The sequence below is a fragment of the Nostoc sp. ChiQUE02 genome (genome assembly GCF_034531305.2).
In the GTDB taxonomy this organism is placed as follows: domain Bacteria; phylum Cyanobacteriota; class Cyanobacteriia; order Cyanobacteriales; family Nostocaceae; genus Nostoc.
In genome coordinates, this window is sequence record NZ_JAVRBN020000016.1 from 57,672 (window position 1) to 153,584 (window position 95,913).

The following is a 95,913-nucleotide window of genomic DNA, read 5'->3' on the forward strand; positions in this document are numbered from 1 at the left end:
TTAAACTCTCTTAACATTTCTTCTCTAATCAAAGCAGAGTTTAAGTAGGTAGACAAGAAAAGACCAAAGTGTGTGAGGATAAGCAAGTAGATTGGCACAATAAAACTAAATTATCTTAATAAAGATGAAGTAGGCTAAAACCCTCTAGCCTCTTGCCTTCGGCATAGCTGCTTACTGCCTGATTTAAAGGACAAATATTTACGCTGACCTACTTTGGGTGTGGGATAATATTATCCCGCAGAGGAAATTATTCCTAAGTATAGTTTCTATGGATGTTAAATTTCAGGATACACAAGCGAATACCACCGAACAATTAAACTCAAATAAACAGCTATTTGATGGCAAGCCATCCCTAACTTTTTCGGTAGCAGAGGCAGTGGTAAAAATCCTGAGAGATATGGGAGTGCAATATGCCTTTGGTGTTTCGGGAGGCGCGATCGCCCCAGTGTGGGCTGCATTACATCAAAGTCCCATCCAGGTGCTGCACTTTCGCCACGAAGCTGGAGCAGCTTTTGCAGCCATTGAGGCACATTTTGCTAGCGATCGCCCGGTTGTGGTATTCACTACTACAGGGCCGGGGATCACCAACGCTTTAACCGGGTTATTTGCTGCCCGTTGGGAGGGTGCTAAGGTCATTTTTGTGTCAGCTTCGACCTCAGCACCACAGCGTGGACGGTGGGCTTGCCAAGAAACTAGCACCTACACAATGCCTAGCACAGGTATTTTTACTTCCGGGCAAATATTCCATTATGCAACCACTCTCGAATCTAGCGATGAGCTCCCAGAAGTTTCTCGAAGGCTTTCCCTTGGGCTAGGACAACCAGGAGGATTCGTAGCTCATATAAGTATTCCTACAAATATCCAAACAAGTTTACTAAAGACATCATTACCACGAGTAAATCTGTCTCACGGCGTGGCAACACCAAGTGAGGAAACAATTGCCGAATGTGTCCGGTTACTATCTGAGGGACGCTTTGCCATCTGGGTCGGTTTCGGGGCACGGGGTGCTGCAAAAGAGATTCACCACCTTGCTGAGAGAACAGGGGCTGCTGTAATGTGCTCACCACGGGGTAAGGGCATCTTTCCTGAAGACCATCGTCAGTTTGTAGGAGTCACTGGCTTTGGCGGACATGAGTCGGTTTTGAGGTATATGCAGGAGCAGCGTCCTTCGTACATCCTGGTACTAGGAACGCGTCTTGGTGAATTTACCTCATTCTGGAACCCCGTAATGATTCCCAGGCGCGGCTTTTTGCATGTTGACATAGACCCGAAGATGCCAGGAACTGCATATCCATCTATTGAGACGTTTGCCGTCCAATCCGATGTGAGACTTTTTGTCAAGGGGCTGCTGAGATACTTTCCAGAGGCTCTTAGTCTATCAACAGCCCTGTCACTACCGAGACCCGTACATAATATCGTTCATCCAAGCACGGCTGATCGAGTTCTACCCAATATATTGATGAATGTGATTCAACAGGTAATTGTTGAAGGAAGTGATGCTTTAGTGATGGCTGAGGGTGGAAACTCATTTGCTTGGGCAATTAATCTACTGCAATTTACAAAACCAGGACGTTTTCGTGCTAGTACAGGGTTTGCGGCTATGGGTCATACCGCTACTGGTGTCGTTGGTGCTGCGCTAGCACGCCGAGGTAAAGCCGTCGCTATTGTTGGAGATGGTGCCATGCTCATGCTTAATGAGGTAAACACTGCGGTCAAATATCAAGCTCCCGCCGTCTGGATTGTACTCAACGACGGGCGCTACAATATGTGCGAACAGGGAATGATGTGTTTGGGTTTCAATGCTGTGGATGCAGCGATTCCCCAAGCGGATTTCGTCAAAATTGCCCAAGGAATGGGAGCTAATGGTATCCGTGTTCAAAGGGAGTGCGACATCCAGGGTGCGCTAGAGAAAGCTATGGCATCGCCTAGTCCATTTATTGTTGATGTACTCATCGAACCTAGCAGGCTTGCACCAATAGGAAGCCGTCTCGAAAGTCTGATTTGGCAAGGTGCTACGAATTACTGAGAGGAGATTAGTTATGGTGGATTACCCAGTAGGTATTCGGGCGATCGCAGTGAGCTTTCCCAGTATTAGACGTACTAATGATTACTACAGACAAAAATACCCTGAGTTAATTGCTCAGGCAGAGCAGAAAAGTTTGGCGAGGATTTTTTCGCTCGCAGGCTCCACCCCCAGCAACGAGTTTGACTTAGAAATGATGCCATATCTGTCAGACCCATTTCGTGGTACTGTTGAGCGATGGGTACTTGGTACTGGCGAATCATCATTGACGTTAGAGGAGCGTGCTGCAAGGGATGCCCTCGAAGCGGCTAGGCTTTCCCCCAAAGACGTTGATCTAATGATTGTCGCTTCTGTATGGCCTGAACAAATCGGGCTAGGCGATGCAGCTTTCCTTGCCCGTCAACTTAGCCTGGGGGGTGCTGCATGGAATCTTGATGCAACATGCGGCAGTACACCTATTGCGCTTCAAACCGGCTGTGCCTTGGTACGAGCAGGAGAATACCGCAACGTCTTGGTAGTTATCTCATGCACATACTCTCGCTTTTTCGACGAAGATGACACCATGTCATGGTTCCTTAGTGATGGTGCCGGAGCTTTCGTGGTTGGTTCATTAGAATCGAATCAGGGAATCCTTGGCACAAAGACCATTCATGCTGGTGAGTTATGTAATGTAGTTTTTCCTCAACTTACGACGGACGCGCAAGGCAATCCACAGCTTCGCATGAAGCTATGCAAGGAAGCCAACAAGGTGACTCGCGAAACAGCCGTGGGGTTTCTCCGTACATGCTGTGAGGGTGCGATCACCGCAGCCGGTGTAACACTCGATCAAATCGACTTTTTTATTTTCAATACATCTACTGCTTGGTTTGCCAGCTTCTGCACGCGCGTACTGGGCATTGACCCAGAACGGACGATCGATCTCTATTCTCAATATGCAAACATTGGACCAGTACTTACTGTCGCCAATATGTACTATGCTGCAAAATTGGGCAAGATTCGCGAAAATGATCTGGTTCTCGTCTATGGCTTCGGTGCAGCCGGTGCTATTGCTGCGAACGTGATGCGCTGGGGCAATGTAGCGCTAAGTCCTGACCCTCTTGAAAGCTCTAAATCAGCAAAATAAAGCTCTCAACAAAAAAGCGAAGTTTCTTTTTAAGGACATTTTTACAAGGTTGAAACTAGATTAAGGAATTAACTGTGCAAAGACAAATTATAACAACAGGATTTTTGCTATTATCTTTGATATTTCCACTCAAAGTATTAGCAAAGGATTATGACAATATTTACGTCTTTGGAGACAGTTTTTCTGATAGTGGTAATGTATTTAATGCCACTAACGGAATCATTCCTCCAAGTTCAACCTACTCTAATGGGCGTTTTTCTAATGGCCCAATTTGGGTTGATTATCTTGCCTCCGATCTAGGATTAACATTAAATCTGAAAAATAACTTTGCTTTTGGTGGTGCGACTACAGGAACTGAGAATATTGGTTTACCTGGCTTACCAGGATTGCAGCAACAGATAAATAGTTTTGTATCAGCACAAACTGCCGATCCTAATGCTCTATATATTATTTGGGCTGGTACTAATGACTATCTAAGTTACTTTTTCGGTGGTGATCCCAACCCTAACAATACAGTGGGAAATTTATCAGCAGCGTTGACATCGCTTGTTACTGATGGCGCTAGAGATATCATGGTGGTCAACTTGCCAGATTTGGGAAAATTGCCTTTTGCAAATTTCGATAGTCAACGTTCCAACTTATTCAACACATTCAGCAGCACACATAACTCTAGCTTAGACACGACACTCAAATCTTTGAGGCAACAATTAAGTCCTGATATCAACATTATAGAACTGAATGTTAATTCCCTCTTTGATAGGATTATTGTAGCTCCAGATGAATTCGGTTTTACAAACGTGACCAACTCTTGTATTAGCAAAGACTTATCAGTAGTGCCCATAGATTTTCCCACACAACAAGTTTTATGTAACCCTGAAAAATTTGTGTTTTGGGACGAAGTTCATCCTACAACTACTACTCATAAACTAATTGGAGAATTAGCATTTTCAGCACTTAAGTCAGTACCCGAACCATCTGCTGGATTAGGGATATTAGCATACAGCGTTTTAGGTGCAGTTTCGCTACTGAAACGCAAAATCACCAACTGATTGATTTTAACTTCTGAATTCTTCTTCAATTAATACTCAACTGCTCCTAAAGCTTTTAAAGTATCCTTCTGAGACTCAGTTAACCCAGTTATGCTAGTGATATTCATTCCCTCATAAGGGTTTTTGCTTCTCAAAGTTTTCAAGCATTCACCTGTTTCTACATCCCAAATCTTAATTGTCTGATCTTCACTGCAACTGACTACAGTTTGACCATCGGGACTAAAGCCAACTGACCAAACCCACCTAGTATGTCCTGATAAAGTCCTTAAGCAGCTACCTGTGTCAACATCCCAAAGCTTCACTGTTTGGTCGCCACTACCACTAGCTAGTATGCAACCATCTACACTGAAAGCAACTGAATATACGCTATTAGTATGCCCTTGCAAAGTTCCAAGGCAGCCACCAGTGGTGACATCCCACAGTTTTATAGTTTGGTCTCCGCTACCGCTAGCTAGTATACGACCATCTAAACTGAAGCCAACTGCCCAAACCCACTCTGTATGACCCTGTAAAGTCTTCAAGCATTGATTTAAGGTAGCATCCCAGAGTCTCACTGTTAGGTCGTGACTTCCACTAGCTAGTATATCACCGTCAGGGCTGAAGGCGACTGACCATGTTCTACCACTATGTCCCCGTAGAGTATTGAGGCATTGACCAGTGCTGATATCCCAGAGTTTTATAGTTTGGTCATCGCTACCACTGGCAAGAAAATGGCTATCGGCACTAAAAGTAACTGATGTAACTCGATTACTATGTCCTTTCAAGATTTTTAGAGATTGGCCAGTACTAAGATCCCATAACCTCAAGGTTTGGTCTTCGCTACCACTAGCAAGAATTTGACTATCAGCACTGAAAGTCACTGATGTAACTCGATTAGTATGTCCCCTCAAAGTTTTTAGACACTTACCAGTAGTAGCATCCCACAGTGTCACAGTTTGATCGTAACTACCACTAGCAATAATCTTACCGTCTGGGCTGACAACGACTGACCATATCCCATTGTTGAAACTCTGCAAAGTTTTAATACATCTACCAGTACTGATATTCCATAACTTTACCGTTTGGTCATCACTGCTACTGGCACAAACGTTTTGATTTATACATATTGCTAAAGACCATACCCTACTTCTGTGTCCTTGTAGAGTTTTAAGACATTGACCAGTAACGAAATCCCATACCTTAACTGTTTGGTCATCACCGCAACTAACAAGAGCGCTACCATCTACACTGAAGGTAACTGAATGTACTAAGTCAGTATGCCCCCGCAAAGTTTTAAAACATTGAGTATTACTGATGTCCCAAAGTTTCACTGTTTGGTCATGGCTCCCACTAGCTAGTGTATTACCATCAGGGCTGAAACTGACTGAGTATACCCGCTGAGTATGACCCTCTAAGGTGTGAATACATGAACTGCTGTTAATATCCCATAGCCTTACCGTATAGTCATCATTTCCACTTGCTAACATGTAATCTTTTGGACTGAAGGCAACTGACCATACACTACAACCAACTTCCTGTAAGGTTTTTAGACATTTGCCTGTACTGATATTCCACAGCTTCACTGTTTGGTCATCACTGCCACTAGCAAGAACCTGACTGTCGGGACTAAAAGTGACTGAACGAACCCCACCACTATGACCTTCTAAAGTTTTGAAACACTGACCAGTATTGATATCCCACAACTTTATTGTTTGGTCATTACTGCCACTAGCAAGAACCTGACCGTCGGGACTAAAGGAGACTGACCAAACCCAACCAGTATGACCCTTACAAGTCAGAAGTTGCTGACTATTCGCAACTTCGTACAAGCGAATTTCTCCATTGGTATCACCAGTAGCTAAAAGTTTACCATTAGGGCTGAAAGCTACCGAAAAAATACCACCAAAGGTTTCAACAAAAACAGACTTAGCAAGATGGGCATGAGCAAAATTTGTATTATGTAACTTGACGTTTTGCAGGTCGGCTTGCCAAATAGTTAGATAAGAAAAATCATAACCGCTGAGATCAGTTTCTAAATGACAAAGCAGATTAAAGACATTTCCTGCCGTATAACTTTGTTCTAGAGGGGATATTTCTCGTAGGGTTACTAAAATTTGAGCTAAGTGATTTTCTAAAAGTTTTTTACTTCTAAAAGCAGTAAGCAGCCCATCTATAACGGGTTTGATGATCAGGCGGATTTGAGTATCCTTAACATATTCTTTTGCGGTCGCTTTTATCAAAGCTTTGTTAGTGAATAAATCAATATTCTGAGTGAGAATCTCTTCACAAACATGTTCTATCAAGCTACTAGTGACATACTCCATAACCACAGGCTGGAGCATAAAAAGTGATCCAGTTTTTTCAATGAGCGATCGCCTTCCTAAAGATTCCACAGCCTCAAGTAATTTTGCTGGTGGTACTGGTGATATAATATCATCTCGCAGTTCTGAGAGTGTAATTGACTCCCGATTAATCGCTAGCCAGTACATTATGTCCTTTTCTAAGTCTGGCAAGCGCTCAAACTGCTGCTCTAAAATATCGCGAATATCTCCAAAAACAGCCGTATCTTGTCGCAAAAAGTCGGTCATATTACCATCAAAAATATCTTGAATGGTGGTGGCGACTATCTTCAAAGCTAATGGATTGCCTGCATAACGTTCAATTATTACTTTCCATTCATCCTCTGCTGCCGATAGCCCCTTGAGTTTTAAGATTTCTTGCCCTTCCGCCACCTTCAATCCACTCAGTGGCAATGAGCGAACAGGTAGTGCTTGTCCTTCCAATAATGCGACTTCTCTAGGTTTTTCACGGCTAGTCAGCACTAAGCAGCTTTGGTGAGATGCTTCTCCTACGCGTCTTAAAAGCTCACCATATTCCTCATATCCTTCTCGATAAAGTCCGGCGCGGCTACCACTGCGGAGAATTGACTCTGCATTATCAAGGATCACTAAACAGCGATGATTTTGCAAATAATAGAGTAGCCGCGATACTCTATCGCTAAAGCTTTCTGGTAAGTTACCTTCTGTTTCCTGTTCGTCAGATAGAAATTGGATTAAATTACCTAGAATAATTTTAACAGGTGGAGCTTCTCGTAGCGATCGCCAGATCACATACTCAAAGTTGTCCTGAATTTTTTGAGCAAGCTTTACAGACAGTGTCGTTTTACCAATGCCTCCTATTCCCAAGAGTGCCACCAATTGGCAGTGCTCATTGAGAATCCATTCCTCTAGTGTAATAAGTTCTTCTGTACGTCCATAAAACACTGAGTTAAAGATAGCTTCTCCCCAATCTAGACGAGTATTTGAGCTTGAATAGTCACTTTTATCTATTTTTAATTGAAAAGCTGAAAAAAGCTTCTCAATAGTCTGTTTGTCAACTCCACCTTCCCGATTCAAGACTTTCGAGATGGTAGCAGAATACAATCCTGAGCGTGCACTCATTTCTTCAAGAGTGTACCTGTTTCCAAAGTTTTCCTTTGCTTCTGACTGATGCTTTGCTTCCTTAATTTTTTGTAAACCCTTGGTAGTAAGTGCAACGCCACGCTTGCGTCTCCAATTCTGTAAAGTCATGTATTAACTCACTGTTCGTGTAATCACCTTTGACTAAAAGGAATTATCTATTAGGTTGCTATAGATATGAGGTGATAGCCATAACAAACGAATAATCTCATGTTGCAAAGGATTTAAAACAGGTATATTACCAAAATATTCACTGATGAAAACTACCTTTGGCAATCCACTTGTCTCAGTAATTCAACACCCCTTGCTCAACAAATAATCTGGTCTGTGGGGGCATTGCTGACATCATCTCTTTAGCTGCAAGCTTCTTGCACTTGCGTAATAGCAGATTCCTTGCGTAATTGTTATTGATTTTATACTTACAAAATTCAGTAATATATTTTGGGCGTAAAGCTTAAGTTCAATCTCAAAATCTCGATTTTCACTGGTAAAGACAGTTCTGAATTGGCAATCTTGATAAGGAAAGTTTGTATATATCTAGCTTATCAATCAATGAATAAAACTGCTGCACTTAAATTCCCCCGTTTGGCAACCTCCAGTAAAAAAAGGGCGCTTAAGCGAATTACCTTAAACTTGACATCAGATGAAGCTCAGAACCTTGAAAAGTATTGTGAACAGACAGGCAGACTAGCAATAGATGTGATTCGGGAACTTATTCAAGCCTTGCCTTGACCTGACTTTTCACGCCAAGTCTAAAAAGTCCCAGTCCAGAAGACTCATAGCTCAAATGAAAGGTGTTGCAGATTGGGCAAAGTTTTTCAACTTTACTCTGAACGAGAGTAATCCAAGAGCGGTAATCATAGATTAAACTCTATAGATTAGACCCTCATGACTGGATATTTGCTATTTCAATACTGTTACTTGTTGCGAAAATAAAAAACAAAGGTTAGAGATTATTCTCTGACAAAGGTGACGACAGAATCAGGATAGTCGCCAAGCTGGAGAAACAGTTTCTCACTCTTAATTGTGCAACTCAATAATAGTTATCAGGTTATATTGTTTTCGGCGTGCTGCGCTCGTTTACAGCGGGCGTAGCACGCCTTCACTCAATTTTTACGTATCTCTCAATTCTTACAAAAAATTACCACTCGTTAATTTAACACCTCCAATTCAACTAAATTCTAATGCTTGTATCTTGAGAATGAACCAAGGTGAAATGGTTCGCAAATCTACTTTTATTTTGTCAGTGGCAAGGCTCGAATGAGTTCTCGAATTACATCCGTTGCTGGTCTGCCTGTCTGTTCACAATACTTTTCAAGGTTCTTGGCTTCATTTAATGCCAGGTTTATAGTGATTCGCTTGACCGCCCATTTTTTGTTCATGCTGAAACAGATAAATCGTGTAATCATAGCTTCAAACCCTGATTTTACCTTCCAACTGGAAAGTAATCTAAATTTGGGATGTGCCAAGATATCTTTTCAATCGGACACGTTGTAAATAAATATTGCAGGTGTGCTTTAATGATTTACTAACTTGTCTATCAATGATATATGAACAATCAAGATTTGCTACTCTAAAATCCAATACCTTAGGTTAGTGATAATCTGACCCCGAAGCTACCCCCAGTCCACGCCACTTGCTTCCCATGTTCAAAGACGCTTCTCTACGTTCGGGTAGGGTGTCGGAGACAGAGGCTCCGCCAAGACGTAGCTTGCTTCGACCTAGGAGTACAAGTCGGTAACGCGACGTCACTCCCTTTAAGCCTCTTAACCCGTCCAACGCAGTGGCTCCCCTTTAAAAGTGGAGCTTAATTTCCTCATTTTTAAGGAGGGTTAGAGAGGATCAAGCCTTAACCCAAGTGTATTTTCTCTAAAATCAACTTTTCACCCCTTTGAGCTTAATTAGGTAGAAGCCTTACAGCTACTTGAAGGGAGATATAGGAATTTCACTAGTATTAAACGCTAAGTTGAAATTTATAGGTTAAGACGAGGACACGAGAAATATTCATTCTCCGCGTCACTGTGTGTTTCTCTGATTGCGTCGCTCCCTACCCATGATTTATTGATTGATAGCCGACTATTATGGCATCTATTTAATTCTAGATCCTCAAATTTTGCCACCTCTCAATTTAATTGTAAACCTACTTTATTCACCTCCATAACTTAGGTTGTGTTGGCAGAATGCCTATTTCTATAGTTCTGATTAGATTCATAATAGAAGCTTGATTGCAATCAATTTATAATTAACAATTTTGAAGAAAGTCTTAACCTAAATTTGTACTAATTTTAACTCAACCTTTGCTTACGCTGTATGCCTTAGTAAGAAGATTGTGTAGTAACTATGGTAAAATACTGTATTCCCATCGGGTTTTAGATGTATTGCTACCATTAACCCAGAGCTAGAAGTCAAGTTGGAGGTTCTTACAAGTTGCTGTTTACTGCATTAAGGATCGGAGATTCATGAAACTGCAACTAACCCAATTACATATACTCTGAGCAAAATTAACTGGAGCGTAGACCTATGAGAAACACAGGTGCTGCTTGCATAGCGCAAAACAGGTGTCTACGTCGACAGCATGACATTTGCATATTTTCTGTGGAGTTTTCTTAACTATTCTTGAGGAGTACAAATGCTTGAGGCTATCGCTGTTGCTTGGTTATTACTGTTTTTTGGTGATTTTCTATCTACATTCTTTTACCACGTACCCGAGCACGTTTTTGGTAGCCTTCATTTAAAAACGCACCACTCTTGGAAGAAGGACTTCCGCCACTACGCTATTTTGACTTTTAATTCCCAGGTTCTTTTAGATGGTATCTTGGGAGCTTTGCCTTATGTACTTATAGCAGTAGTCCTGTGGTCTTTTTCTCCCATTGGCGTGATCTCTGGATTACTGCTTGGTCAGTTTCATGTATGGTGGAGACACATAAGTGTACTGGGTTGGCAAACTTCAAAGCCTGTAAATATTTTATGCCAAATTCTATTTATTACTACTCCTGAGAGACACTGGTTACATCATCACAAAACTAATTTGGGTTTCGGTGATATTTTCACTTTCTTTGAACAACCTGCACAAATGTGGTTACGCTGGCTTCGGCTACTCAGACTTCGTTTTCGCTACTCTCGGATCTAACTGAAGCTACTGCTTAACCAAATATTTTTTAAAATTACCAAAAGAAGCTGCGATCGCAGCTTCTTTTTGTACATTAGAGGAGATTATTCCAGTCTCATAAATGCGCTCACCTACATACTCAAAAAGCTGATTCCTAATTATTTAAGAGTAGTAGCAACAAGAGATATCAATTGACTATAGATTTAAATCTATGCTTTTTTATAATTATGAAAGCTTTTTTTATAGTTTTTTAGGGCGTGTCATCAGAAAGCAAGGGAGTGACACAGACGGAAGGATGCCTCTAATAAGAAGTTTAAAGGTATTTACTACCGCTCAACTTCACTGTTATATCACCAATCTTTTTGGGAAAGCTAGTCTTAATTAGTAAATTATTATATCCCTAGATTTTTATGAAAATTCCTCTCTTTTCTGGAGATGCTGGGCGTAGCTTGCTTATCCGAAGGGGTATGGATAGCTACAGTGAACAAGGCAGGAGGCAAATCGCTTTTAGCGTCTCCCCTTGGGATAAGGCAGAAGGCAGAAGGTTGCAATACAGTTTAGGCTTCTCTTTGAGACGCTACGCGAACAGACCTACACTGAATGCGGTTAATTTGCAACCTGCTTTAGATGAGGTGTTTCATGTCCGCAGTTAGCCTCAGAAAGATGCTCAACCAAAAAGAGTTGCCATCTCTACTTCATAACTTAGTCTACCAGTTCAACATCGCTATTGATGTTGAACTGGTAGATGGCACGAAACTGATTAGCATTGGGGAGCAAACTACAAAAAACCGATATCCAATCGAGGTTTCAGGAGAAATCATCGGTTGGGTTGTTGGCAAAGAACAGGCAACTCTACTTGCGACTTTGCTCTCGTTTCTGGCAAAGCAGGAAGCTGAGAAGAAAATACTTGCCAAAGAATTGCTGGAGCGGTACCAGGAAATTGATTTGTTTGACGATATCTCGACTCAACTGACAACAAGTTTAGATACGCGACAGATTGGCCAACTCGTGCTTCAAGAATTGAGTCAATTAATTGAATCATCTGCGGGGATGATTCTGCTTTTGAGTCCAGATGCAACTGCGTTTGAAATCATTGCCGAATTTGGAGTGTTTTTTGACCACAATCAGCCAGAACCCGGTAAGGGAATTATCGGCAACATTGTGCAATCCAACCGGGCCGAACTCGTCAATGATGTGCAAGCCGATCCGCGATTAGAGGGGCAAAAAAACGTTGCTGCAATGATTTGTGTACCGTTACGAGCCAAAGAGCGGGTACTGGGAGCGATCGCTATTGGAACCTCCAAAACTGACTCATACATGGCTGAACACCTGAAACTTGTGAGTATCTTTGCCTCTCAAACAGCGATCGCCATTGACAAAGCTGTGCTTTACGAGCAAAGCACTCAAGCAGCCCTCCAGGCAAAAGCCCAGACACAGAAACTTCAGCAAGCTCTTCATGAATTGCAATTGGCCCAAACTAAGTTGATCCAAAGCGAAAAAATGTCCAGTCTAGGGCAACTCATTGCCGGAGTTGCCCACGAAATCAACAACCCGGTTAACTTTATTTACGGCAATTTAAGGTATGTTGCCGAATACGCCCAAGACTTGTTGCACTTATTGGAAAAGTATCAGAAATTCCTACCTGTTGCTCCTCCAGAACTAGAATCAGAGTTAGACAATATAGACCTGGAATTTATCATGGAGGATCTCCCCAAACTGCTAGATTCGATGAAACTGGGCACAGGTCGCATCGTAGAAATTGTCCAATCTCTGAAAAACTTTTCCCGCCATGACGAAGCAGAAATGAAAGCCGTCAACATCCACGATGGCATCGATGGGACGCTGATGATTCTTCACCATCGCCTAAAAGCGGCTATTCGCCGACCGAAAATTGAAATAGTTAAAGACTATGCCAAACTTCCCTTGATTGAATGCTACCCCGGAAAGTTGAATCAAGTATTTATGAACATCCTGGCAAATGCCATTGATGCTCTAGAGGAGGGAATGGGCAATGAAGAAATACCCCCCCCTACGGGACAAATCACCATTCGCACTGAAGTCCTTGACAACCAGTGGGTTGTGATTCGCATTGCCGACAACGGCCCAGGCATGAAGGAGGAAGTAATCCGCCGCATTTACGATCCCTTTTTCACCACGAAAGATGTTGGTAAGGGAACCGGGTTAGGCATGGCAATCAGCTACCAAATTGTTGTAGACAAACATGGGGGAATGCTCAAGTGTCGTTCTCAACCAGGTGAAGGCACAGAATTCTGGATTCAGATTCCAATAAATTGTGCATTGGCAGACGCTGCTGAAGAACAAAATAGCACCTCTGCCTCGCCAACTCCCACAACCGAATCATCCCCCACTCCCGATGCTGACGGCTTCATTCCATCAACAGCTCCAATGCTCAAACCGACGGATTTGCTGATCCGCCATACTCAACTGATCCAGCGACTTTCACAGCATAGTCCAGATGTAGAAGGTGCATCACCCGATCAAATTTACCAGATGTTCCAACGCCACCCAATTTCGTTAAAGCTTTACGCCACTTTGTTGTCTTGGTTCTGTTGTTCTAACCCTACCCAAATACGCCGCTAAAGAAACCTCAACCATGTTTAAACAACTTGATGAATACAATAGTCAGCTATTTGAACTATGTCCTGTTGGGCTAGTACTATGCCGAACAGATGGGACACTAATTAACATCAACCCCGCCTATGCTGCAATTTTGGGGCGCACTGTTCCAGAAACCCTGAATCTCAACTACTGGCAAATTACTCCGGAAAACTATGCGATCGCCGACCAAGCTACGCTAGAGAACCTAGAACAAACTGGTCGCTACGGTCCCTATGAGAAGGAGTTAATCCACAAAGAGGGGCATCTGGTTCCGGTCAGGATCTCTGGACTGATGATTGAGAAAGATGGGGAGCAACTGATCTGGTCTAGTGTGGAGGATATCAGCGACCTTCGACGCGTTCAGCAGGAACGCCAACATACTGAACAAATCCTGAAACAGAGTGAAGCCCGATACCGCTCTCTTGTAACTGCTAATACACAAATTATCTGGGTAAGTACACCACAAGGAATTTGCTTTGAACTGGCAAGCTGGATAGCCTATACAGGTCAAAGTCTAGCTGAAGCGCAAAATGGGGGCTGGATTGATGCCGTTCATCCTGACGATCGCGCCTACACCGGAGAAGTCTGGAGTGCTGCCGTGGCAAACCTGAGTATGTATCAAATTGAATACCGAATTCGTGGCAAGGATGGCAACTATCGCTACTTTTGGGTCTGGGGTGCGCCCGTTATAGAAGAAGATGGCAGGGTCCGGGAGTGGATTGGCACCTGCACCGATATTCACGATCGCAAACAGGCAGAAGCTGAAAATCAGCGTCTTCAAGAACGATATCGCTCCTTAGTAACTGCTACTTCACAGATTATCTGGGGGGCTACCCCGGAAGGACTGGGAATCAGCAGGGAAATGCTCACCTGGATGGCCTATACGGGGCAAAGCGAGGCTGAAGTTGAGGGTTGGGGCTGGCTCGATCCGATTCACCCCGATGACCGTGCCAGTTCCACAGAAGCTTGGAATGCTGCTGTAGCAAAGCGAGGTATCTACCAAACCGAATATCGGCTGCATGGCAAGGATGGCAACTATCGCTACTTCTCTGTCTGTGGTGCCCCCGTCCTCGAAGAAGACGGCAGTATTCGGGAATGGATTGGCACCTGTACTGATATTCACGATCGCAAGCTGGCAGAAGCTGAAAATCAACGTTTATTGGATATGTTGAATCATTCCAGCGATGCCATCATCGTCCGTGATATGAGCGACAAAATCTCTCACTGGAATCAGGGTGCCGAGAGACTCTACGGTTGGACGCGTGAAGAAGTAAAAGGCCAATGCATTCAGGCTTTTATCAAAAAAACCTTTCTAAAACCAAAGGAAGAAATTATAGCAGAGTTATTAGAGCAAGGAAATTGGGAAGGAGAAGTGCAACACCTCACCCATGATGGCAAACTGATTACTGTGGAGAGCCGATGGACGTTGCAACGGGACATCTCTGGTCAGCCCTGCGCGGTGCTGGAAATCAATACCGACATCACTGCTCGCAAACAAGCAGAAATGGCTCTACGACAACTGAATCAAGAACTGGAAGCCAGAGTTGTCGAGCGGACGGCTGCCCTGCAAAATACCCTAGCAGAAGCGCAGGGATTAAATGCTATTTTAGATAACTTAGCAGATGGTTTGTTAGTGGCAGATACCACAGGACAAATCACCCACTTCAATCCTGCCTTTTTAGCCATGTATGGATTGACGGCTACCGCCCTCAACGGTCACTACCGAGAATTACCGATATCTGGTTTAGCAGACCTGGTTGCACGAACTCAGTCCCATCCTGGAGAGGTGTTCTCTGCCGAAGTTGCACTGACCAAGGAACGCATTGGTCAAGCAGTGGCAACCGCCATTTTCAAAAAGACGGCAGATCGAGAACCCGCTGCCTGCTTCGGTTCAGCGCTGCTAATTCGGGATGTGACGGTAGAAAAGGAAATCGACCAGATGAAGACCGACTTCATCTCAACGGTTTCCCACGAACTGCGGACGCCACTGACTTCTGTCCTCGGTTTTGCGTCCATCATTCAAGAAAAGCTGGAAACCGATGTGTTCCCAATGATTTCTACCGAAGACCGCAAGCTTCAGAAAACAATTAAGCGGGTGGCTGACAATCTCAACATTATTGTGTCGGAAGCAGAACGACTCACATCTTTGATTAATGATGTCTTGGACATCGCTAAGATGGAAGCAGGTAAGGTGGAATGGCAGATGCAGCCCCTCGATCCCAGCGAATTACTGGATTGGGCAACCAATTCTACCGCCGGGTTATTTGAAACCAATGGCTTGCAATTGGTCAGCGAGATTGAACCTGGACTGCCTCAGATAATAGGCGATCGCAACCGTCTACTGCAAGTTTTAATCAACCTGATTTCCAATGCCGTTAAGTTTACCGAATCTGGTTGTGTCATCTGCCGCGTCAAACAAGGAAACGACGGTGTTTGCATCAGCGTCATCGACACAGGCATTGGTATTGCACCTGAAGACCAGCCAAAAGTATTCGAGAAATTCCGCCAAGTTGGCGATACCCTCACCGACAAACCCAAAGGCACAGGGTTAGGACTGCCCATCTGTAAACAAATCGTCGATCATCACGGCGGTAGAATCTGGGTTGAGAGTGAAGCAGGTAAAGGCAGCGTATTCTCGTTCATCATTCCCACCTACGCCAGCGATCAAAAAACCACTGCTAATCTGAATTTGGATACGTTAGTCAAACAACTCAAAGAACACGTCATCACCAAAAATGCTGTGCTGAACCAAAACCGTAAAACCATTTTGGTTGTAGATGATGACGCTAACATTCGGGAACTACTCCGTCAACAATTGGAAAACGAAGGCTACAACGTTCGGGAAGGAAAGGACGGCGTGGATGCAATTCATCAAATCAAAATAGCCCGTCCCGATTTGATTCTTTTGGACGTGATGATGCCCCAAATCAACGGGTTCGATGTGGCAGCCGTTCTCAAAAACGATCCCCAGACCGCAGACATTCCAATCATTATTCTGTCAATTATTGAAAATAAAGAACGGGGCTACCATATTGGCATCGATCGCTATCTCACCAAGCCCATTGACACAGAGAAACTCCTCAACGAAATTGGCTCACTGCTTTACCAAGGTACTTCTAGTAAAAAGGTATTGGTTGTAGATAAAAATGCATCAGCCTTAAAAACTCTATCAGATGTACTGCAAACTCAGGGATACAGCGTGATTGAAGCCTCCGATCCACAAGAATGCATTTATAAAGCCCTGTCAGCCAAACCTGACATGATCATCATCGATTCTATCTTCTCTCAAGAAGCCGATTTGGTGAAAACCCTCCGGTTTGAGAAGGAGTTGGAAAATGTATTTTTTATTATGCTATCAGAACAGTAATCGCTGCGACTGGAGGCTGGGGATTAGGAAGGAATTCTTCTAATCTCCAATCCTTAATTCCCAATTCCCAATCCCCAATCCTCAATCCCTATGACCCAGAAAATTCTAATTGTTGACGATGAACCCAATATCTTGATTTTGATGGAACAAGCCTTAGAAGCATTAGAAGACGAGGGTGTTGAACTTCTAACTGCTAGAAATGGAGAAGAAGCTCTCGAAACTATTAAAACTGAAAAACCAAATCTAGTTTTTCTTGATGTGATGATGCCGAAAATGAATGGTCTACAAGTGTGCCATATTGTAAAACACGACCTGCAAATGGTTGATATCTACATTGTGATTTTGACAGCTAAAGGACAGGAATTTGATAAACAAAAAGGAATTGAGGTAGGTGCAGATTTATATCTAACTAAACCATTTCGCCCCAAAGAAGTACTTGAAAAATCAATGCAGGTATTGGGTTTTTCAGGAAAGGTCTGAATGCTTTTCAACTGCGATCGCTTCCAGTCTATCGTAGGCGATCGCAGTACTTGGTAATGCTAATTCATCTGCAATGGGCGTAGCTTGCTTATGATATTATGCTATTTCAACTTTTAGGTGTCAGGTTCTTTTAGATAGAATTGAATATTTTTTAAAAGTATCAAAAGCAGATGCGATCGTAGCTGATTTTGTCAGCTATTTAGTTGGACTAGATTCAAGATATTTGATTGACGCTGGGTCTTTCCCGCAATCAATACAACTCTAAAATTTCTAATTCTGGTGAGAGTGGAAAACCAAATTTTTCATGATCATGAAAAAACTTCAGTAAGAATAGGCATAAAGGTTTATTTCTATAAAAAGCTTGTAGCTTAAATGTGCGAACTTCAAAACCCTCCTTTTGTGCTTCTTGTGATTCAGAAAAGCTTCCAGGGAAAATTTCATCAAAGTGGAAACGCTAAAAGCAAACAAGTCGGGAAACCCGCTGTTAGCGCCTGGCTTGACTTTTCGCTGCGGCGGGCTGCGCCAACGGATAGCGAGTCAGACGCTTCTAGGTCGCTATCGAGCGTTGGAAGCCTCTGCTCAGACAGCTTTTTGCTTGTTCAATCAGAAGCTATTTCTGGGAAACCTTAATTTGTGAGAGCGAGAGGCTTTTGCCAGAAGGAACTAGAATTAGGAAACACCTAGCTGGGTTCTTCTGACTTTTGAAATTAGGAGTGCATGTGTGCCAAAATCCCCTAAATATTTGCTGATTGGATCAACCGAGACTTACAGCGGTAAATCTGCAACTGTTCTGGGTTTGTCTCATCAGCTACAGCAAAAAGGACTGGATATTTCCTACGGTAAACCGCTCGGTACTTGTTTGAATTCGTCTAGTGGAACCGTAATTGAGGAAGATGTCCAGTTCATCGCTCTTAGCCTCAATTTGCCGGAAAACCGCGTTGTACCTACAATGCTGGCTTTGGATGAACCAAATGTGCAAAAGCGCCTGCGGGGGGAAGACAAAACCGATTATCAGCAGTCCCTAATACAGCAATATTTGCAAATGTCCCAAGGCGATTTGGTGTTACTGGAGGGCCCTGGTGATTTGTCCGAAGGCAATTTGTTTGACTTGTCTTTGCTGCAAATGGCTGAAGTATTGGATGCTGGTGTGCTGTTAGTAGCCCGCTATAAATCATTGCTTTCGGTTGAAGCACTATTGGCTGCTAAAGGGCGTGTGGGCGATCGCTTGATTGGAGTTGTGATCAATGATATCCCTGTCACCCAACTAGAAGCGGTTGACACTCTCTTGCGCCCATTTTTGGAACAGCAGGGTATTCCGGTGCTAGCAATGCTACCAAACAGCGATTTGCTCCGCAGCGTGAGTGTTGGCGAACTAGTCAAGCAGTTAAAGGCTGATGTTCTTTGTCGCAACGATCGCATGGATTTGTTGGTCGAAAGTTTAGCAATTGGAGCGATGAATGTCAACTCCGCTGTGAAGTATTTCCGCAAACGCCGGAATATGGCAGTGGTAACAGGAGGCGATCGGGTGGAAATTCAGCAAGCTGCTTTGGAAACTTCTACCCAATGTTTAATTCTCACCGGGCAACTACCACCCCCACCGTTCATTCTCAGTCGCGCTGAAGAACTAGAAATCCCCATTTTATCTGTTGACTTAGACACCCTCACCACTGTAGAAATTGTTGACCGCACTTTTGGGCAAGTCCGCCTGCACGAACCGATTAAGGTTCAGTATATTCGCCAGTTGATGTCAGAGCATTTTGACATTGATCGCTTGTTAACTAAATTGGGTTTAACTCCCGCAGCGGCATTGTCTTAGATTCATCAACTTCAAAAATTAAGAGCATCTATGCTCAGTTATCAGTTAGGAGGCTGTATTGCTGGTGAGGGTACAGCTGGTTCGCCGTCACTTCTCAGGCGACGGCGTACTATCTTCCTTTGCCACATAGCAGATAGCTGCGACATGCTTAGTACACAATTTCGTAAATTCGTGGACAATTGAGGGTTGAAATTTAAACGCACAGAGAAGTCGGAGCGGCAGCTATCCTGCGAGTTCACCGTGGCGGTACGGTGGGAGCGCAGAGGAGCGTAAAGTTTGTTTGTGCCAAGCTTGTAGATGTGCATCAGCTTACTTGGTGCTACCAAGTAATCCAAACAATCAAAAAATTGTAGCAATGTCTAACTCAGGTTCGCCTCGCACCTACACGCTGTTTGGTAAAATATCTGGGTCGTTTAATCTGATTATCTCCATCTTTGAGCCAATCAACAGACCTTATTAACCTCGATACATTAGCGCAAGAACTGGCCACAATCCAGCAAACGGGTTCTAAAAGAATTGCCTTGCTGGGTTCTCGTCACGTCCCGATTACGCATCAGAATCTTATTGAAATGATGACTTATGCCCTAGTTTTATCGGGTAATCGAATCATCACTTCTGGTGCTACAGGTACAAATTCAGCTGCCATCAAGGGAGCAACCCGGGCTGATGCAAATTTGTTGACGGTGATTCTACCCCAAAGTCTGGAACGCCAGCCTTTGGAATCGCGCCAGCAACTAGAACAGGTGATGCATTTAGTAGAAAATCCCAGTAATGATAATCTGTCTCTCGCTGAAGCTAGTTACTTGTGCAACAAGGAGATTGTTTCCCGTTGCCAGCAACTGATCTGCTTTGCGTTTCACGACAGTCGTACCCTGTTACAAACTTGTCAAGATGCGGAAGAACAAAGAAAAGTGGTAACGCTTTTCTACTTTGATTAGTCATTTGTCATTTGTCTTTTGTCATTTGTATTTGACTAATGACTGATGACTGATGACTGATGACTAATAACCAATGACTAATAAGTAATGATAATTTTTTTGTACTCGATCGCTGCTGCTGCCGTTCTAATTTATGTGCCTTTTTTGCTAGTAGCTTATGCCCGTGCGCGTATTGGCTATGAAACGTTTTCGACTCCTCGCGCTATGTTTGATAAATTGCCACCTTATGCCCAACGAGCTACTTGGGCACATCAGAACACTTTTGAAGCGTTTATGGTGTTTGCGGCAGCAGCATTGATGGCTTATATAACTGGTGTAAATTCAACTAAGGCACAAGTGGCTGCGATCGCCTTTGTGGTGGCTCGTTTCCTATACTCAATTTTTTATATTTTGAATATACCCCTTTTGCGATCGCTCATGTTTGGCATTGGCATCCTTGGCTGTGCCACTCTTTTTTTCTTGAGTATCATCCAAACTACTAGTTAATTGGGGAGTGGGAACTGGGGACTGGGGAAGAGTTTTCCCAATACCCAATCCAAAATCGTTCGACTGAGCGAAGTCGAAGTCCAAAATCTAAAATCCAAAATGTTTTATGGCTTCTACTTTTTCCTTTGACATTGTGAGCGACTTTGACCGACAAGAGTTGGTTAACGCTGTCGATCAAGTTATACGAGACATCAAAGGTCGTTACGACCTCAAAGACACTCAAACTACTGTCGAGTTAGTCGAAGAAAGCATTAACGTTAGTACTGACAGCGAATTTACCTTAGATTCTGTACACAACATCCTGCGGGAAAAAGCCGCCAAGCGTAATCTCTCCCAAAAAATCTTTGATTTTGGGAAAGTTGAATCAGCCAGTGGTAATCGCGTGCGTCAAGAAATCAAACTCAAAAAAGGCATTAGCCAAGAAATCGCCAAACAAATTTCCAAATTGATTCGCGACGAATTCAAAAAGGTACAAGCCTCAATTCAAGGTGATGCTGTACGGGTTTCTGCCAAATCTAAAGATGACTTGCAAATTGTTATGCAGCGGTTGAAACAAGAAGACTACCCAGTTGCTTTGCAATTTACAAATTATCGTTAAAAGATTTGCATGGTGGACATTGCCTATCCAAACTACGTTTTGTGAAAATTTGTTTGTTTGGATCTAATACAGGGTAGGGGCATATAGCTGTCGCCCCTACTACAATTAAGCCCGTCCGCCAATACTTTTTTGAAATGCCGGACGCTCAGATAACTGCTTCATATAGTTCAACACTGCTGGGTAGGAACTGAGGTCTAGCTTTAGCATGATGGGAATGTAATTCAGAATAGACCCCACTGCCACATCAGCAACAGTGAACTCATCGCCAAGCAAAAAAGGTTGCTTACTGAAAATTTCATTTAACGGAGTCAACAAGCGGGGCATTTCCCGCTCCCGATTTGCTTCTATAAAAATTCCTGGCCCGAGGGTAGCATTGGCAAACAACACCCATTGGGAAAAGACACCACGTTCCTCTGGTGAAAGTGTAGTTTTACTGTACTTATCGGCAAGATACAGCAAAATTGCCCCAGATTCCCAAAGCTGAAAATCCCCATCAACAATTGCTGGAACTTTACCTACTGGGTTAATTGCCAAATATTCAGGCTTGAGGTGTTCACCCACCTGCATATCGAGCTTGACGAATTCGTAGGGAATTCCTAATTCCTCTAAATACCAGTGAACAATTGACGCTCGACTACGAGCGCCGCCGTAGAGTTTTAGCATAATTACCTAAAGAACTTTGTGAGTGTGAGAATGCTGTTTAACGTTGTCTTCTTTAGTGACAACTCTAGCGGCGTTTAACACCCGCTTGCGCTCAATGGAATACTTAAATTCAGTGTAGTTAGTACCTAAGGGAATCAGGGATTTTGCAGATTCACGACGCTTGTAGGTACGAGCGGCTGCAAATGCCCGTGGCACAAATTCCTCTCCAAACTGAGCCGACTCTGGGAAGCCATCTGGCACCAGTTGTGAATCGCCATCCAGCACAGATCCCAAAGTTGTTGCATGAGCCAGCTTATAGGAGGTAGGAATCCCCTTTAACAGCGCTTCCAAAGCCGCAGAGGGAATTGGTTCTATAACTTCTATTTGATAAACTTCTCCATCTTCTTTGACGAAGCAGGTTGCCAAACCGATAACAATGTAATCATCGGTTGCTAAATCAGGGGCATTAGGATAGGAAATTGCAGTTGTCATCGGAAAATTTCTCAAAACTTAAAAATTGAATCCAGGGAGTGGGAATTGGGGATTAGGCACAAGAGGCTGAGGGGTAGGGGAAAGGGTGCAGAAGAGAGGAATTTTCCCCCTGCTCCCTGCTCCCTGCTCCCCTGCTTCTTTCCCAGTCCCCTCTTTAAGGAACGGCTTGTTGGCATTCTATCAATTTGTAGCTCTCACTACTTGACTAGTCTTTGAGATTAACATCTGCTATTTCTGGAATTCGCCTTCGGGATGGAGTATTCATGATTAGGTTTGAGGATTAATTGTTGATTTAGGGCATAGATTCTTCTTGTGCGACTAGATTAATTTCTCTCTTGAGATAGCTTCTAAGTAGCCCTGAATACTTTAAAAATAGACGTAGTGGTAAAACCACCCGTAGGAAAAAACTAGAATTTGTTTTCACAAAGCAGGGATTTCAGGCAGGGAAAGATGAATATTTACTCATTTTTAGCTGACGGTGACCAGCAAAATAACCAATATTATGTCTTAAATAGTACAAATAAATTACCAAAACAGAGGACAAATGACACGAGCGAATCTACTTTAGGGGATAGCTATTTACGCTCTTGTGCTTTGAAATCTGCTCAACAAGGAGATTATACTGAGGCGATCGCAACTTTAAGCAAACTAATTTCCCGCCATCCCCACAATGCCGTTGATTACAACAACCGAGGACTGATTTATTTCCAAAGTGGTGAAAGGCAAAAAGCGCTTTACGACTATAATACCGCCCTCAAACATAATCCCTATTTGGCTAGTGCTTATAATAATCGGGCAAATTACTACGCGGCTTGTGGAGAATTAGCAGTAGCACTTGCCGACTACGATCAAGCGATTAATTTGAATCCTCGCCATGTCCGGGCGTGGATTAACCGAGGCATTACCTGGCGTGACTTGGGGCAATATGAGGAGGCAATTGAGAATTTTGAGGTAGCACTGCTTTTCGGTCAACTAGAAGGTCATATCTGGGCTGAACGCGGCAGGACTTACCATCTTTGGGGCGACTGGAATTGTGCGATCGCTGATTATCGTCGCGCCCTCACTCAACTGCCTTCTCTCGGCAACAGTAAAGATATTACTGGTTGTCGTTTGCGTTTACAACTCGAAAATTGGCTAAACGAGCTGCTATATGAATCAGCGTCCTAGTTGGTAGATTAGTTCTTCTGGGGGATTCAAAATTCAAAATAATTGATTAAATTTTGAATTAGAGTTTAGTGACGCTGTATCGCTAATGACTAATAGATGATAACTACATAGCTATTCAAAAATTAGCTATTAACCATTATTTATTAGCAATAATATAAATTAACACCCGGTTTATACGTAGCCTGAATCACAAGAAGCCTAAATAATCCTAAATTCGCTATTTGTCTTAGGGTAATGAGTCTGTTTGTTCATCTTCTCGGCGATCTGGATTCATCAACACCACCCGACGCTGACTGGGATCAAATCGGTATCCTTGTTGTTGTCTGATACTTTTAGCTTGTTGCGGATCAAAGTTACGGCTAAATTCCGCCTGTAAACCATTGACGTGTCCTTCCATCTGCTTGACTTCAGTACTAATTTCTCGCAATTTTCCTTGCTGTGACCAGTGATAAGGCAAAAGTTGTGCTAAGGCAGATGCTGCTACGGCTGTAATGACAAGATTAACCGCTATCTTGGCTGTGCTTTCCAGTGCCATCACTTGGTAAGAACGTTGACGAAGATACCGCTTTGGTCGAGGAATGACCCGGCGTTTTTGTATAGGTTGTGACGGTGGTCTGGAGGGTTGAATCGCGTTCATGATGCTAAAAGATAACCTCGCTTAGTGAAGGGAAGCACTGTAAAAGCGCTCTGGCGCTAATTACTGCTTGATTTAGCTGTCATATTACTTCATTTTTTTGAAATAGCTACAAGTGTTGCACCAGTTAAAAAATAACCTGGCTTACGTAAGTGCAAGGTTTCTAGCTACTTATGGCATAAAGCCACAAGGTGTAGAAATTGCACCCCGTACTGCCAGGATTATTAGCTTTTTAACTGTGTCACATCGTAGCGTTATTTGTAAAGTTCTGTGGCTAATCGCCAAGCTAGAACTCCTGGGATCAACGCCACAACTAGAGCGATGTAGACTTGAGTATCTGAGATGGAAGATATCTGAGCGATGTACAGAGTATCTAAGATAGGCATGGCTGAAAACCTCCTAACCTGAATAGATTTTGAACAGTTCGTTTACTACTTTTCCTTGTTTTGCCAAAATTGTGGAATATCTTGTTACAAGATGCAACAAAAGCAGTTATTAGTCAGTACTCGTTAGTTATTCTCCGTTAGAAAAATTTATAAAAATATGAATTTGTATTTGGGTATCGACTTCGGCACCTCTGGCGCACGCGGTGTGGTGATTGACGAGGAAGCTTCTTCTATCCAGGCTGAGGTGCGATATCCCTTCCAGGACTCAGCAGCCGCTGTTACGCCTAGTTTTTGGCAGAATGCTTTGTTTATGCTGGTGGAACAAATACCTGACCAATTGCGGCGAGAAATTAAAGCGATCGCAATTAATGGTACTTCTTCCACCGTCTTGCTGGTCGATGCCGCTGGCAATCCAATAGATGCACCACTGTTGTACAACGATGCGCGGGGATCATTGGTGCTAGAGCATTTGAGGAGTATAGCACCCCCAAATCATACCGTATTGAGTGCCACCTCCAGTCTTGCCAAACTTTTGTGGATGAGGCAATTACCCTCTTTTAGTGAAGCGAGATATTTCCTGCATCAAGCAGATTGGCTGGCGTTTCTCCTACATGGGTATTTAGGTATTAGCGATTACCATAATGCTTTAAAGCTGGGTTATGACGTGGAAGAGTTGAAATACCCAGAATGGCAAGAATTGCTGCAAATACCGATTCAGCTACCGAAAGTTTTACCTCCTGGGACTCCGATTACCCAATTACGCCCTGAAATTGCGGATAAGTTCGGTTTACGCAGTGATTGTTTGGTATGTGCTGGTACAACTGATAGTATTGCCGCTTTTCTGGCCAGTGGTGCAAAATTGCCTGGTGAAGCCGTGACTTCCCTTGGTTCAACATTGGTACTAAAGTTGTTAAGTCGTACCCGTGTAGAAGATGCGCGATACGGAATTTATAGCCATCGCCTGGGTAATTTGTGGCTGACTGGTGGTGCTTCTAATACTGGGGGTGCGGTACTTAAGCAATTTTTCACAAACGCTGAGTTAGAAAGCCTTAGCCGTGAGATTGATGCATCAAAAGCTAGCGAGTTAGATTATTATCCGCTGTTGAAGGCAGGCGATCGCTTTCCGATTAACGATCCCAATTTACCTCCACGTTTGGAACCACGCCCAGATCGTCCAGTGGAACTTCTGCATGGGTTATTAGAAAGCATTGCCCGTATAGAAGCGCGAGGGTATGAATTATTACAAAAAATGGGCGCAGACAAGGTGAGTCGTGTTTATACTGCTGGCGGCGGTGCGGCGAACGATACTTGGACTGCAATTAGGGCGCGTCATTTGCAGGTTCCTGTAGTAGCGTCAGTGTATACAGAAGCTGCTTACGGGACGGCGCTGTTGGCGATGCGAGGGGTTAAAAAAGGACATGGCGAGGGTTGTGTAATAGGAAAGTGTTCAAAAATTCTAGGAATTACGCACTGTACAAATGACTTATCCTGTGAATCAACGTAGATAAATTGTTTCGGTATAAAAGTGAATTTTCTTTTTGCTATTTGCGTAGGCGTAACCCAATCCTCACCCGATTTTCGCAGATATCTTTTAAATCCGTATGTATCCCAGTGACAATCGGCATATCTCGGCCGATACTGGGATGATTAGATACCGGACTATAGGATTCCAGGTTGATCATCTGGGCAGCTATTCGGGGATGGGTGCTTCGCCACAAGCGAATGTCATCTATCCCCTTTACTAATTGGTGTGAGTTCTAACCAGCTTAGGGTATCGGGTGTATTAAGGCGATCGCAGAAGAACGCCAAATTCTGGATTAAGGATATCCGGATGCTAGAAAAACTTTGGGTATTTTGTAGATGCGGATGAATGCCTTACGGCAGTAGGCTGCTCTAATGACAGCAAGCGTAACACGGAGATAAAAAAGTGCAAATCACTAAGCGCAATGTTGAGTTAAGAGTAGATGGCAGCTTAATGCGTGTTTATGTTGCAGCTCCCAAAGCAGCAGGAAAATACCCTGGTATTGTCTTCTACAGTGATATTTATCAGTTAGGTGATGCAATGATTCGTTTAGCTAACTACTTAGCAGGATACGGCTATGTAGTAGCAGCGCCAGAAATTTTTCACCGAATAGAGCCAGTTGGTTTAGTAATTGAGCCAGACGATCTGGGACGGATGCGGGGTAATGACGATGCTCGTCGAACATCCGTAGCTGATTATGATGCCGATTGCCTTGCTGTGATTGAATTTCTGAAAACAGAGAGTGCGGTTTCTCCAAATAAAATAGGCACTCTAGGCTTTTGTATTGGTGGACATTTAGCTTTTCGCGCAGCATTTCAAAGCGAAATTCGGGCTTGTGTCTGCTGTTACCCTACTGGGATTCCCAGTGGTAAGCTGGGTAAAGAGATAGCCGATACAATCCAGCGGGTAAGTGAAATCCAAGGCGAGATGCTAATGGTGTTCGGTACTCTTGACCCTCATATACCAGAGAGCGATCGCCAAACCATAATAAAAACAATTGAAAATGCTAACATACCTCACCAAGTTTTCTTCTATGAAGCAGAACATACCTTCATGCGCGACGACGGTTATCGTTATGATTCTAGTGCTAGCACCGCAGCTTGGTCTGAAATAGTAACTTTTTTGGGGCGCATATTTGCAGAGTAAAAACTTATATTATTGCTTTCTTCGCGTCAATTTTGAGTTGTCTGCAATGCTAGTAACCCAGCACCATAAGCAGGTTCATACTTCGGAAATATCACCTTTACATTAGGAAACTTCTTAACAAGAGACGCTGCAAATCTTTCATGGATCTTGCATCTACCCCGCCAGACACTTCCTGTTGTGACTACTTCCAAAACTGAGTCAGCACTAAAAATTGCATCAATTACTGTAGATGTAGCATTTACTAACTCTTTTACAGCATCATCAATTATGATATTCGCTACTATATCACCTGACGCTGCTGCAATATCTACAACTGGTGCTAAAGCTGCTATCTGTTTAACTCCCCATTCTCGGCGATATACTACTTCTATTAAATCTTCTATACTTTCCAAATCAAGATGCTGTTTGAAACCCTCTATCAAACTCGTTGATATTTCCCGTCCATCATAAGATTTTAATGCTGCGTTCATGCCTGCGATCGCAATTTTATAAGCGCTACCTTCATCTCCTAAAATATACCCCCAGCCGCCGACTCGCTTAGTATCTCCCTGATTATTTCGCCCGAAAACTATCGAACCAGTACCTGCTGCAACCACAATTCCTACAGGCTGACCAATTCCACCAACTAAAGCAATTAAAGCATCGTTACAAATTACAATATTCGTTGGCTGTAATGCCCAAGTAATAGGCAGAGATTTGTTATTTTGCAACTCTTGTATTAAAGTTTTTACTACTTCATTATCTGTTGGACGACCTACACCTGCTAAACCCAGGCATATCGCGTCAATATTCACAGTATTTGTATTTATTGTTGCCTCAACTGCATTGTGAATTGCAGATTGAATAGATTGTAGAGTGCCTTCAATACCTATACTCTGATAGTTAGATGGGCCTGCTTCACCACGACCTAGCACTTGACGCAAATCATCCATCAAGACACAAACAGTCTTGCTACCGCCGCCATCTATTCCCAAAACATAACTCATGAACTGTAATAATCTTAATTATTCTGATGCTTCGGTTCTTCTTTTAAAGGTATATAAAAGAGAGCAATCATCCCAGGAATAGTCAGCAAACAAACCAAGACAAAAAATAATGGATAGCCAAGTGATTTTTGCAGATAACCGCTAACTAATCCGGGTAACATCATTCCTAAAGCCATAATGCCAGTGGAGATAGCAAAATGAGAAGTTTTATATTCGCCTTGGCAAATATACATTAAATAAACACTAAAAGCGGTAAATCCAAAACCATACCCAAATTGCTCTAAGGAAACCAAAGGATACACTAATGTTAGTAAAGGTTTACTGTAAGCCATATACACATAAAATATATCAGGTAAATTCAAAGCTAAAGCCATAGGAAACAGACACTTTTTTAATCCATATTTGGAAATTAGCAAGCCTCCTAATATCCCTCCACAAATCAGGGAAATCACCCCAAATGTTCCATATACTAATCCGACATCTGATGTTGATAGCCCTAAGCCCCCTACTTCTGGTTTGTCTAATAAAAATAAAGAGGCTATCTTGACAAGCATTGCTTCACCAAGCCTGTAGAGCAAGATAAATGCTAAAATATTTATAATTTTATCCTGAGCAAAATATGAACTAATAATTGACCAAAAAGGTATCTTTTCTCTAGTTTGGATTTGTCGGCGGTTATCTGATTCAGGTAAGGGTAAAATTAGGCGATGGAAAATAAACAGGATTGCTAAAATTAAAGTTGAGAAGCCAATAGCTATAGTCCAACTTAAAGGAATGTTGTTGAGAGATACTTCAAGCTGACCTGCTAAAACTACTAATATTCCAGAGCCAAAAATGACAGCCATTCTATAAAACAGTGAGCGAATGCCGACAAAAAAGGCTTGTTGTTCTGGAGATAAAGCCAGCAGATAGAAGCCATCTGTGGCGATGTCATAAGTTGCAGAAATAAATGCTCCTATTGTTAATGTTGCGAGGGAGATGAAAAAGAAATTTGGCAGTTGTAAGGAGAAGGCTATTAAACCTAAACAACCAAACATAGCAAATTGGGTATAAAGTATCCATTTACGTTTGGTAGAGTAAATATCGACAATTGGGCCCCAAAACATTTTGATGACCCAAGGTAGATAGAGAAAACTTGTCCACAAGGCAATTTGCGTATTATCTATTCCCAGTTTTTTGTAAAAGATTACGGAAACTGTGTTGATGATGACGTAAGGGATGCCGGAGGCAAAATATAAAGTGGGGATGAAAGTCCAAGGAGAGGTTGTTTGATTTTTCATGGATTTGCTTCCAGATTCTGGCTTTTTGCCATCAGTAAAACCTTATTGCTATGCTTTCCCACTTTCCATAATGTTCCGGCATATCTCACTACGGTACTTCGGTTCTCAGTATTCAAAGGATGCCATTAAAAATCGGGCGGTGGTCATCCTAAAGGCTTGCCTATTCGTAGTTTTTGTGGTGTAGTAAAGCTTTTAACCTCTCCCACTGTTCGCATTCTTTTTTAGGATATGAAGAGTTTAAAAATACGCCCTAGCCTCGGAATTAATTCCGAGGCGGGATGACAACGAAGTGGAAGATTTAAAAGTTATTGGTAATGACAGAAAATGTCAAGCAAAGGTAGAAAAACCTAGATTCGGTGGAATATCCTGAATACGTCCAGGCCCGATCGCTCGTAATGCTTCTTTGAGTAAAATATCCCCAGTATACAAGGCACGTCCGACAATCACACCAGTCACGCCTTGAGGTTCTAACGCTAATAAACTCAACAAATCGGTAACAGAACTTACCCCACCAGAGGCAATTATCGGGATGGAAATTGCCGCCGCAAGTTCTCGCAAAGCTTCTAAATTCGGGCCTGTGAGTGTACCGTCACGGTGGATATCTGTATAAATTATGGCGGCTGCGCCCAATTCTTGCATTTGTACAGCCAGTTGGGTTGCTAAAACTTCTGAGGTTTCTAACCAACCGCGAGTTGCTACTCGGCCGTTACGGGCATCAATCCCAATGATAATCTGTTCGGGAAATTCTTCACACAGTTCTTGCACTAGCTGGGGTTGTTCTACGGCGATGGTGCCGAGAATTGCCCACTGTATACCCAGATTGAATACTTGTTGCACGCTGGTGCGATCGCGCAATCCTCCACCAATTTCAATGGGCACTGACACCGCATGTGCGATCGCTTCAATTGCCCCCAGGTTTACTACTTTACCTGCTTTGGCACCGTCTAAATCAACTATATGCAATCTAGTAGCACCTTCATCTACCCACTGTTTGGCAACATCAGCAGGATTTTCGCTAAAAACTTGTGAGCGATCGTAGTCTCCCTGATACAGTCGCACGCAGTGACCATCTAGTAAATCAATCGCTGGAATTACGTCCATTTAACTCTTCCTCATAACTCAATGCAATCAAAACGCTAGCTATAGCTGAATTGACTATTTTTCATTTTTCATTTGTAATTGCCTTACAGCTTGTCCAAAACCCAGCACAAGTAAAATATTTGAAAGCGTCAAAAATACTTCTGCACCACCGTGCAACCAATCTATATTGGCCAAAGACTCGCCATAATGCAATTGGGCGTAAATTCCTGCTGGGATGGTGATGGCAACAAAGACGAGAGTGCCGTAAAATCCATACAGCGCTAAACGCGGCATTTGCGGACTACGGCTGATAAACCACAAGAAACCCAAATAGGGAAACAGTGAAAGTGCAAACAGGGTTTCTTTAGAAATCATTGCTCTGATTTGATAGGTTTTGGTTCAACAGTGTTAGCAGATTTGGTAGAACGCCAAATCAAATACGCCGCTGCCCAAAGCGTAAAATTACCAACTAAGGTCATGGTAGCTTGAAGCGTTACCAGCCATTCCAGAGATTCGGCGTTGTCGAAATAATGCCAGGTGCAGGCACACATAGCGCTGACTAAAGCTGGTAACATGGCAAGGGATAATCCCCACCAATTGCGGTTATTAGTCAGTTCGCCGTAAGTCCAGATTAACCAAATGGCGACAATCCACTCAATAACGCTAGAAATATGAATAATCCAGGTGGGAATCGATAGGCTGTGCATAAGAAAGTTAGGATTTGGGAGAGACGCGATTAATCGCGTCTGTACAAGAGTTAGGGGAGACGCGATTAATTGCGCCTGTACAAGAGTTAGGAGTCCTTTTTATCTTCCTCTGTTGCGAAGTTTAAAAATAGAAATTGTGAATGAGTCTAATATCTGTAACAACGACAGATATTCTGTATAAAAAAAGTTGTTAATCTAAAATCCAAAATGGTCAAGATGCGGGCGTTATTGTCTGGGTATTACGGTAAAGGTAATGGTGGTGACGAGGCTTTGTTGGCAACGCTTTTGCAAATGTTACCATCTCACGTAACGCCTGTGGTGCTTTCTGGTAATCCAGAGGAAACCCGCGATCGCTACAATGTAGAAACCTACGATCGCATGGCTCCTTTAGCTGTACTGCAAGCTTTACGCTCTTGTGATGCCTTGATTTGGGGCGGCGGGAGTCTCATTCAGGATGTTACTAGTACCATCAGCCCATTTTATTATGGGGGACTGATGGCGTTGGCACAGAAAATGGGTTTGAAAACTGTTGCTTGGGCGCAGGGTATTGGCCCGTTAGTGCGTCCGCAAACTCGTTGGTTGGCACGGCAAACTTTTGGTAATTGTACCAAAATCAGTGTCCGCGATCGCGCCAGTGCGGCTTTATTATCTGATTGGCAAATTCCTTGTATTATAGCTCCTGACCCGGTTTGGGCGTTGGAATCGAAACCAGTACCGGGACTTTGGGATTTACCTGCGCCGAGAGTTGCGGTAACGTTGCGATCGCATCCCCAACTTACAGAAACACGTCTAGCAAACTTAACTCGTGCTTTGGTTGACTTTCAAAAAGCTACGCAGGCTTTTATTTTATTATTGCCATTTCAAAAAAGTGAAGATTTAAGTATTGTCGAAGCCATTCAACCCCAACTTAAAGATGTCAGCAAGATTTTATGTCTGGAAGATCCGCAACTTTTAAAAGGTGTGTTTCGCGGCGTTGAAATGGCAATTGGGATGCGCCTGCACAGCTTAATTATGGCTGCTGCTGAAGGTTGTCGCTGCTTTGCTCTTAGTTATGATCCTAAGGTAAATCGCCTCATGGAAGATTTGGAAATGCCTGGGTGGGATTTGGCGAGTTTACCAGATGACCCGAATTTAATTAGTCTGACTTGGATGGAGCACTATGCTAACGGCGATCCGCTATCACCAGAGCAAATAAAATTTTTAGTAGATAGGGCATTAATACACCGCGAGTTATTGAGCCAAGCTTTTAATAATTAACCCCAATAAACGGACGTATTACACGCAACCAAGAACCGCTACAAGTAATCTTAGAGATTGAGTATTATTGCTAACACCAAAACCTCATAAACCTAAGATCCCGGTCGAGTCTTCCCTACCTCTCCTAAAAGAAGCTACAGTCTATTCTCTTATGGTTAGAAGGGAGTAATTGTCAAAATTTTGTAAATTGATCGTGAAAATACTTAAGTATCCTTTCTTACGAATGACTTCAGCGATATTATTTAGCATATACAGAAATAATTTTTGCTGATGATAAGCTTTGGCTTTTGGAACGTACTGATAGTAATTGTTGTTGCTTTAGTTCTAAAAAATAATTGGCGATTAGATAATGAAAAGACAGTCTGGAAAAATTCTTTATTCTTAAAATCTTTTGTAATCCAACGGTTGATACAATTTTTTCGTCAACCAATTGTTAACTTTCTCGTCCAAGTAGGTGTTGTATTAGTCGTTACAAGATTTCTTTGTTATACAGGTTGGCTAGTTTATTTACTAAATCAACCAGATCCACCCTTATGGGATTTTAAGTGGTTTTATGTGGCGAGTAAATTGGCTCATCAGCATTTGAGTCCCTTTAATGTCGAAACTTTTAACCAAAGTTTCTGTACCCTAACTAAGGTGTGTGGATTTATTCCACCATTTGTCTATCCACCTAATATCATTCCTCTCATCTGGTTTCTCGGTTATTTTTCGAGCAATACTGCATTTACAATCTGGATTGGAATGCATATATTAGCAATCGGTTTGGCCTTATGGGGAGCGAATATCCTGCTGGAGTCGAAGTCACTAGCTCTAAGAACTATTTGCACAATCTCGGTTGCCTTAATTTATGGTTTAGTTCGCGATCTTCAAGTTGGTAATATTGCCATTTTCGTTGCAGTTCTGATCTTATGGATGTTTATCTTGGCTAAAAAACATCAGGATATTCCAGCAGGAATTTGCTTGGGACTTGCTGTTTGTAAACCAACATTAGCTGCATTATTCATTCTGTATTTTCTACTTAAAAGACGGTTTTCTTTAGTTTTTGTATCTGCGATCGCAGGAACTTCTCTAGTATTTTTAGGTCTAGCCTTGACAGGCACTTCTTTGACACAATTTCTACCAGATGCAGCTCGTGGATTTTCACTCTGGCTAAACGATCCATCGAATAGTCCCTATCTTTCGATTAGTCGCCTCGATTTGATGGTTGTGGGCCCAAGATTATTTCCCAATAATCCATTCTTTGCCAAGCTATTTTCAGACTTAATTGTTCTGATACTTGTTGGTTTGGTGGGTTGGTATTGGTATTTGCAACAATCTCTCACAGGCTGGTCAAAAAAAATATACCTAGCAGAAATAGTACTAGTTTCTTGCTTAAGTATTGCGATCAACTATTCACAGCAAACTAGTTCTGTGATGTTGATACCTGCTGTTGTTTTTTTGCTAAATGATTTGCTGTATCAGATTAGGCATTGTAAATTTTCTAGAACAAGAATGTCTATTTGGTTAGCAGGAGTTTGCTGCCTAGCAGTGCAAACAGGGGTAATTCATGGCTGGCTTATCGGTTCTCTCGCAAACCGCTGGAATGTGAAAGCAGGGGAATTGCCATACATTATGAAAGTAACTATCTTTGCCCTACCAAGTTATGCCATTTTAGGAATCACCGTAAGTATTTTAGTCTTAGCAATTAGTTCCCTGCATCAAAAACAGGTTCTGAAATTTGAATCCTTGAATCGGGTGTCAACTTACCGCTAACAATACCCGACCATTGAACTTTTTTCTCTTTCTCTCGGCGGTAAGAAAAGAAATGCTCTGGAGTTTGGAAAGTACAATAAGGTGCGATCGCAATTTGTTCTGCACTAATCCCCATGTTTTCCAGTTGTAAGGTATTCACTCGCCGGACATCCAACCTTACTTTTCCTGGATTAGGATCTTGCAGCAAAGGTGAATTGGGTAATTCATGCAATGCTTGGACAATTTTTTGTTCGTCATCATCTGGTATAATGCTAGCCCCGATTTCGGCAGCCACTTCGATAGAGACTTGGTAAACCTCACCAGCGATCGCTGGGCCCATCGCAATGCGTAAATCATCAAGTTTGCTGCCTTGAGATTGTAATCGAGCGATCGCTAAGGGGACAATCTTCTTGGCAGTCCCCCGCCAGCCTGCGTGTAGTGCTGCCACCCGTCCAGTTTCCACATCCCCAATCAGCACGGGTGTACAATCTGCACTAGCTACCCAAACTGCTTGTAGAGGCTGTTCGCTAACTAAACCATCTGCCGATGCTAAATCCTCCCCAACAGTGCTTAAGAAGCTTTCAACTTCTTGGGGGGTGAGAACAGTATTGCCATGAACCTGCTTTAAGCGATAGACTGATGCCTCTGGTTGCAATACTTCTGTAATAACTTGTGGCGATCGCGGCCAAAACTGCTGGGTAAAGAAACCGTGATGCCAACGTTCCAGAATACTACAAGTTAGATAGGGGAGTCCTTCCCAATTGCGCCAGTGCCAAGTGTGCATCTTCAACCAAACCTAAACAGAAATCACTCATCAGCCAATCAATGCTAACTTGAACAACGGAATTTGGGTTAACTGCTGTGGGATTTAATCTGCAAAATTTGGAAGCAGCCTTGAAAGCAGGGCGTAAGTATACATATTTACCATTTTCCCTCCACTTTTTTGAAAGTGTCTCCTCAACCAACCAAACCCTTTGGAACTTACTCAACCAAGGGGCTATTTCAGGAACAGTAGTAATCGCAACTGAGCAATCTGCTGGGCGGGGACAATGGGGACGCCAGTGGATTTCTCCTGCTGGCGGATTATATGTTTCCGTGGCGATTTCTTTCGACCACAAAATAGAGGCTACTGATAGCTACCAGCTAACTTTTGCTACTGCTTGGGGAATTGCGTCTCAATTGCGTCAACGCGGCGTAGATGTTGGGATAAAATGGCCCAATGATTTAGTTTTAAATGGTCGCAAACTAGGCGGCATTTTGACAGAAACCAAAGTAAACAAAGGACAAATTACCCAAGCAGTAATTGGTGTTGGGATTAACTGGACAAACCCAGTACCAGAAACTGGAATCAATCTGGAATCGTGGCAAGTGTCCCAAGATTTCAGACCAATTTCTTGTCTGGAAATGCTCACCTCTAAAGTCTTGCTGGGAATAGAATCCGGTATGGAGTGTCTTTGCCAAGAAGGAGTAAGCATACTCTTGTCTCGCTATCTAGATTTGCTTACAAACATGGGCAATCGGGTGTATGTCAATAATCTTTCAGGTACTGTAGTTGGGGTGACTCCTCAAGGAAATTTACGAGTTGATTTAGAAACACATGATACAAAGGAACTAATTACACCGGAAATTTATATTGAACCCGGTACAATCAGTTTGGGGTACCATAAATCTTCCGTTTAAATTTGAGGTTTGTTCAAAATTTCGCTCTTTGGGCAAGACAAACCACTAGCATCATCTCTTTAGGCTAATTACACACAACTGAGAGAACAAATGACGCAGCGCAATAATTCTGCCCATCATCGTTTGCATTACTTATGGCAGCAAGGTCTAACAAAAAAACGTTTTGCCTCAACGCTACCAGCTCAGACCCTCTGTTGGCTAAGTAGCGTCAGCCTCCTTAGCGGCGGCTTTGTGTTTGCCCAAACGGAAACACAAATAGACAACATCGTTCCCACTATTGAAAGTTCCCAGCCAACAGCAGTTACAAATCCAGTTAAAAGACAGGCTGTTGTGCCGGAAGCAGCGCCAGCGCAACCGGAATTTTCTCAACGGCGAGCCAGACTCAGAAAGAGATTAGCCAAGCCAGAAGTTGCTCAATCAAAAGAGCCAGTTAGGCAGTCTACACCAAAAATCGAAGCTGCTGAACCTGTTGTGATTATCAGACAGTCAAAACCCAAGGTAGAAGCCTCCCAGGTTACTCCTGCACGTGTGAGACTGGAAAAACCCAATACCCCTACCCGCTCTTTACCTGGAAAACTCCCAGAAATTTCTCAACCATCAAATAACTCCAACAGCCCTGTCAGTGCAACGGCGGGGAAAACCAAGGATTATAATAACGCCTATATTGATCCTAATAGTTATGACAGTGGTGCTACAGGTACTTATCAAGCACCAAATTCCGTAATTCTCACAGAACGCTCCAGTGGTTGTCGAGCCATTTTGCCGTCAGGGCAAAGCGTATTAGGAGGCGTTTGCGCCAAAGCACCCCAAAGGAGTGTAGCTGATTCTAATGGTAAAGCAGCACCTAATTGGCTCAGAAGAAGTCAAAATGCACAATTACCAGTAGTTCCACCCGTGCGGCAGGTTGCAACTACTGGCAACACTAGCAGATGGCGTGCTGCTCAAAGTGGTTCTAATGCTGTAACCAAGAGCGGATTTCGCGCTAATCGGTTTATTCCGAGTCCCGGCGAGTTCAGCCCCACAAAAGTGAGTGCAACTCCCATCGCACCGAGTGGCGGGACTTTACCTCCACCAATGGCAGATGGCAACATTGCACCCCGCCCCAGCAACGTAGCTTATGACTTCTCACTAGCATCAGTATTGCCGCAAATCCCCTACACGGGGAGAGTCGCCTATAGTGGTACGGGGATGATGTATCCACTGTCTATTCCCGCTTCCATCACTTCTGTATTTGGTTGGCGAGTTCATCCAATCACAGGTAATCAACGCTTCCATGCTGGTACAGACTTAGGTGCGCCTACGGGAACGCCAGTTTTGGCAGCAGCTGCTGGTCAAGTGGAAACTGCTAACTGGTTGGGTGGTTATGGTTTAGCCGTTATCCTGAATCACAAATCTGCTGAACAAACTCTCTACGGTCACATGTCAGAAATCTTTGTTCAACCTGGTCAGTGGGTACAACCTGGAACTGTCATCGGGCGGGTTGGCAGCACCGGCAACTCCACAGGCCCTCACCTGCACTTTGAAGTCCGCCATCTGACACCGAACGGGTGGGTTGCTACTGACCCAGGCGTGCAATTACAAAGCGCCCTCAGCCAGTTAGTGCGAGGCTTACAAACCGCCCAGGTAAGCCAGGAACCAGGTAGCTAGAAGAAGCTGAGGGGCAGGGGGAGCAGGGGGAGCAGGGGGAGCAGGGGGAGCAGGGGAAGAATAAGTAATGCTCCATACCCCATTCTTAATACCCTACTCACCACTCTCTACTCCCCATTCCCAAATTACAAATACCCGTGTTCTGCTAAGAATGCGGGTGTAATGCCATCTATACTAGTGTCATCAGGGGTTGTGGTGTGTGGGTTGCCAGAATAAAGGAATTTTTCCACGTATTTGCCGAGAATATCCCCTTCTAAATTCACCAAGCTGCCAGAAACCAAATAGCGAAGATTTGTCTCGGTGTATGTGAGGGGAATTACCGCCACCTTGAATTGAGAGAGTTCTGGCTCATAAGCCGCTACTGTGAGGCTGATGCCATTAACGGCAATGCTACCTTTGGGGACAATATACCGTGCGATCGCCTCGGATGCAATAAAGGTCATTTCCCAAGAGCTAGCTGTTTGTTCTGCCACTAGCAATCGACCGATGCCGTCTACATGACCCATCACAAAATGACCGCCGACTTTGCTGCCCACCCTTAGCGATGCTTCTAAATTGACATATCTCTGTTGCGTTTGCTCGCCTCCCAGAGTCGTGCGGCGTAGAGTTTCCGGTGAAGCAGTGGCGATAAATCCATCTTTTAAAACTTTTTCCACTGTCAGGCAAACACCATCTACAGCAACACTGTCACCATAAGCCAAATCTTGCATAATTACTTCACCCGACTGGCTTACACAAGTAATTTGCCAAGAATCGCCCCCTAAGGGTTCCATCTTTCCTAATGCCTGGATTAATCCTGTAAACACGGCTTTTTTGTCAAACTAACTCTATTTATTGCCTAAATTTGGCTGAAATCAATTGGTAATTGTCACAGAAATCTTGAACATCCAAGTATATTTTCTGACTTTTTTTCTTATAGGGATATTAACACATTAGCATCCTTCACAAGGCATACTTGGGTAAGAAGGTTATTGTCTAAGAAGACCAATTTGACTTACTCTGGTTTTCACCACAAGTTCGGAGTTTAATAGAAGCAATTATAGAGAACGAATGCTTATGTTTATTACTGTCGCCAAACCGCCCAAAAAGGGGTACTATTTGTTACACAGCATCCAAGGTTCTCAAAGGATTGTAGAGGCCTAGCCAATGATTGAAATGAAAGTCGCTGGCATAGCATTAGATGCCATAACCCGCAGCCCGATCGTCCTTTTGAAAGATTCTTCAGATCGGCGGGCTTTGCCAATTTACATTGGTCAGGAACAGGCTAGGGCAATTATGGGCGCACTGGAGAATCAGAAGCCTCCCAGACCCTTAACCCACGACCTGATTGTGAATCTTCTAGAGACTTGGAATATGACTCTAGAAAAGGTGATCATTCATTCCCTGCAAAAGGATACATTTTATGCGGCTTTAATTGTCCAGCAAGGCGAGGTCAAAAAAGAAATTGACGCGCGTCCTAGCGATGCGATCGCCATTGCCCTCCGTACAAATACCCCTATTTGGGTAATGGAAGAAGTCATTGCCGATGCTTCTATCCCTGTTGATCGCGATGCAGATGAAGCAGAACAGCAAGCCTTCCGTGAATTTATTTCCAATCTCCGTCCTGAAGATTTGATTAAACGCTTTGGTAATGGCGACAGCTAAAAAAGTTATGAGTTAGGAGGTAGGAGTTAGGAGTTACTTGCTTCAACTCCTAACTGTTAACTTTTAACTCCTAACTCTTTTTAAAGATGCAATACCGACGCTTTGGGAAAACGAATCTACGCCTCTCGGTTTTTTCTCTGGGAACAATGCGCTACTTGGCTTCTTTTGAGAATGCTCACCAGACCATTGAACAAGCCTTAGCGCTAGGAATTAATCATCTAGAAACTGCCAGAGGTTACGGCAAAAGTGAGGAGTATCTTGGTAGGGCGCTAAAAGCTGGGTTGTCAGTACCCCGGACGAAGCTTCACGTCACTACCAAAATCTCAGCCACAGCAGATGCTGACACCATGCGTCGGTGCATCGACGAATCCCTAGAACGATTACAGCTAGATTATTTAGATTGCTTAGGTGTTCATGGTTTGAACACTTGGCAACATTTAGAGTGGGTGCAAGCCAAAAATGGCTGTATGCAAGCTGTAGAGGAAGCTGTTGCTGATGGTCGAGTGCGACACGTTGGTTTTTCCAGCCACGGGTCATTAGAAGTAATCCAGGCTGCAATCAACACAGATTTGTTTGAATTTGTCAATCTGCATTATTACTATTTTTTTCAACGACACGCACCAGCGATTCAACTAGCTGCCGAAAAGGACATGGGGATTTTCATTATTTCCCCTGCTGATAAGGGAGGACGCCTCTACACGCCACCCCAAACCTTAAAAGACCTGTGTTCCCCGTATTCACCCTTAGAGATAAACTATCTATTTTTACTTAATAATCACCGTATTACTACTTTGAGTATAGGACCAGCAAACCCAGATGAATTAAGGGAACCTTTGCAAATTGCTGACCATAATGCAGAGTTAACAGCAGCCGAAAATTCTGCTTTCCAGCGGTTAGAAAATCACCAAAAAGTTGCTTTAGAAACTGATAAGTGTAGCCAGTGTTATGCTTGTTTGCCCTGTCCAGAAAATATCAATATTCCAGAGGTATTGCGGTTACGCAATCTCGCAGTGGCATACGATATGACTGACTATGGGCAATATCGTTACGGAATGTTTGAAAATGCCGGTCACTGGTTCCCTGGAATGAAAGGCGATCGCTGTACAGAATGCGGTGACTGTTTGCCTCGGTGTCCCGAAAAGTTAGATATTCCAGCTTTATTGGAAGATGCTCACCAAAAATTAAATGGGAAAGTAGGTCGGAGATTGTGGGGATAAAAATGTAAAATTTATAAAGATTAAATAGAGTCAGGAAGATCCGCTGAATCTGGGGTATCTCGCGGAAAGTAAAGATGAAAATTAAAAAAAAAGAAATATCCTACGCCAATCACTGACGGTTTTCCGTTACAGTGGACGGGCTGTAAGCTTAGTATGGACTACTAGCCGATCGCTTACTATTCTTCTGGCTAGTTTAACTTTAGTGGCTGGTCTTTTACCGGCGGCGATATCTTACATCAGTAAGTTAATTGTTGATGCAGTGGTATTTGCCTCTCAAGCTAACTCACAAAGCAATGGTTTTGTCAATATTTACCCTTCTCTGTTGTATGTAGGATTAGAAGCGATCGCTGTCATTTTACTAGCAGGCAGTCAACGGGGAATCATCATTTGTCAGTCGTTATTACGGGCGCTAATGGGTCAACGGGTAAATGTACTCATCTTAGAAAAGGCGCTGACACTGGATCTTAGGCAGTTTGAAGACTCAGAATTCTATGACAAATTGACCAATGCCCGACGAGAAGCATCAGTTCGTCCTCTTTCTTTAGTAAGCCGCACCTTTGGGTTGGTGCAAAATGCCCTTTCCCTAATCACCTACGGTATTTTGCTGATAAATTTCTCAGTTTGGGCGGTGGTGGTACTGGTTTTGGCAGCTATGCCTGTATTTATTGCGGAAACGAAATTTGCTGGAGAAGCCTTTCGCTTGTTTAGTTGGCGTGCAGCAGAAACCCGCCAACAGCACTACTTAGAAAATCTGATAGCAAGAGAAGATTTTGTCACAGAAGTCAAACTCTATCAGCTGGGAAAAATGCTGCTAGGACGTTACCGCAGCCTGTTTGATCAACTCTATGGCGAAGACCGTGATTTAACTCTCCGGCGAGGACTGTGGGGATATCTGCTGAGTTTAGTCAGTACTGGTGCTTTTTACCTAGCTTATGCTTGGATTGTCCTGGAAACAGTGCTAGGTAGGATTTCCTTGGGAGATATGACAATGTATCTCACCGTATTTCGCCAAGGACAGTCTACTTTCTCCAATGCCCTTACTTCTATTGGAGGAATGTACGAAGACAACCTATATTTATCAAATCTCTACGATTTCCTGGAAGAAGAAGTACCAAAGTCTTGGGGTAAGGCAACTATTGGTTTAAATCCTCAAGATGGTATTCGTTTCGAGAACGTATCATTTACTTATCCAGGAAGTTCTAAGCCAGCGTTGAGAAACATTTCGCTGCACTTGAAACCCAGAGAGAAACTGGCAATTGTGGGTGAAAACGGTTCCGGTAAAACTACCTTAATTAAACTACTTACCCGACTCTACACCCCTGACTCTGGGCGAATTTTCTTAGATGGCTTGGACTTACAGGAATGGGATGTGGATGTGTTGCGGCGTCGCATTGGTGTGATTTTTCAGAACTTTGTCCGCTACCAGTTCACTGTAGGGGAAAATATTGGCGTTGGTGATGTAGAACATCTCGAAAATAAAACCCGTTGGCAAACTGCTGCCGAAAAAGGCATGGCCCAATCTTTTATTGACCAATTACCCCAAAGCTTCCAAACTCAGCTTGGTCGTTGGTTTAAGGGAGGACAGGAACTTTCTGGGGGACAGTGGCAGAAAATTGCTCTCTCTCGTGCTTTTATGCGATCGCAAGCAGATATCTTGGTGTTAGATGAACCAACATCAGCAATAGATGCCCAAGCTGAGTTTGAGATTTTCAATCATTTTCGCGCTATTACTCAAAATCAGATGGTACTTTTGATTTCCCATCGCTTCTCGACAGTACGAATGGCTGACAAAATCCTAGTTATAGAAAACGGGGAAGTTATAGAACAAGGAACTCACGAAGAATTGTTAGAGGTAGGAGGACGTTATGCCAAGTTGTTTCTCTTACAAGCAGCCGGTTATCAATAGAATGTGAGCTACTTTGTGGATTTAGATAGCGATGCCTACGGCGGGCTGCGCCTACGCTCACTTTTTACAAAGTACATAACATCTCTATCTAACCACGTTAAACTGTTCAGTAAATATAGGTCACTAGACGCTCCGTATCGTTAAAAATTGCTACCTGATAAAATTATGCAAATAACAAAACAGCGATACTATACCCCAGAGGAATATTTAGAGTTAGAAGAAGCTGCTGACTACAAAAGTGAATATATTGACGGACAAATAATTCCTATGGCGGGTGGATCAGTAAATCATAATCAAATAGCACTCAACTTAAGTACTGAGTTAAATTTCGCTTTTAAAAAGCAGAACTACCGGGTTTTTATGGGTGATGTTCGTCTGTGGATAACCCAAAAACGTACCTACACCTATCCAGATGTGATGATTCTGGCGGGTGAACCAGAGTTTTTTAACAACCGAATGGATATAATTCTGAAGCCCCAGATTATTGTTGAGGTTTTATCAAAATCGACCAAAGGCTATGATCGCGAAGATAAATTTCAGGCTTACCGAACCATTTCCACTTTCCAAGAATATCTATTAATTGATCAAACACGGATTCATGTAGATCAATTTTCCAAAACTGGGAAAAAGCAATGGACGCTTCGTGAATATGATGAAGAAGATGAAGCGATCGCACTTGTAACCGTACCCTTTGAGATTTCCCTACAGGATTTATACAACAAAGTGAAGTTTGAGCCTGTTGAGTCTGAAGGGGAAAGTGCTGATGTTGAGGGATTGGGGTAAAAAAATTTATTACCCCTAAGACTAAAAATCAGTTTGACACCACAAGAAGTTTAGGGGAAGTCTCTAGCTTAAACTCTGCTTGTATAATATGTGAAATCTTATTAACTCTTTCAGGTAGAGCAAAAGACATAAGAGTATTAAGTGTAGTTTTTCCAATTCCTCCAGTCTTAGGTTCTGGATGACCTATCTTCCATAGAATATTAGAAAGTTTTATTGAAGGACAAGAGTGAACATTGAAAGTTAATCTATCTTGATTTGCAAAACGTATGTACCAATCGTAGTCTGCCAGAGTATTTAGCTTAATATCTTGATTTCCACCCAAAAATTCAGTATGTTCAATGTTAGGTTCAAATAATACTCTTAATTCCTGCATTCCATCATCCCAATTCAACTCCTCTGCTGAAAAACTAAATTCCGAATCAACTTGCTTAACTTTTTTCTGAAGTTCATACCCTTTGCAAAGACTTCGATTCAAAAAGGCATACTGATAGAGTATTTCTGGCATTTCTACTCCAAGAGTATATAAACTCCGTCCCTCGCAGAATGCGCGAGCCTCATCACGCAGTTGATTTATTAGTAGACTAATATCTTTAGTAGCAAAATTTGTGTAATCTCCTCCTTTAGCTTCAAAGGCATCAGCTTTTGCTCTGACACTAAAGGCAAGAGCTACCATTAGTGGTAATCTTTCCGGTTTGCCTATGTCAATACGATTAAGTTGAGTTCGCAGCCAAGCTTCTAAATCCTCGGCTCTTTCAATAAGTTGATCTGCTTCTAGTAATTCAGGCAATATATAGGTAAATCGTTCATAGGCTTTGAGTAGTTTAAAAGTTCGAGTTTCAAACTCTTCTCTACGCCTGCGAGCTTCTAAATCTTTAACTTCTTCTACAACATTTTTAAAATCTGTACGCATCTCCTCACGGAGAATATTCATTTGCTGTGCTAAATTACACTGATTACAAACTAATAACTCAAGGGTGCGGTGTTGAACAGTAAGGGCATTTTGAATACTGTTAAAACAAGTCTGGATCTGTTCATGATTTCTGTCTAATTTATCTGAGACTACTTGAACTTGTTCATGATTTCTATCTAACTTATCAACACATGATTGAATCTGCTTTTGATTCCGGTCTAATTTCTTTGTGACCTTCTGAAGTTGGACAGAGTTGTAAATGCCTACACCCAGGTTAAGAATATTGACACCAAGATTAGCAATGTTAAACATATCAATAGCTGGTCTAACGGATTGAATTGTCTCTCCACTCACACTATGGCGGGTACACCAAGTACCTGCTTCACCTGTAAATACCTCGTAATCTGAGGCATCTCCTCCCTTAAACAAATGTGGTTCTGGTCGCTGAGTAAAAGGATTAACCATAGTTGTTGTCAAAATAGACTTAATCTCAGTATTCCCCGGAATATTCTTGGTGTATCATTCCTTCTATATAAAAAGCGATCGCCTAACTTACATGTCTAGGTTTTATCAGCCTTCAATCCCTTGTCATACTTCTGTCTATATTTGTGAATAGCAGATTTGAGTTTTCCTTTCAGTTCTGGCGGATTTTGCATGACTGACATAAACAAATCTCTATCACGATCGCATAGCACTAAACTTTTAGATTCTTTCAACATAGTTAATTTCCGCCTTCAGCGTAGTTATTCTTAGTGGGCAATGTATACACAATATTTATTTTGAGCATCACATCCTGTTTTTGCCCTCTCTAAAGAGGAATTAAATTGCCACAGAGGAGATAGCGATCGCCCCACCATCCCTCAATAACTTCGATAAAATCACTATGGTGCTACTTAACCCTAAATCTGATGAAAAGCGATCGCTCTTTTTCCCAATCCTCCCTTCAACGTCCTGAACTACTCGCGCCAGCAGGTAATTGGGAATGTGCTAAAGCTGCTGTGGAAAATGGGGCAGATGCGATTTACTTCGGTTTGGATCGGTTTAACGCCAGAATGCGGGCAGAAAATTTTACGGAGGCGGACTTACCTCAATTGATGACATTCCTCCACCGTCGGGGTGTAAAGGGTTATGTCACCGTCAACACACTAATATTTCCCAAAGAACTAGCAGAAGCACAGCAATATCTCCGCACAATTATTGCAGCAGGTGTGGATGCGGTGATTGTTCAAGATATTGGTATATGCCGTCTCATCCGTCACCTTTCCCCTGATTTTCCCATCCATGCTTCCACCCAAATGACCATCACAAGTGCGGCTGGGGTGGAATTTGCCAAGTCCCTCGGCTGTCAGTTAGTCGTGCTGGCGCGTGAATGTTCTCTTCAGGAAATCAATAAAATTCAGCAGCAGATTGCCCTACAAGAAACTTCGCTGCCCTTGGAAGTTTTTGTTCACGGTGCTTTGTGCGTGGCGTATTCCGGTCAGTGTTTGACTAGCGAGGCTTTAGGCGGACGTTCTGCAAACCGAGGTGAATGTGCCCAAGCTTGCCGGATGCCCTACGAGTTAATCGCTGATGGGGAAGTTGTGAATTTAAAAGAACGCAAATATTTGCTTAGTCCTCAAGATTTAGCAGGGTTAGATGTTTTGCCAGATTTGGTGAAATCAGGAGTAACTTGTCTCAAAATTGAAGGTCGTTTGAAAGCTCCAGAGTATGTTGCTAATGTGACCCGCGTTTATCGGCAAGCTTTGGATGGGGTGATAGCGGAATTAGAAAGACCTAACCCCCTAACCCCCTTCCCTACGTTCGCGCAGCGTCTCGAAGAGAGGGAAGGGGGAATAAAAGCTCCCCTCTCCGTTTCGGAGAGGGGCTGGGGGAGAGGTCAATCAGATCAAGAACACTACAACCTAGAAATGGCATTTTCTCGCGGACTCTACACGGGTTGGTTTGGCGGGATTAATAATCAGGAACTAGTTCACGCCCGCTTTGGTAAAAAACGTGGGGTTTATTTGGGTGAAGTCAGCCGCATTCACAACGAACAGGTAACAGTCAAACTAGAAGCGCCTGTAAAACCGGGAGATGGAATAGTATTTGACTGTGGTCACCCAGAGGCGAAGGAAGAAGGCGGCCGAGTTTATGCTGTGGTGTCCAAGGGTAAAGAAACCATGCTGACCTTTGGGCGAAATGACTTGAACCTGCGCCGGGTGCATATAGGTGATCGCATTTGGAAAACCAGCGATCCAGAATTAGATAAGCAACTACGTCAAAGTTTTGCTGGTGAGAACCCCCAATTTCAGCGTCCTATTTCTGTAGAAATTTATGGAGAAGTTGGTCAGCCATTGATTGCGATCGCTCGCGATCAACTCGGTAATATTGTACAAGTGGAGTCTGCAATTTCACTGGTTGAAGCGCACACCAAACCCCTAGATACAGACCGTTTACAAGAACAATTCGGTCGTCTCGGTAACACTCCTTTCTGTTTGGGAACGCTAACCAACCACCTCAGCGGTGCTATTATGCTGCCCGTAAGTGAGTTAAACCGGATGCGGCGGGAAATTGTGGCACAGATGGAAGAATTGCGAAGTCAACCCAAACGCTGGAAATTACGTTCTGATGTCTCTTTCCAAGACTTACTCCCCTCCTCAGTACCCTCATCTCCTACCCTGCAGGAAGCTAAAGCTACATCTCCTTCACTCATAGTCTTGGTACGAAACCTCAAGCAACTCCAAGCCGCCCTCAAAGCTGGTATTGAAACACTGTACTGTGAATTTGAAGACCCCCGCGCTTACCGAGAAGCGGTGCAGCTAGTACATAAACAAAGACAACAATCGCCACTCCCCACAATTTGGGTTGCACCACCCCGAATTACCAAACCTGGGGAAAACTGGATTTTACAGCAAGTACGTGCCTCTGAGGCAGATGGCTATTTGGTGCGGAACTATGATCAACTGCAATTTTTTGCCCAAGACCGTTGTATCGGAGATTTCTCACTCAACGTCGCTAATCCTTTAACAGCAGACTATTTTCAGCAACACTTTGGTTTAGAAAGGCTGACGGCATCCTATGACCTGAATATTACCCAACTACAAGACCTACTCACCAGTTGCCCACCCCAGTGGTTTGAGGTGACAATCCATCAACACATGCCGATGTTTCACATGGAACATTGTGTATTTTGTGCCTTTCTATCAACGGGTACAGACTACACTAACTGTGGACGACCTTGTGAAAAGCAGGAAGTGAAATTGCGCGATCGCGTTGGTAGCGAACACGTCCTCAAAGCGGATGTAGGTTGCCGTAATACTGTATTCAACGGCACCGCTCAAACCGGAGCCGAGTACGTACACCGCCTCATAGAACTGGGATTACGTCAGTTTCGCATCGAGTTTGTCAATGAAACCCCAGAACAAGTGAGTAAAACAATACATTGCTACAGTCAACTACTGCAAGGCGAGATTACAGGTTCCCAACTCTGGCGCGAGTTGAAGCTGCAAAATCAGCTAGGTGTAACTCGTGGCCCAATGGGAGTATCTGCACTGCGGTAATAATTGTTGGTGCCTTATTTACCAATGCTGGGCAGCTTGTTTAACTATCTCCACAAGCCTCAGCACAGTTGGGGATGTCTCGTTTTTTCGCCAAATCATGGCGACCGCTACTTTTGGCGTAGATTCTTGTACAGTTTTATAAACTACCCCAATCCGTTGCAGGTTTTGCAAAGATGCAGGCACGATCGCAACGCCCATCTCAGCTGCTACTAGGCTAACAATCGTTTGCATCTGGATAGCTTCTTGAGCAACCTTGGGACTAAAGCCTGCTTGCTGGCAGAGACTGATAATTAAATCGTAAAGTCCTGGTGCTAATATCCTGGGAAATAAAATAAACGGTTCATTGGCAAGGGATGTCAAACAAACATCAGATTGACTCGCTAGCAAATGCGCTTCGGGTAGTGCCACCATCAGCGGCTCTTGAAAAATTGTTTCGCAACTAAATCTATTTTCTTCAACAGGTGGACGCAATAATCCTACATCCATTCGACCTTCTCGTAACCACTCTAACTGTTGATCTGTAGTCAGTTCATGCAACTCGATGCTCACACCAGGAACGTAGCTACGAAAGGTTCGCAGAATAGTTGGCAAAATATTATACGCCGCAGAACTGACAAAGCCGACCACCAACTGTCCAATGTCGCCCCGACTGGTTTGCCGTCCAACTTGGATAGCCTGTTGTAATTGCCTCATAATTTGCTGGACTTCACCCAGAAACACCTGCCCGGCTTCTGTTAACTGCACATTTCGCTTTGTGCGGTGAAACAGTTCAAAACCCAATTCCCGCTCTAGCTGCCGAATTTGTTGACTTAGAGGAGGTTGGGCAATATGCAATCGTTCCGCTGCTCGTCCAAAGTGCAGTTCCTCAGCCAAGGTGACAAAGTAGCGTAAGTGTCGTAGTTCCATCTGTTACCTAAACTCATATCTTTAAAATATTAGTTAAGGTGAAAATATATATTGGACATAATTAAAAATCTTTTTTATTGTGATGAATAGGCGATCATCAACCCAAGACAGATGGTTGATTATTGGCAAATCAACACACTAGAATTTCAATACTTATGAATAATCTTTCAATCCCTAATAATTATTGGGACGCTTCTGTTTATGAAGATAAACACGCCTTTGTCTGGCAGTATGGCGAGGACTTGCTGAAATTGCTCAATCCCAAACTAGGAGAATTTATTTTGGATCTTGGTTGTGGTACTGGGCAACTCACAGAAAAAATTGCCCAGGCTGGGGCTGAGGTTATGGGAATTGATTATGCGCCTGAAATGATCGAGAAGGCAAGACAAAACTATCCACATTTGCGCTTCAATGTTGGTGATGCCCAAATCTTTCGAGTAGACAAGCCTTTGGATGCTGTATTTTCCAACGCTGTATTACATTGGATTAAAGAACCGGATGCAGCGATCGCTTCCATACATCAATCCCTAAAACCCGGAGGCCGTTTTGTGGCAGAATTTGGTGGTAAAGGAAATGTGCAGGCGATCGTCACAGCTTTGGAAAGCGCCTTAGAAGCATTTAATATTTCTGCACAAGCCCTAAATCCTTGGTATTTTCCTAGTATTGGTGAGTACGCCACTCTATTAGAACAGCAAGGCTTTGATGTCATCTATAGTAGCTTGTTTGCTCGTCCAACTTCTTTAGCAGATGGAGAAGCAGGTATGGCAAACTGGATTCAGATGTTCGCCAGCACTTTTTTAGCAGGACTTTCTAGTGAGCAACAAATACAAGTAATTCGCGTCGTCGAAGAATATCTGAAGCCAACGCTGTATCAACAAGGAACTTGGACAGCAGACTATCGAAGACTTCGCGTAGTTGCCATAAAACTTTAAATTGCCCGAATTTTGACTTGTGCCTTAATTACGAATTACGAATTAGTATCAGCTATGCATATACCAAAATTGTGCGATCGCCCTACAGCCCTTTGGGCATCCTACGGCAGGCGTTGGTGCAGCCATCGCCAGACATCATTATCATTATTACTAACCATTAGCCTTACCACTTTACTAGTCCCGCCCTTACTAGCACAAACCCCCCCAATACCATCGCCTTCTAGTGCGCCTCTGGAACTAGACTTATTAACCAAGCCAAAAGACTATGTAATCACAGCTAACACCATTAACCCAGCACAATTAACCGTTCCTAGTTTATGGTGGGCACAACAAAACTCTGAGAAAAAGCTATTGGATAATTGGATTGCATATCCAGCTTCTGAAAAAGAACCTGCACGAGTAGACTTGATCGTGAATCAGCAAATTTGGAGCTTACTAGAGTATGTAGAACGCTACGACTTCGTAAATCGCTTGGGTAGCGCTGCACGCAACTTTGGTTACAATGTCCGGGTATTTAATTATCAAAAAGAACCCTTGGCAACCTACACTTGCAACTTTAATACAAGTCCAGCTTTATGCAGTATCCAAACAACTGTTAAGAACAAGATAGGGTTACAGCGTTCACTCTAGTCAAGAGTCAGGAGTTAGGGAATGGGGAATTGGGAGCAGGGGGAAAATTCCTTTCCTCTCCCAATGCCCAATTAAACCTTAATTTTGGCGAACAAAGACTCGTATTGTTTTATTGCTGATGGGGGTAAGGGAAGCAAAAATTCGCTTTTATCAAAAACTTCGCGATCGCTCTGCAAAAGGCTCCGTAATGGTTCTTGAATATCGTAAGCGGCAATATTTGTAGAAATTGGCGAATTACTTTTGGTCAGCACCAAAATTTGTTTAGCTGTGCTTGGTTGCCAACAAAAGTCAATCCATTGATCTGATAAAGTACTCTTAGTAGTAATACCTGCGGGGCGTACCCACAAATCTGCCCAGATTGCTGTTCCTGACTGGGGGATAACTGCCGCAAGTTGCGGATAACGTCCCAGAACTGGCAGTACATCGGTTGACCAACCAACCGCTAACCAAGTGTCTCCCATAATTAGAGGTTCCAAATAGTTATTGGAACTGTATAACTTCACCTGTCGGTTTAATGTCTGTAATTCCTTCTCCAAGTCTGCTACTTGGTCAAGATTCTCTGTATTGTAAGATTTTCCTAACTTCTTTAAGACCAGACCAATAACTTCTCGTGGTTGGTTAAGTACGGAAATGCGCTGCTGCATTCCATCTCGCCACAAATCACTCCAATCTTTGGGCGTCCACCCCAATTTTCGAAACTTGTCACGGTTATAAACAATCACCGTGCTACCCCACCTGTAAGGCGCACCCCAGACTTTCCCTTGAGTATCTAAGTTACCTTGGTCGTTGCGCGTTACCAGTCTCTTCCACCTTTCATCTAAAGCAGACCATTGCTTTAATTGGTTTCCCTGTATCTCTTGGAGTGGTTGAATCAGTTTCTGTTCAATAGCTGCTTTTAACCAGTAATCTCCCAATGTCACTAGGTCTGCATCAGCCGTTTTTTGACCTTGCCTAAAGGGTATAAAACGTCTCCATCCCTGCTCATCAGTGGCTTTTGGTTTCTGCTGCCAATTTTGTAATTGCTGAAATAAATCCTGTAGCTGCTCAACTGGAGCAAACTTTAATTGCACCTGTTGCTGCAAACCTTTGTGGAATTGATTAACTACCTGACCAGGTATAGAACCTTTTAATAACTGTACTTTTAGTTGCGTCTGGTTGTTTCCACCACAGCCAAAAAGCAGTTGTGAAAGTGCCAGTGTACTTGTACCCAGCAAAAAAGACCGTCGATCCATTGATTTTGGATTTGAGATTTTTGATTATACCTAATATTAAGCAGAGATTCACCAGAGGCTGACTAGCTAAAAAAGTGGAGTTGGAAAATTATCGGTGTTTTTCTAGGTAATACGGATGATTTGGAATATTTGACTCAAATTAGCGACTTTTTCGGCAAATAGCTACCTAAAGATTAATTTTTCTCCATAAAATTCCTCAGTACTACTTATAGTCAAACTTTACTTATATTTAGAAGTAATGATTTAAATGTCAGATTTGCACCAAAAATTATCAATACTTAAATAATCCCTAAGTATAGTTAACATTGAGAGTAAATTGAATAACATAAAGAAAATCTACGGTTGAGGGTATTAAATGGAGCCATTACAGAAGCAAATCCTGACTTTAAGCGAAAAACTGGATGCGCTCTGCCAAGTGATTGAGCAGCTTGACGATAAAGTCGCTCAAGCTTTCTCAGAATGTTCCTTAGCGAATACACAAGCAAAGGATAATTATCAGGAAAATAGTACTGCTGGAGGCTACCAGTTCAAAGGACGTAACAATTTCAATCCAGAAATGGAACACAAGGATGTATTGACAGATGGCATTTATCTAGACATGCATCGTCAAGGTGGAGATAACATAACACCAGAAATTCAAATACAACGACTGACAGCGCAATTAACAGCAGCATACAATCGCATTGCTGCTTTAGAAGAACAATTACTCAGAGAAAGAATTCATTAAATTTAACTTGAGTTCAATGAATTAAAAAAATGGCTGAAGCTAGAAAGGCAAGCCTTTAAGTTAAATATCGAGTGATAGCTTTGTAGAAATATATTAAGTATAAGCAACTAATCCAGCTATCAAATTGATAAATTTCTTGCTAGCACTTGATGACAATCCTGGATGGGAGTTTTTAATAAAGCGCAGAGGGACACAGATTCCTACTAAATTTAATTCGCTACGAATTAATCAAATGCTGTACTTAGCCGTTCAAGTTGGGCTTCAATGGCTGCTAAAAGTTGGTGTTGCAGCCAATCTTGGCTCAGATGGGCGGCTATGCAAGCGGCTCCAGCTCCCATACCTTCTTTCACAAAGCCCTGCTCATAAGCTCTCAGTTGGGGATAACGAGAATCAGCAAAACTCAGATGAGTTGCTAATAGGGGAGGGATTCCTCCACTGTGAGTTAAGCTAACTTTTCCTAAGCTGAGGGCTAAGTCAACTGTAGCGCCAGTAGGGTCTTCTGCCACCCAGCGGGTTGTACCTATAACTACTGCTTCTGGTTGCCATGATAAAGTGTAAGCTTGAGCGATCGCACTTATCAGCGCATAAACCGCCAGCATTTGCGTCCCACCAGCAAGCATTACACCACAACTACGACTAGCAGCGATCGCCATCCCAGCTACTACCACTTGCATCGGATCGCCCACGGCGGCGACGAGTTTTAGAGGATCTACAGAATTTTGGATTTGAGATTTTGGACTTCGGCTACGCTCAGTCGAACGATTTTGGATTGATGATTGCAAGTTTATCTCCCCCTGCTCCCGGCCCCCTGCTCCCTGCTCCCTACCCCCAGCTAAGTGCCCCCTGCTCCCCATCATCTTCTCCAGCCCCGCTTGCACTAGTGCCCACTTTTGTGCGTGGTTACAAACAGGGTGACTACTGTTAACTTTTCCGGCAGCATCTATACCCAAACCAGTTAAGATTGCCAGAGCAGTTGTGGTGCCTCCGACGACGCACTCACCGACAATTAGATACCCCTGTTGGATGTTGCCTGCAAGGCGTTCTCCCCAAAGTAGCCCTTGTTCAAACAAGTGGTGTACAGTTGTGATTTCCATAGCAGCACCTCCACTTAAACACTTAGCAGGAGAGCCACCCAAATCAATTACTGGCACAGCAGGAGGCTGAGGCAAACCAGCATTAAACAAATGAACTGGTATATTTAGTGACTCAAAGACAGCGCGAGAAATCAGCACAGGCGAAGCCCCAGCCGCTAATGGTGGTAGGGGATATTGGGCTTTATGTTCCGGGCCGTAATACAAAAACTCGGCATCGGCACAAGCAGTATATTTCCGATCCTCTGGAGTGCGGCCAGCAGCAGAAATCCCTGAAATTAAACCAGTTTCAGTAAATCCTAAAACACAGGCAAATACGGGTAGACAACCACGATACCGTCGCAGCCATTCTTCACCCTGTTCTTTTTGGGTATAAATACTAATTTGGGAATTGGGCATGGGGAATTGGTGATTAGTTAGGAGTAATCATTTAACCAAAGATTAATGACTAATGACTAACCGTCATAATCCATGAGGACTTGCACCCAGTGTGGTGGACGGGGAATGGGGTTGCCCAAACGGTCAAAAAGCAACCATGCTGCCAGGTGTACCACAAAAAGGTAGATAAAGTTGTTGAGTAAAATTAGAGCGATCGCTCCTACTTGAATCAAAAATACACTGGGAGTTGCCAACAAACTCAGCTTCAAAAATACCCACTCAATGAACTCAGTCACCTGGGTAATCACATAAATCCATAGGTCTTCACCTGACAAAACAGACAGCAACCACAGCCTAAAAAAAACTCCCAAAGTACCCAACAGCGTACCCAAGGTGATGGAAACAATCCAGGGAACACGACGACGATACCACGTCGCTCCTAAAAGCACGCCCATAAACCCGTAGGGCATAACAAACAGTAAACTGCGCGCTGGTCCCATCAGTACCGTCAGCAGTAACCCGGAGGTGAGTGCTGCCATCCATGCCGCACGTTTGCCCCAACGCAGATAAACTAGAGCGATCGGCACTGGAAAAAATATCCGCAAAACTGGGCCCAATGGAAAGTAGAAATTAATAAACCAAATTAAGCTAGCAGTACTGGCTAAAAACGCTGTTTCCACCATCCTCAAGGGCGCATCAGCCTTGAGTTGAGGAGGCATTAACTGCTGTTCTTTGTCTAACCAATGATTGTGAGGAGTTGGAGATTCAGGGGATGGATCTTTCTCCGGCTCATCTGGCAGAGAATCTAAAATACTCATATCTGACAAGTTCTTAAACTATCATTCTTTCCAAGGCTGACAAATCGGGAATACAAATAGTGTCTTGATCCCGTTTAATCAAGCCTTTTTTTTCTAGCCTTGTCAACACTCTTGTTACCGTTTCCCGCGCCAGTCCGCTCAAACTACTCAATTCTCGATGAGGTAAATTGGGGATTTCGGTTCCTGTTTGCCCTTTTTTTCCCTGTCCTTCTGCCAAAAATAGCAACGTATCTGCCACACGTGACTGGCTATCAGATTCCCGCAATCGCAATCGGCGATTTACTTGCCGCAAACGTCGTGCCATTAGTTGCGCCAATCGAACTCCCGCCAAGGGTTCTATCTGAAGTAACTTGACAAAATCCTGAGCAGGCATACTGCCAATTACCGTCGGCGCTAAGGTAATCACATCTGTGGATCGAGGTACTTCATCTAGTGCCGCCATTTCACCAAACAATTCCCCCTTGCCAAGAATATTCAGCGTTACCTCTTTTCCTTCCAGGTTGTAGGTGCGAATTTTTACCCATCCGTCCATAATAAAATACACAGAACCGCCCCAGTCATTTTCCAGCAGAATTACCTGATTGGCTGGGTGAGTGCGGGTAACAAGATGGATCAGGGCTGATTCCACAGCAGTTTCTGGCAACCCTTGAAAAAAGGGCGCGGAGGTGATCATCCAGGGATTAGCCTGTGCTTGCAAGCTATATCGGTCTTCCATTACGACATTTTTATTGAAGCTGCTATATACACACAACAAACAAGAGCGCCATTTTTAGCCTAAGCTATCATTGCACAGCTCCCTTTCAAAGAGAAAACTAAACTATGCTACATAAGAAAGCGACAAGAACGTTTTTCTAAATAATCTTTACCTATAAGTTTAAATGGGGTAAAAGTTTTGCAAAAAGTAGTTTATAGCCGGCGGTTGTATTGCTTAGGGGCTAGCTGCACTGCAAACTTGATTGGTTAAGAATATAGGCAAACAACATCAATGATACTAAAGGGAGTAAATTATTGCTCAGGTATTTTAGCGATTTTCAAAAATAGGCAACCAATGAGCTGCAAAACTAAGCTTCTCAAACAAACGCTGATTGAAGATTGCCACAACTCCCAGTAATCCATAACATAATGACAGTCACAAGTCCAAGTAGTGGCTTTTACCACTCAAAACTTCTTCTATGGTCGACGCTGCGTGTAGCAAGATCCCCATAGGGGTACGGTGATTGTAAAGTAATTGTCACATTAGTTGATAAACATTTCTACGTAAGGTAATAAAAGTGACTTCCAGTGCAGACGAAATTCAAAAGCTGATCGCAGACATTGACAACTTACTTGCCAGTGGTGGCAAACGCGTGTCTAGATTTCTGTCTGGTCAGGCGCAAGAGCCTAAAGAGGTTTTAGAACGAATTCGCAACTTCTTGGTCAGGCTACAAGAAAAAGAAGCATTAGAGAACGGCATCCCAAATCAGTCTTCTGAAGAACCGCGTTCGCCCTTGGCGATGGCTCCGCCATCGCCTTTATTAACAAAATTTATTGATCGAGGTAATAACCAGTATCCATTACCGCAGCTCGAACCCTATCAGGAACAAAGTACTGTTGGGGGAGGACAATTAAAAAGTGAATTTTCGAGCTTGATACAGCCATTGCGATCGGAATTAGAAGGGTTATTGCAAGAGCGAGCCACTCTCATACAGGAAATTCGGCAGCTAGAACAAAAGCGTTTGCAAAATTACTCCTTAGCGCAGCAGTTAACAAACCAAGAGCAGATGATTACCGAGTTTTTACAGGTACTCATGAGTCGTCTTGTACCAACTTTAACGCCACTGGTAGCACAGACGTGGGAAAATTCCCCCAATTCCTCAGGAGGAATTAATCACGCCAACTCAGAACCAACAACTTCTGCAACTCAACCTTTTTTAGAATCACCAGACCGTGTAGAGCGGTTAACCCAGCTAGCCAGAGAGTTGGATCAACGCCTATTATCACTAGATGGGACTGTGAATGTAGTCTTTGAGGCACTACAGCGTAACATTAATACCTATTACGAATCTCTGTCGCAAGCACTGGCAAGAATGCATAGCAAGGGGATGCAAGGCGAACAGCTGATGGCCAGCTTTCTCAATAATCTGACCCAGCATTTGCAGCAACAATCCCCTAGTTCCCAGTTATCTTTGTTGGGAGTAGAATCTCAGACACCACCATCATTGGCTGACCCAGCTGAAATCACTGCTGGAGTTGTACCCCAACCCTTGGAGCTTATACAGCCAGAAATTTCATCTCCACTCACAATTAATTCTGAGCAACAGGAGACTATCCTCACAGAGGATCTAGATGCAGTGCTGTTGCAGCTTGGTTTCGACTCGTCTCAATCTTCTGAAACCCCGACCGAATTACCACAAGATATTTCTGGGTTAATTGGTGATGAAGTAGACCAACTTTACGCCAGTTTGTTTGGTGCTGGTGATGTTAATAATCCAAGCCTTGATGTTGCCACAAATGACTTATCTACTTCCACAACTTCCCCATCATCGTTGAATATCGCACAGACCCCACCTGTGTCTCCAACTGTGGATTCTGCGGTTGTAGATATGGGTCTTTCAACCCAAGAAACTTTAGTAGAAACCACAGATTTATCATCAGAAACACAGGAGGAACTATTTTTTGAAGAGGTTACTGACCTAGACTTACCTCTTAGCAATTCTGTACCACAAATAGACAATTTCCCAGTGCAACTCAGCACTCAGCCAACTAGTGCTGATACAATTAATACCCTAACCGACCTATTGCCTGATAGAGGTAGTGAGCAGCAACTACTGGAAGCATCATCCTTTGTAGAGGATGCCACAACTACAGCACCAATTACTCCAGAAGTAACAGAAATTGCGTTGGCACAGCCTACTGTACCCCTACAGGGAAGCAAGCTACGCGCAGCGTCTGGTAGAGAAGGTATCGTTACATCGGAAGTATTAATTAACGACGATCAGTCAGAACCGTCTTCAGATAACTACATTGCTGCTTCACCACAAGAAAACTTGCTTTCTATTGAGTCAAACCAGGCTCCAGCCGTACCTGATATTTCCCTAGATGAAGAACAGTTGCAGCAATTAGATCGGGATTTGGCTAATTTTGATCGGCAGCTAAATTCTGAGGCGCAGCCAGCTAGTAACTTGGATGTTTTCTCAGAACCAATTGATAAAACTCAAGACACAATCCCCACAATTTACCCTGAGCAGCGATCGCTAGAAAATCTCCAAGTAGCAGAAAACACCTCAACTGCTGCTTTCTCCAGTTTGGCAGTTCCTCAGGTAGAAACTGAAAAAAAAAAGGAAGTCACAACTCCTGTTCAAGAAAGTTCTTTACCTACAATCTCTAACTCCATAAATAATCCAGAAATTTCGCTCAATGTTCTAGAATCAGTCTGGTATTTAGGAATTGATTTGGGTACAACAGGAATTTCTGCCGCATTACTAAATCGCTCGACTTTTGTTGTACATCCTATCTACTGGTCAGCAGAAAATCCGCCGGGAACAAAGGACTTCCAGCAATCATTTCGTTTACCAACAGAGGTTTATCTGCCTACAGCTTCTGTACCCCACGGAGAAAACGAAAGTATCGAAGCACATGAGCAGACTGCACCTGCGGCTGTTGCCCAAGATAAAGGGCCCGATCATTCTGCCACCACTCCTGCAACACCGAGATCAACAGCAGATCCGACGACAAATAATCTCTACTCGGCGCAGTTGAAGCCCTATTTACAAGTAGCCATTCCCTACAAGAGTGAACGACAGAAATGGGAACCTATTTTGCAATTAAATGAATGTTCCGCAGGCCCTTTGATTTGGGTTGTGCGATCGCTCTCTAAACTACTGTTAACCCTCAAATCCGAAAAAACTTGTACCACCCCTAGTTTAATGGCTGGTGCTGTTGGGATCAGCGAACAAAATTTTCCCAAGATTATCAATAATATTGCTGGTGTCATTTGCAGCTGCCCATCTAGCTGGTCGGAACAATATCGCTTCAACGTGCGGGAAGCTTTACTCACCAGCAAACTCATCCAACATCCGCAGCAAGTCTTTTTTGTGGAAGAAGCGATCGCTAGTCTACTCCCGGAACTCGATGCTGCTAACGGTGAGCAAGTAAAATTAAGCGATGCTCAAGGTTCTCATCCTGCAAAAACCAGCGAAAATCCTATTGTTGGCAATACCCTTGTGATTAACATTGGGACAACTGCCACAGAAATGTTGCTGGTAAATGTACCAGAAACCCTGCTGCAATTGACATACAATGATTTCATGCTCCACAGTTTTGCTTATGCTGGCAAAGGAATTGAACAAGATATTATCTGCCAGCTGCTATTGCCACCTAAATCTCGGCAATTACGCACAGAAACACAAAGCGATGCCTGCGGCGGGCTACGCCAACGCAAAACTATCACCAGTAATCCTTGGCAATGGCAACCCTCAATTCCTGGTTTAGACCAAATGCGTTGGCAGAATTTAGGGTTGGAAGAATTAGAACTACCCAGAGTCGGAGAACCAGATATCACCGCTCGGATTCGCCTCCAACAGCGTCTAGAAAGTTCTCTGCTGGGACAGGCGGTATTAGATGCGGCACTAGCTCTGAAGCTGATTTTGCAACACCAAGACTCTTTTACCCTGGAATTAGCCGATCAGCGGTGGATTTTGCAACGACGAGACTTAGAAAGCCAGGTATTTATCCCCTTTGTGCGCCGCCTGAATCGAGAACTCAACAAATTATTGGTAGCTCGTGGCATCCCCACAGAAGCAATTAATCAAGCTATCTTGACTGGTGGGGTGGCTTGTGTGGGGACGGTGAACCGCTGGTTACGGCAAAAACTCCCCAGCGCTAAGATTATTCAAGATTTATATCTCGGCGAAAACGGTGCTCCCAATTGCAGTCGGGTTGCTTATGGTTTGGCAATGCTGCCTCTGCATCCCCAGATTTTAGATATACCCAGGCAACAATACACTGATTATTTCCTATTTACAGAATTGCTGCGGCTGCTACCAGAGCGACCCTTATCTTTTGGTGAAGTTATCCAGTTATTTGAGGGTCGTGGTATCAATACTCGCACTTGTCAGCAACGCCTACTGGCTTTTTTGGAAGGTGAACTGCCTTCGGGTTTGATACCTTCAGTTACAGACTCAACCTGGCTTACCCAGAGTTCGCAAGAAAATCCTGCCTATCAGGCGATCGCCACAGCACCACTTTTTGAAAAACAAGGGAGTCTCACTTATCGTCCCAATTCCCAACAACTGTTGTCTTTGCGCCGCTATCTAGATGCGATCAAGGCTAGTAATCAGCAATCACTGGAGGAACCATATACGGTGAATTTCGCTTTAGAGGTTGATCGTTGAGACTAGTAGATCGCGCTAGAAATAAAGATACTACTCAAAATTCCAAATGCTTACCAGGTAAGCATTTGGAATTTTGCAAAGTACTACTACAGTAATTTTTTGGATGTATACCCTAGTAGTATCTTTTTTATTGCATGGAGAAAAATACTGTAGATTTACAATCTACTACTTTAATTGAAAGATTCTGTAAATTTTGGGTTTTTAGTTTTTCTATCGGTTAAAATTTGTGTATATTAACACTCGGTAGTAGCGACGGAAGCAATAAAAATCGCGTAAAAATCATGTCCATGTCTACACTACTGATGCAAAAATTCCTGTTATAAAATAAGTTAGCCCTTGTGAATAATCTTTATCTTTATTCAGTTAATTGTTCGCAACAGCCTTCACACCCGTCAACTTTAAGCGTGAGAAAAAGATTAATTGACATTGTTGGAGCCATTGTGGGGCTGATCGTTACATTTATGGTAGCAATTCCTGTAGCAATTGCTACTTTTATTCATGAGCCAAGTCCAATATTTTATTCTCAAATTCGCTGTGGTTTGAACGGAAAAACTTTCCGTATATGGAAATTCCGTTCCATGATCGTCGATGCCGATAAACTCAAGCATTTGGTTAAAAACCAAGCCAAAGGTCACATCTTTAAATCTGTTGACGATCCTCGCATTACTCCTGTGGGTAAATTTTTACGGCGTACTAGCTTGGATGAATTCCCTCAATTTTGGAATGTTTTGTTAGGGGACATGAGTTTAGTTGGTACTCGTCCACCCACTCCTGATGAAGTCAGCCATTACGATCCACACCATTGGGATAGATTGCGAGTTAAACCAGGCATCACCGGAGAATGGCAGGCTAATGGACGCTCTAGTATTACAGACTTTGAAACCATTGTCAAGATGGATATAGATTATCAGCGCAAGTGGTCTGTAACTTATGACCTGAGTCTGATTATTAAAACTATCTGGGTGGTCTTTAAAAAGACTGGTGCTTATTGAATTGGGAAATGGGGAGAGAGATTTTTATCCCTTGACACCGCTACCAGTTTCCGTGGGTACAATGTAACGTTGTAGAAATAAAAATAGTAATAATACTGGGGCGATCGCAATCACGGAGCCAGCAGCTACCAACCGCCAGTCAAGAGAAAATGTCCCTGCTAGCTTCGCCACCCCTAAGGGAAGAGTGTATAAATTTTCATCTTGGATGACAATTAAAGGCCACAAAAAGTCACTCCAAGCACCAATGAATACAAAAATAGCTAAAGTTACCAATGCTGGGCGAACTGCTGGTAACATCACGTGCCACCACAAACCTAACTCCGAACTGCCATCCATCCTGGCGGCTTCTTCTATCTCTTTGGGGATACTCATGAAAGCTTGGCGCAACAGAAAAATACCAAAGGCAGAAGCTAAACTCGGAAAAATCATCCCTAGATAAGTATTTCTCAAACCCAACTGGACTGTCAAAATATAGAGGGGAATCATCACGATTTGGAAGGGAATCATAATCGTGGAGACGATCGCTACAAAAATCCAGTCTCGCCCCACAAATGACAATCTTGCCAACGGATAGGCAGCCAAAGCGCAAAACAGCAGATTTAAGCCCACAGTCAGCACTGACACCAAAGTACTGTTATATAGGTATTGTCCAAAAGGTAGAGAGTTCCACACACTAAAGAAGTTATTTAGTGTTGGTTGACTGGGCAATAACTGTGGCGGTGACTGAAAAATATTTTCCGTAGGCGATTTCAAGGCTGTACTAATTAGCCATAGTAATGGGAAGAGCATTACCAGTGCGATCGCTCCCAATAGCGCATACATTAGCAGAATTTGCGATCGTGATTTTTTCCAGTTCAGCATTTAATTAATAAAGTAAATTATCTTTTTTTATAATTAAATTATCTCTCACCACAAGCGGCGAGAAGTTAGGAACGAAATGTAACGCACCCTACAATATAGATAGATGTAGAGACGTAAAATTTTACGTCTCTACAAGAGTTTCGGTTGCATAACTAATAACTTTTATATATCAAATCAGCAACGCAAAAAATGGTATCTACTCAAGTGGGCTTATAGCTTATCATCCTACAGTTTTAAATCAAATTATAGTGGTGAATCTTCACCCGCTACATAAGGTTGTGGTTCCCGTAAGCGTTGGGCAATTTGTTCTCGTCGATACTTTGCAAGTTCGCTGTAAAGTCTCTTGCGAGAGAGATTCACACTTCCAACAGGCTCATGCTCTAGTAGTGTATGCCAAGGCGAAAACAGTGAACCCTCATCTAAGCGTTTGCGTTCTTCAAAGTCAAATTTCTGACTGGGAATGCGGACAGTCGCAACTTTAATAAAGGGTGAATCTGCTTCTTGCCATTCCTGAACGTGGTCTTCAATGGGCGTTTTGTCATTATCTATATAAAACTGAATTAAAAAGTCAAAAGACGCTTCTCGACCTTCTTCAGTCAAATATTTGACCAGCGTTTCTCGGAGGTAATTTTCTGATTCTGGAAGTGTTTCTGGTGATTGTTCAGGCTGTTGAGATTTAACAGATAATTTTACAATGCGACTACCAAACTTAAACGGAGCCATACTCCAATATTGAATCAAAAGTGGATTTCCTACCTTGTGGCTGACAATTTTTTGCAAGATAGCAAAGGCGTAACCAAGTTCCTCTAGCCGCTCTGGGGTAAGTTCTCCACTACCTGCTTTGGAGATATCAGCATAATCACGAACGTCTTTGGTAAAGAAAGTAGGATAATTGTTGAGTATAAAATCTTGAGTTTTTTCTTCATCATTTAGCACTTTTTGCCCGTCCACATTCATCACCTTGATGGCGATACCACGAACATCAGGTTGGCTATCGGAGCGGAATTTACCACGTTTTTCAGGCGAACCACCACTAGAGAAACGAATCCATGCAGGATAGGTTTGGGGCGTTTTGAACAAACCTACTCTCAGTTCTTCGGTAAGATTGGGTTCAATAATAAACTCTCCCCAAAGGAGTCCATGACTTTTGCTATGAATTTGGCGGAGGTCTGGGCCTGTTTTTTGTTGAGCTTGGAGGCTAGTTGCGATAATCTCGTCGATTATTGCTTCCTGATCAGTGGTAGATGACGTTGGATTAGTCATAAAACATTTAGATGATGTGTCTTCATCATCCTGAATCCTTCAGCCTTTTGGAGTCAATCCGGTTTCCGTAGAAACAGCTTGTAGTGGTTTATCCCAAAGTTCAATAGGTATTTGGGACAAATAGGCAAAATCAAAGACAATTCCGATAGTTGGCTTTGTGTGCCACTGCGGTAAACTGAGCAAGCGATCGTAATATCCACCACCATAGCCTAGGCGATATCCTTGATAGTCGCAAGCAACACTGGGGACAAGAATCAAATCTACTTCGGCAGCATCTAAGATTGGAGCGTCGGGGTGTGGTTCAGTAATGCCATAAGCGCCGCTTTGGACAGAATCGTTAGGTGTCCAAATATGCCAATATATTGATCGATCAACGCAGCGAGGAAATCCCCAACGGTATTTGGTGTTTGCAAATAGTGGACTGAGGTCAGGTTCTTGGCGAAAGCTGAAATAAGCGAGTATTGTTTTTGCTTGGGTAAACAAAGTAAAGTTTTGTAAATGAAAGCAAATGCGATCGCTTTTTTCTCTCCACTCTCGAACGGACATTGATTGACGTGTTTTGAGTAGAGTTCGACGTAGTTCTGCTTTATTTAGTTGATGAGTCACTTTGTCCATGAAAATTATTTATAGCATCAAACAAATAAGCTGGGCATTGCCCAGCTTATACCACTCTATATTCACCAGTACATCGTTATGCAGCGTGTTGACGATACCACTCAATGGTATTCTTTAGCCCTTGCTCAAAGCTCACCTGAGCCGTGAAATTAAAGGCAAGCTTGGCCCGTTCAGTATCTAAACAGCGCCGGGGTTGACCATTAGGCTTATCAGTTTGCCACACAATTTCACCCTTATACTCCATCAATTTGCAGATTAGAGTTACTAAATCAAGGATGGAGATTTCATAACCCGTTCCCAAGTTAATTGGTTCTGATTCGTTATAGAATTGAGTTCCCATAACAATCCCCCGCGCTGCATCTTCTGAATAGAGAAACTCACGGGTGGGACTACCATCACCCCAAACTGGGAGTTGCTTTTCTCCCTTAATTTGGGCTTCGTGAACTTTGCGAACTAACGCTGGTATAACGTGAGAACTTCCTGTGTCGAAGTTATCTTCTGGGCCATATAAATTCACTGGCAGTAAGTAAATACCATTAAAACCGTACTGCTGGCGGTAAGATTGCAATTGGACTAAAAGTGCTTTTTTAGCAATTCCGTAGGGAGCATTGGTTTCCTCTGGGTAGCCATTCCAAAGATCATCTTCTTTGAATGGCACTGGGGTGAATTTAGGATAGGCGCAGATTGTCCCAACACAAACGAATTTTTGTACTCCAGCTTGATAGGCAGCGTGAATTAGCTGGGTTCCCATGATCAAGTTATCGTAGAACAACTCTGCGGGTTTTTCGCGGTTCAGACCAATGCCACCGACATGAGCTGCTAGGTGAATAATTATGTCTTGCTGGTCAACTGCACGTTGGCTATTTTCCCAAACACGCAGATCGCAATCGCGCGATCGCGGTATTGTAATCTTCTCACGATCAGCCCCTGCTTTACACAGTTGATCTATCACCTGACGACCTAGAAACCCCGACCCACCAGTGACGAGAATGCGTTTATTTTTTAGTTCTAAGGCGGTCATCTTTTTATCCTTTGTGGTGCAAATCAGAAGTGCAAAGCGCCCAGTTCTTGACGAATAGTCGCAATATCATGTGGAAATTGCGAACCTTTTCCATTGGGTGAAGTGTGACCCAATGCTTGTAAGTCTGCTTCTACCATTAGGGAAACTAGTTCTTCAAAGGTTACTGATGGTGTCCAGCCTAACTTCTGCCGTGCTTTGGTAGAATCGCCAATCAACAACTCTACCTCAGATGGACGGAGGTAACGCTCATCAAACTCTACATAATCTTGCCAATTGAGATTTACATAACTAAATGCCAGTTCCAAAAACTCTTTCACTGAGTGGGTTTCACCAGTAGCAATTACGTAATCGTCTGGCTGGTCTTTCTGCAACATCAACCACATTGCTTTGACATAATCCTTCGCATAGCCCCAATCTCGCTTGGCGTCTAGATTACCCATGTAAATTTTTTTCTGCTTACCAGCGACGATACCAGCCACTGCTCTAGTAATTTTGCGGGTTACAAAGGTTTCACCCCGTCTTGGTGACTCATGGTTAAAAAGTATGCCATTGCAAGCAAACAAATCATAAGACTCGCGATAATTTACAGTTTGCCAGTGGGCATAAACTTTTGCACAAGCATAGGGACTGCGGGGATAAAAGGGCGTTGTCTCAGTTTGAGGTATTGCTTGTACTAAACCGTACATTTCTGAAGAACCAGCCTGGTAAAATCGCACCTGAATTCCGGTACGTTGTTGGTAGTCCCGAATTGCTTCTAACAAACGCAGGGTTCCCATTCCCACAGCGTCCACTGTGTATTCTGGTGAATCAAAGCTGACTCTGACATGGGATTGAGCGCCGAGGTTGTAAATCTCTACTGGCTTGACTTCTTCTAAAATGCGCCGCAAGGTAGTACCATCCGTCAAGTCACCGTAGTGAAGAAACAACCGTACTCCATCTTTGTGGGGGTCTTCGTAAATGTGATCGATGCGGTCTGTGTTGAAGGTAGAAGTCCGGCGAATAATACCATGAACCTCATAACCTTGTTCCAACAAAAACTCACTTAGATATGAACCATCTTGACCAGTAATACCAGTTATCAACGCTCGCTTCTGTTGCGTCATGCTCAATTATCCCTTGTTGTCCTTGATTAAAAAGTTACAGGCAATCTGATACAACCTAGCAGCTAATTGCTGAATTGCCTAATGGGAAACCTACGAGTTATTGTTGTTATAAGACTTTTTCCGTAAATAAATATACTTAATAAAAAGTAATTTAACACGTAAGTCCAATCTTAGATAGATCAAGATTGTCTAATTATGTATATTTATTTTTTTACCAGATAGATGAAGATTATTTTTATATATGTTGCTTTTTTGTCAAAGCTTTATATATCTCTGGTTTTATGAAGACTTAATAAAATAGGCATTTTAAAATAGACTTCTGGCAAAAATCTGAATCAGGGCAAAAATAACCACAGATACACACTCACAGAAGTCTAAGTTAACTAGAAAAGCACAAATTATAGATAACTATATAAAGAACGATCAACAATCGTTTGGTCTTAGGGCAAGAATTGGTACTTAGGGGCATTAACTGCCCCACAGAATCCACCCTAACTAGTTACTCAGTATGCCCCGTTATTTTTGGGCAGAATGACCACATCAACAGTTTTCAAGATGATCCATAAATCAAGCCAGAAATTCCTAAATTTGACATAATGCAGGTCTATTTGGACTCGCCGAGGGTAGGGAATGTCATTACGCCCAGACACCTGCCACAAACCAGTAATTCCTGGACGGATTGTTAAAATCTCATCAATGTGACAACCGTATTTTGGCAGTTCTTCTGCTACCAAGGGTCGAGGACCGACTACACTCATGTCCCCTTTTAAAACGTTCCAGAACTGGGGAAATTCGTCTAAGCTAGTAATTCGCAAAAATTGACCAATTTTGGTAATCCGGGGGTCTTGTTTCAGCTTAAAACTGCTCTCAAATTCTTGTCGCAACTGGGGCGATGTTTCCATCATTTGCACGAGGATTTCGTCCGCATTGCTCACCATTGTTCGGAATTTAATACAATTAAACGCTTTGTAATTTTTCCCTACCCGTTCCTGGATATAAAAAATTGGACCTTCTGAGCTGAAGGCAATCAGCAAGGTCAAGATTAAGTAGACGGGGAAGAACAAAATTAACACCGACAGCGAAAACACTATATCGAACAGTCGTTTGGCAAACTCTCCGTTTAAACCCTGAAAAGATAAACCTTTGGGCTTAACTTTTGGCGTCTTTGTTTTTTGACCGCGTTTTAAGAAAGTACGCGTAGACGCTCTAGTGTCTTGCCGTACGCCTCGCTTGCCGGAGAGGAGTGAGCTCTGGGCAGTCATCATACTCCTTAATAATCCACACCACACATAGTCCCAATATTAAAGCCAAAATGAGGTGCTTCTGGGGGGAAATTGCCAAAAGCCTAAAAAAATCAGACATTAACCAAGACCATCATTCCAAAAATGGTCTTTTTTCGTTGCACTTGTTTACAAAATCTAGATAACGATCTGCAAAGATTTCCGGTGAAAACTGTGCGGCGTGCGATCGCATATACTCGGAACTGAACGAACCCTGATACATTTCAAACTTTTCTACTGCCTCCACCAAAGCCGCCTCTGTTTGCGTCCTGAAAAATATACCTGTCCCTGTATCCACACAAGAGCGGATATCTCGCACTGTTTCTAGAGCACCTCCTGCACCATAGGCAATTACTGGTGTACCGCAGGCTTGTGCCTCCACTAGGGCAATACCAAAATCTTCACAAGCTGCATATACAAACGCCTTAGCCCTAGACATATATTTTTTTACCACATTATCGGGTTGCCATCCCAGTATTTGGATATTGGAGTTTGCCATGTCGCGAATCTTTTTCATTTCATCTCCTGTCCCAATAACTACTAATGGTCGTTTTAGTTGATTAAAAGCGTTGACAATCAACGATATTTGCTTGTAACTCACTAATCGGGAAACTGTCAGGTAAAAGTCCTCTTTCTCAGACAGAAACGGGAATTCCGCAATATTCACTGGTGGGTAAATGACTGTTGCTTCTCGCCGATAGCAACGCCAAATCCGCCGAGCTGTATGCTGCGAGTTGGCAATGAAGTAATCAACGCGATTGGCACTCAATACATCCCACTGGCGCAAACGATGTAATAAATATCGCGTCACCCAGCCAGGTAAACCACTACCGAGTTTGCTGTGGCGCAGATAATCAAAAGTCAAGTCCCAGGCATAACGCATAGGGCTGTGACAGTAGCAAATATGCATCTGTTCAGGAGTGGTAAGGATTCCTTTGGCAACAGCGTGGGATGAAGACAGAATTACATCATAATGCCGCAAATCAAGTTGTTCAATTGCCAAGGGCCACAAAGGCAAATATTTTTGTATCCCGTTGCGAGCATAGGGAAAGTGCTGGAGAAACGTCTTGCCAATCTGACGCTTGTATAAATAACTTTCTCTATTGCTAGATTCAAAATCAATGAGAGCATACAAATCAGCATCAATGTGATTCAAAATTTCTCGTACAACGAGTTCTGAACCACCGGTGGCTTTGGGTGTCAGCCACTCATGAACCAGAGCATATTTCAAGGGCACAGCTAACTTGAATAAATGGAAAATACTTAGGCAACTTGATGACGTTAACTAAAAAGTTTCCCTTTGTGATTGATTAACGGGAAGTGCCCAGATTAGCACATAGGACGCAATCTTTCCCTCAGAGGTTCCAGATAGATGCTGCAACCTGATAACCTCAGATTGGGGCATTAGGGATTGGGGATTGGGCACAAGAGGCAGAGGGGCAGGGTGCAGAGGAGAGGAATTTTCTCCCTGCCCCCTACTCCCCTGCTTCTTCTCCACTCCCCACTCCCTTGACGACAACTGATATAGAAAGGGTGAATTTATGCGAATTCTAATTATGGGTGGTACTCGGTTTATTGGTGTCTATTTGACTCAACTACTTGTGGAACAAGGACATGAGGTAGTACTGTTCAATCGTGGGAATCGGCCAGCACCTTCTTTACAGGGAGTAGGACAAATTATAGGCGATCGCACTGTTGCTACCCAATTAAAAGCAAAATTTTCTTGTGATAATTTTGATGTCATTTTTGACAATAATGGGCGGGAACTTAGTGATACTCAACCACTAGCAGAGATTTTTAAAGACCGGGTGCAACATTTTGTGTATATGAGTTCTGCGGGGGTGTATCTTAAATCTGACCAATTGCCCCATATAGAAGGCGATCCAGTAGATCCCAAAAGTCGCCATAAGGGTAAACATGAAACTGAAGCTTATCTGACTCAATTGGGATTGCCTTTTACTTCTATTCGTCCTACTTATATTTACGGACCTCGTAATTATAATGAGTTGGAAGGCTGGTTTTTTGACAGAATTGTGCGCGATCGCCCCATTCCTATCCCCGGAAATGGCTTGCATATCACACAGTTAGGGCATGTAAAAGACTTGGCAGTAGCAATGACTAAGGTTTTGGGCAATCAACAAGCTATAGGACAGATTTATAATATCTCTGGCGATCGCTTTGTCACTTTTGATGGTTTAGCCCGTGCTAGTGCTCTAGCGGCTGGCAAATCACCTGATGCTGTCAAAATCGTCCATTACGACCCGAAAACGTTTGATTTCGGCAAGCGCAAAGCTTTTCCGATGCGAGTGCAGCATTTCTTTGCTTCGGTGAACAAAGCGCAAACAGAATTAAACTGGCAACCTGAATATGATTTAATTTCTGGGTTACAAGACTCTTTGGAAAATGACTATTTGGCTAATGCAAAAGACAAAGCCGAAGTAGATTTTTCTGTAGATGACGAGATTTTAAAAGCTGTTTAATAACAAGATTCCTGGCTTTTGATAAAAGTCTGGAATCTGAGTCTTATATTTCATCTAAATTGATACCACCGTAAGCGCTTTTTTATTGCCTATAAAAGACGTAATTCATTAATTTCTATTTTTTAGCTAGACAGGAATAAATGTTTTATTGTGTTGTTGATTTTCAAAATAAAATTAGTAAGGTAGACTTTTATATTAATACCGCAAATTATATAGTAAAAACAATGAATTAACTAATTAAACGAAATGAAATTAACTAGTAATCAAGCTAAAAAACTAAGCTGGAGAGAAACTAATTACGAATTGGTAACTCATCCAGATTGGAATCGTTATGTGTTGTTGGTTGATAAAATGAAAAAGTTGCAATATCCACTCCACAATATTCTAGAGTCCCGTGCCCGCTTAGGTGAAGGCCCCATCTGGGACTCTACCCAAAACCTAATTTATTGGGTTGACATCTACAACCATCGGGTACATCAGTTCAATCCTGCCACGGGGAAAGACATGTTTTTTGATGTGGGAGATGTAGTAGGCGCGATCGCAACAGCAGGTACAGATAGATTAATTATGGCACTGCGTCATCACCTGGCATTCCTCAACACCCAGACAGGTGAAGTTACCCCCTTTTTGGAGATTGAAGCAAATCTGCCAGAGAACCGTCTCAACGATGGCAAATGTGACTCTCAAGGCCGTTTTTGGATCGGTTCAATGTGTTCTTCAGAAAAACCCCAGGCTAACCTTTATCGCTACGATCGTGACGGTTCATTGCATGTGATGGAAACGGGATTGACTATCTCTAATGGTCTGGGGTGGAGTCCCGATCAAAAAACGTTTTATTTGACTGATTCTCCTCAGCAAAAAATATATGCTTACGACTTTAATTCAGCAACGGGTAGCATTACTAATCGCCGGATTTTTGTTGATTTAACTCATGAATCTTTCTACCCAGATGGGTTGACGATAGATAGTAAAGGAAATATTTGGTCAGCCATGTGGGATGGGTGGTGTGTGATTCGTTTCAACGCCAAGGGTGAAGAGATATTGCGGATAAATTTACCTGTGCAATTGCCAACTAGTTGCACTTTTGGCGGCGAAAATTTGCAAACACTCTACATAACTACTGCTTCAGTTGGACTCAGCCAAGGGGAGATAGAAAAAAGTTTCTACTCAGGTGATTTGTTTGCTCTCCAAACTGATGTTATCGGATTACCTAGCTATGATTTCTAGAAATAAAGTAGCCGCTGTGTCAAGGTGAGGTGGACAATTGAGGGTTTAAGTTTAACGCAGAGGAACGCAAAGTTTGTTTGAGTCCATTTGCTACGAACTTGGGCAAAGCTATATTAAGGGATTTTCAAATAAAAAAACATCAGTTCCATACAGCTTTTTTGAGTTCACTTTGTACCTAGCGGTGTATTTTCTCTGGTTGGATTTTGTGGTATTAGGTAAATTGCTCCAGATATTAAAGTCAAGGCAACAGAAATCCAAAAGGCGATCAGAGAAGGAGTTTGCCACACCTCAGGTAGGGGTGCAATCAGAAGTGCGATCGCTACTATTTGACTAACAGTTTTGAGTTTACCCCAAATATTCGCCCCGGTAATCGTCGTTTGATTCACCCGCCAACCAGCGATCGCTAATTCCCGCGCTAAAATCAAAAACACTCCCCAAGCCGGCACTTTTCCTAGTTCAATAAAAACCATCAACGGCGCAAGTACCAGAAATTTATCCACTAAAGGATCAAGAAACTTACCCAAGTCACTGATTTGGTTGAGTTTCCGCGCCAAATAGCCATCTAACCAATCAGTTAATGCCGCAATGATAAAAATCGCCAAACATATCCATCTAGCTTGTGCTGTGGGATTGTACAAGCCATAAAGCAGAAATGGTACACCTAGAAGGCGAGAGAAGGTAATCCAGTTGGGTAGGGTCATCGAAAATTCAAAATTAACAAGTGTAAAGCAATAAGCAGGCAAGCAAATATGCAAAATATATGCAGATTAGTGTACGTGAGTGTACCTGCGTGGGAAAATCTGTTTTCTGTAGCTCTCCTAAAACAATACTATGACTGAACACACAGACTCCCAATTCCGCATCGAACGCGATTCGATGGGCGATCGCCAAATTGCTAGTAGTGTTTATTACGGCATTCAAACGCTACGGGCAATAGAAAACTTCCCTATTAGCGGCATCAAGCCTTTAGCTACTTACGTAGATGCCGGACTAATCATTAAAAAAGCTACAGCAATTGTGAATGGTGAACTAAATTGCATTCCCCAAGATATTAGTCAGGCGATTGTGCAAGCAACTGATGAAATCCTGGCTGGGAAGTTCCGCGATCAATTTGTCGTGGATGTTTATCAGGCGGGTGCTGGAACATCCCACCACATGAATGTCAACGAAGTTTTAGCAAATCGCGCCTTAGAAATACTTGGTGAAGAAAAGGGCAATTATAAACGTGTTAGTCCCAATGACCACGTTAATTATGGGCAGTCTACCAATGATGTGATTCCTACGGCAATTCGTATTGGTGGTTTATTGGCATTATCCAAGACATTACACCCAGCAATAGATGGTGCGATCGCGTCTTTAGAAAATAAAGCTGTAGAATTTCAAGATATCGTCAAATCTGGCAGAACCCACTTACAAGACGCTGTACCTGTGCGTTTGGGTGAGAATTTTCGGGCTTGGGCACAAATCCTCACAGAACATCAAAACCGGATTTACACCGCCTCTGGTGATTTGATGGTGCTGGGTTTGGGAGGTAGTGCAGCCGGAACGGGTTTAAATACTCATCCTCTTTATCGCGCCCGTGTGGTAGAAGTTCTCTCAGAATTGATTGATACTCCTTTAGAACCTGCGCCCCATCTCATGGCAGCCATGCAGAGTATGGCACCATTTGTGAATGTTTCCGGTGCTTTACGCAACTTAGCGCAGGATTTAGTCAAAATATCTCACGATTTACGGCTGATGGATTCGGGGCCAAAAACTGGTTTGAAAGAAATTCAACTCCCCCCAGTGCAACCAGGTTCCTCGATTATGCCAGGGAAATATAACCCAGTCATGGCAGAGATGACATCAATGGTGTGTTTTCAGGTGATGGGTTACGACAGTGCGATCGCTTTAGCCGCACAAGCCGGACAATTAGAATTAAATGTGATGATGCCGCTGATTGCTTATAACTTGATTCACAGTATCGAAATTCTGGGCAATACCATCGCTGCACTCACCGAACGCTGCATTCAGGGAATTACTGCTAACCGGGAACGTTGTTTAGGGTATGCCGAAGGCAGTTTAGCTTTAGTAACTGCACTAAATACCCACATCGGTTATTTAAATGCCGCAGCTGTCGCCAAAGAATCTTTAGAAACTGGCAAATCCCTGCGGCAAATTGTTTTAGAACGAGGATTAATGAGTGAAACAGACTTAGCTACAGTTTTAAATCTAGAACAAATGAGTGGTATCTTACCGCTCAGAACAGAATAATAGATTACAGGTAATCTCCTGTCCCCAGCAGTCTCCAGTCCCCTATCTCCTATCTATCCATGCAGACTCAAAAACCATCTGTTAGTCTCATTCGGGCTACATCCTACGAACGAGAGGCCTTACGGGAATCTTTAGTCATTCTCCTGGAACCTTTTGGAGGAATGGCAGCGTTTGTAAAAAAAGGCGATCGCGTTTTACTCAAACCAAATCTACTTACAGGAACGCGTCCTGGTAAAGAGTGTATCACTCGTGCCGAACTAGTTTACGAAGTTGCCCAGATGGTAATTGAGGTTGGCGGTAAGCCATTTTTGGGCGATAGTCCTGCTTTTGGCAGTGCTAAGGGCGTAGCAGTGGCAAATGGCTATCTGCCTATTTTAGAAGAACTCAATCTTCCCGTCATCGATTTTCACGGTCAGCGTTACCAAACTATTAGTGACAATTTTAACCATCTGCGGTTGTCTAAAGAAGCAATGGAAGCAGACGTAGTAATTAACCTACCGAAAGTGAAATCACATGCCCAGTTGACATTAACACTGGGCGTCAAAAACTTGTTTGGTTGCGTCCCCGGTAAAATGAAAGCTTGGTGGCACATGGAAGCCGGAAAAGATGCGAACAGATTTGGTGAAATGTTAGTAGAAACTGCCAGGGCAATTAAACCTAACTTAACCATTTTAGATGGCATCATCGGTCATGAAGGAAATGGCCCCAGCAATGGTGAACCTCGCCACCTGGGCATTTTAGCAGCTGCATCAGATATATTTGCCTTAGATCGGGCAATGGTAGAAATCCTCAATGTTCCTCCTGAACAAGTGCCCACAGTTGCAGCTTCCCAAAGGCTAGGAGTTTGTCCAGAACTTACTGCCATAGTGTTTCCGCATTTAAATCCTGACTTATTAAAAATAGAAGATTGGCGGCTACCAGACAAATTAATGCCCATCGATTTTGGTATGCCCCGCGTAATTAAGTCTACGTTTAAGCATCTTTACACCCGATTTATCAAGGAACCAATGAGTGTTTACGGAAGGGAGTAAGGACACAACTCTTGGAGACGCTCCACGTAGCTTGCTTCCACGTTCGCGTAGCGTGCCGTAGGTAAGTGGTACGACAAGCGGTAGTTGAGCGCAGTCGAAACTCAGTGCATCGCTGGGGAAGAAGCAGGGAGCAGGGGTAAATTCCTCTCCTCTGCCCCACACCCCGCCCCTCTGCCTCTTTTCAATGCCCAATCCCGAATTTACAAGTGCAAACTTCGTTACAGCAATTTGATTTGTTAAGAGAGTAATCTCTAATTACCCTCCGATTGCTTAACCAGACCGCCCTATGATATTTTAGTGGCGGTTTTTTTAGCTGATTAATTTTTATGCAATTTCTCGTATTAGGTTTTGATTTATCAAAAAGTTATACAGATTTAGGATCTGGAAATTGAGATTGGGTATTTTGTTCAAATATCAGCAAAGTCTGGTGATAACCCGCTACTCGTCCATGCCACCTTCCAAAGCATTTTTACTCTACCTATATATAGATTGACAAAATCACTGTGATATTGCATGGATTGAAAAATTTAAATTCTAAAATATTTATTTAGTGAGATCACTGAATCCATGCTGCACAATACAGTTGATGTATCTGTATTTATTCCGTAGCTATGATTGGTTACAAAAATCATTCCTACCCAATTCTTCTCTAGTGTTAAATATTTTTGTGTATAACTACTGTATAACAATCAAAAGTACTGAATCTCTAGCAGTGGTTTTGCGGTTTTGTGTTCTGTATCACAAATTAGTAATTTCAGTAAAATGACCTTATCAAAGGCGTTGTAGGATGTTATAATCATGAAGTATCGGACAAATACATTTTGCTAATTAATATTTAAGCAGCGAAAAAAATGTAACTTATGATGCTGTTAAAGTTGGCTTTGCGTATGCGAACCGTTACAAAATACAGGCAAACTTCTGAAAATATTAATCACAAAATAAAACTTGATTTGTTTGTTTGTAACTTTGGATTAAGAATTCCATGTATAAAAATGCTATTATGACAATTTTAAAACTGGTTTAGTTTGTAGAATGCTACACATTTTACAGTTTAAAAATAGCTAAAATAGCATCAAGACTCTCAATGAGAGAGTAGACCTACACAGTGTTACGAAAAACGTCAATTTTGTATGAATTCAAATAGCCAGTCTGCCAATGCCGATACATATTCCCAACGTTTGGCAGACATTGTGGGAACTGCGATCGCTCTGTTGACTCTCACCCTACCCGTGTTTGTCATCGCCCACTATTCTTCAACTAATGTTCAAAATAACCAGCAACCCCTAATCCAAAACCTCAAAGGAAGTCAAGATTGATAAAGCTTTCCAGTAGCATTTTACCAGCAGAAGAGCTACAGTCCAAATTCTGTAGGTGCGATCGCCATAGAAAGATAACATAGCTAACAAAACCCATCCACTAGATTTTTCAGGACTGTCCTTAATTAGATATAGGAGTGAAATTCTTGTAGAGACGCGAGTTTCGCGTCTCTACAAGAATTTCAGGTAATGCATAATTAATTTCACAAGATGTCGATTAAAGCTTTTGACCCACCTTTAAACCAGTTCAATTGAGCTTGTTTTAAGGAATCCCCGACCGTTTACGGCGGGGAGGATGTCAACACAAACTTATGGCAATGATCAGACAAACCAGCTTCCGATGATGGTAAAAGCTTGTTTCCGCTCTTCATCAATATGTGTGTCTGCGTAGGCGTAGCCCGCACTTCTCTACGAGACGCTGCGCGTAACTTGCTCTTGCTTTCACGTTTGCATAGCGTGCCGTAGGCAAGTGGTACGACAAAGTTCACTGACCACCGTAGGCATCGCTTGTTCAATAGCTTCTGATGGAATCGCTGTTTTTAAAGCTTTGAGTAGTGTACCTGATTCAACTACAGGCGAGAGCAGTGAGAATTATTGGAGTTGTAATTTTTACTCAGTATGCTCCGGGTATAAGGCTAAGTTTACCTGGTTTGACGCTTAACCAAACCGTATTGGCACAATTAAAGGTAGAACTAGCCAATACCGCGCAAGATTCTTGCGCCGCATTACCCATCTCAATCCTTTATAGAGCAGGCTTTTTAGCTAGGCGATCAAAAATTTTTCTTATGCGATTCAATGTCGTATAATTTTAGCAAGTCTCTCAAAAAGTTTACACTGGAAATTAAATCCTTAAGTTCATTATCCTTACTACCTTAGGTTTAGTAACGGAATTTAGTAATTGGCAACGCAATAATCAGGGTTTTAAGTAGAAAAGATTTATATATCAGAGCAAGATTCTGCCCTAACTACTTTCAGTACCAAGTGGAAATCATTCCTAGAAACCTAAAAGGATAGAAAGTTAACTCCATTTTCTCTTGGTCTACAAACTTATGAAGTACCCACTACTACCCTTGATTTTCTAATTCAGCAGTTTGGAATTCCGAGATACATAAAAATTGATGTCGAAGGATATGAATTAGAGGCAGTAAAAGGATTGTCTTATCGAATAAATTTAATTAGTTTGGAGGCTAATCTGCCAGAATTTCGCGAAGAAACAATTAATAGCGTTTCGCATTTATTTGAAATAGAAAATAAGGCATTATTTAATTATGTTTTGAATGACACAAAAAATTTTCAACTGGATACTTGGTTAGACTATAGAGGAGTAATTAACTTTCTCAAAACTACTAATTTAAGGTATGTAAGGTATATGGAAATTTATTGCAAAATGGAATAATTGATTGTTAAACATTTTAGATAATTGGCCACGGGGCGATCGCGAACTCAATTGTCATCAAAAATCGATTAAGTCCTCTACTCCCAATTCGTTCGGACGACCTGATTTGAGCTTCAGTGGAGTATGATGCTGTACGATCAAAATCATCCGCTGGAAAGTCTGACGTTTAACACCAACATATCGTTTGAAGAAAGCGCCTAGAAACTTTTCGTGCACACTTATATCTTGAAGTTGAAGTAGCAAGCAAGTAGCTTATAATACCAGAAAATATTTTTGTAAGAGACCTAATGAATACCTTGGGATGAATACCTTGGGAAGAGATCCATATTGCCCTAAAATTCTACACGGGGAGCGAAGCTGACTGAGTGCCCCCATGATTCACTGTTATCAGAGGAGTTTTTTGTGGATTTATCTCGTATTCCTGCCCAACCGAAACCTGGTCTAATCAACGTTTTGATTGAAATTACTGGCGGAAGTAAAAATAAATACGAATATGACAAGGAACTAGAAGCTTTTGCTCTAGACCGAGTACTTTATTCCTCGGTACAATATCCTTATGACTACGGCTTTGTACCCAATACTTTGGCTGATGATGGCGATCCGCTAGATGGTATGGTCATAATTGATGAGCCAACCTTTCCAGGTTGTATTATTGCCGCGCGACCGATTGGCTTCTTGGAGATGATTGACGGTGGCGATCGCGATGAGAAAATCCTTTGTGTTCCTGATAAAGATCCGCGCTACACTCAAGTAAAATCACTGAAAGACGTAGCTCCACACCGCTTAGATGAAATTGCCGAATTTTTCCGTAGTTATAAAAATTTGGAAAAAAAGGTAACTGAAATTCTCGGTTGGCAAGATGTGGATAAGGTTGCAGCTTTAGTAGAAAAATCCGTCAAAGCTTATAGAGGATAATAGAAGAGTTACGATTTATGAGTTAAGAGTTATGAATTTTTATTCCTAACTCCTAACTCCTGTAGAGACGCGATTAATCGCGTCTCTACTCATAACTTTCGCTTGTTACGGATTGTAAAAACTGCCACCAACCCCAAACCAAAATGCAGCGCACTCTCCTTTTGGCAAAAATTCATAACTGCACCCTCACGGGGGCTAATATCAACTACGTGGGTAGTATCAGCATTGATGAAATCCTTTTGGAAAAAGCTGGTATCTTACCCTATGAGCAGGTGCAAGTAGTTAATAATGCCAACGGTCAGCGCTTTATTACTTATGCGATCCCAGCTCCAGCCCATTCAGGAGTAATTGAGCTAAATGGGGGTGCGGCACGTCTAGGCATTATTGGCGATCGCTTGATTATAATGACTTACGGGCAGTTCACTCCAGAAGAGTTAAAAAGTTACTCTCCTACGGTAGTCATTGTGGACGAAAAAAACAGGCTGTTGGAAGTGCGGCGCTACGATGACCTGCTCAGTAAGGTCTAATTTCAAGGAAAATGTCAAATTTTGAGTTGTCGGGTTCCCAGAGCTACATACCTGAAAAGTCATCTACCCTGCCAAGTAGCCCAGCAGGTGAATTTCTCGTGCAATTTTGGGGTGTAAGAGGTTTGATTCCCACTCCAAGTAGCAATACCAGTCGTTATGGTGGTAATACCGCTTGTGTAGAAATGCATATAGCTGGGAAACGCTTGATTTTTGATGGCGGTACTGGCTTACGCATACTGGGTAAAACTTGGCAAGAACTGCAACAGCCACTAGAAGCCCATTTATTTTTTACCAACTGTCAATCAAATCGGATTCAAGGGTTTCCCTTTTTTGCTCCAGCATTTATTGGGGAAAATTGTTTTCACATTTACGGCACAGCTGCCTCAAATGGAGCCTCAATCAAACAATGTCTGTACGACCAGATGCTCCAGCCCCACTTTCCTTACCCTTTACAGGTAATGCAGTCGGAATTACAGTTTTACAATCTGACTCCAGACAGTGACGTGAAGCTAGATGATGTCACGATTACAACTGCATTAATCAATCAAACTCAGCGGTCAGTTGGCTACCGAGTTACTTGGCAAGAGTATAGTGTTGCCTACATCACGGATTTGCACCAGAATGCCGATCAAATAGAGCGAGAGCGGATTTTAGAGTTTATTAAAGGCGTTGACTTGCTGATCGCCAATGCTACTTACACTCCGCCTACCTCTCACAACCATGATTCTGCTGATTTACTCTGGCAAGCTGCGGTGAATGCGGCTCTGAATGCTGGCGTCAAACGGCTAGCCATTTCTCATCATCACCCAGATGACCATGATGATTTTCTTGACCAGGTTCAAGTCGATATTAAATCTGCCTTTCCTCAAGCAATACTAGCCCATGAAGGTCTAGTATTAGCTGTTGGTAAGTGATTTAGACTCCTTGCCAGAGCATAGCTAAAGGGTAGCAGGGGGAGTAAAACACCACAAAAGTTATCCAGTTTTTACATTTATGAGGTTATAGTACCTGATCTCCTTTGCAGACAAAGTAGGGGCGCACAGCTAGCTGTGCGCCCCTACTATATTCCACGCTTAAGTTGACACCAGTAACAGATATGCCCCACTACGTAGCATTTTGCAACTCGGCCGTGCGGACTGAAAGCTGCTGTGTCTGATTACCTCGTTGCACTTTCACCTGTAATACTTGACCAAGACGACTGTCTTCCACAACGTTCTGCAATTGTTCAGCACTGGTAATAGCTTTACCATCAACTTGAAGAATTACATCCCCGCGCCGGATACCCGCAGATGCAGCAGGAGAATTGGGGACAACTCGCATGACAAAAACACCATTAATTTCTGGTATCTGAATAGGAGAGTTGGGATCAGTGTTATTTTGCTTGGCAAGATCGGGTGTCAAAGTTAGCATTTGTACGCCCAAATAGGGATGAGCAACTTTGCCATCACGTTGCAGTTGCGCGGCGATCGCTTTAGCTTTATCAATAGGAATCGCAAACCCAATACCCATCGCGTCAGGACGAATGGCTGTGTTAATGCCAATCACTTCACCTTGACCATTCAATAGTGGTCCCCCAGAGTTACCAGGGTTAATGGCAGCGTCGGTTTGAATGAAGTCCAAGCGTTTGTCACTAATGCCGACTTGGGCGCTAGAACGTTTGAGAGTACTGACAATTCCCAAGGTAACGGTGTTATCAAATCCCAAAGGATTACCAACTGCGATCGCCCAGTCTCCTACCTGTACATTAGTGGAAGAACCCAAGGGCGCTACTGGTAGATCGTTACCAGCATTAATCTTGACTACTGCCAAATCTGTGACTTCATCAATACCTTGAACTTTCCCTTCAAAGGTGCGACCATCTTTGAGTCGGACTGTTACTTTATCAGCTTTATCGACCACATGAGCATTGGTCATAACTAAACCGCTCTTGTCAATAATGAAACCTGAGCCTAAACCGCGTAACTGCTCAGAAGGCATCTGTTGAGGGAAGCCATCACCAAAAAACCGCCGGAAAAAGGGGTCTTCCATAAATGGATCAGTGCGACGAGTAATTGTGCGCTCAGTATCAATTCGGACAACTGCTGTTCCCACACGATTCACTGCTGCTGTGACAAAGCTAGTGCTACCGATCGCAGCAGTGGCTGGTGATTGCCGTTGGGCAATTAGGTTTGAAGTATCTCCAGCAGTTACTGTGGGTGCTGGTTCGGCTTGGGAGGGCAACACCTGCAATGTGCTAACTGTTAGCAAAATTCCTAGCGCGATCGCTAACACATGAGTACTGAGTTGACGTAAAGACCGGGGTAATTTGAGAAAACGCATAATCACAACCTAATTTATAAGCTTAATTGTTGCTTAGTCGTGACAAATCTATTTACAGTTATTTTTACAAAATTGACGTTGGCTTTTTACTTCAGGTTTCGCCTGCCGTTCCCACTAGTGGGGTTATGGCATTTTGCGAACTACCTGTAATCAACTTAATGGAAAATTTAACCCAAAAGCTATTATGGACATTCACCCTTTACAAGTTCGGTTTTTACCCATCAAAAAAACTTTTGGATTGCTAATAAGACTAAACCTTTCAAGGCAGTGACACCCATAATAAGGGACTTCCAACTAAAAAAATGTCCCATCGCTGTGTAAGCAGGGGGAGCATACTTCGACTCCCTTCCCTACGGGACGCTACGCGTAGCTTGCTTCCCCGGAGGGGTACGACTACGCTACCTCGGCTTTGCTCGGCACAAGTCAGGGCAAGTTGCTCAGTAACCGGGGGAAGCAGAGGAAGCAGGGGAGGAAGAATCTGATCATCATCATCGCTCTAAAAATTGGATAATTTAATTTCTGGAAATCCCTAAGCGGCCAGAGGATACCCACAAGCATTTTTGGTTCAAAACCTTGTCAGATGATAACTTTAGACGATGAACTAACTTTTGAATAAAATTTCATTGCGACTAGTTGCGCCTAGCAGTGGTAAAGAGTTGATAACTGAGTGGGGAGTGAGGGCAGCAGGAACAGTTGGAGGTAGTTGTAATTGTTGTACAACACGTTGCAATAGCTGGTCTTGTCCAGTCCGGAAACCCCAGACATTTGTTCCACGGTTGATAATAGCAAACCAAACCAAACCGCGATCGCGTGTTGGCATCACTCCCGCTAAAGCGCTCACATCGCGGAGAGTGCCAGTTTTGATCACAGTAGCAAGGGGAATGTGTCTGGCATGTAGTGTCCCGCGGTGATCAAATCCAGACATGGGGAACAAGTCAGCCAGATTCAATTGATGAGCAGATGCCTCACCTTGAATAGCCATCAACATGGCGCAGACAGCTCTGGGGGAAATGCGATTTTCGGGGCCCAGTCCAGAACCATTTATTAACTGAATTTCTACTTGTGGCACCCTAGCAAGGTGAGCAGCAGTTGATTGGACTACAGTTGCTCCTCCCACTGAGTCTGCCAGCATCTCTGCCATATCGTTGTTACTGTAAACGTTCATCTCCTTGATTAGTTGCTTCAAGGGCAAGGAGCGATGACGCAGTAACAAAATTTGTTGAGGATTTGGTTGCGCCGCAACTTTCACCGCACCCGCAATCAGGACTTGAGGCTTAGGTGTTCCCTTGGGCATGATTGAGTGTGTATAAATAGCGGGGCGGCCCCAAGTTGCGCGATTTAGTGTTTGCTTGAGCATCAGACCTGCCAGCATCGGCTGACGTTGGAAATTCATGGCAAAACTGCCAGTAACGATCAAATTTCCCTTTACCTGCTTGATGCCCATTTTATTGAGAGTATTACCAAGAGCGATCGCTTCTTCCCAAACAAACAAAGGATCGCCACCGCCAGTAATCACCAAATCGCCCTGCACAACTCCCTTCACCACTGGGCCAGTGACACTCACCAAAGTATCAAATTGGTAATCTGGCCCCCAAGTTTTCAAAGCAACTAATGAAGTGGCAATTTTGGTTAAAGAGGCAGCCGGCAGAGGTGTTGTGCCTTGGTGATTAGCCATCAACATCGGCCCAGACTGCATCCAAATTCCCTGACTCTCAGCCAGATTTTGCCCTACAACTTTTGATGTTATTAACCCTTTGAGATATGCCTGCACCGTAGTCGCCCCAGCTGGATTGGGATCAGGGGCAAGAACCAAGCCAGGGCTACTTTGCCAGGTCAAAGCGTCTAAGGCATCTAGAGGTTTGATTTGTACCCCGGCCATTTCCAGCCAGAGCGACACCAAACCTGAACCCAATAATTCCAGCATGTTTTATTCCTCTGTTAGGATCTGATACGTTGTTTACTGTGCTAATATACAAGCTTTTTTACGATAATCAGTATTGAGCCATAATAGCTGGTGTTTTTCTCATCTGGAAGTAGGATGAATAATATTGTTTTGTGGCTCATTTGACAATGTCAAAATGCCCATTGCTCATGGAGATACCCACATGAAAATTAAAAATCTTTAGCTGAGGCAATGATCTCAATTAGTTATGAGAAAAATGTATAGCAAGATATGAATCGATCAAATCCCAAAGATAAAGCAGACATAATATCATCTTGAAGTGGGATTTTCTTGGTGTTTAGGTATACCTAATACAGACTTTTTATCTGTGGAAATGTTACCCCGTTAGCCTGATTCAGGAACTAGCGATGTCTACGATGGTCACTGAGCGACTTGCCCTGACTTGTGCCGAGCAAAGCCGAGGTAGCGTAGTCGTACCACTTCGTGGAAGCAAGCTACGCGTAGCGTCCCATAGGGAAGGGAGTCGAAGTGCGGGCTACGCCTACGCAATTCCATAACCTTGAAGCAAGGAAAAGGAAAGTGATTTAAAATTATCCCCCTTCCCTTCCCTTTCTTAATACCTACTTTCTTTCTGGATGTGCTGCATCCTCTGGTGAAGGAGTACCCATCTGGTTAATTGTGGCAATCATCTGATACAAGCGCCCCAAATCGCGTTGATTGAAGTACAAAATGAGACGAGGTAGTCCAACAGTTTCATCTTGTGCTTCTTGAGGGAATGCCTGACTTTTTTCAATCCGTCCTTGAATAATAATGTCGCTAAAATCAGCATTGAGTTGCTCTACAAGAGCGTCTGATATATCTGTCTTCAGGCGGATGACTAACTGATCTCCTACATATCGACAGGAGTGATAAACCTGGTAAAAACGGGTGATGGCGTCGCAAGCCACATCCAGATTGTCTGTCACCGTGTAAAGGCTGGGGTCTTCAGGACTGACAAGACCATTTTGTACTAGTTGCTTATCAATGTATTCGCTCCAAGACCGCCAGTAATCGCCACCAGGGCGATCAATTAAAACTAAAGGTACTGGGCCAAATTTACCAGTTTGGCTTAATGTCATACATTCAAAAGCTTCATCTTGAGTGCCAAAGCCTCCCGGGAACAAGGCTACAGCATCACTTTCCTTGAGGAGAAACAGCTTGCGGGTAAAGAAATATTTGAAGTGAATTAGCTTGGGATCGCCCTCTATAAAGGGGTTTGCTTCTTGTTCAAAAGGTAACTGAATGTTTAATCCAAAGGAATTTTCTCGCCCAGCACCTTCGTGACCCGCCTGCATGATCCCACCGCCACCGCCGGTCATCACCATAAATCCTAATTGAGAAACAGCGCGACCAAATTCAAGCGCCATTTGGTACTCTGGCGTATCTGGCGCTAGGCGAGCAGAACCAAAGATAGTGACTTTGCGAACATGTCGGTAATCATAAAAAAGCTGGAAACCGCGCTCCATATCTGCTAACGCAGCCGATAATATTTTCCAATCGAGACGCTCAATTTCACTATCAGCTAAACGAATAATAGTAGCAAGTGCTTGCTGAATAAGTTGCCGATTTTTTAATGTCGGTAAACGAGCGATCAATTCAGCGATATCCGCCTGTAAAGACTCTAATGTGTCAAACGACGCAGATGAGGTCATGAGAACTGCCGCAACAATGGCACTATATTTTACGTGAACGACTTACACTCTAGCAAGCGGGATATAGCCCTCTGATGTACAGTTAGCGCTCTCATAACTGGCTTTGAGGTAGTATTGGTCATTACTCAAGCACAGATCCCCATTTTTTGAGATTGGAACTCGGAAGTTGGTGTTCGGCACTTGAAAGATGGTGTTCAAACCTACAAATTTTAAGGCTTTTGGCTCTAACTTATTATGGGGTGGGTGTCTCGCCATTGGTGTCAAGTTAAAAAAATAGAAATTTATCAAGTGGGTAAAACTCAACACTTTTTTGTTGAGAATAGCCATGAGTAAACCACGGAAGAAACAAAAAAATTCAGACTTTCGACATCGGGTAACTTCGGCCGCACACTAATGGTGTCTTGCGCTTCCCTGAACTTTTAGGCTGCAATCAATTTGCGCTATGAACTGATGTTAAACAGATGAGAATTGATGCATGATTGGTGATGAGATGAGTTTAGGCTACCAATTTAGGGGAGCAAAGTAACACATCTAAAACACCACTACTTTGTCAACTGTTTGCAATGAAGTATCAAGTTGGGGACGAGTTTTTACAAGAACTGCCACTGATTTTAGCGGGGCCAATCCTCAAACATACTGAACCAGAGTCTGTGACGGTATGGGTGGCACTCAAACAGTCTTGTCAGGTAGAACTCAAGGTTTATGACACAACAAATGATGGTGAAGCACTAGGAAATTGCTTATTGGAGGGGGAAGGTTCTACCGTTGCTCTGGGTAAGTATCTTCATGTCGTTGCCATAACGGCTCGGTCTACGGTTGGACATCGCCTAAGTAGCGATGCCTGCGGCGGTCTACGCCAACGCATCTATGCATACGACCTCCAGTTAACTGTTGCTGACCAAACCCCGCACACTCTGCAACAAGGATTATACTCAAACTCTTTTCCTAATGTCAGCATCAGCTACTTTGCTCATCAAAAACCAACCTTTGTTCTACCGCCAAACCGTCTTCAAGATTTGCAAATTGTCCATGCTTCCTGCCGTAAACCTCATGGTCATGGATTTGATGCACTGCCAATTCTTGACTGTTTGATTGAGGCGTCAGCGAATCAACCCCAACACCGCCCTCACCAGTTGTTTCTCACTGGAGATCAAATTTACGGCGACGATGTAGCAGAACCATACCTGTGGGTTGCCAGTACTCTTGGTGATGCACTTTTGGGTTGGGAAGAACAACTTCCTATGAATGGAGTGTACTGCACTCCCCAGCAACTACCCCCTGGAGAGCGGGCTGATGTTGCGACAAATCAAGCTGGCTTGACCGCAGGATTACATAATAAAGCTGAGAAAGTTGCCAGTCATCTTTTCAGCCTCGGTGAGTATTACGCTGCTTATTTACTAGCTTGGTCACCAGTGTGCTGGCCGATCGCATTCCCCAAAGGACACCAAGTAATGCGCGATCGCCATGCTATCAAGAAGTGGAACCGAGAAGTCCGGCATTTGCGCCAATTCATTTATACGCTTTGGAAAGTGCGTCGCGCCCTTGCCAATATTCCTATGTACACCATCTTTGATGACCATGATGTTAGTGATGACTGGAATTTGAACCAAGCTTGGTGTTTGCGAGTGCTGGGGCGTCCCTTAGGGCGACGAGTAGTGCAAAATGCATTGTTAGCTTACACGGTGTTTCAAGGGTGGGGCAATACGCCTGAGCAATTTGCACCAGGTAAACCTGGTGAAAAGCTGTTGGTGGCTGCACAAGCTTGGTCAGATTCCCAAGGGAGGGACGCAAAGGTTGATGAGGCGATCGCTCGCTATGTAGGTATGCCAGCCAACGATCCCCACACAGACTTACCTATTTTAGTTCGAGACGGTTCAGTATTCATCCTGGATCGACATCCTGAAGCACTGACTTGGAACTACATAGTCCGGAGCGATTGCCATGAAGTAATTGTGCTTGATACGCGGACTTGGCGGGGTTATCCAGCCGATCAAAAACCAATTGCGCCGCCGATGCTGCTGTGTCCAAAAGCCTTTGAGCAACAACTAGTTTTACCTTTACAACAAATAGATGAACAAACTCAGATTCAAAATACATTTGTCATTGCACCCACAAATGTATTTGGATTACAAGTGATTGATTGGATTCACCATTGGCACTTACAACAGGAGAAAGTTTTTTCAACGGATGTTGGAGATGCTTGGAATATTAATGTTGAAGCATTGGCGAAATTCTTAACCACCTTGTTTGAGGAACGTCAACAAGTCGTTATTCTATCCGGGGATATCCACTATAGTTCTGTTGCTCACTTGTCTTATGCACGCACCCATTCCAAATTACAGTCTGTCTTGGTGCAGTTAACCGCTAGTGCATTGAAGAATGAAGAGATTTTGACGCGGCTTATTCATACACGATTGAAAGATTGGCTGCTACCAGAAAAAGTGCGACATTGGATAGGGTGGATCGATCCACCTAATATGGTAGAAATTTCCGCGAGACAATTACACCATAATCGCCAGATGCTAATTGACTCTGACTGGCATTGTGTGCTGGAGTGGATACCTCGAAACAGTGTTCAGACTTATGACTGCACAGCAGATATATTATCGTTGATAGCTCCCTGGAAACGAGCCGAAAATGCTAAATGGAAATGGTTACAACCTCTGATGTTTTGGAAATTTCGTTGGTTTCAGGAGGGGCGAGAAGTAGTTGGATTGAATAATTTAGGTTTGGTTCACTTTCAGTTAGTAGATAGGAGTAGTTCTGGCAAAGTTATTCAAGATTTGTACTGGTTTTCTTCTTGGTATCCAACCCAAGTTGTTTACAGCCGTTTTGAGACCCAATTAAAGCCCAATCAGTCCTTGTTGCGATGACCTTTATAATACGCTTGGGTTAAGAGTTATTGGTGTAGATGGCTGGTCTTTAAAGACGCGATAAATCGCGTCTCTACATCAGGGTTTTGGGCTTATCTAAACTGTATTGACCTTTATAAGACAAGGGGAGAGGGAGACAAGGTGAAATTTCATCCCCTTGTCCCCTTATCTCCTTGTCTCTTCAATGACCAGCTTTGTTCTGTGAATGGAAATTTTGGTTGTATATCTGGGCACTCTATATTAAAGAAACTTACTGGAGAGTGATTTCTATGTCTACGACCTCAATTAGTGCAACATTGGCACAAACAGACAGAGATGCTGTGTTGCAAGCTATTACCACCATTAAAGAAAAGCTACCATTTTTGGTTGATTTGAGTTCCGACGATCGCAAGACTTTACCCAAGATGGGAGATAAGAGTCGGGCGTTTGTAAGCATTGCATTAGAGGTGGCGGCGCAGAATCCAGAGTTTTTACCACGTTCATTTGATTTGGATGAAATGCGGAAAGACGTGCAATTATATGAAGCGTTATATCCGGTGTTGTTATCGTTGACACAATTGCAAGAACTCGTCGATGATACTTCTTTGGCAGTCGGCAGTGAAGCTTATGCAGCCGCGTTGCAAGTGTATAACTATGCCAAAGCCAGCGGACAAGGGACGGGTTTAGATGCCGTGGTTGTGGAAATGAGAAAACGATTTGCTCGTAAACCTGCAAAGGCCGAGTATAAAGAACCAATGTTATAGGAAATAAGTCTGTAATTGCACCTCAAAGGTATAACGTTGAAGCTCAGAAATTGGATGTTGGAGTTAAAAGCACGATATTCCAAGTTCTGAGCTTAATTTTTGGAGTTCAAAGGCTCAACATTCGAGCAAAAAGGTGCAACTTCCGAGTTCAGAGGCTCAACGTTCGAGCAAAAAGGTGCAACTTCCGAGTTCAGAAGCTCAACGTTCGAGCAAAAAGGTGCAACTTCCGAGTTCAGAAGCTCAACGTTCGAGTAAAAAGGTGCAACTTCCGAGTTCAAAGGCTCAACGTTCGAGCAAAAAGGTGCAACTTCCGAGTTCAGAGGCTCAACGTTCGAGCAAAAAGGTGCAACTTCCGAGTTCAGAGGCTCAACGTTCGAGCAAAAAGGTTCAACTTCCGAGTTCAGAGGCTCAACGTTCGAGCAAAAAGGTTCAACTTCCGAGTTCAGAGGCTCAACGGTCGAGCAAAAAGGTTCAACTTCCGAGTTCAGAGGCTCAATTTTGGTGTTCTAATCAGTAAAAGCTGAGAATGTATGGAGTCAATTCAATAGAATTATCCCAACACGGCATATATTCACGTCATATACTATTGTGGAATTCAAGAAACCCAAGCGAATTTTGACTTTGCCGAGAAATAAAAGTTTTTCTTTTGGCGGGAGGGTTAGACAATGAGTGATTTACAAACCCAGCTACCGACAGATACATGGATTTACACTTCTTGGGAGGAGTATGAGCATGAAGAGTTGGGTATTGCCGAATACTGGGTAGTAGATGTCCAAAATGCCCAAATAATAGCTTATGCGATCGCAGATCAGGGTAGTAAATGTATCCAGGAATCACAGGTATTGCCTGGTTTGGCGATCGCTATTTTAGAGGAAGCCTTACGCCGTAGCCGTGAAATCAATCTGAAGTGGGAACTTGGTTATTGAGCCAATTTCAGCAAAAGGAGGATTGAGTATAACTGTTCTCAAGATATTTTGTGCAGAGACGCAATTTTACTCGCATCTCCACAATCTCTTTCCATGACTTTTATTCAGCGTTCACAAATTCCAAATACCCACTGCTAAGTTCTTTCACCGCCAAGTCATAAAATTGCTTACCATGTTCAGGCGTTGCTAAAGCCGGATTTGATCCCATACGTCCATCTGGATAACGCACTCGAAAGTCAGCAGCGCTATAAATTCGATGTCCGCTTGCAACTTCTGGTGAAAGATATGCTTGCTTAATCGCATCTGGATAAACGTACTGGGTGAGGGCGACTTCACTTGGCGTTGCATGAGAACCTTCTTGATCCCCATATAATTCTTTAGCTAGCTTATATACAGAACCGCACATAAACCAGTTTGCCACTTGACATTGCACATGTTGAGCATTACTAATCTGCAAATCTTCTAAATGCGCGTAAGTTTCTGAGAAAGCAGCTTTGAGGGTGGCGATATTACCACCATGTCCGTTAATAAAGTAGAACTTGCTAAAACCAGCTTTGGCTAAACAAGTTACATAATCTCGCACTACTTGAATTAAAGTACTAGGACGTAGACTGATTGAGCCAGGAAAGGCAGTATGGTGCAATGCCATCCCCACATTGATTGTAGGGCCAACGATCGCTTGAGTTGCATCACCTACACCAGCTGCGATCGCTTCTGCACAAATGGCATCAGTGCCAATTAACCCCGTTGGCCCGTGTTGTTCTGTGGAACCAATAGGGAAAATAATCCCCTTTGACTGCTGTAAATAAGCTTCGACTTCTTGCCAAGTACTTAAATGCAGTAACATTGTTAATGATTTTCCTCAATAAAATTGCGGTGGGACGAAACCTTTTTCTGCTAAACTCCCACTAACATGATTATGAACTCCCTTGCTTTTAAGTGGCGGGGATCGCTATGAAATCCCATCATCTCTGCCAAACTTATATTGGGTCAATTATAGGATTTTTGCTTGTTAACAGTATTTATAGCCCTTCTGCTGTGGCGGGACGCTATGTTTTCAATCAAATGCCTAAAACAATCGAGCGCTATTTTGGTCGTTATATTACTAAACAAAGCAATGGCGATACCGTTACTTATACTTATGCTCCACAAAGCTTTTGGCGGCTATTTTCTCAGTTTACAAAAGCAATTTCTCGATCATCTTTGTCAACAATCAGGTCAAATATATCAAACTAAATTTCAACAGTGATTTTTATCAATACTCAGGAAGTTATAATTACGATTAGGCTGAAGCAGTAAAATTTTACAACTATATTTTTAGTTATCACCCACCAATCTGGCAAGAACTTTCTGCTAAATTTGGAGGAAATGAGACTATTTATTCCTATCAATATTGTTTAGGGGATGGAGTCGCAACGAGTTTCGACAGATATGGATATAAGCAATTTACCGATTCTGCCACTTTATCCTACGACACTCGCTGCGAACCTCCATATAATAGAAATCTAAATTAAGTTATGAGATGTTGTGAGGTGTTGGTCTTTTGGATCATTAACAGACAAAGGGATCACTCTTGTCTATTGACTAATCAAAGTAATAATGTTTTTTCACGTTGCTTCTAATTTCCCATGTGCAGGACATACCAGAGGGAAAAATCACCAAATCGCCTTTACCCATTTGCACTGGCTGTCTACCATCAGGAATAACAATTACATCACCTTCCAAAAAGTAGCAAGTTTCTTGAGAATCATAAACCCAAGAGAATTTTGAGACTTCCTTTTCCCAAATTTCCCATTTAAAGACACCCATTTCATTAAGACGTTCTTGTCTGGGTTGATGCTCAACTTTAATTTCCATATTGTGTTTTTCCTAGTTATGTTCAGCAGTAGGATTGAATATCCTCTCCACACTGATCTACTAGATAACACAAAGCGCGAAAACGCAAGTAGACAAGTTCGTTATAAAGCGGATTGAGCTTGCACATAGGTGGAATATGACCTATTGTGCGGCCAAAAAGCATGATATCACGCTCGAATGGACACTGGGCGGGAATCAGTTTAGCAATAAATTTGGCTAATTTACGATTCTGAATGTCAATTTTGTCAAGCCATTGACGTAATGGTTGCAGTAAATCTAATTTAGGTTGAGCAAATTGCTTTTTACTACCTGCTTGATTCTTTTCTTCTAAAGGTTTAATAAAAGCAGGCAGAAAAATACGCTGATTATTTGTTTTAAGCATAGTTTTAGGCAAGGTTTTCCTTGTGTAGATGAACTATTTGCCGCTTGGGAATATTACCATGTAATTTGTCTAGTCAATTTGCGTTATGCTTGTAAATTAGGAAGGAAAATAAGCACAATGCAAAGAATTTACATGCATCTTTGGGGGGAAATTGTTTAACTAATTGTTATTTAAGCCCACCAAATCAGGAAGAACTGTCCCGTTAAATACAAAATAACAAAGAAAATATAAAAATGGCATTTCTTTAACTTATGGATTGCTAATCTTGGAGATAGCAATTTTATATCTTAAATATAAATGCCTGGTTCTGAAACTGCATAGTATCTAGAGATGGACTTTGAGGGAGAAAAATATAGTTTTGTTCTGACTCCATATAGATTTCGTTAGGATTAATTTTTAATATCTAATAATTTTAGAGTATTGAATATCCATAATTTTGTCTAATATACTACACAAGCTAACCTAAATATTATCTAATAAGTAGCAAGAAATCGTTTGATAAGTCCAAACTAATATTAGGACTTACGCAGAAAAGATGTCCTATTGTCTCCAAACCCACAGAAGACTCCTAGCCTCATAAAAATGGGAACTTTGGCTTCATTTTCCCTTTTTCAAGGGGAGACAGTGCATTGGGTGACCCTACCGAATTGTACTTCTTGGTTACGGAAGGCTGCGTGAATAAAGAAGCTATTAGCGTACAAACCCCCTTTCCTGCGGACTACCTCACCAGTCACCTGCTGCGGGAAATCGGCTCTGACATCTCATTTACACCGCTGGACTTACCTCAACACACTGACTTCTCCCTTGCCTGTCGTAGCTTTCCGGGGTCAATCAGCTATGGTTGTTTTTAGTAGGATATTTATTTAATAACGTGAGTTTCCAACGGAGGCGCACGTTTTGATAAGGCAACACCTCCTCTATCTAATCATAAAAAACTTATTTCTTAAAATATCTCAAGCCATAACGATCTTGATATTTGTTGATATACTCTACATTCTGTTGCTCTAATTTTGACAGCAATTTAGGTGGAAATGCTTTTGGTAAATATATAGGGCGATACCAAGATTGGTTATTAAAGTAATTTTGTAATTCAGGAGTGTCAAAACGGCGACCGTGACTGGCAAAAATCGAATTTCGCATAATATCTAGTTCAAAACCGTTTTTACCATCCAAATCTGTATCAGTTACAAGTCTTTGGGAAAGCCAGAAATAATTGTTGACAGCCGTGGTGTCAACTGGCGATATTGATGTAGTTGACGAAGGTGTAGATTGAGTAGGAAAAGATGGGGTAGTTGGTGTAAATATGGGAGTTTCTATCACTGGGTTGGTGACATTTGACGGTGTTTGTGAAGGTAATACCGCTTTGTCTGGTGTCGGTTGAGAAAATTTTGGTAACACTTGACTAATAATCACAGATACACCGATTAACCCACCTGCAATCAAACTGCCCATGAGAATACCATTTGGTTGATTGCTTTGAGGAGTAGGCTGTGGCTTGACAGCTACTGTCTGAGGTGGTGGTGCAGAGACTACAGTCGGTTGAGTCAAGAGGGGTTGCGTCGGTGGAATTGGATTTGCTATGCTCTGCAAGGTATCCAGCATTGCTCTGGCTGTGGGGTAGCGATCGCGCGGATGATATGCGATCGCTTTATCGATTACTCCTGCCATAATTGGGCTAACATGGCTAGCATACTGTCGCCACACAATTTCACCCGTCTGGGAATCCGTTTCTAGTTGTTGTGCTTGTCTACCAGTCAGCAAATAAATTACTGTCATTCCTAAACTGTATAAATCACTCGAATAAACTGGTCTACCTGCGGCTTGTTCACTCGGCATATAGCCCGGTGTACCAATCACAATCGAACTGGTAGGATTGCCTTGAGAATTTACTACTGTTCCCATCGATTCCCGTATAGCGCCAAAATCAATTAGCACTGGTTTACCATCCCGATGACGCACAATAATGTTATCCGGTTTAATATCGCGGTGAACGATATGCTTAGAGTGAACGTAATCCAGGACAGGTAATAAATTCATGAATAATTCCTGGACAGCGCCTTCACTAAATAGCCCCTGCGTTTGAACTTTTCCAGTTAGGGTATCGCCTTCAATCCACTCCTGAACTAAGTAAAATTGCCCACCTGAAGAGAAATAGGCATACAATGCTGGAATTTGGTCATTTGCGCCACCAAGTTCTTCTAGAATAGCTGCTTCGCGTTGAAACCTCTCTTGCACTAACTGGTAAATTTGGGGATTGTTGTGAATCGGTCTTAGCTGTTTAACCACACAACGGCGCTTTGAAGGCATGTAGGTATCTTCTGCTAAATAGGTTTCACCGAACCCACCAGCGCCCAGTGTGCGGATAACTTGATAGCGATCGTTCAGCAGCTGTATTGTCATAGGAGATTACAAGCAATATTCATAAGATAGTTTTCCCCATAACTACCTTCATTTCAAATCTAGTAAACCTTCTTCTTTCAATTTAGGATTGAAGCGAATTTGCATTTGCAAACCACGCACTTCTAGCAATTGCGTTGAAATTTCTGCTTCTATTCTCCGCGCCACATTTTTAAGAATTTTTATTTGTGCTAATTCATCATTAGCTGGATTTTGATAATTTGCCTGTTCTTCAGGTGTCATTAGCACTTTAACATCAACGGGATGAGTCCATTTTTCTTTGTGATCCCCATTACCCCATGGCACACTACCATTTTCAGCAATCCAAGCATTTTCAGTATTTTCTAAAATTGTACGACTAGGGCGTTCAATAGTTTCAACTTTGACCCAATAGCATTGCTGTGGCTGACGGACTAAATGCTGCTTGAGGCTGAGGTAAACATCACGGGAGTATCCTACAAATTGCAGCACTTTTTCTTGATCAAAAATAGCATACACCCCGATTTTACCCTGAAATTGTTCAGGTAATTGACCGCGATCATCAATGTAAGGAATGTATTCCAGGGTTGTCAAAGAAGAAAAATTCGTTTCAAGAGCCATACATCAAATATCAAACTTACTATTTGTTTTCAGAATTGAGAATTGCTAATTATGAAAAAATTATCTTTAAAATTACCCCTTATCCACTTTTTGGTAAATTGCACAAAGACGACTGGGTTTAAAAATCTTAGCACTAAACATGAAATTTGGTGGTACGTTGATAATGGCATACTCATCAGATTCATGATACTTTTCAAATTCTGCTGGCATTCCTTTAGTAGTAGTTAGGCTGTAAGGAACTGGTTGGAAAAGTAATTTTGTAAATTTAACTTGCTCCCACCGCAACTGCTGACAAATTTGGTTTAAGAAAGCAACGTTTGTCAATAAATTGAATAGAGTTTCTTGAGCTTGTGTTTCAAGAGTGAAACTGCCATCAAAGTTCTGGACGATTTTAAGGGGCATTTCTGTATAGGTAGTTATTAACAACTAAGTGATCATAGAGGATAGGCAATATGTTGCACATGGTCATCCAAAAATGCTAGCCAACAAAGCTTACCTTTTTGTGCAGATGAGCTTGGTGAAAAATTACCACTTTAAGATCAGCTTATTGGATTGTGGAACTTCTGTCAGCTACACGAGGAAGCTAGTGTGGTTAAGAATCATGAAGTTTAGCAGATTTTGGTATAGGTGATTTCTCCTTAACTCCTTAATGCTGTGCTGATAAAACAAGTCTAATTCTCTGAAAAATAATATGCATTTCTTTCAGGGTATGAGATACATTTTTGACTTCAACCAGTTTCTTTTTTGCTCTTCATTTAAGTCAGACTCATTTTTCAGTAAAACATATTTGCTGTTCTTCAGCCCCGATAATATTTTGGTTCTTCAGTACCTAGTATGCCAAAAATATAGTCGGACAAGTAAATAAACTTGCAATTGTGAGGGGACGCACACAAGAAATAATCAAGGAAACCCTTGTAGAATGGGGAACTGAGATTTTAGAGCAAATAGCCCTCTTCTGTCACTCTCCGGAATAAGCAAGTAGTAAATAAGTTAAATTATCCAGAAGCATAACCAGGTTTAAATTGATTCATTGCAGCAATTAAATGATTGAATCCTAGCAATAACTGTGAATTAGGGAAAATACTTAACCAAGGATAAATCAACCAAAATAGTAAGAGTGGTTGGATAATGAGACGCAGATTATTTAAAGTATTCTTCCATCCGTGTTCATGGTTCCATTGTGGATGATTAGAAAAATCAACATCATTATTTTCTTTTGTCTCAGTCTCAATTTGACGAGATTGATTTAAGCCTAAGAAGACTGGAGAATTTAAACTAATCATCGTGTAAACACAAAAAATAATCTCCCACCACCTCTCAATATGTTGGAAATTGGTGAAACGGTAATCTGTCCAGCCTAGTTCCTGTTTACACTGCCGAAAACCATATTCTACCCAGGTTCTTAATCCATATAAGTCGCCTAAAATCTTTTTGAGATTACCTTGAAGATTTGTCATTACAAATGTTGTTTAATTCTCTGGCATGGTTTCTGGGTCAGTAGTTATTTCCCAGTAAGTTATGGCTCTTTTTTTACCATAAATTATTTCCCTAATGTATCTATTTTCTGATTTCTGATTGCTAAATGTTCTCTCTTTCTTTACACCACTTATTCGCCCTAACGCTCTGTCCTGCTGGCAACCAGACGCCATGATTACTTCTTATCGCTACGACATAATCTAATTTATATTCAGCTAGTTTTCTAATAAATTGGCTGCTTTCACCCTTACGGGTTCGCCAGTCGCTTCAAGTCGGGGAACCCGCCCAACGCGCTGGCTCACCATATAAACTATCTGCTAGTACTAATTCAATATTAAATCCTGATTCAATTAATTCAGTAATAATTTCTGATGCCAACTCTATTTTAGTTTTATATTTATCTGACTCCTTTAGTGTTCCTTTTGGTTTAAATACTTTTACAATTAATGGAAAAGTTATGTTAGAGCAAACTCCATAAGCATTGACTGAAACTATCCCATTATCTACCTTACCCACACTTCCCAAATATTGTCTAGCCACATAATCAGTCTTTTTACCTTTTTTTCTATCTCCTGTTTCATCTATTACTACTGTAATCACCTGACCATCTAATTCTTTCTTCAATTTATTTAATCTTCGTTGTTTTAACTTATTTACTGACCAATCTGAATTGGCTAGAAAATGATGTAACGACTGTGCAGAGTTTATACTTACTACTTTCGCTATCTCTGGTAATGATTTTCTTTGAATTTGGGACATTATTCCCAGATGTAAATATTTGAAGCACTCATAATTTCTTACTTCTTTAAACAGGTCTTTATACTCTGCACAATATTCATCTATGGTGGCAACTGTTGGATGAGCATCTCTTGCCAAATGTTTCAAGATTTGTAATTCTACATCCATTGCTCTACTTACCTTTCAGGGTTTTCTTTTTTTATCCTTTTATTCAGAATACCCGGAAAGTGACAGAAGAGGG

82 protein-coding genes and 3 pseudogenes are annotated in these 95,913 nt (G+C 42.7%); 44 read left to right on the forward strand and 41 right to left on the reverse strand.

Going from position 1 to position 95,913, the window contains the following annotated elements; translation table 11 throughout:
- Window positions 1-268 precede the first annotated feature (268 nt).
- The 3 genes from RM347_RS17915 to RM347_RS17925 all read left to right on the forward strand — a co-directional run bounded on the left by RM347_RS17915 (window position 269) and on the right by RM347_RS17925 (window position 4,195).
- Window positions 269-2,026, forward strand: coding sequence for a ScyA-related TPP-binding enzyme (locus tag RM347_RS17915; RefSeq protein ID WP_322720618.1), 1,758 nt, complete (start codon window positions 269-271; stop codon window positions 2,024-2,026).
- A gap of 13 nt (window positions 2,027-2,039) precedes the next feature.
- On the forward strand, window positions 2,040-3,146 hold the full coding sequence (locus RM347_RS17920) for a 3-oxoacyl-ACP synthase III family protein (protein ID WP_322720663.1): 1,107 nt from the start codon (window positions 2,040-2,042) through the stop codon (window positions 3,144-3,146).
- A gap of 74 nt (window positions 3,147-3,220) precedes the next feature.
- Window positions 3,221-4,195 (forward strand): SGNH/GDSL hydrolase family protein, encoded by a 975-nt coding sequence (locus RM347_RS17925; protein ID WP_322720617.1) that lies wholly within the window; start codon window positions 3,221-3,223, stop codon window positions 4,193-4,195.
- Window positions 4,196-4,224: 29 nt separating this feature from the next.
- Here the strand turns inward: RM347_RS17925 and RM347_RS17930 are convergent, their stop codons facing one another.
- The gene (locus RM347_RS17930) at window positions 4,225-7,743 is read right to left on the reverse strand and encodes an NB-ARC domain-containing protein (RefSeq protein ID WP_322720616.1); all 3,519 of its coding nucleotides are present in this window, start codon (window positions 7,741-7,743) and stop codon (window positions 4,225-4,227) included.
- 441 nt (window positions 7,744-8,184) lie between these two features.
- On the opposite strand from RM347_RS17930, the gene RM347_RS17935 reads away from it, so the two are divergent.
- Complete coding sequence (locus tag RM347_RS17935) at window positions 8,185-8,364, forward strand: CopG family transcriptional regulator (RefSeq protein ID WP_322720615.1); 180 nt, start codon at window positions 8,185-8,187, stop codon at window positions 8,362-8,364.
- A gap of 503 nt (window positions 8,365-8,867) precedes the next feature.
- On the opposite strand, the gene RM347_RS17940 is transcribed toward RM347_RS17935, so the two are convergent.
- Window positions 8,868-9,014, reverse strand: a complete 147-nt coding sequence (locus RM347_RS17940) for a CopG family transcriptional regulator (RefSeq protein ID WP_322695793.1) — start codon at window positions 9,012-9,014, stop codon at window positions 8,868-8,870.
- A gap of 1,247 nt (window positions 9,015-10,261) precedes the next feature.
- Here RM347_RS17940 and RM347_RS17945 point away from each other — a divergent pair.
- The 9 genes from RM347_RS17945 (at window position 10,262) to RM347_RS17985 (ending at window position 21,045) form a co-directional block, all read left to right on the forward strand.
- Entirely contained in the window at window positions 10,262-10,762 is a 501-nt protein-coding gene (locus tag RM347_RS17945; RefSeq protein ID WP_322720614.1) for a fatty acid hydroxylase, read from the forward strand.
- 389 nt (window positions 10,763-11,151) lie between these two features.
- Window positions 11,152-11,394 carry a hypothetical protein gene (locus tag RM347_RS17950; RefSeq protein WP_322720613.1) on the forward strand — a complete coding sequence of 81 codons (243 nt, stop codon included), beginning with the start codon at window positions 11,152-11,154 and terminating at the stop codon, window positions 11,392-11,394.
- Window positions 11,381-13,342, forward strand: a complete 1,962-nt coding sequence (locus tag RM347_RS17955) for a sensor histidine kinase (protein ID WP_322720612.1) — start codon at window positions 11,381-11,383, stop codon at window positions 13,340-13,342. Before RM347_RS17950 ends, RM347_RS17955 begins: the two co-directional genes overlap by 14 nt.
- Before the next feature lie 13 nt (window positions 13,343-13,355).
- Window positions 13,356-16,727 (forward strand): PAS domain S-box protein, encoded by a 3,372-nt coding sequence (locus tag RM347_RS17960; protein WP_322720611.1) that lies wholly within the window; start codon window positions 13,356-13,358, stop codon window positions 16,725-16,727.
- Between the two features lie 90 nt (window positions 16,728-16,817).
- Complete coding sequence (locus RM347_RS17965) at window positions 16,818-17,207, forward strand: response regulator transcription factor (RefSeq protein ID WP_322720610.1); 390 nt, start codon at window positions 16,818-16,820, stop codon at window positions 17,205-17,207.
- 721 nt (window positions 17,208-17,928) lie between these two features.
- Window positions 17,929-19,023 (forward strand): phosphotransacetylase family protein, encoded by a 1,095-nt coding sequence (locus tag RM347_RS17970; protein WP_322720609.1) that lies wholly within the window; start codon window positions 17,929-17,931, stop codon window positions 19,021-19,023.
- 434 nt (window positions 19,024-19,457) lie between these two features.
- Window positions 19,458-19,961 carry a hypothetical protein gene (locus tag RM347_RS17975; RefSeq protein WP_041565591.1) on the forward strand — a complete coding sequence of 168 codons (504 nt, stop codon included), beginning with the start codon at window positions 19,458-19,460 and terminating at the stop codon, window positions 19,959-19,961.
- Window positions 19,962-20,048: 87 nt separating this feature from the next.
- Window positions 20,049-20,447 (forward strand): MAPEG family protein, encoded by a 399-nt coding sequence (locus tag RM347_RS17980; RefSeq protein ID WP_322720608.1) that lies wholly within the window; start codon window positions 20,049-20,051, stop codon window positions 20,445-20,447.
- A 106-nt stretch (window positions 20,448-20,553) separates the two neighbouring features.
- Window positions 20,554-21,045: a YajQ family cyclic di-GMP-binding protein gene (locus RM347_RS17985; RefSeq protein WP_322720607.1), complete on the forward strand. Its 492-nt coding sequence runs from the start codon at window positions 20,554-20,556 to the stop codon at window positions 21,043-21,045.
- Window positions 21,046-21,150: 105 nt separating this feature from the next.
- Here the strand turns inward: RM347_RS17985 and RM347_RS17990 are convergent, their stop codons facing one another.
- Entirely contained in the window at window positions 21,151-21,708 is a 558-nt protein-coding gene (locus RM347_RS17990; protein WP_322720606.1) for a glutathione S-transferase family protein, read from the reverse strand.
- Window positions 21,709-21,714: 6 nt separating this feature from the next.
- Window positions 21,715-22,179, reverse strand: coding sequence for a hypothetical protein (locus RM347_RS17995; protein ID WP_094346737.1), 465 nt, complete (start codon window positions 22,177-22,179; stop codon window positions 21,715-21,717).
- Window positions 22,180-22,629: 450 nt separating this feature from the next.
- Here RM347_RS17995 and RM347_RS18000 point away from each other — a divergent pair, with 450 nt between their 5' ends.
- Window positions 22,630-23,346, forward strand: coding sequence for a tetratricopeptide repeat protein (locus RM347_RS18000; RefSeq protein ID WP_322720605.1), 717 nt, complete (start codon window positions 22,630-22,632; stop codon window positions 23,344-23,346).
- A 226-nt stretch (window positions 23,347-23,572) separates the two neighbouring features.
- On the opposite strand, the gene RM347_RS18005 is transcribed toward RM347_RS18000, so the two are convergent.
- Both RM347_RS18005 and psaM read right to left on the reverse strand, forming a co-directional pair.
- Window positions 23,573-23,983, reverse strand: a complete 411-nt coding sequence (locus RM347_RS18005; RefSeq protein ID WP_322720604.1) for a hypothetical protein — start codon at window positions 23,981-23,983, stop codon at window positions 23,573-23,575.
- Window positions 23,984-24,234: 251 nt separating this feature from the next.
- Entirely contained in the window at window positions 24,235-24,324 is a 90-nt protein-coding gene (gene psaM, locus RM347_RS18010) for a photosystem I reaction center subunit XII (RefSeq protein ID WP_040630342.1), read from the reverse strand.
- A 199-nt stretch (window positions 24,325-24,523) separates the two neighbouring features.
- On the opposite strand from psaM, the gene RM347_RS18015 reads away from it, so the two are divergent.
- On the forward strand, window positions 24,524-25,870 hold the full coding sequence (locus RM347_RS18015; RefSeq protein ID WP_322720603.1) for an FGGY-family carbohydrate kinase: 1,347 nt from the start codon (window positions 24,524-24,526) through the stop codon (window positions 25,868-25,870).
- A 37-nt stretch (window positions 25,871-25,907) separates the two neighbouring features.
- Here RM347_RS18015 and RM347_RS18020 read toward each other — a convergent pair whose 3' ends face one another.
- Window positions 25,908-26,048, reverse strand: a complete 141-nt coding sequence (locus tag RM347_RS18020; protein ID WP_428850575.1) for a hypothetical protein — start codon at window positions 26,046-26,048, stop codon at window positions 25,908-25,910.
- Window positions 26,049-26,293: 245 nt separating this feature from the next.
- Here RM347_RS18020 and RM347_RS18025 point away from each other — a divergent pair, with 245 nt between their 5' ends.
- Window positions 26,294-27,034, forward strand: coding sequence for a dienelactone hydrolase family protein (locus RM347_RS18025; RefSeq protein ID WP_322720601.1), 741 nt, complete (start codon window positions 26,294-26,296; stop codon window positions 27,032-27,034).
- Between the two features lie 26 nt (window positions 27,035-27,060).
- On the opposite strand, the gene RM347_RS18030 is transcribed toward RM347_RS18025, so the two are convergent.
- From RM347_RS18030 to RM347_RS18050, 5 genes are all read right to left on the reverse strand, one after another.
- Window positions 27,061-28,020 carry an N-acetylglucosamine kinase gene (locus RM347_RS18030; RefSeq protein WP_322720600.1) on the reverse strand — a complete coding sequence of 320 codons (960 nt, stop codon included), beginning with the start codon at window positions 28,018-28,020 and terminating at the stop codon, window positions 27,061-27,063.
- Window positions 28,021-28,034: 14 nt separating this feature from the next.
- Window positions 28,035-29,300: an MFS transporter gene (locus tag RM347_RS18035; protein ID WP_322720599.1), complete on the reverse strand. Its 1,266-nt coding sequence runs from the start codon at window positions 29,298-29,300 to the stop codon at window positions 28,035-28,037.
- Window positions 29,301-29,627: 327 nt separating this feature from the next.
- Window positions 29,628-30,401, reverse strand: coding sequence for a 1-(5-phosphoribosyl)-5-[(5-phosphoribosylamino)methylideneamino]imidazole-4-carboxamide isomerase (gene hisA / locus RM347_RS18040; RefSeq protein ID WP_322720598.1), 774 nt, complete (start codon window positions 30,399-30,401; stop codon window positions 29,628-29,630).
- Window positions 30,402-30,455: 54 nt separating this feature from the next.
- Window positions 30,456-30,755 (reverse strand): DUF3593 domain-containing protein, encoded by a 300-nt coding sequence (locus tag RM347_RS18045; RefSeq protein WP_322720597.1) that lies wholly within the window; start codon window positions 30,753-30,755, stop codon window positions 30,456-30,458.
- Complete coding sequence (locus RM347_RS18050; RefSeq protein ID WP_322720596.1) at window positions 30,752-31,087, reverse strand: DUF2499 domain-containing protein; 336 nt, start codon at window positions 31,085-31,087, stop codon at window positions 30,752-30,754. The genes RM347_RS18045 and RM347_RS18050 overlap by 4 nt, the downstream gene beginning before the upstream one ends.
- Window positions 31,088-31,303: 216 nt before the next feature.
- Here RM347_RS18050 and csaB point away from each other — a divergent pair, with 216 nt between their 5' ends.
- Both csaB and RM347_RS18060 read left to right on the forward strand, forming a co-directional pair.
- On the forward strand, window positions 31,304-32,344 hold the full coding sequence (gene csaB, locus RM347_RS18055; RefSeq protein ID WP_322720595.1) for a polysaccharide pyruvyl transferase CsaB: 1,041 nt from the start codon (window positions 31,304-31,306) through the stop codon (window positions 32,342-32,344).
- A gap of 270 nt (window positions 32,345-32,614) precedes the next feature.
- Complete coding sequence (locus RM347_RS18060) at window positions 32,615-34,096, forward strand: glycosyltransferase family 87 protein (protein WP_322720594.1); 1,482 nt, start codon at window positions 32,615-32,617, stop codon at window positions 34,094-34,096.
- Here the strand turns inward: RM347_RS18060 and pgeF are convergent.
- Window positions 34,029-34,859 carry a peptidoglycan editing factor PgeF gene (gene pgeF / locus RM347_RS18065; RefSeq protein WP_322720593.1) on the reverse strand — a complete coding sequence of 277 codons (831 nt, stop codon included), beginning with the start codon at window positions 34,857-34,859 and terminating at the stop codon, window positions 34,029-34,031. The two genes, RM347_RS18060 and pgeF, sit on opposite strands and share 68 nt — an antisense overlap.
- Before the next feature lie 77 nt (window positions 34,860-34,936).
- Here pgeF and RM347_RS18070 point away from each other — a divergent pair, with 77 nt between their 5' ends.
- Window positions 34,937-35,755: a biotin--[acetyl-CoA-carboxylase] ligase gene (locus RM347_RS18070; protein ID WP_322720592.1), complete on the forward strand. Its 819-nt coding sequence runs from the start codon at window positions 34,937-34,939 to the stop codon at window positions 35,753-35,755.
- 90 nt (window positions 35,756-35,845) lie between these two features.
- Window positions 35,846-37,402 (forward strand): M23 family metallopeptidase, encoded by a 1,557-nt coding sequence (locus RM347_RS18075; RefSeq protein ID WP_322720591.1) that lies wholly within the window; start codon window positions 35,846-35,848, stop codon window positions 37,400-37,402.
- A 125-nt stretch (window positions 37,403-37,527) separates the two neighbouring features.
- Here RM347_RS18075 and RM347_RS18080 read toward each other — a convergent pair whose 3' ends face one another.
- On the reverse strand, window positions 37,528-38,208 hold the full coding sequence (locus tag RM347_RS18080; RefSeq protein ID WP_322720590.1) for a riboflavin synthase: 681 nt from the start codon (window positions 38,206-38,208) through the stop codon (window positions 37,528-37,530).
- 340 nt (window positions 38,209-38,548) lie between these two features.
- Between RM347_RS18080 and RM347_RS18085 the strand changes: the two genes are divergently transcribed.
- The 4 genes from RM347_RS18085 to RM347_RS18100 all read left to right on the forward strand — a co-directional run bounded on the left by RM347_RS18085 (window position 38,549) and on the right by RM347_RS18100 (window position 42,952).
- Window positions 38,549-39,046 carry a bifunctional nuclease family protein gene (locus tag RM347_RS18085; RefSeq protein ID WP_012406891.1) on the forward strand — a complete coding sequence of 166 codons (498 nt, stop codon included), beginning with the start codon at window positions 38,549-38,551 and terminating at the stop codon, window positions 39,044-39,046.
- A gap of 86 nt (window positions 39,047-39,132) precedes the next feature.
- On the forward strand, window positions 39,133-40,263 hold the full coding sequence (locus RM347_RS18090; RefSeq protein ID WP_322720589.1) for an aldo/keto reductase: 1,131 nt from the start codon (window positions 39,133-39,135) through the stop codon (window positions 40,261-40,263).
- Between the two features lie 97 nt (window positions 40,264-40,360).
- Window positions 40,361-42,169 (forward strand): ABC transporter ATP-binding protein, encoded by a 1,809-nt coding sequence (locus RM347_RS18095; RefSeq protein WP_322720662.1) that lies wholly within the window; start codon window positions 40,361-40,363, stop codon window positions 42,167-42,169.
- A 165-nt stretch (window positions 42,170-42,334) separates the two neighbouring features.
- Window positions 42,335-42,952: a Uma2 family endonuclease gene (locus tag RM347_RS18100; RefSeq protein ID WP_322720588.1), complete on the forward strand. Its 618-nt coding sequence runs from the start codon at window positions 42,335-42,337 to the stop codon at window positions 42,950-42,952.
- 28 nt (window positions 42,953-42,980) lie between these two features.
- Here the strand turns inward: RM347_RS18100 and RM347_RS18105 are convergent, their stop codons facing one another.
- Entirely contained in the window at window positions 42,981-44,327 is a 1,347-nt protein-coding gene (locus RM347_RS18105) for a hypothetical protein (protein ID WP_322720587.1), read from the reverse strand.
- Between the two features lie 95 nt (window positions 44,328-44,422).
- Window positions 44,423-44,581, reverse strand: a complete 159-nt coding sequence (locus RM347_RS18110) for a hypothetical protein (protein ID WP_322720586.1) — start codon at window positions 44,579-44,581, stop codon at window positions 44,423-44,425.
- 189 nt (window positions 44,582-44,770) lie between these two features.
- On the opposite strand from RM347_RS18110, the gene RM347_RS18115 reads away from it, so the two are divergent.
- Window positions 44,771-47,401, forward strand: a complete 2,631-nt coding sequence (locus RM347_RS18115; RefSeq protein ID WP_322720585.1) for a U32 family peptidase — start codon at window positions 44,771-44,773, stop codon at window positions 47,399-47,401.
- Between the two features lie 18 nt (window positions 47,402-47,419).
- Here the strand turns inward: RM347_RS18115 and RM347_RS18120 are convergent, their stop codons facing one another.
- Window positions 47,420-48,307, reverse strand: a complete 888-nt coding sequence (locus tag RM347_RS18120) for a LysR family transcriptional regulator (RefSeq protein WP_322720584.1) — start codon at window positions 48,305-48,307, stop codon at window positions 47,420-47,422.
- Window positions 48,308-48,462: 155 nt separating this feature from the next.
- On the opposite strand from RM347_RS18120, the gene RM347_RS18125 reads away from it, so the two are divergent.
- Entirely contained in the window at window positions 48,463-49,239 is a 777-nt protein-coding gene (locus tag RM347_RS18125) for a class I SAM-dependent methyltransferase (RefSeq protein ID WP_322720583.1), read from the forward strand.
- A 54-nt stretch (window positions 49,240-49,293) separates the two neighbouring features.
- Entirely contained in the window at window positions 49,294-49,869 is a 576-nt protein-coding gene (locus RM347_RS18130; protein ID WP_322720582.1) for a hypothetical protein, read from the forward strand.
- 71 nt (window positions 49,870-49,940) lie between these two features.
- Here the strand turns inward: RM347_RS18130 and RM347_RS18135 are convergent, their stop codons facing one another.
- Window positions 49,941-51,101: an extracellular solute-binding protein gene (locus RM347_RS18135; RefSeq protein ID WP_322720581.1), complete on the reverse strand. Its 1,161-nt coding sequence runs from the start codon at window positions 51,099-51,101 to the stop codon at window positions 49,941-49,943.
- 355 nt (window positions 51,102-51,456) lie between these two features.
- On the opposite strand from RM347_RS18135, the gene RM347_RS18140 reads away from it, so the two are divergent.
- A complete protein-coding gene (locus RM347_RS18140; protein WP_322720580.1) occupies window positions 51,457-51,828 on the forward strand; it encodes a hypothetical protein in 372 nt (123 codons plus the stop codon).
- A gap of 224 nt (window positions 51,829-52,052) precedes the next feature.
- On the opposite strand, the gene RM347_RS18145 is transcribed toward RM347_RS18140, so the two are convergent.
- From RM347_RS18145 to RM347_RS18155, 3 genes are read right to left on the reverse strand one after another with little or no spacing between them, the layout of a single operon-like run.
- Window positions 52,053-53,318, reverse strand: a complete 1,266-nt coding sequence (locus RM347_RS18145) for a nicotinate-nucleotide--dimethylbenzimidazole phosphoribosyltransferase (RefSeq protein ID WP_322720579.1) — start codon at window positions 53,316-53,318, stop codon at window positions 52,053-52,055.
- Window positions 53,319-53,374: 56 nt separating this feature from the next.
- Entirely contained in the window at window positions 53,375-54,115 is a 741-nt protein-coding gene (locus RM347_RS18150; RefSeq protein WP_322720578.1) for a DUF2232 domain-containing protein, read from the reverse strand.
- A gap of 13 nt (window positions 54,116-54,128) precedes the next feature.
- Window positions 54,129-54,830 carry a Crp/Fnr family transcriptional regulator gene (locus RM347_RS18155; protein WP_179065484.1) on the reverse strand — a complete coding sequence of 234 codons (702 nt, stop codon included), beginning with the start codon at window positions 54,828-54,830 and terminating at the stop codon, window positions 54,129-54,131.
- 556 nt (window positions 54,831-55,386) lie between these two features.
- Here RM347_RS18155 and RM347_RS18160 point away from each other — a divergent pair.
- Both RM347_RS18160 and RM347_RS18165 read left to right on the forward strand, forming a co-directional pair.
- Complete coding sequence (locus RM347_RS18160) at window positions 55,387-59,487, forward strand: hypothetical protein (RefSeq protein WP_322720577.1); 4,101 nt, start codon at window positions 55,387-55,389, stop codon at window positions 59,485-59,487.
- Window positions 59,488-59,825: 338 nt separating this feature from the next.
- A complete protein-coding gene (locus RM347_RS18165) occupies window positions 59,826-60,479 on the forward strand; it encodes a sugar transferase (RefSeq protein ID WP_322720576.1) in 654 nt (217 codons plus the stop codon).
- A gap of 24 nt (window positions 60,480-60,503) precedes the next feature.
- Here RM347_RS18165 and RM347_RS18170 read toward each other — a convergent pair whose 3' ends face one another.
- The 7 genes from RM347_RS18170 to RM347_RS18200 form a co-directional block, all read right to left on the reverse strand.
- Window positions 60,504-61,340 (reverse strand): carbohydrate ABC transporter permease, encoded by an 837-nt coding sequence (locus RM347_RS18170; protein WP_322720575.1) that lies wholly within the window; start codon window positions 61,338-61,340, stop codon window positions 60,504-60,506.
- Window positions 61,341-61,583: 243 nt separating this feature from the next.
- On the reverse strand, window positions 61,584-62,603 hold the full coding sequence (locus tag RM347_RS18175) for a catalase family protein (protein WP_322720574.1): 1,020 nt from the start codon (window positions 62,601-62,603) through the stop codon (window positions 61,584-61,586).
- A gap of 39 nt (window positions 62,604-62,642) precedes the next feature.
- The gene (locus tag RM347_RS18180; protein WP_322720573.1) at window positions 62,643-63,218 is read right to left on the reverse strand and encodes a 5-formyltetrahydrofolate cyclo-ligase; all 576 of its coding nucleotides are present in this window, start codon (window positions 63,216-63,218) and stop codon (window positions 62,643-62,645) included.
- A 76-nt stretch (window positions 63,219-63,294) separates the two neighbouring features.
- On the reverse strand, window positions 63,295-64,239 hold the full coding sequence (locus RM347_RS18185; protein ID WP_322720572.1) for a GDP-L-fucose synthase family protein: 945 nt from the start codon (window positions 64,237-64,239) through the stop codon (window positions 63,295-63,297).
- Window positions 64,240-64,262: 23 nt separating this feature from the next.
- A complete protein-coding gene (gene gmd, locus RM347_RS18190; protein ID WP_322720571.1) occupies window positions 64,263-65,342 on the reverse strand; it encodes a GDP-mannose 4,6-dehydratase in 1,080 nt (359 codons plus the stop codon).
- A 503-nt stretch (window positions 65,343-65,845) separates the two neighbouring features.
- Window positions 65,846-66,604 carry a sugar transferase gene (locus tag RM347_RS18195; protein ID WP_322720661.1) on the reverse strand — a complete coding sequence of 253 codons (759 nt, stop codon included), beginning with the start codon at window positions 66,602-66,604 and terminating at the stop codon, window positions 65,846-65,848.
- A 112-nt stretch (window positions 66,605-66,716) separates the two neighbouring features.
- Window positions 66,717-67,859 carry a glycosyltransferase gene (locus RM347_RS18200; RefSeq protein ID WP_322720570.1) on the reverse strand — a complete coding sequence of 381 codons (1,143 nt, stop codon included), beginning with the start codon at window positions 67,857-67,859 and terminating at the stop codon, window positions 66,717-66,719.
- Window positions 67,860-68,163: 304 nt separating this feature from the next.
- Here RM347_RS18200 and RM347_RS18205 point away from each other — a divergent pair, with 304 nt between their 5' ends.
- Together RM347_RS18205 and RM347_RS18210 are read left to right on the forward strand one after the other, a co-directional pair.
- Entirely contained in the window at window positions 68,164-69,102 is a 939-nt protein-coding gene (locus tag RM347_RS18205) for an NAD-dependent epimerase/dehydratase family protein (protein WP_322720569.1), read from the forward strand.
- A 351-nt stretch (window positions 69,103-69,453) separates the two neighbouring features.
- Window positions 69,454-70,329, forward strand: a complete 876-nt coding sequence (locus RM347_RS18210; protein WP_322720660.1) for an SMP-30/gluconolactonase/LRE family protein — start codon at window positions 69,454-69,456, stop codon at window positions 70,327-70,329.
- A 164-nt stretch (window positions 70,330-70,493) separates the two neighbouring features.
- On the opposite strand, the gene pgsA is transcribed toward RM347_RS18210, so the two are convergent.
- A complete protein-coding gene (gene pgsA, locus RM347_RS18215) occupies window positions 70,494-71,030 on the reverse strand; it encodes a CDP-diacylglycerol--glycerol-3-phosphate 3-phosphatidyltransferase (protein WP_322720568.1) in 537 nt (178 codons plus the stop codon).
- A 130-nt stretch (window positions 71,031-71,160) separates the two neighbouring features.
- On the opposite strand from pgsA, the gene RM347_RS18220 reads away from it, so the two are divergent.
- The 4 genes and pseudogenes from RM347_RS18220 to RM347_RS18235 form a co-directional block, all read left to right on the forward strand.
- Window positions 71,161-72,582: an aspartate ammonia-lyase gene (locus tag RM347_RS18220; RefSeq protein ID WP_322720567.1), complete on the forward strand. Its 1,422-nt coding sequence runs from the start codon at window positions 71,161-71,163 to the stop codon at window positions 72,580-72,582.
- A gap of 59 nt (window positions 72,583-72,641) precedes the next feature.
- Complete coding sequence (locus RM347_RS18225; RefSeq protein ID WP_322720566.1) at window positions 72,642-73,613, forward strand: DUF362 domain-containing protein; 972 nt, start codon at window positions 72,642-72,644, stop codon at window positions 73,611-73,613.
- 1,130 nt (window positions 73,614-74,743) lie between these two features.
- Window positions 74,744-74,929: a hypothetical protein gene (locus RM347_RS18230; protein ID WP_322720565.1), complete on the forward strand. Its 186-nt coding sequence runs from the start codon at window positions 74,744-74,746 to the stop codon at window positions 74,927-74,929.
- 1,054 nt (window positions 74,930-75,983) lie between these two features.
- A pseudogene (locus RM347_RS18235) lies at window positions 75,984-76,325 on the forward strand (FkbM family methyltransferase); the annotation flags it as partial.
- Between the two features lie 57 nt (window positions 76,326-76,382).
- On the opposite strand, the gene RM347_RS18240 reads toward RM347_RS18235, so the two are convergent.
- Entirely contained in the window at window positions 76,383-76,541 is a 159-nt protein-coding gene (locus RM347_RS18240) for a hypothetical protein (RefSeq protein ID WP_322720564.1), read from the reverse strand.
- A gap of 186 nt (window positions 76,542-76,727) precedes the next feature.
- On the opposite strand from RM347_RS18240, the gene RM347_RS18245 reads away from it, so the two are divergent.
- The 3 genes from RM347_RS18245 to RM347_RS18255 all read left to right on the forward strand — a co-directional run bounded on the left by RM347_RS18245 (window position 76,728) and on the right by RM347_RS18255 (window position 78,681).
- Entirely contained in the window at window positions 76,728-77,240 is a 513-nt protein-coding gene (locus RM347_RS18245; protein WP_094349222.1) for an inorganic diphosphatase, read from the forward strand.
- A 143-nt stretch (window positions 77,241-77,383) separates the two neighbouring features.
- Window positions 77,384-77,767 (forward strand): aspartate 1-decarboxylase, encoded by a 384-nt coding sequence (panD, locus tag RM347_RS18250; protein WP_322720563.1) that lies wholly within the window; start codon window positions 77,384-77,386, stop codon window positions 77,765-77,767.
- Window positions 77,768-77,778: 11 nt separating this feature from the next.
- Window positions 77,779-78,681 (forward strand): MBL fold metallo-hydrolase, encoded by a 903-nt coding sequence (locus tag RM347_RS18255; RefSeq protein ID WP_322720562.1) that lies wholly within the window; start codon window positions 77,779-77,781, stop codon window positions 78,679-78,681.
- A gap of 190 nt (window positions 78,682-78,871) precedes the next feature.
- Here the strand turns inward: RM347_RS18255 and RM347_RS18260 are convergent, their stop codons facing one another.
- Both RM347_RS18260 and RM347_RS18265 read right to left on the reverse strand, forming a co-directional pair.
- Window positions 78,872-80,086, reverse strand: coding sequence for an HhoA/HhoB/HtrA family serine endopeptidase (locus tag RM347_RS18260; protein ID WP_322720561.1), 1,215 nt, complete (start codon window positions 80,084-80,086; stop codon window positions 78,872-78,874).
- A 601-nt stretch (window positions 80,087-80,687) separates the two neighbouring features.
- Window positions 80,688-82,010, reverse strand: coding sequence for a D-alanyl-D-alanine carboxypeptidase (locus RM347_RS18265; RefSeq protein WP_322720560.1), 1,323 nt, complete (start codon window positions 82,008-82,010; stop codon window positions 80,688-80,690).
- Between the two features lie 386 nt (window positions 82,011-82,396).
- Between RM347_RS18265 and RM347_RS18270 the strand changes: the two genes are divergently transcribed.
- Window positions 82,397-82,546, forward strand: a complete 150-nt coding sequence (locus tag RM347_RS18270; protein ID WP_322720559.1) for a hypothetical protein — start codon at window positions 82,397-82,399, stop codon at window positions 82,544-82,546.
- Between the two features lie 63 nt (window positions 82,547-82,609).
- Here RM347_RS18270 and RM347_RS18275 read toward each other — a convergent pair whose 3' ends face one another.
- A complete protein-coding gene (locus RM347_RS18275) occupies window positions 82,610-83,680 on the reverse strand; it encodes an LOG family protein (RefSeq protein WP_322720558.1) in 1,071 nt (356 codons plus the stop codon).
- 563 nt (window positions 83,681-84,243) lie between these two features.
- On the opposite strand from RM347_RS18275, the gene RM347_RS18280 reads away from it, so the two are divergent.
- From RM347_RS18280 to RM347_RS18290, 3 genes are all read left to right on the forward strand, one after another.
- Complete coding sequence (locus RM347_RS18280) at window positions 84,244-86,553, forward strand: PhoD-like phosphatase (protein ID WP_322720557.1); 2,310 nt, start codon at window positions 84,244-84,246, stop codon at window positions 86,551-86,553.
- Window positions 86,554-86,822: 269 nt separating this feature from the next.
- Complete coding sequence (locus tag RM347_RS18285; RefSeq protein WP_322720556.1) at window positions 86,823-87,296, forward strand: hypothetical protein; 474 nt, start codon at window positions 86,823-86,825, stop codon at window positions 87,294-87,296.
- A gap of 665 nt (window positions 87,297-87,961) precedes the next feature.
- The gene (locus RM347_RS18290) at window positions 87,962-88,222 is read left to right on the forward strand and encodes a Uma2 family endonuclease (RefSeq protein WP_322720555.1); all 261 of its coding nucleotides are present in this window, start codon (window positions 87,962-87,964) and stop codon (window positions 88,220-88,222) included.
- Between the two features lie 100 nt (window positions 88,223-88,322).
- On the opposite strand, the gene RM347_RS18295 is transcribed toward RM347_RS18290, so the two are convergent.
- Window positions 88,323-89,069, reverse strand: a complete 747-nt coding sequence (locus RM347_RS18295; protein WP_322720554.1) for a creatininase family protein — start codon at window positions 89,067-89,069, stop codon at window positions 88,323-88,325.
- Between the two features lie 107 nt (window positions 89,070-89,176).
- On the opposite strand from RM347_RS18295, the gene RM347_RS18300 reads away from it, so the two are divergent.
- Window positions 89,177-89,458, forward strand: coding sequence for a hypothetical protein (locus tag RM347_RS18300; protein ID WP_322720553.1), 282 nt, complete (start codon window positions 89,177-89,179; stop codon window positions 89,456-89,458).
- 348 nt (window positions 89,459-89,806) lie between these two features.
- Here the strand turns inward: RM347_RS18300 and RM347_RS18305 are convergent, their stop codons facing one another.
- The 7 genes and pseudogenes from RM347_RS18305 to RM347_RS18335 all read right to left on the reverse strand — a co-directional run bounded on the left by RM347_RS18305 (window position 89,807) and on the right by RM347_RS18335 (window position 95,840).
- Window positions 89,807-90,079 carry a cupin domain-containing protein gene (locus RM347_RS18305; protein WP_322720552.1) on the reverse strand — a complete coding sequence of 91 codons (273 nt, stop codon included), beginning with the start codon at window positions 90,077-90,079 and terminating at the stop codon, window positions 89,807-89,809.
- A 22-nt stretch (window positions 90,080-90,101) separates the two neighbouring features.
- The gene (locus tag RM347_RS18310; RefSeq protein ID WP_322720551.1) at window positions 90,102-90,461 is read right to left on the reverse strand and encodes a Mo-dependent nitrogenase C-terminal domain-containing protein; all 360 of its coding nucleotides are present in this window, start codon (window positions 90,459-90,461) and stop codon (window positions 90,102-90,104) included.
- 936 nt (window positions 90,462-91,397) lie between these two features.
- Window positions 91,398-92,861, reverse strand: a complete 1,464-nt coding sequence (locus tag RM347_RS18315; protein ID WP_322720550.1) for a protein kinase domain-containing protein — start codon at window positions 92,859-92,861, stop codon at window positions 91,398-91,400.
- Between the two features lie 48 nt (window positions 92,862-92,909).
- The gene (locus tag RM347_RS18320; protein ID WP_322720549.1) at window positions 92,910-93,458 is read right to left on the reverse strand and encodes a GIY-YIG nuclease family protein; all 549 of its coding nucleotides are present in this window, start codon (window positions 93,456-93,458) and stop codon (window positions 92,910-92,912) included.
- A gap of 72 nt (window positions 93,459-93,530) precedes the next feature.
- Complete coding sequence (locus tag RM347_RS18325) at window positions 93,531-93,860, reverse strand: hypothetical protein (RefSeq protein ID WP_322720548.1); 330 nt, start codon at window positions 93,858-93,860, stop codon at window positions 93,531-93,533.
- A 256-nt stretch (window positions 93,861-94,116) separates the two neighbouring features.
- A pseudogene (locus RM347_RS18330) lies at window positions 94,117-94,274 on the reverse strand (transposase); the annotation flags it as partial.
- A 179-nt stretch (window positions 94,275-94,453) separates the two neighbouring features.
- Window positions 94,454-95,840, reverse strand: a pseudogene (locus RM347_RS18335) (transposase).
- Window positions 95,841-95,913: the final 73 nt, after the last annotated feature.

What these genes read in the sequence shown, in the direction of transcription:
- RM347_RS17915 (WP_322720618.1), top strand. Translation starts at nt 269, where the DNA reads ATGGATGTTAAATTTCAGGATACACAAGCGAATACCACCGAACAATTA.
- RM347_RS17920 (WP_322720663.1), top strand. Translation starts at nt 2,040, where the DNA reads ATGGTGGATTACCCAGTAGGTATTCGGGCGATCGCAGTGAGCTTTCCC.
- RM347_RS17930 (WP_322720616.1), bottom strand. Translation starts at nt 7,743, where the DNA reads ATGACTTTACAGAATTGGAGACGCAAGCGTGGCGTTGCACTTACTACC.
- RM347_RS17935 (WP_322720615.1), top strand. Translation starts at nt 8,185, where the DNA reads ATGAATAAAACTGCTGCACTTAAATTCCCCCGTTTGGCAACCTCCAGT.
- RM347_RS17940 (WP_322695793.1), bottom strand. Translation starts at nt 9,014, where the DNA reads ATGAACAAAAAATGGGCGGTCAAGCGAATCACTATAAACCTGGCATTA.
- RM347_RS17945 (WP_322720614.1), top strand. Translation starts at nt 10,262, where the DNA reads ATGCTTGAGGCTATCGCTGTTGCTTGGTTATTACTGTTTTTTGGTGAT.
- RM347_RS17950 (WP_322720613.1), top strand. Translation starts at nt 11,152, where the DNA reads ATGAAAATTCCTCTCTTTTCTGGAGATGCTGGGCGTAGCTTGCTTATC.
- RM347_RS17955 (WP_322720612.1), top strand. Translation starts at nt 11,381, where the DNA reads ATGTCCGCAGTTAGCCTCAGAAAGATGCTCAACCAAAAAGAGTTGCCA.
- RM347_RS17960 (WP_322720611.1), top strand. Translation starts at nt 13,356, where the DNA reads ATGTTTAAACAACTTGATGAATACAATAGTCAGCTATTTGAACTATGT.
- RM347_RS17965 (WP_322720610.1), top strand. Translation starts at nt 16,818, where the DNA reads ATGACCCAGAAAATTCTAATTGTTGACGATGAACCCAATATCTTGATT.
- RM347_RS17980 (WP_322720608.1), top strand. Translation starts at nt 20,049, where the DNA reads ATGATAATTTTTTTGTACTCGATCGCTGCTGCTGCCGTTCTAATTTAT.
- RM347_RS17985 (WP_322720607.1), top strand. Translation starts at nt 20,554, where the DNA reads ATGGCTTCTACTTTTTCCTTTGACATTGTGAGCGACTTTGACCGACAA.
- RM347_RS17990 (WP_322720606.1), bottom strand. Translation starts at nt 21,708, where the DNA reads ATGCTAAAACTCTACGGCGGCGCTCGTAGTCGAGCGTCAATTGTTCAC.
- RM347_RS17995 (WP_094346737.1), bottom strand. Translation starts at nt 22,179, where the DNA reads ATGACAACTGCAATTTCCTATCCTAATGCCCCTGATTTAGCAACCGAT.
- RM347_RS18000 (WP_322720605.1), top strand. Translation starts at nt 22,630, where the DNA reads ATGAATATTTACTCATTTTTAGCTGACGGTGACCAGCAAAATAACCAA.
- RM347_RS18005 (WP_322720604.1), bottom strand. Translation starts at nt 23,983, where the DNA reads ATGAACGCGATTCAACCCTCCAGACCACCGTCACAACCTATACAAAAA.
- RM347_RS18015 (WP_322720603.1), top strand. Translation starts at nt 24,524, where the DNA reads ATGAATTTGTATTTGGGTATCGACTTCGGCACCTCTGGCGCACGCGGT.
- RM347_RS18020 (WP_428850575.1), bottom strand. Translation starts at nt 26,048, where the DNA reads ATGATCAACCTGGAATCCTATAGTCCGGTATCTAATCATCCCAGTATC.
- RM347_RS18030 (WP_322720600.1), bottom strand. Translation starts at nt 28,020, where the DNA reads ATGAGTTATGTTTTGGGAATAGATGGCGGCGGTAGCAAGACTGTTTGT.
- RM347_RS18035 (WP_322720599.1), bottom strand. Translation starts at nt 29,300, where the DNA reads ATGAAAAATCAAACAACCTCTCCTTGGACTTTCATCCCCACTTTATAT.
- hisA (WP_322720598.1), bottom strand. Translation starts at nt 30,401, where the DNA reads ATGGACGTAATTCCAGCGATTGATTTACTAGATGGTCACTGCGTGCGA.
- RM347_RS18045 (WP_322720597.1), bottom strand. Translation starts at nt 30,755, where the DNA reads ATGATTTCTAAAGAAACCCTGTTTGCACTTTCACTGTTTCCCTATTTG.
- RM347_RS18050 (WP_322720596.1), bottom strand. Translation starts at nt 31,087, where the DNA reads ATGCACAGCCTATCGATTCCCACCTGGATTATTCATATTTCTAGCGTT.
- csaB (WP_322720595.1), top strand. Translation starts at nt 31,304, where the DNA reads ATGCGGGCGTTATTGTCTGGGTATTACGGTAAAGGTAATGGTGGTGAC.
- RM347_RS18060 (WP_322720594.1), top strand. Translation starts at nt 32,615, where the DNA reads ATGATAAGCTTTGGCTTTTGGAACGTACTGATAGTAATTGTTGTTGCT.
- pgeF (WP_322720593.1), bottom strand. Translation starts at nt 34,859, where the DNA reads ATGCACACTTGGCACTGGCGCAATTGGGAAGGACTCCCCTATCTAACT.
- RM347_RS18075 (WP_322720591.1), top strand. Translation starts at nt 35,846, where the DNA reads ATGACGCAGCGCAATAATTCTGCCCATCATCGTTTGCATTACTTATGG.
- RM347_RS18085 (WP_012406891.1), top strand. Translation starts at nt 38,549, where the DNA reads ATGATTGAAATGAAAGTCGCTGGCATAGCATTAGATGCCATAACCCGC.
- RM347_RS18090 (WP_322720589.1), top strand. Translation starts at nt 39,133, where the DNA reads ATGCAATACCGACGCTTTGGGAAAACGAATCTACGCCTCTCGGTTTTT.
- RM347_RS18100 (WP_322720588.1), top strand. Translation starts at nt 42,335, where the DNA reads ATGCAAATAACAAAACAGCGATACTATACCCCAGAGGAATATTTAGAG.
- RM347_RS18105 (WP_322720587.1), bottom strand. Translation starts at nt 44,327, where the DNA reads ATGGTTAATCCTTTTACTCAGCGACCAGAACCACATTTGTTTAAGGGA.
- RM347_RS18110 (WP_322720586.1), bottom strand. Translation starts at nt 44,581, where the DNA reads ATGTTGAAAGAATCTAAAAGTTTAGTGCTATGCGATCGTGATAGAGAT.
- RM347_RS18115 (WP_322720585.1), top strand. Translation starts at nt 44,771, where the DNA reads ATGAAAAGCGATCGCTCTTTTTCCCAATCCTCCCTTCAACGTCCTGAA.
- RM347_RS18120 (WP_322720584.1), bottom strand. Translation starts at nt 48,307, where the DNA reads ATGGAACTACGACACTTACGCTACTTTGTCACCTTGGCTGAGGAACTG.
- RM347_RS18125 (WP_322720583.1), top strand. Translation starts at nt 48,463, where the DNA reads ATGAATAATCTTTCAATCCCTAATAATTATTGGGACGCTTCTGTTTAT.
- RM347_RS18130 (WP_322720582.1), top strand. Translation starts at nt 49,294, where the DNA reads ATGCATATACCAAAATTGTGCGATCGCCCTACAGCCCTTTGGGCATCC.
- RM347_RS18135 (WP_322720581.1), bottom strand. Translation starts at nt 51,101, where the DNA reads ATGGATCGACGGTCTTTTTTGCTGGGTACAAGTACACTGGCACTTTCA.
- RM347_RS18140 (WP_322720580.1), top strand. Translation starts at nt 51,457, where the DNA reads ATGGAGCCATTACAGAAGCAAATCCTGACTTTAAGCGAAAAACTGGAT.
- RM347_RS18145 (WP_322720579.1), bottom strand. Translation starts at nt 53,318, where the DNA reads ATGCCCAATTCCCAAATTAGTATTTATACCCAAAAAGAACAGGGTGAA.
- RM347_RS18150 (WP_322720578.1), bottom strand. Translation starts at nt 54,115, where the DNA reads ATGAGTATTTTAGATTCTCTGCCAGATGAGCCGGAGAAAGATCCATCC.
- RM347_RS18155 (WP_179065484.1), bottom strand. Translation starts at nt 54,830, where the DNA reads ATGGAAGACCGATATAGCTTGCAAGCACAGGCTAATCCCTGGATGATC.
- RM347_RS18170 (WP_322720575.1), bottom strand. Translation starts at nt 61,340, where the DNA reads ATGCTGAACTGGAAAAAATCACGATCGCAAATTCTGCTAATGTATGCG.
- RM347_RS18175 (WP_322720574.1), bottom strand. Translation starts at nt 62,603, where the DNA reads ATGACTAATCCAACGTCATCTACCACTGATCAGGAAGCAATAATCGAC.
- RM347_RS18180 (WP_322720573.1), bottom strand. Translation starts at nt 63,218, where the DNA reads ATGGACAAAGTGACTCATCAACTAAATAAAGCAGAACTACGTCGAACT.
- RM347_RS18185 (WP_322720572.1), bottom strand. Translation starts at nt 64,239, where the DNA reads ATGACCGCCTTAGAACTAAAAAATAAACGCATTCTCGTCACTGGTGGG.
- gmd (WP_322720571.1), bottom strand. Translation starts at nt 65,342, where the DNA reads ATGACGCAACAGAAGCGAGCGTTGATAACTGGTATTACTGGTCAAGAT.
- RM347_RS18195 (WP_322720661.1), bottom strand. Translation starts at nt 66,604, where the DNA reads ATGACTGCCCAGAGCTCACTCCTCTCCGGCAAGCGAGGCGTACGGCAA.
- RM347_RS18205 (WP_322720569.1), top strand. Translation starts at nt 68,164, where the DNA reads ATGCGAATTCTAATTATGGGTGGTACTCGGTTTATTGGTGTCTATTTG.
- RM347_RS18210 (WP_322720660.1), top strand. Translation starts at nt 69,454, where the DNA reads ATGAAAAAGTTGCAATATCCACTCCACAATATTCTAGAGTCCCGTGCC.
- pgsA (WP_322720568.1), bottom strand. Translation starts at nt 71,030, where the DNA reads ATGACCCTACCCAACTGGATTACCTTCTCTCGCCTTCTAGGTGTACCA.
- RM347_RS18220 (WP_322720567.1), top strand. Translation starts at nt 71,161, where the DNA reads ATGACTGAACACACAGACTCCCAATTCCGCATCGAACGCGATTCGATG.
- RM347_RS18225 (WP_322720566.1), top strand. Translation starts at nt 72,642, where the DNA reads ATGCAGACTCAAAAACCATCTGTTAGTCTCATTCGGGCTACATCCTAC.
- RM347_RS18230 (WP_322720565.1), top strand. Translation starts at nt 74,744, where the DNA reads ATGAATTCAAATAGCCAGTCTGCCAATGCCGATACATATTCCCAACGT.
- panD (WP_322720563.1), top strand. Translation starts at nt 77,384, where the DNA reads ATGCAGCGCACTCTCCTTTTGGCAAAAATTCATAACTGCACCCTCACG.
- RM347_RS18255 (WP_322720562.1), top strand. Translation starts at nt 77,779, where the DNA reads ATGTCAAATTTTGAGTTGTCGGGTTCCCAGAGCTACATACCTGAAAAG.
- RM347_RS18260 (WP_322720561.1), bottom strand. Translation starts at nt 80,086, where the DNA reads ATGCGTTTTCTCAAATTACCCCGGTCTTTACGTCAACTCAGTACTCAT.
- RM347_RS18265 (WP_322720560.1), bottom strand. Translation starts at nt 82,010, where the DNA reads ATGCTGGAATTATTGGGTTCAGGTTTGGTGTCGCTCTGGCTGGAAATG.
- RM347_RS18270 (WP_322720559.1), top strand. Translation starts at nt 82,397, where the DNA reads ATGTCTACGATGGTCACTGAGCGACTTGCCCTGACTTGTGCCGAGCAA.
- RM347_RS18275 (WP_322720558.1), bottom strand. Translation starts at nt 83,680, where the DNA reads ATGACCTCATCTGCGTCGTTTGACACATTAGAGTCTTTACAGGCGGAT.
- RM347_RS18280 (WP_322720557.1), top strand. Translation starts at nt 84,244, where the DNA reads ATGAAGTATCAAGTTGGGGACGAGTTTTTACAAGAACTGCCACTGATT.
- RM347_RS18285 (WP_322720556.1), top strand. Translation starts at nt 86,823, where the DNA reads ATGTCTACGACCTCAATTAGTGCAACATTGGCACAAACAGACAGAGAT.
- RM347_RS18290 (WP_322720555.1), top strand. Translation starts at nt 87,962, where the DNA reads ATGAGTGATTTACAAACCCAGCTACCGACAGATACATGGATTTACACT.
- RM347_RS18295 (WP_322720554.1), bottom strand. Translation starts at nt 89,069, where the DNA reads ATGTTACTGCATTTAAGTACTTGGCAAGAAGTCGAAGCTTATTTACAG.
- RM347_RS18300 (WP_322720553.1), top strand. Translation starts at nt 89,177, where the DNA reads ATGAAATCCCATCATCTCTGCCAAACTTATATTGGGTCAATTATAGGA.
- RM347_RS18305 (WP_322720552.1), bottom strand. Translation starts at nt 90,079, where the DNA reads ATGGAAATTAAAGTTGAGCATCAACCCAGACAAGAACGTCTTAATGAA.
- RM347_RS18310 (WP_322720551.1), bottom strand. Translation starts at nt 90,461, where the DNA reads ATGCTTAAAACAAATAATCAGCGTATTTTTCTGCCTGCTTTTATTAAA.
- RM347_RS18315 (WP_322720550.1), bottom strand. Translation starts at nt 92,861, where the DNA reads ATGACAATACAGCTGCTGAACGATCGCTATCAAGTTATCCGCACACTG.
- RM347_RS18320 (WP_322720549.1), bottom strand. Translation starts at nt 93,458, where the DNA reads ATGGCTCTTGAAACGAATTTTTCTTCTTTGACAACCCTGGAATACATT.
- RM347_RS18325 (WP_322720548.1), bottom strand. Translation starts at nt 93,860, where the DNA reads ATGCCCCTTAAAATCGTCCAGAACTTTGATGGCAGTTTCACTCTTGAA.